Annotated in this window: 105 protein-coding genes, 1 tRNA gene, 1 other RNA gene and 2 riboswitches (1 of these 109 running past the window's edge); of the genes, 19 read left to right on the plus strand and 88 right to left on the minus strand. The window is 35.1% G+C overall.

The genetic code is table 11. The features are described 5' to 3' along the window. Positions 1 to 335 precede the first annotated feature (335 nt). A non-coding RNA gene (gene ssrS, locus AC4CVH_RS05160) (6S RNA) lies at positions 336 to 512 on the plus strand. Positions 513 to 590: 78 nt separating this feature from the next. Here the strand turns inward: ssrS and AC4CVH_RS05165 are convergent. From AC4CVH_RS05165 to polA, 3 genes are read right to left on the minus strand one after another with little or no spacing between them, the layout of a single operon-like run. Then, positions 591 to 1,136, minus strand: a complete 546-nt coding sequence (locus AC4CVH_RS05165; RefSeq protein ID WP_490786681.1) for a lytic transglycosylase domain-containing protein — start codon at positions 1,134 to 1,136, stop codon at positions 591 to 593. 13 nt (positions 1,137 to 1,149) lie between these two features. Beyond that, a complete protein-coding gene (coaE, locus tag AC4CVH_RS05170) occupies positions 1,150 to 1,779 on the minus strand; it encodes a dephospho-CoA kinase (RefSeq protein WP_490786682.1) in 630 nt (209 codons plus the stop codon). 20 nt (positions 1,780 to 1,799) lie between these two features. Further along, positions 1,800 to 4,436 carry a DNA polymerase I gene (gene polA / locus AC4CVH_RS05175; protein ID WP_490786683.1) on the minus strand — a complete coding sequence of 879 codons (2,637 nt, stop codon included), beginning with the start codon at positions 4,434 to 4,436 and terminating at the stop codon, positions 1,800 to 1,802. Positions 4,437 to 4,668: 232 nt separating this feature from the next. Here polA and AC4CVH_RS05180 point away from each other — a divergent pair, with 232 nt between their 5' ends. From AC4CVH_RS05180 to AC4CVH_RS05190, 3 genes are all read left to right on the plus strand, one after another. Continuing rightward, positions 4,669 to 5,301 (plus strand): hypothetical protein, encoded by a 633-nt coding sequence (locus AC4CVH_RS05180; RefSeq protein WP_490786684.1) that lies wholly within the window; start codon positions 4,669 to 4,671, stop codon positions 5,299 to 5,301. Between the two features lie 173 nt (positions 5,302 to 5,474). Continuing rightward, positions 5,475 to 6,167 carry an iron-sulfur cluster assembly scaffold protein gene (locus tag AC4CVH_RS05185; protein WP_490786685.1) on the plus strand — a complete coding sequence of 231 codons (693 nt, stop codon included), beginning with the start codon at positions 5,475 to 5,477 and terminating at the stop codon, positions 6,165 to 6,167. A gap of 23 nt (positions 6,168 to 6,190) precedes the next feature. Next, the gene (locus AC4CVH_RS05190; protein ID WP_490786686.1) at positions 6,191 to 7,192 is read left to right on the plus strand and encodes a GGGtGRT protein; all 1,002 of its coding nucleotides are present in this window, start codon (positions 6,191 to 6,193) and stop codon (positions 7,190 to 7,192) included. Between the two features lie 75 nt (positions 7,193 to 7,267). Here the strand turns inward: AC4CVH_RS05190 and AC4CVH_RS05195 are convergent, their stop codons facing one another. Next, a complete protein-coding gene (locus AC4CVH_RS05195; protein WP_490786687.1) occupies positions 7,268 to 7,816 on the minus strand; it encodes an MEDS domain-containing protein in 549 nt (182 codons plus the stop codon). A 344-nt stretch (positions 7,817 to 8,160) separates the two neighbouring features. Here AC4CVH_RS05195 and AC4CVH_RS05200 point away from each other — a divergent pair. Further along, a tRNA-Leu gene (locus AC4CVH_RS05200) sits at positions 8,161 to 8,245 on the plus strand. Between the two features lie 24 nt (positions 8,246 to 8,269). Here AC4CVH_RS05200 and AC4CVH_RS05205 read toward each other — a convergent pair. Beyond that, complete coding sequence (locus tag AC4CVH_RS05205; RefSeq protein WP_490786688.1) at positions 8,270 to 10,804, minus strand: Ryanodine receptor Ryr; 2,535 nt, start codon at positions 10,802 to 10,804, stop codon at positions 8,270 to 8,272. A 184-nt stretch (positions 10,805 to 10,988) separates the two neighbouring features. Further along, positions 10,989 to 11,092, plus strand: a riboswitch (TPP riboswitch). A gap of 65 nt (positions 11,093 to 11,157) precedes the next feature. Here AC4CVH_RS05205 and thiM point away from each other — a divergent pair. Both thiM and thiE read left to right on the plus strand, forming a co-directional pair. Then, on the plus strand, positions 11,158 to 11,967 hold the full coding sequence (gene thiM, locus AC4CVH_RS05210) for a hydroxyethylthiazole kinase (RefSeq protein ID WP_490786689.1): 810 nt from the start codon (positions 11,158 to 11,160) through the stop codon (positions 11,965 to 11,967). Continuing rightward, positions 11,958 to 12,572 carry a thiamine phosphate synthase gene (thiE, locus tag AC4CVH_RS05215; RefSeq protein WP_490786690.1) on the plus strand — a complete coding sequence of 205 codons (615 nt, stop codon included), beginning with the start codon at positions 11,958 to 11,960 and terminating at the stop codon, positions 12,570 to 12,572. The genes thiM and thiE overlap by 10 nt, the downstream gene beginning before the upstream one ends. Positions 12,573 to 12,600: 28 nt before the next feature. Here the strand turns inward: thiE and pepT are convergent, their stop codons facing one another. The 4 genes from pepT to thrC all read right to left on the minus strand — a co-directional run bounded on the left by pepT (position 12,601) and on the right by thrC (position 20,183). Then, the gene (gene pepT, locus AC4CVH_RS05220; RefSeq protein WP_490786691.1) at positions 12,601 to 13,845 is read right to left on the minus strand and encodes a peptidase T; all 1,245 of its coding nucleotides are present in this window, start codon (positions 13,843 to 13,845) and stop codon (positions 12,601 to 12,603) included. After that, entirely contained in the window at positions 13,829 to 17,515 is a 3,687-nt protein-coding gene (addA, locus tag AC4CVH_RS05225) for a helicase-exonuclease AddAB subunit AddA (protein WP_490786692.1), read from the minus strand. Before addA ends, pepT begins: the two co-directional genes overlap by 17 nt. A gap of 17 nt (positions 17,516 to 17,532) precedes the next feature. After that, on the minus strand, positions 17,533 to 18,603 hold the full coding sequence (locus tag AC4CVH_RS05230) for a sensor domain-containing diguanylate cyclase (RefSeq protein ID WP_490786693.1): 1,071 nt from the start codon (positions 18,601 to 18,603) through the stop codon (positions 17,533 to 17,535). 89 nt (positions 18,604 to 18,692) lie between these two features. Further along, positions 18,693 to 20,183: a threonine synthase gene (gene thrC / locus AC4CVH_RS05235; protein WP_490786694.1), complete on the minus strand. Its 1,491-nt coding sequence runs from the start codon at positions 20,181 to 20,183 to the stop codon at positions 18,693 to 18,695. 272 nt (positions 20,184 to 20,455) lie between these two features. Between thrC and AC4CVH_RS05240 the strand changes: the two genes are divergently transcribed. Beyond that, a complete protein-coding gene (locus AC4CVH_RS05240; RefSeq protein ID WP_490786695.1) occupies positions 20,456 to 21,619 on the plus strand; it encodes an aminotransferase class V-fold PLP-dependent enzyme in 1,164 nt (387 codons plus the stop codon). Between the two features lie 24 nt (positions 21,620 to 21,643). Here AC4CVH_RS05240 and cbiM read toward each other — a convergent pair whose 3' ends face one another. Further along, positions 21,644 to 22,603, minus strand: coding sequence for a cobalt transporter CbiM (cbiM, locus tag AC4CVH_RS05245; RefSeq protein ID WP_490786696.1), 960 nt, complete (start codon positions 22,601 to 22,603; stop codon positions 21,644 to 21,646). Positions 22,604 to 22,793: 190 nt separating this feature from the next. After that, the gene (locus AC4CVH_RS05250) at positions 22,794 to 24,335 is read right to left on the minus strand and encodes an N-acetylmuramoyl-L-alanine amidase (RefSeq protein WP_490786697.1); all 1,542 of its coding nucleotides are present in this window, start codon (positions 24,333 to 24,335) and stop codon (positions 22,794 to 22,796) included. Positions 24,336 to 24,550: 215 nt separating this feature from the next. On the opposite strand from AC4CVH_RS05250, the gene AC4CVH_RS05255 reads away from it, so the two are divergent. Beyond that, positions 24,551 to 25,915 (plus strand): hemolysin family protein, encoded by a 1,365-nt coding sequence (locus AC4CVH_RS05255; protein WP_490786698.1) that lies wholly within the window; start codon positions 24,551 to 24,553, stop codon positions 25,913 to 25,915. A gap of 102 nt (positions 25,916 to 26,017) precedes the next feature. On the opposite strand, the gene AC4CVH_RS05260 is transcribed toward AC4CVH_RS05255, so the two are convergent. The 11 genes from AC4CVH_RS05260 to AC4CVH_RS05310 all read right to left on the minus strand — a co-directional run bounded on the left by AC4CVH_RS05260 (position 26,018) and on the right by AC4CVH_RS05310 (position 35,300). Further along, complete coding sequence (locus AC4CVH_RS05260) at positions 26,018 to 26,551, minus strand: hypothetical protein (protein WP_490786699.1); 534 nt, start codon at positions 26,549 to 26,551, stop codon at positions 26,018 to 26,020. Positions 26,552 to 26,683: 132 nt separating this feature from the next. After that, positions 26,684 to 26,890, minus strand: a complete 207-nt coding sequence (locus AC4CVH_RS05265; RefSeq protein ID WP_209701074.1) for a cold-shock protein — start codon at positions 26,888 to 26,890, stop codon at positions 26,684 to 26,686. 145 nt (positions 26,891 to 27,035) lie between these two features. Further along, the gene (locus AC4CVH_RS05270) at positions 27,036 to 28,112 is read right to left on the minus strand and encodes a sulfate/molybdate ABC transporter ATP-binding protein (protein ID WP_490786700.1); all 1,077 of its coding nucleotides are present in this window, start codon (positions 28,110 to 28,112) and stop codon (positions 27,036 to 27,038) included. Between the two features lie 7 nt (positions 28,113 to 28,119). Further along, entirely contained in the window at positions 28,120 to 28,800 is a 681-nt protein-coding gene (modB, locus tag AC4CVH_RS05275) for a molybdate ABC transporter permease subunit (protein ID WP_490786701.1), read from the minus strand. Positions 28,801 to 28,816: 16 nt separating this feature from the next. Then, positions 28,817 to 29,608, minus strand: a complete 792-nt coding sequence (modA, locus tag AC4CVH_RS05280) for a molybdate ABC transporter substrate-binding protein (RefSeq protein ID WP_490786702.1) — start codon at positions 29,606 to 29,608, stop codon at positions 28,817 to 28,819. Between the two features lie 218 nt (positions 29,609 to 29,826). Then, positions 29,827 to 30,957, minus strand: coding sequence for a DUF1648 domain-containing protein (locus AC4CVH_RS05285; RefSeq protein WP_490786703.1), 1,131 nt, complete (start codon positions 30,955 to 30,957; stop codon positions 29,827 to 29,829). A 13-nt stretch (positions 30,958 to 30,970) separates the two neighbouring features. Beyond that, positions 30,971 to 31,348, minus strand: coding sequence for a GntR family transcriptional regulator (locus AC4CVH_RS05290; RefSeq protein ID WP_490786704.1), 378 nt, complete (start codon positions 31,346 to 31,348; stop codon positions 30,971 to 30,973). A 119-nt stretch (positions 31,349 to 31,467) separates the two neighbouring features. Then, positions 31,468 to 31,899: a hypothetical protein gene (locus tag AC4CVH_RS05295; RefSeq protein WP_490786705.1), complete on the minus strand. Its 432-nt coding sequence runs from the start codon at positions 31,897 to 31,899 to the stop codon at positions 31,468 to 31,470. 21 nt (positions 31,900 to 31,920) lie between these two features. After that, the gene (larAH10, locus tag AC4CVH_RS05300; RefSeq protein ID WP_490786706.1) at positions 31,921 to 33,198 is read right to left on the minus strand and encodes an NPN-dependent 2-hydroxyacid racemase, LarAH10 family; all 1,278 of its coding nucleotides are present in this window, start codon (positions 33,196 to 33,198) and stop codon (positions 31,921 to 31,923) included. A gap of 20 nt (positions 33,199 to 33,218) precedes the next feature. Beyond that, positions 33,219 to 34,391, minus strand: a complete 1,173-nt coding sequence (locus AC4CVH_RS05305; RefSeq protein ID WP_490786707.1) for a pyridoxal phosphate-dependent aminotransferase — start codon at positions 34,389 to 34,391, stop codon at positions 33,219 to 33,221. Positions 34,392 to 34,418: 27 nt separating this feature from the next. Beyond that, the gene (locus AC4CVH_RS05310; RefSeq protein WP_490786708.1) at positions 34,419 to 35,300 is read right to left on the minus strand and encodes a LysR family transcriptional regulator; all 882 of its coding nucleotides are present in this window, start codon (positions 35,298 to 35,300) and stop codon (positions 34,419 to 34,421) included. A 147-nt stretch (positions 35,301 to 35,447) separates the two neighbouring features. On the opposite strand from AC4CVH_RS05310, the gene AC4CVH_RS05315 reads away from it, so the two are divergent. Beyond that, positions 35,448 to 36,272 (plus strand): sulfite exporter TauE/SafE family protein, encoded by an 825-nt coding sequence (locus AC4CVH_RS05315; RefSeq protein WP_490786925.1) that lies wholly within the window; start codon positions 35,448 to 35,450, stop codon positions 36,270 to 36,272. Continuing rightward, positions 36,269 to 36,628 carry a DUF1634 domain-containing protein gene (locus AC4CVH_RS05320; RefSeq protein ID WP_490786709.1) on the plus strand — a complete coding sequence of 120 codons (360 nt, stop codon included), beginning with the start codon at positions 36,269 to 36,271 and terminating at the stop codon, positions 36,626 to 36,628. The genes AC4CVH_RS05315 and AC4CVH_RS05320 overlap by 4 nt, the downstream gene beginning before the upstream one ends. Positions 36,629 to 36,714: 86 nt before the next feature. On the opposite strand, the gene AC4CVH_RS05325 is transcribed toward AC4CVH_RS05320, so the two are convergent. After that, a complete protein-coding gene (locus AC4CVH_RS05325) occupies positions 36,715 to 37,899 on the minus strand; it encodes a YgeY family selenium metabolism-linked hydrolase (RefSeq protein ID WP_490786710.1) in 1,185 nt (394 codons plus the stop codon). 27 nt (positions 37,900 to 37,926) lie between these two features. Next, positions 37,927 to 39,516: an N-acyl-D-amino-acid deacylase family protein gene (locus AC4CVH_RS05330; protein ID WP_490786711.1), complete on the minus strand. Its 1,590-nt coding sequence runs from the start codon at positions 39,514 to 39,516 to the stop codon at positions 37,927 to 37,929. 310 nt (positions 39,517 to 39,826) lie between these two features. Between AC4CVH_RS05330 and AC4CVH_RS05335 the strand changes: the two genes are divergently transcribed. Next, the gene (locus AC4CVH_RS05335; protein ID WP_490786712.1) at positions 39,827 to 40,489 is read left to right on the plus strand and encodes a helix-turn-helix transcriptional regulator; all 663 of its coding nucleotides are present in this window, start codon (positions 39,827 to 39,829) and stop codon (positions 40,487 to 40,489) included. A 42-nt stretch (positions 40,490 to 40,531) separates the two neighbouring features. Here AC4CVH_RS05335 and AC4CVH_RS05340 read toward each other — a convergent pair whose 3' ends face one another. From AC4CVH_RS05340 to AC4CVH_RS05490, 31 genes are all read right to left on the minus strand, one after another. After that, positions 40,532 to 40,897 (minus strand): YopX family protein, encoded by a 366-nt coding sequence (locus AC4CVH_RS05340; RefSeq protein ID WP_490786713.1) that lies wholly within the window; start codon positions 40,895 to 40,897, stop codon positions 40,532 to 40,534. 32 nt (positions 40,898 to 40,929) lie between these two features. Next, positions 40,930 to 41,892, minus strand: a complete 963-nt coding sequence (locus tag AC4CVH_RS05345) for an L-lactate dehydrogenase (RefSeq protein ID WP_490786714.1) — start codon at positions 41,890 to 41,892, stop codon at positions 40,930 to 40,932. Between the two features lie 122 nt (positions 41,893 to 42,014). Further along, on the minus strand, positions 42,015 to 43,400 hold the full coding sequence (locus tag AC4CVH_RS05350) for a hypothetical protein (protein ID WP_490786715.1): 1,386 nt from the start codon (positions 43,398 to 43,400) through the stop codon (positions 42,015 to 42,017). 24 nt (positions 43,401 to 43,424) lie between these two features. Further along, positions 43,425 to 44,720, minus strand: coding sequence for an acetyl-CoA hydrolase/transferase family protein (locus AC4CVH_RS05355; protein ID WP_490786716.1), 1,296 nt, complete (start codon positions 44,718 to 44,720; stop codon positions 43,425 to 43,427). A 7-nt stretch (positions 44,721 to 44,727) separates the two neighbouring features. Then, positions 44,728 to 45,000, minus strand: a complete 273-nt coding sequence (locus AC4CVH_RS05360; protein ID WP_490786717.1) for a hypothetical protein — start codon at positions 44,998 to 45,000, stop codon at positions 44,728 to 44,730. A 13-nt stretch (positions 45,001 to 45,013) separates the two neighbouring features. Next, positions 45,014 to 45,289: a NifU family protein gene (locus tag AC4CVH_RS05365; protein ID WP_490786718.1), complete on the minus strand. Its 276-nt coding sequence runs from the start codon at positions 45,287 to 45,289 to the stop codon at positions 45,014 to 45,016. 46 nt (positions 45,290 to 45,335) lie between these two features. Then, the gene (locus AC4CVH_RS05370) at positions 45,336 to 46,790 is read right to left on the minus strand and encodes a 4-hydroxyphenylacetate 3-hydroxylase family protein (RefSeq protein ID WP_490786719.1); all 1,455 of its coding nucleotides are present in this window, start codon (positions 46,788 to 46,790) and stop codon (positions 45,336 to 45,338) included. A gap of 316 nt (positions 46,791 to 47,106) precedes the next feature. Then, positions 47,107 to 47,934 carry a sugar phosphate isomerase/epimerase family protein gene (locus tag AC4CVH_RS05375; RefSeq protein WP_490786720.1) on the minus strand — a complete coding sequence of 276 codons (828 nt, stop codon included), beginning with the start codon at positions 47,932 to 47,934 and terminating at the stop codon, positions 47,107 to 47,109. A gap of 73 nt (positions 47,935 to 48,007) precedes the next feature. After that, positions 48,008 to 49,021, minus strand: a complete 1,014-nt coding sequence (gene iolG, locus AC4CVH_RS05380; protein ID WP_490786721.1) for an inositol 2-dehydrogenase — start codon at positions 49,019 to 49,021, stop codon at positions 48,008 to 48,010. 15 nt (positions 49,022 to 49,036) lie between these two features. Then, entirely contained in the window at positions 49,037 to 50,152 is a 1,116-nt protein-coding gene (locus AC4CVH_RS05385) for a 4-hydroxybutyrate dehydrogenase (protein WP_490786722.1), read from the minus strand. 15 nt (positions 50,153 to 50,167) lie between these two features. Beyond that, positions 50,168 to 51,172 carry a Gfo/Idh/MocA family oxidoreductase gene (locus AC4CVH_RS05390; RefSeq protein ID WP_490786723.1) on the minus strand — a complete coding sequence of 335 codons (1,005 nt, stop codon included), beginning with the start codon at positions 51,170 to 51,172 and terminating at the stop codon, positions 50,168 to 50,170. A 65-nt stretch (positions 51,173 to 51,237) separates the two neighbouring features. Next, positions 51,238 to 52,257: a Gfo/Idh/MocA family oxidoreductase gene (locus tag AC4CVH_RS05395; protein WP_490786724.1), complete on the minus strand. Its 1,020-nt coding sequence runs from the start codon at positions 52,255 to 52,257 to the stop codon at positions 51,238 to 51,240. Between the two features lie 51 nt (positions 52,258 to 52,308). Beyond that, the gene (gene iolE, locus AC4CVH_RS05400) at positions 52,309 to 53,211 is read right to left on the minus strand and encodes a myo-inosose-2 dehydratase (RefSeq protein WP_490786725.1); all 903 of its coding nucleotides are present in this window, start codon (positions 53,209 to 53,211) and stop codon (positions 52,309 to 52,311) included. 27 nt (positions 53,212 to 53,238) lie between these two features. Next, complete coding sequence (iolD, locus tag AC4CVH_RS05405; RefSeq protein WP_490786726.1) at positions 53,239 to 55,176, minus strand: 3D-(3,5/4)-trihydroxycyclohexane-1,2-dione acylhydrolase (decyclizing); 1,938 nt, start codon at positions 55,174 to 55,176, stop codon at positions 53,239 to 53,241. A 53-nt stretch (positions 55,177 to 55,229) separates the two neighbouring features. Then, positions 55,230 to 56,633: a sugar porter family MFS transporter gene (locus AC4CVH_RS05410; protein ID WP_490786727.1), complete on the minus strand. Its 1,404-nt coding sequence runs from the start codon at positions 56,631 to 56,633 to the stop codon at positions 55,230 to 55,232. Positions 56,634 to 56,694: 61 nt separating this feature from the next. Further along, entirely contained in the window at positions 56,695 to 57,621 is a 927-nt protein-coding gene (locus AC4CVH_RS05415; RefSeq protein ID WP_490786926.1) for a transketolase family protein, read from the minus strand. A 44-nt stretch (positions 57,622 to 57,665) separates the two neighbouring features. Next, the gene (locus AC4CVH_RS05420) at positions 57,666 to 58,508 is read right to left on the minus strand and encodes a transketolase (protein WP_490786728.1); all 843 of its coding nucleotides are present in this window, start codon (positions 58,506 to 58,508) and stop codon (positions 57,666 to 57,668) included. 22 nt (positions 58,509 to 58,530) lie between these two features. After that, positions 58,531 to 59,325 (minus strand): 5-deoxy-glucuronate isomerase, encoded by a 795-nt coding sequence (locus AC4CVH_RS05425; protein WP_490786729.1) that lies wholly within the window; start codon positions 59,323 to 59,325, stop codon positions 58,531 to 58,533. Positions 59,326 to 59,580: 255 nt separating this feature from the next. Next, a complete protein-coding gene (locus AC4CVH_RS05430; protein WP_490786730.1) occupies positions 59,581 to 60,450 on the minus strand; it encodes an AraC family transcriptional regulator in 870 nt (289 codons plus the stop codon). A gap of 26 nt (positions 60,451 to 60,476) precedes the next feature. After that, positions 60,477 to 61,919, minus strand: coding sequence for a sigma-54 interaction domain-containing protein (locus AC4CVH_RS05435; RefSeq protein ID WP_490786731.1), 1,443 nt, complete (start codon positions 61,917 to 61,919; stop codon positions 60,477 to 60,479). A gap of 164 nt (positions 61,920 to 62,083) precedes the next feature. Continuing rightward, positions 62,084 to 62,497 carry a MaoC family dehydratase gene (locus AC4CVH_RS05440; RefSeq protein ID WP_490786732.1) on the minus strand — a complete coding sequence of 138 codons (414 nt, stop codon included), beginning with the start codon at positions 62,495 to 62,497 and terminating at the stop codon, positions 62,084 to 62,086. A 24-nt stretch (positions 62,498 to 62,521) separates the two neighbouring features. After that, the gene (locus AC4CVH_RS05445; protein WP_490786733.1) at positions 62,522 to 63,808 is read right to left on the minus strand and encodes an acyl-CoA reductase; all 1,287 of its coding nucleotides are present in this window, start codon (positions 63,806 to 63,808) and stop codon (positions 62,522 to 62,524) included. Continuing rightward, a complete protein-coding gene (locus tag AC4CVH_RS05450; protein ID WP_490786734.1) occupies positions 63,805 to 64,911 on the minus strand; it encodes a LuxE/PaaK family acyltransferase in 1,107 nt (368 codons plus the stop codon). Before AC4CVH_RS05450 ends, AC4CVH_RS05445 begins: the two co-directional genes overlap by 4 nt. Before the next feature lie 27 nt (positions 64,912 to 64,938). After that, positions 64,939 to 66,411 (minus strand): AMP-binding protein, encoded by a 1,473-nt coding sequence (locus AC4CVH_RS05455; RefSeq protein ID WP_490786735.1) that lies wholly within the window; start codon positions 66,409 to 66,411, stop codon positions 64,939 to 64,941. Then, positions 66,408 to 66,650 (minus strand): acyl carrier protein, encoded by a 243-nt coding sequence (locus AC4CVH_RS05460; protein WP_490786736.1) that lies wholly within the window; start codon positions 66,648 to 66,650, stop codon positions 66,408 to 66,410. The genes AC4CVH_RS05455 and AC4CVH_RS05460 overlap by 4 nt, the downstream gene beginning before the upstream one ends. Before the next feature lie 295 nt (positions 66,651 to 66,945). Further along, a complete protein-coding gene (locus AC4CVH_RS05465) occupies positions 66,946 to 68,205 on the minus strand; it encodes a zinc-binding dehydrogenase (protein ID WP_490786737.1) in 1,260 nt (419 codons plus the stop codon). 31 nt (positions 68,206 to 68,236) lie between these two features. Further along, on the minus strand, positions 68,237 to 68,674 hold the full coding sequence (locus AC4CVH_RS05470; RefSeq protein ID WP_490786738.1) for a PTS mannitol transporter subunit IIA: 438 nt from the start codon (positions 68,672 to 68,674) through the stop codon (positions 68,237 to 68,239). Then, on the minus strand, positions 68,674 to 70,770 hold the full coding sequence (locus AC4CVH_RS05475; RefSeq protein ID WP_490786739.1) for a BglG family transcription antiterminator: 2,097 nt from the start codon (positions 70,768 to 70,770) through the stop codon (positions 68,674 to 68,676). Before AC4CVH_RS05475 ends, AC4CVH_RS05470 begins: the two co-directional genes overlap by 1 nt. 16 nt (positions 70,771 to 70,786) lie before the next feature. Further along, a complete protein-coding gene (locus AC4CVH_RS05480; protein WP_490786740.1) occupies positions 70,787 to 72,226 on the minus strand; it encodes a PTS mannitol transporter subunit IIBC in 1,440 nt (479 codons plus the stop codon). Between the two features lie 172 nt (positions 72,227 to 72,398). Then, positions 72,399 to 73,247 carry a class II fructose-bisphosphate aldolase gene (locus AC4CVH_RS05485; RefSeq protein WP_490786741.1) on the minus strand — a complete coding sequence of 283 codons (849 nt, stop codon included), beginning with the start codon at positions 73,245 to 73,247 and terminating at the stop codon, positions 72,399 to 72,401. A gap of 15 nt (positions 73,248 to 73,262) precedes the next feature. Continuing rightward, the gene (locus AC4CVH_RS05490) at positions 73,263 to 74,381 is read right to left on the minus strand and encodes a zinc-dependent alcohol dehydrogenase (RefSeq protein WP_490786742.1); all 1,119 of its coding nucleotides are present in this window, start codon (positions 74,379 to 74,381) and stop codon (positions 73,263 to 73,265) included. A gap of 206 nt (positions 74,382 to 74,587) precedes the next feature. Here AC4CVH_RS05490 and map point away from each other — a divergent pair, with 206 nt between their 5' ends. Then, complete coding sequence (gene map / locus AC4CVH_RS05495) at positions 74,588 to 75,343, plus strand: type I methionyl aminopeptidase (protein ID WP_490786743.1); 756 nt, start codon at positions 74,588 to 74,590, stop codon at positions 75,341 to 75,343. Between the two features lie 129 nt (positions 75,344 to 75,472). Next, on the plus strand, positions 75,473 to 75,877 hold the full coding sequence (locus AC4CVH_RS05500; RefSeq protein WP_490786744.1) for a hypothetical protein: 405 nt from the start codon (positions 75,473 to 75,475) through the stop codon (positions 75,875 to 75,877). Between the two features lie 40 nt (positions 75,878 to 75,917). Here the strand turns inward: AC4CVH_RS05500 and AC4CVH_RS05505 are convergent, their stop codons facing one another. From AC4CVH_RS05505 to AC4CVH_RS05565, 13 genes are all read right to left on the minus strand, one after another. After that, positions 75,918 to 76,667, minus strand: a complete 750-nt coding sequence (locus tag AC4CVH_RS05505; RefSeq protein WP_490786745.1) for a prepilin peptidase — start codon at positions 76,665 to 76,667, stop codon at positions 75,918 to 75,920. Positions 76,668 to 76,770: 103 nt separating this feature from the next. Then, the gene (gene cobU / locus AC4CVH_RS05510; RefSeq protein ID WP_490786746.1) at positions 76,771 to 77,337 is read right to left on the minus strand and encodes a bifunctional adenosylcobinamide kinase/adenosylcobinamide-phosphate guanylyltransferase; all 567 of its coding nucleotides are present in this window, start codon (positions 77,335 to 77,337) and stop codon (positions 76,771 to 76,773) included. 20 nt (positions 77,338 to 77,357) lie between these two features. Beyond that, a complete protein-coding gene (gene cobJ, locus AC4CVH_RS05515) occupies positions 77,358 to 78,074 on the minus strand; it encodes a precorrin-3B C(17)-methyltransferase (protein ID WP_490786747.1) in 717 nt (238 codons plus the stop codon). Between the two features lie 23 nt (positions 78,075 to 78,097). Then, complete coding sequence (gene cobM / locus AC4CVH_RS05520; RefSeq protein ID WP_490786748.1) at positions 78,098 to 78,847, minus strand: precorrin-4 C(11)-methyltransferase; 750 nt, start codon at positions 78,845 to 78,847, stop codon at positions 78,098 to 78,100. A gap of 15 nt (positions 78,848 to 78,862) precedes the next feature. Beyond that, positions 78,863 to 79,528, minus strand: a complete 666-nt coding sequence (locus AC4CVH_RS05525) for a cobalt-factor II C(20)-methyltransferase (protein ID WP_490786749.1) — start codon at positions 79,526 to 79,528, stop codon at positions 78,863 to 78,865. A 2-nt stretch (positions 79,529 to 79,530) separates the two neighbouring features. Next, positions 79,531 to 80,097, minus strand: a complete 567-nt coding sequence (gene cbiT / locus AC4CVH_RS05530) for a precorrin-6Y C5,15-methyltransferase (decarboxylating) subunit CbiT (protein WP_490786750.1) — start codon at positions 80,095 to 80,097, stop codon at positions 79,531 to 79,533. Then, a complete protein-coding gene (gene cbiE, locus AC4CVH_RS05535; RefSeq protein WP_490786751.1) occupies positions 80,094 to 80,708 on the minus strand; it encodes a precorrin-6y C5,15-methyltransferase (decarboxylating) subunit CbiE in 615 nt (204 codons plus the stop codon). The genes cbiT and cbiE overlap by 4 nt, the downstream gene beginning before the upstream one ends. Beyond that, the gene (gene cbiD / locus AC4CVH_RS05540) at positions 80,708 to 81,805 is read right to left on the minus strand and encodes a cobalt-precorrin-5B (C(1))-methyltransferase CbiD (protein ID WP_490786752.1); all 1,098 of its coding nucleotides are present in this window, start codon (positions 81,803 to 81,805) and stop codon (positions 80,708 to 80,710) included. The genes cbiE and cbiD overlap by 1 nt, the downstream gene beginning before the upstream one ends. A gap of 1 nt (position 81,806) precedes the next feature. Continuing rightward, the gene (locus tag AC4CVH_RS05545; protein ID WP_490786753.1) at positions 81,807 to 82,442 is read right to left on the minus strand and encodes a precorrin-8X methylmutase; all 636 of its coding nucleotides are present in this window, start codon (positions 82,440 to 82,442) and stop codon (positions 81,807 to 81,809) included. Between the two features lie 6 nt (positions 82,443 to 82,448). After that, positions 82,449 to 83,774 (minus strand): cobyrinic acid a,c-diamide synthase CobB, encoded by a 1,326-nt coding sequence (locus AC4CVH_RS05550; protein WP_490786754.1) that lies wholly within the window; start codon positions 83,772 to 83,774, stop codon positions 82,449 to 82,451. 139 nt (positions 83,775 to 83,913) lie between these two features. Continuing rightward, positions 83,914 to 85,287, minus strand: a complete 1,374-nt coding sequence (locus AC4CVH_RS05555) for a sodium:solute symporter family protein (RefSeq protein ID WP_490786755.1) — start codon at positions 85,285 to 85,287, stop codon at positions 83,914 to 83,916. A 203-nt stretch (positions 85,288 to 85,490) separates the two neighbouring features. Then, the gene (locus AC4CVH_RS05560; protein ID WP_490786756.1) at positions 85,491 to 86,768 is read right to left on the minus strand and encodes an FAD-dependent oxidoreductase; all 1,278 of its coding nucleotides are present in this window, start codon (positions 86,766 to 86,768) and stop codon (positions 85,491 to 85,493) included. A 15-nt stretch (positions 86,769 to 86,783) separates the two neighbouring features. Beyond that, positions 86,784 to 87,749 carry a sulfide/dihydroorotate dehydrogenase-like FAD/NAD-binding protein gene (locus AC4CVH_RS05565; RefSeq protein WP_490786757.1) on the minus strand — a complete coding sequence of 322 codons (966 nt, stop codon included), beginning with the start codon at positions 87,747 to 87,749 and terminating at the stop codon, positions 86,784 to 86,786. 205 nt (positions 87,750 to 87,954) lie between these two features. On the opposite strand from AC4CVH_RS05565, the gene dapD reads away from it, so the two are divergent. Further along, positions 87,955 to 88,671 carry a 2,3,4,5-tetrahydropyridine-2,6-dicarboxylate N-acetyltransferase gene (gene dapD / locus AC4CVH_RS05570; protein WP_490786758.1) on the plus strand — a complete coding sequence of 239 codons (717 nt, stop codon included), beginning with the start codon at positions 87,955 to 87,957 and terminating at the stop codon, positions 88,669 to 88,671. 43 nt (positions 88,672 to 88,714) lie between these two features. On the opposite strand, the gene AC4CVH_RS05575 is transcribed toward dapD, so the two are convergent. After that, positions 88,715 to 89,560: a dimethylarginine dimethylaminohydrolase family protein gene (locus tag AC4CVH_RS05575; RefSeq protein WP_490786759.1), complete on the minus strand. Its 846-nt coding sequence runs from the start codon at positions 89,558 to 89,560 to the stop codon at positions 88,715 to 88,717. A 93-nt stretch (positions 89,561 to 89,653) separates the two neighbouring features. Between AC4CVH_RS05575 and budA the strand changes: the two genes are divergently transcribed. From budA to AC4CVH_RS05590, 3 genes are read left to right on the plus strand one after another with little or no spacing between them, the layout of a single operon-like run. Further along, positions 89,654 to 90,370 carry an acetolactate decarboxylase gene (gene budA, locus AC4CVH_RS05580; RefSeq protein ID WP_490786760.1) on the plus strand — a complete coding sequence of 239 codons (717 nt, stop codon included), beginning with the start codon at positions 89,654 to 89,656 and terminating at the stop codon, positions 90,368 to 90,370. 39 nt (positions 90,371 to 90,409) lie between these two features. Next, entirely contained in the window at positions 90,410 to 90,826 is a 417-nt protein-coding gene (locus tag AC4CVH_RS05585; RefSeq protein ID WP_490786761.1) for a DUF1523 family protein, read from the plus strand. Continuing rightward, the gene (locus AC4CVH_RS05590; protein ID WP_490786762.1) at positions 90,804 to 91,793 is read left to right on the plus strand and encodes a TSUP family transporter; all 990 of its coding nucleotides are present in this window, start codon (positions 90,804 to 90,806) and stop codon (positions 91,791 to 91,793) included. Before AC4CVH_RS05585 ends, AC4CVH_RS05590 begins: the two co-directional genes overlap by 23 nt. A gap of 36 nt (positions 91,794 to 91,829) precedes the next feature. Here the strand turns inward: AC4CVH_RS05590 and AC4CVH_RS05595 are convergent, their stop codons facing one another. From AC4CVH_RS05595 to ilvD, 6 genes are all read right to left on the minus strand, one after another. Next, positions 91,830 to 92,558: an amino acid ABC transporter ATP-binding protein gene (locus AC4CVH_RS05595; RefSeq protein WP_490786927.1), complete on the minus strand. Its 729-nt coding sequence runs from the start codon at positions 92,556 to 92,558 to the stop codon at positions 91,830 to 91,832. 60 nt (positions 92,559 to 92,618) lie between these two features. Then, complete coding sequence (gene ehuC, locus AC4CVH_RS05600) at positions 92,619 to 93,269, minus strand: ectoine/hydroxyectoine ABC transporter permease subunit EhuC (RefSeq protein ID WP_490786763.1); 651 nt, start codon at positions 93,267 to 93,269, stop codon at positions 92,619 to 92,621. Between the two features lie 36 nt (positions 93,270 to 93,305). After that, positions 93,306 to 94,142: an amino acid ABC transporter substrate-binding protein gene (locus tag AC4CVH_RS05605; protein ID WP_490786764.1), complete on the minus strand. Its 837-nt coding sequence runs from the start codon at positions 94,140 to 94,142 to the stop codon at positions 93,306 to 93,308. 409 nt (positions 94,143 to 94,551) lie between these two features. Continuing rightward, positions 94,552 to 95,817, minus strand: a complete 1,266-nt coding sequence (locus tag AC4CVH_RS05610; RefSeq protein WP_490786765.1) for an MFS transporter — start codon at positions 95,815 to 95,817, stop codon at positions 94,552 to 94,554. A 62-nt stretch (positions 95,818 to 95,879) separates the two neighbouring features. Beyond that, entirely contained in the window at positions 95,880 to 96,782 is a 903-nt protein-coding gene (locus tag AC4CVH_RS05615; protein WP_490786766.1) for a dihydrodipicolinate synthase family protein, read from the minus strand. A gap of 37 nt (positions 96,783 to 96,819) precedes the next feature. Then, the gene (gene ilvD / locus AC4CVH_RS05620) at positions 96,820 to 98,505 is read right to left on the minus strand and encodes a dihydroxy-acid dehydratase (protein WP_490786767.1); all 1,686 of its coding nucleotides are present in this window, start codon (positions 98,503 to 98,505) and stop codon (positions 96,820 to 96,822) included. Between the two features lie 270 nt (positions 98,506 to 98,775). Between ilvD and AC4CVH_RS05625 the strand changes: the two genes are divergently transcribed. Further along, positions 98,776 to 99,555 carry an IclR family transcriptional regulator gene (locus tag AC4CVH_RS05625; protein ID WP_490786768.1) on the plus strand — a complete coding sequence of 260 codons (780 nt, stop codon included), beginning with the start codon at positions 98,776 to 98,778 and terminating at the stop codon, positions 99,553 to 99,555. A gap of 49 nt (positions 99,556 to 99,604) precedes the next feature. On the opposite strand, the gene AC4CVH_RS05630 is transcribed toward AC4CVH_RS05625, so the two are convergent. The 13 genes from AC4CVH_RS05630 to glf form a co-directional block, all read right to left on the minus strand. After that, entirely contained in the window at positions 99,605 to 100,318 is a 714-nt protein-coding gene (locus AC4CVH_RS05630) for an HIRAN domain-containing protein (RefSeq protein WP_490786769.1), read from the minus strand. A 426-nt stretch (positions 100,319 to 100,744) separates the two neighbouring features. Then, positions 100,745 to 102,487: an ABC transporter ATP-binding protein gene (locus tag AC4CVH_RS05635; protein ID WP_490786770.1), complete on the minus strand. Its 1,743-nt coding sequence runs from the start codon at positions 102,485 to 102,487 to the stop codon at positions 100,745 to 100,747. 77 nt (positions 102,488 to 102,564) lie between these two features. Next, positions 102,565 to 104,775 carry a cellulose biosynthesis cyclic di-GMP-binding regulatory protein BcsB gene (locus AC4CVH_RS05640; protein ID WP_490786771.1) on the minus strand — a complete coding sequence of 737 codons (2,211 nt, stop codon included), beginning with the start codon at positions 104,773 to 104,775 and terminating at the stop codon, positions 102,565 to 102,567. After that, a complete protein-coding gene (locus AC4CVH_RS05645) occupies positions 104,768 to 107,011 on the minus strand; it encodes a cyclic di-GMP-binding domain-containing protein, MshE-related (RefSeq protein ID WP_490786772.1) in 2,244 nt (747 codons plus the stop codon). Before AC4CVH_RS05645 ends, AC4CVH_RS05640 begins: the two co-directional genes overlap by 8 nt. Before the next feature lie 12 nt (positions 107,012 to 107,023). Next, on the minus strand, positions 107,024 to 108,580 hold the full coding sequence (locus AC4CVH_RS05650; RefSeq protein ID WP_490786773.1) for a hypothetical protein: 1,557 nt from the start codon (positions 108,578 to 108,580) through the stop codon (positions 107,024 to 107,026). A gap of 19 nt (positions 108,581 to 108,599) precedes the next feature. Further along, complete coding sequence (locus tag AC4CVH_RS05655; RefSeq protein WP_490786774.1) at positions 108,600 to 109,661, minus strand: glycosyltransferase; 1,062 nt, start codon at positions 109,659 to 109,661, stop codon at positions 108,600 to 108,602. Between the two features lie 67 nt (positions 109,662 to 109,728). Further along, positions 109,729 to 109,810, minus strand: a riboswitch (cyclic di-GMP riboswitch). A gap of 143 nt (positions 109,811 to 109,953) precedes the next feature. Continuing rightward, complete coding sequence (rfbC, locus tag AC4CVH_RS05660) at positions 109,954 to 110,511, minus strand: dTDP-4-dehydrorhamnose 3,5-epimerase (RefSeq protein WP_490786775.1); 558 nt, start codon at positions 110,509 to 110,511, stop codon at positions 109,954 to 109,956. 1 nt (position 110,512) lies between these two features. Continuing rightward, positions 110,513 to 111,391, minus strand: a complete 879-nt coding sequence (gene rfbD, locus AC4CVH_RS05665) for a dTDP-4-dehydrorhamnose reductase (protein WP_490786776.1) — start codon at positions 111,389 to 111,391, stop codon at positions 110,513 to 110,515. Between the two features lie 22 nt (positions 111,392 to 111,413). Continuing rightward, positions 111,414 to 112,286, minus strand: a complete 873-nt coding sequence (rfbA, locus tag AC4CVH_RS05670) for a glucose-1-phosphate thymidylyltransferase RfbA (protein WP_490786777.1) — start codon at positions 112,284 to 112,286, stop codon at positions 111,414 to 111,416. A gap of 20 nt (positions 112,287 to 112,306) precedes the next feature. Beyond that, complete coding sequence (gene rfbB, locus AC4CVH_RS05675) at positions 112,307 to 113,362, minus strand: dTDP-glucose 4,6-dehydratase (RefSeq protein WP_490786778.1); 1,056 nt, start codon at positions 113,360 to 113,362, stop codon at positions 112,307 to 112,309. 42 nt (positions 113,363 to 113,404) lie between these two features. Beyond that, a complete protein-coding gene (locus AC4CVH_RS05680; RefSeq protein ID WP_490786779.1) occupies positions 113,405 to 113,545 on the minus strand; it encodes a hypothetical protein in 141 nt (46 codons plus the stop codon). 29 nt (positions 113,546 to 113,574) lie between these two features. Next, positions 113,575 to 115,011: an oligosaccharide flippase family protein gene (locus AC4CVH_RS05685; RefSeq protein WP_490786780.1), complete on the minus strand. Its 1,437-nt coding sequence runs from the start codon at positions 115,009 to 115,011 to the stop codon at positions 113,575 to 113,577. Between the two features lies 1 nt (position 115,012). After that, on the minus strand, positions 115,013 to 115,343 hold the final stretch of the coding sequence (glf, locus tag AC4CVH_RS05690; RefSeq protein ID WP_490786781.1) for a UDP-galactopyranose mutase. The gene runs 764 nt beyond the window's last position; 331 of the gene's 1,095 nt are visible here — the last part of the coding sequence; its start codon lies off the right edge, out of view — the gene reads right to left on this strand; its stop codon occupies positions 115,013 to 115,015.

A 115,343-nucleotide genomic window follows, 5' to 3' on the forward strand; every position in this document is an offset into this window, starting at 1 on the left:
CCTTTTTCCTTATATCCCTTAATCATTCTGTTTATATGTCTAACAGTGCAGCCTAACTCAATTGCAGCTCTCTGCTTGTTACCATTACTATCTATTAACTTCTTAATAACTTTATATTTTAATTCTTCATTCATTTTTAAATATACCTTTCTAATCATGTCCACCTCATTTCTTTGTCATGAGGTTTATTATATTATAAATTTGCTTTTTGGGACATAATCAACTTTGGTATACTAAGACATTATCATCTTTCGTTCATATTACTTATTGAAAATGTTTGCAAAGTTGTTGACAGGCAAATCAATAAGTCTTATAATAATAATCGTAAACAGTTTAATCTTCTAGGATATTTGTCAGGCTTTAGTTTGAACCTACATTATTTACAAGGGAGTTCAATATTTAGATGTTAATATGTAACCTTTGAGACGTAGGAAATGATAGACGCATCTGTGAGAACACCCACCTATCGAGAGATAGGTGTCAAATAAAGTCAGCGGTATTTTGGATTTAAATCAAAAATAAAGAGAGATGCAGTGTCTCTCTTTTTTTGTATGTATAAATAATCATAGGAATATAAATTGAGACAGAGCTCAATTTATATTCCTATACAGCTTTTTGTATACTTTATAGTTCACATTTACCTTTTTAACATATTTGTCGGTTTCTTTAAATGGTATATAATGCAGATTTTTTCCGTCTGAAGAATGTTCTTTAAGCCACTTTTCTACATTTCCTCTCCCGCCATTGTATGCAGCAAGCACAAGATCCGTATTTCCATCAAACTCATTTTCAAGGTTTCTAATATACCAACAACCCATCTTTATATTGAACTCAGGGTTTTCAAGCATATTCTCATAAAATCCATAAATACCCATTTTATCTGCCGCCCACTCTGCCGTGTCAGGCGTTATCTGCATAAGCCCAACCGCATTTTTATTTGATCTGACATTTTCCTTGAATCCACTTTCTGTTTTAATAATGGCCATAACAAGGTACGGATCCACATCATATTTTTGTGAATATTCCAGTATATACTTTGAATACTTAAGCGGATAAAAATGGTGTACTATATTTTTTACATTTACTATAATAAAAACTATTACAAGGATTGTAATCAATCTTTTGGCAAACTTCAATGTCAAATATGCCCTAAATACTTAATTCAGGACATTTCACCCCCTTGTACTTGACAGATATTTTATTAAATATATCCTTCAAATTTTGTTTTGTTTCATAAATATCCTTTGAATTATCCAATATAAAACTAGCATATTCTCTCTTGCTTTCAAGTTTCATCTGAGAATCAATTCTTTTCATTACCTGATCAATATCGAATTTATCTCTTTCCATAACTCTTTTAACCTGTGTGTCCAAGTCTACCCACACTAAAATAACTTCATCCATAAAATCATTAAATCCATTCTCTATGAGTGTTGGTGCATCAAGTACACACATGAATTCCCCTTTGTCTTGAAATTCTTTCATTATAGACAATATTTCTTCCTTTATGTATGGAATTATAATATCTTCATATTTTTTTCTCAGGTCTTTATTTGAAAATATAAAATTTCCAAATTCCCTTCTCCTGAATTTTCCATTTAAATCAAAAAAACTTTTTCCAAACTGTTTCTTTACCTCTGTCATTATACCTGGATATTTATTTAAAACATTTCTGCTTACAACATCCGCATCTATTATGGAAATATTATTTGCACTCAGTATGGAAGATACAGTGCTTTTCCCACTTCCTATACCTCCTGTAAGACCTATCTTCAACATAGCGCTCTCCCTGAATAACATTATTTTATTTCATACCAGTTTTCTCCCCAATTCATATCAACCTCAAGGGGAACTTTAAGTTTTACACAATTCTCCATCTGAAATTTAAGTATGCTCTTTACTTCTTCCATTTCATCTTCATACACATTAAGAATCAACTCATCGTGTACCTGAAGTATAAGCCTGCTTTTTAATTTTCTATTTTTAAGTTCATTATAAACATCAATCATTGCAATCTTTATTATATCTGCAGCACTGCCCTGTATAGGTGTATTCATGGCAAGTCTTTCCCCAAGAGCCCTCAAAATCTTGTTTCTTGAATGAATCTCTTTTATAAAACGCCTTCTATTCATTATAGTAGTAACATATCCCTGCTTCTCGGCACTTGCAACTATGTCATCCATATACTTCTTTACATTCGGATATCTGTCAAAGTAAGTCTCTATATAGAGCTTAGCTTCGTTTCTGCTTATATTCAGATCCTTTGCAAGACTGAAATCACCTATTCCATAAACTATGCCAAAATTGACTGCCTTTGCACTGCTTCGCTGTTTGCTTGTGACTTCTTCAAAAGGAACATTGAAAACCTCAGATGCAGTCTTTCTATGAATGTCACTATGATTTTTAAAAGCATCTATAAGATTTGTGTCATCTGCAATATGCGCAAGTACTCTGAGCTCTATTTGTGAATAATCTGCAGACAATATTATACACCTTTCATTCTCTGGTACAAACACTTTTCTTATCTCCTTGCCCATCTCATACTTTATAGGTATGTTCTGCAAGTTCGGTTCAGTACTTGAAAGCCTTCCTGTAGCTGTTATAGTTTGATTGAAATTGGAATGTATTTTTCCATCACTGTCCACAACCATGCTCAACCCTTCAACATAAGTGGAATATATTTTCGACAACTGCCTGTAATAAACTATCTTTTCTATTATAGGATGTTTATCCATAAGTTTTTCAAGAACCTTTGAGTTAGTGGAATATCCAGTTTTGGTTTTCTTTATAACTGGAAGATCAAGTTTTTCGAAAAGAATTTTTCCAAGCTGTTTAGGTGAATTTATATTAAATTCCTCCTCGGCAAGCTCATATATTTCCTTCTTTACATTTTCTATTTCCTTTTCAAACCTTACTCCAAGCTCTGATAACATCTTACTGTCTACACAAAATCCCTCACACTCCATAGATGAAAGAACCCGCTCAAGAGGCATTTCAATATCGTACATCAGTTTTTCCATATCTGCTTGTTTTATCTTGTCTTTTATGTTTTCATAGACTGGCTTCATAAATAATGTTGATTTTTCAATCAGCATTTCATCATCAATATTTACATAAGACCCCGAATAAGCATTTATAACATCCGTCATTTCAAATTTATCTGCTGGGTTCAAAAGATATGCCCCTATCTTGATGTCAAATTCCACATTCAATAGACTTATTCCCATTTTATACAGTATATTATAGAGAACTTTAATGTCAAATCCTACCTTGCTTATATTCATATTTGAAAAAATATCTTGAAGATACTCCTTCAAAACCTCCGCATCTTCTTCCATCATCTTTCTTATATGAATTATATATATACGTTCCCCAAAATTTATAAAAATATCTTCTATATAACCCTCTGTATATACATTCTCCTTGGAGGCCTTAAAATTTATATACATCTTTTCATGTTGTGTTTTATTATTTTGGATATATTCTACAAACTTCTTCATTTCAGTTATACTGCCTATATCTTCAATATCAAGTTCAACTTCAGCTGTTCCCTGCCTATTATCTTCAAATCCAGGAATTTTATCAAGAAGTCTCTTAAACTCCAGATTTTCAAACAGCTTTTTTAATTCTATAAAGTCATAGTCTTCACTTGACTTTATAGACTCCATATCTATGTCAATTGGTACATTTGTAACAATTGATGCCAGTTTCTTGCTGAAAATAGCCTGCTGCATGTATTTTTCTAGATTTTCCTTTAACTTTTTCCCCTTGATATTATCTATGTTTTCAAATACATTTTCAATGCTTTTATATTCCTTTATAAGTTTAAAAGCTGTTTTCTCACCTATACCTGGCACTCCCGGTATATTGTCGGACTTATCACCCATAAGTCCTTTTACATCTATAAACTGCAGAGGCGTTATACCATAATCTTCAATCATTCTACTTTTATCATATATCTCTTTTTCTGTTATTCCTTTTTTAGTAATGACTATATGCGTATTATCCGAAGCAAGCTGAAGCATATCCCTGTCTCCTGTTACTATATATACTTCCATTCCTTTTTCTTCGGCAACTTTGGACAATGTACCCATTATATCATCGGCTTCAAAACCATCAACTTCAAATATATTTATAGCCAAGAGGTTCAATACCTTTTTCAAAATTGGAAACTGCTCCGAAAGTTCCTGAGGCATTTTCTTTCTTCCAGCTTTATATTCATCATATTCTTTATGCCTGAAAGTCGGGGCACTCCTGTCAAATGTACAGACTACATAGTCCGGCAATATATCATCCTTCATCTTAAAAAGCATATTTATAAAGCCATAAACTGCATTTGTATGCAAACCTTCTCTGTTGGTAAGTTCCGGCAGTGCATAAAATGCCCTGTTCATCAAACTATGTCCATCCAATATCAACAACTTTTCATTAGCCATTTGATTTCTCCTTTTCTCAATGCTGTAACTATTAATATTCTATCACATTATCTTTCTATTGTAAGACCTTACATTACAGTACAGTCAATTTTTAACCCTCCTGTGTTATATTACTGTATATTTAACTGTATTTGCCCAATCTTTTGGATATAATTCTTGTTTTCACCATAAAATCCTATTTTTAAAAATTATCCAAAAAGACTAAAATTATTATTAGTCAGGGGGGAGTTTTATGATTTTAAGTTACAATTCAAATGCTGGCATTCCACTTTTTAAATGCACCTTGTGTGGAAAATGCTCCGGCAATATTGAATCGATTTCATATACTGATATAAAAAACAGGGGCTGCTGCTGGTATTTCCCTGAATACAGACTTGTGGACATAAAAAATATACTGATGAATGGAAAACTTTGCTTTATAAAATATTTAATTTCACTTCCAAATTCCAAAGTTGGAAAATTTTCTATAAAAGTCTTTGGGAAATTTTTTAAGAAACAGTACACAAGGTTCTTAAACTCAGACTCAAAAAAGTATGATGGATTCAATACTTCATTATTTTTCAAATTGTGTCCGTTTCTCGGCAAAGATGGATGTACCATAGAAACCTTTATGAGACCCCATCCCTGTAATTTGTATCTATGCAGAGAAGTAATAAAATCATGCGGTGATTTGTATGCGAGGTATTCCACAGAACGCAGAGACTACTATGCTTATTGCAATTATGTAGATGAGTGTTTAAAAGAAGACCTGACCAAAAACTGCGCAAATTTCATTGACAGTCCTGAAAAATCCATCGAAATTATAAAAAACTCACGTATACCAAGCTTTTGCTTCAGAAATATAAATACCATACATTTTAATTGAGGAAATCTCACAGTTAAAACTTTTCCTCTGTATCTATTGTGGTATAAGTGTATATTTGGTAAAATTAATTTGTTTGTTGAATATTTATACCCTGTCCGGGATTGTTTTAGTCCCGCTGGGATAATTTCAAAGTTACATATAAATTATTTATAAATAAAGAAGGGAGATAAAATATGATTTATTCAACAGAAGTAGACAGAATGTGTTGTGTAGCCAAGGGTCCCAACCATGGTCCCGCTCCAATTCCAGAGGAGGGAAAATGGGTACAGGCCAAGGAAGTAAAAGATATATCAGGATTAACTCACGGCATAGGTTGGTGTGCCCCTCAGCAAGGTGCCTGTAAACTCACTTTGAACGTTAAGGATGGAATAATACAGGAAGCTCTTGTTGAAACAATAGGCTGCTCTGGAATGACTCACTCAGCTGCAATGGCATCAGAGATACTTCCAGGCAAGACAATACTAGAAGCATTGAACACAGATTTGGTATGTGATGCAATAAATGTTGCCATGAGAGAATTATTTCTACAAATAGTTTATGGAAGATCACAGACTGCATTTTCAGAAGGTGGACTTCCTATTGGTGCCGGACTTGAAGACCTTGGAAAAGGACTTAGAAGCCAAATCGGTACAATGTATGGAACGAAGAAAAAAGGTACAAGATATCTTGAAATGGCAGAAGGTTATATAAACCACATAGCTCTCGACAAAGACAATCAGGTTATAGGATATGAATTCATAAGTCTTGGAAAAATGATGGACTTTATAAAAAGCGGTATCGAACCTGCTGAAGCTGTTAAAAAAGCTACTGGTACTTACGGAAGATACGATGAAGCTGCAAAAATCATAGACCCTAGGCAGGAATAAAAGGATAGGAGGAGAAAAGTATTATGGCATTATTTGAAAGTTATGAAAGAAGAATAGATCAAATCACACCTGTACTTAAAAAATATGGTATGAATTCACTTGAAGAAGCTAAGGCAGTTTGTGATGAAAAGGGCGTAGATGCCTACAACATAGTAAAAGGCGTTCAGCAAATTTGTTTTGAAAATGCCTGTTGGGCTTACACAGTAGGTGCCGCAATAGCAATAAAAAAAGGTTGCAAAAAGGCTGCAGATGCTGCAGAAGCTATAGGTGAAGGCCTTCAATCATTTTGTATTCCAGGATCTGTTGCAGATGACAGAAAAGTTGGTATAGGTCATGGAAATCTTGCTGCAATGTTATTACGTGAAGAAACAAAATGTTTTGCTTTTCTTGCTGGACATGAATCATTTGCTGCTGCAGAAGGTGCAATTGGTCTTGCAAACTCAGCAAACAAAGTAAGGAAACAACCTCTTAGAGTAATATTAAACGGTCTTGGAAAAGATGCTGCTTTTATAATCTCAAGAATAAACGGATTTACTTACGTCCAGACAAAATTTGATTATTACACTGGAAAATTGAATATAGTCAAAGAAACTGCATATTCAGACGGTGAAAGGGCAAAAGTAAAATGTTATGGTGCTGATGATGTAAGAGAAGGTGTTGCAATAATGCATCATGAGGGAGTTGACGTATCAATAACAGGTAATTCAACAAACCCAACAAGATTCCAGCATCCAGTTGCCGGAACTTATAAAAAAGAATGTATAGAACAAGGTAAAAAATATTTTTCAGTTGCATCCGGCGGCGGTACAGGAAGAACTCTTCATCCTGACAACATGGCAGCAGGTCCTGCTTCCTATGGAATGACAGATACAATGGGAAGAATGCACTCAGATGCACAGTTTGCAGGTTCTTCATCAGTACCTGCCCACGTTGAAATGATGGGACTTATAGGCATGGGAAACAATCCTATGGTAGGTGCATCCGTTGCTGTTGCAGTTGCTGTAGAAGAAGCAATGAACAAATAATCAACATTGAATTTGCAGGAAGTTCTGTATTGTTCCATTTCAGAACTTCTTTTTTTATTTGAACGCTACTATTTATCAAACATAGAGAAGTTTTTTTGAACTCACGATTTCTCCTCTGTATAATCTGTAAGGATGAGTTTTATATGATTCCTGAATAATTTCATCGTTGATAATTTTTTTATCTTTTACATAATCCTCAAAATCGTAAAGGCACATTACAGAAGATCTGCTTCCACGTATAATCTCATTTATGTCAGCATCAAATTTCAAAAAATCATCTTTAGAAGTTCGTACTATAAACTGACTTACATCCAATATTATTCTAATTCCTTCGTATCCATTCCTTATAATTTTACCTTCAAAGTGACTCAACTTTTCCTGCATTTCTTTTATTTTTGGAGACTTGCCGACTAAATTTTCGAGTTCTGAAATATTAATACTGTTTTTTTCATTAATATCAATATACTTTCTAATACAATCATATACTCTGCTGCCTGAGAAAATACATATAAATTGATTTTTTCTAATACCCTGATTTACATATTTATGCATATTTATACATAAATGTTCCAATCCAAAATAGTAAAATGAAGAATGAAATCCAAAAATATTTTTATTAATCATAATTTATTTATCCTCACAATTAAATTTATTATTTATATTCTACATAATATTCAAATACTCCTCTTAATATTAATCATTTTTTATTATCTATATCAATTTTTATTATTTCACCACTATTTTAAGACAGTATTTTAAATCCTTTACATATTATAACACATCATATTATTCCATATATTTTTACAAATTTCATTATACATGATTACTTATTTATTATACTACCATATTCCATTAATTTCCATAGTAAAATTCAAAAACTTATTATTTGTTACAATCATAAAATGCAAAATTTCTCTTGACCTGGAATGTCTTATGTGATATTATAATTTATGTTGTTTGTCAAATATGCCGATGTGATGGAATTGGCAGACTTGCTTGACTCAAAATCAAGTGTCTTCGGGCGTGTCGGTTCGAATCCGACCATCGGCACCATGAATCATAAAAAAACCTCATTACTTAAATGAGGTTTTTTTCATTTGTGTTCTGGGATAATCCAAACTTCAATCTTTGTATTTTAAAACCAACCTCAGCAAACATTTCCGGCCAGCATCTGACATAACTTTCTACTTCCCTGGATAACAGCTCAAAAAAAGTGCTTTCATTAATTTCGGCGCTCAAATACTTTTCTTCACATTTCGCCAGCTCTTCAATTTCACTCTGACTAAATTCTGCAATTTCATTTTTCTTTATATCCAACACTGAAATCAATTCATAATGAACCTTATACAACATATCAGGAATACCTTTTATATTCTTTCTAATGCAGTCTTTTTGCTCCTTGTCAAGTCTCCTCCAGCATTCATCCGGTTTAATACCATCAACCTCATGTTTTTCATATATACTCATTAATTTATAATTAAAAACAATACAAAGTTCTTCAATTCTCTCACTAAAAAATTCTTCTTTCATCATATGACGATAAAATTCATCTTCATCAACATGAAGTCTCAACTGGTCTTTTGGCGGAAGGTACGACTGTTCCCACTTTTTGGCTCTCGTAAGCCTGCTCATTTCAAGTATGGCTTCCATTGACCTTGATTCGTGTTTATAATTGCTTATTTTAAGCAGTGCCCTCAGTACACCTCTGTCTATCTGTGCTTCTCCCCTTTCATTTATAAGATGTGGAACCTTCCTCTCAATAAGCGATCTTAAAAGCATGGCCCTTCTTATTATAAACAACTGATCATTTTTATTATCCGTTTGATTAAGTCCCAAAATATTCACATATCCTCTAAGCCTGCTTATAAAATCAGGACCTTTTGCGCTCTGAAACTCTCTGCTAAACTGCCTGTATTCAACTTCATCCGTGATATTTTCTCCACAAAATTTTTCAAACGTACTGCTTGTGCCACCTGCAAATACAAAGATAGCCTTTCCTATAGGATGTATTGAATTGTCCTCTCTGAACACACCATCCTGCATTGGGGCCAAAAAATATTTGAGCCATCCGAGTTTCTTTTCAAATGTTGAATCAAACTCGTCAAAAAATACCAACGGTATCTTTCCACTAAGAGATATGTCTCTTATATTGTGAAAACTTATAGTCAAATCAGACAATGTCTGAAACTGTGATAAATTAAAGTCCAGTTTCTCAATCAAATTAGGTGCAACGCAGGATGCAACTTGAGTTACTCCAAAAGATTTTCCAGACCCCGGTGTTCCAAATACAGCTATACACAAAGGTCTGACTGTACTTTGGGATAAAATATATTCGGACATTAGATTTTTAATGCTTTTATACGCTTCAAACTCATCTCTGTCCACAGTTTTCAATTTTCCAAACTGGGCTATTGGTATATATTTCAGTACGCTTTTTTCACCGTTTCTAACTATGTCACAGGCTATTTCCGTAAGATTTGCAGAAATTTTGTCATTTATAATGTACCATGATGACTGGTATCTTGGATTCTCTACTCCCGGGATTTCAACATCCTGTATATATTTTTTATATATAAAATCATTTTCACCTTCATTAAAAATTGAATTACTTGGAAACTCACTTTCCACAACATCTTTTCCAAAACCATGTCTGAAGTATTTTTGAGTTGCTACGATTCCTTCTCTTATTCCATCATCTATCAAATCATCCATTGACCTGTTGCTGTCTTTTCCTAAAGCAATAGCTTTTGCAAGACCTGCAGCAAAGCATGAAGTAAGTCCATACATTTTGCCTTGACCCTGTTTCAAAAGATCGCCCTCGAATGCATATGTTAAAAAATACAGTTTTGATTTGATCCCTCCTTCATTTCTATAATATATAGCACCTTCAAGACCAAGCGGTACAATCAACCTGCTGCATTTAGATAAAAAATCAAGACTTGGATTGTTTTTTATCTGCCATACAAAATCAAGTGCAGTTCTTTCCCATGAAATATTCTTGCTTATATTAACCTCTTTTGATCTTAAATCATCACCATTTATGACTACTATGGTGTCCTTCATGTAATACTTTTCTATATGTCTCCACAATTTTGTATTATCAGATGGATTATCCATCTTGTATATAATTACGGGATTACTTTCTGTTTCTTGAAGTGCCATCGGCCAGAATTTTTCATCATTGTTAAAGCCATTATTTTCATCGTCAATAATTATCATGTCGGCATTTTTATTATCATCAACAATAGGAAACAACCTTGGATCTCCAAAATATATTTCATTAAAACCAAGAAATGTTTTTACCCTGTATATCTTTTCTCCATCTTTTTGATCTGGTAAAGAGGGGAAAATTTCCAATTGTATGCTGGAACTTAAAATTCCATCAGGCAAATTATTGTTGTCACAATTTATTTCAGGTGAAACAACCTCTGCTCCTGTAGCTAAAGATACAAACTTTGCCAGAAGCAGTGCTTCACCACAGCTAAGCCTGCTACATATATGAGGATGCTGCTGCCAGCTTAAATTGCTTATATAGCTATTGTTGACTTTCCAAAACAGCCTGTTTACACATATATCACCAGATACAACAATACTAAAGTCTTCAATTTTCATAATTCCACTTCCTTTCTTTATACATATGTCCGCTCAAGATATAAATTCTAAAGCATCTTCAATATCTTCTCTGTTATTGAAGGCAAGTCTACTATAATTTTAACTAAATGTCAATAAAGTTATTGGTCTAAAACTAAAGTTGCAAATTCATATATATGTAGTAAAATTAATAGTGAAAAATGAATAAATTTTGTAGGGGTGCTTGTAAAAAAGCTGAGAAGATTTCAAATCTAACCCTTTGAACCTGATCCAGTCAAAACTGGCGTAGGAAACATACTTGTAAAGACTTTAAGGTATGTTGTTTTTAAAAATAACATACCTTTATTTTAATATATAAGAAGGAGTCGAGTAAATTGAAAGATAAAAATATGGAAAAAGTTTCAGACATATTCAATGAAATGCGTAAAAAATCTCCTCTCGTACACTGTATTACAAATTATGTTACAGTAAATGACTGTGCAAATGCACTTCTTTCTTATGGTGCATCACCTGCAATGTGTGATGCCTATGATGAGGCTTTCGATTTCACAGCTTTATCCCAATCCCTCTACATAAATCTAGGAACACTAAACCGTGAACAGGAAACATCAATCATACTGGCATCCGAATCCGCAAGAATACACAATGTACCTGTAATACTTGACCCAGTTGGATGTCCCGCAATTCCAAAAAGGGCAACTGTAATAAACAAATTGTTTGAACTTGGCCGCATAGATGCGATAAAGGGAAATGCAGGTGAAATAAACTTTCTTGCTGGAAAAGCCTCAAATGTAAAAGGTGTTGATTCCGTTGGCGGGCTTGAAAATGCCCTTGAAAGCTGCATTGAAATTTCCAAAAGACACAATTGTATTACAGCTGCAACTGGTAAAGAAGACTTTATAACTGATGGGAAAAATACCGCTATAATAAAAAACAATACTCCCATGCTGACTAAAATAACAGGGGCCGGGTGCATGCTTGGTGCATTGTGTGCAGCTACTTTAGGCTCCTCGGACGATAAATTTCTTGCTGTTGTCTGTGCAGTACTGTCCATGAATATTGCAGGAGAAGAAGCTTTTAAATCTGCAAATTCCCCTGGAAGTTTCAGAGTAAAACTAATAGATTCAATATACAATTTGACAGGAGAAAAAATTAAGGAGATGGCAAAAGTAGAATGGATATAAACTATAAATTATACCTTGTAACAGACAGACGTTTTCTTAAAGACAAGACATTGAAAGATGCTGTGGAGGAGGCTATTCTTGGAGGAGTTACCCTTGTACAGATAAGGGAGAAATATTCTTCTACAAGAGAATTTTTTGAAATTGCAGTGGATGTCAAAAAAGTTACATCATATTATAAGATCCCCCTAATAATAAATGACAGAATTGATATAGCCCAGGCCATAGATGCCGATGGAGTTCATCTCGGTCAAACTGACATGCCTCTTTTAAAAGCAAGAGAAATCCTCGGCAAAAACAAAATAATAGGAATATCTTCAGGCAGCATACAGGAAGCACTTGATGCTGAAAAAGGAGGAGCCGACTATCTTGGCATAGGTACTGTATTCAATACTGGAACAAAAAAAGACACAAAACACCCTCTCGGAATTGAAGGATTGAAAAAAATATATGACAGCATAAGCATACCCGCCGTTGCAATAGGCGGAATAAATCAAAGAAATTTTAATGACATATTGTCCACAGGTGTGGATGGAATATCAGTAGTTTCTGCAATTCTCAATACTTCCGATATAAAAACTGCTGCTGAAAATCTGATTTTGAAATAGCCATGATTCTAAAAAAGGTTCTGCATGTTTATTCCTGCAGAACCTTTTCAATATCCGATGTTAATTTTACTATGTTCACTATTACCCTAGATGCCTTCTCCATTGCAAAAACAGGAATATATTCATACCTTCCATGAAAATTATGACCACCTGTGAATATATTAGGAGTTGGAAGTCCCATAAATGACAGCCTTGCACCATCCGTACCTCCCCTTATAGGAGATATTTTAGGTTTCACACCTGAAATTTCCATAGCCTTTTTTGCTATATCAACCACATATGCTGCCTGTTTTATCTTTTTCTTCATATTCCGGTACTGTTCTCTTATGTCAATTGCTGCAATACTGCTCCCATATGTTTTTTTAAGTTTATTCACACATTCAAGCATAAAATTTTTTCTGTATTCAAATTTTTCTTCACAGAAATCCCTTATTATATAACTGAGATTTGTCTCTTCAATATTTCCATTCATTGAAACAAGATGATAGAACCCTTCGTATCCACTCGTAGCCTCCGGAATCTCATCTTTCGGAAGCATATTCATGAATTCATTTGCAACATTCATTGAATTTATCATTTTTCCCTTCGCATATCCAGGATGAACATTTACTCCAAATATTGTGAGTTTTGCTGCAGCTGCATTGAAATTCTCATACTCAAGTTCTCCTATTTCGCCACCATCTACAGTATATGCAAATTGTGCCCCGAATTTCTCCACATTAAAATTGTCAGCACCTCTTCCTATTTCCTCATCGGGAGTAAAACATATCTTTATATCTCCATGTTCTATCTCATGATGCAGTGAAATATACTCAACTGCATGCACAATTTCCGATATTCCAGCTTTGTCATCAGCTCCAAGCAAAGTATTTCCATCCGTAGTTATAAGTGTTTTTCCAATATAATTTTTTATTTCAGGAAAATCACGTGTTCTAAGTACCGTGCCTTTTAAACTGTCAAGCACGATATCTCCCCCATCATAGTTTTCAATTATTAATGGCTTTACATTTTTCCCTGAGACCTCGGGACTTGTATCCATATGTGCTATGAATCCTACCGTTGGAATTTTTTTACTTGTATTTGAAGGAAGACATCCCATTACATAGCCATTTTTATCAACAGATACCTCTGAAAGTCCAATGTTTTTCAATTCCAAGCACAACTGCTTTGCAAACTCAAGTTGCCTCACAGTACTTGGCGAACTGGATGACTCTTCACTGGACTGCGTATCAAATTTTATATATCTCAAAAACTTATCATAGACTTTTTCCACTTTGCTTCACCTTCCCCATCAAAACAGGTTTACCTATACTGAAAAGATACAGGTACTTTTCCTTGACTATTTTTCCCGTTATGCTTTCAAGCGCTTTTGAATAGTATTTAATCTGTATCTTATATTTATTCTTTATATCATCGATATTTTCTACATAATCAGTTTTATAATCAACCAGCACCAATCCATCTTCCTCTTCAAAGTAACAATCTATTATTCCCTGAAGAAGTACTTTTTCATTCTTTGAAATATAATCCGGAAGATTGTCATATATCTCTCCACTTTCTACTTCCATATAGAAAGGCACCTCCCTGCGTACATTCAAAGATTTTTTAATTCTCATTCCCAGATCAGATTTAAAAAATTGAAATATCTTCGACGGGGAAATGAACTTTATATCCTCTTTTCTCATAAATTCCCTGTTTGCAAGACTTTCTATCTGCAATATTATATTTTCAATTTTCTCCGTATCACTTATATTTATATGCTGCATTACAAGATGCATAAGTGTACCTCTATATGCAGGTGAAATCTCTTTTTTATCGCGCATAAAATCCGGTATTCTGATTTCCAAACCTTTATTTTCATCAAAATTGGCATTATATTCATTAGAGTCGTCAATAAATCTTTTCTTAAGTTCTGATACAGAAAATTTAGCCGGAATAATTGAAGCATCATAATATTTGTATTTCCAATCAAGTCTCCTGTTAATTTCATCAAAGTATGAACTTTTTCCGCATTCAATTTCAAGACTTTTTATTTCATCTACAATATCAGATTTTTTATTTTCCTTTGGAATATCCGCAATTTTATTTTTATTCCAAAGTTTTACATTCCATTTTGAAACACCCTTAACATCATGAAATTTTGTATAACTGCCTGCAGATGCATCTCTTATTACATTTCCATCTTTGTGTCTGACAAGTGCTTCACATATCCAGTCCATATAGTTCCTCGCCTTTAAAAGAGTGTATGAAGGAACTATTTTTTCACCGTTTATGGACTCTTCACACCACTTTTCAACAGACTTTTCAAGGTTAGCCACTGATCCGGTTATAATAAGCTTTTCTTTCGCCCTTGTAAAAGCAACGTATAGTATTCTCATCTCCTCCGACAAGGTTTCATTCTTGAGCTTATTTTTAAATATTTCCTTTACTACAGTTGTATACTTTACTCTTCTTACACAATCAACGTAATCAGATGCTATTCCAAGCTTCTCGTCAAACATAACAGGTTCCTTCATATCCATGGTATTAAAATTTTTGCCTGCACCTGCAAGAATCACTACTGGAAATTCAAGTCCCTTACTTTTATGTATGCTCATTATCCTAACCACATTTTCATTTTCACCAAGTACTTTCGCGCTTCCCATATCGCCACTGCTCATTCTAAGCTTGTTTATGAAGTTTATAAAATTAAACAGTCCCTTGTAACTTGTTTTTTCATACTGCTCCGCTTTTTGAAAAAGCATCCTGAGGTTTGCCTGCCGCTGAATACCTCCCGGCATAGCACCTGCAAATCCATAATACCCGGTATCCATGTAAATGTACCATAAAAACTCATCTATGGACATATACAATACCTTTTTTCTCCAAATATGCAATCTATTCATAAACTTAGTTATTTTACATTTTAATTCGTCACTGGTTTCATCAGACTTAACACACTCGCTCATGGCCTTGTAAAATGGCATATCTTTATTTGAAATTCTTATATCTATAAGTTCTTCTGGAGAAAAATTTTCTATTGGCGAACGCAAAACTGCAATAAGAGGTATATCCTGAATTGGATTATCTATTATACCTAGAACACTCATTATTGTCTTTATCTCAATTGTATCAAAATATCCCGTAGAAACATCTGCAAACACCGGTATACCACAATTATTAAACTGTTCTACAAAAACCGGAGATAAACCCTTTGTAGAACGCATTAGGACAACTATATCACTGTAGGCTATGCCCCTATAACAAGCTTTTGTCTTGTCATATACACAAACGCCCGATTGTACAAGTTCCTCTATTTTTTTTGCAACAAGCCTTGCCTCAGCCTGTACACCGTCAAAATTTTCTTCTCCTTCGCTTTCATTAGACCTGTCTATTATATGAAGTTCCACACTTTCATTCTCAAAAGTACTGAGCTCGGATTCAGGATATTGAGCCATACCCTGAAGTTCTTCTTCTCTGTCATAGTCAAGCTCTCCCACTTCAGTACACATTATCTGGCCAAATATATAATTCACAGCATCTATTATATTAAATCTACTTCTGAAATTTTTAAAAAGCTTTATCCTCCTGTTTATCGAACCTTTTTTTTGAGAATAACTTTTATATTTTTCAAGAAACAATTCCGGCTTTGCCTGTCTGAATCTGTATATACTCTGTTTTACATCCCCTACCATAAATAAATTCGACATATCATCCTTGCGGCATATCATGTTTATTATGACTTCTTGAACTGAATTACTGTCCTGATACTCATCTATCAGTATTTCTTCAAAAAATTTTCTATAATAAAGTGCAGCATTGGAAGGCGTGATTTGACCGTCTTCATATTTGTCAACAAGTATCTTCATACAAAAATGCTCTATATCATTAAAATCAATTATATCTCTTTCTCTTTTCTTGGAAGAATATTTTTCTTCAAACTCAATTGTCATATCTGTCAGACACTTGATTATTGGATGCATGTCTGAAATGCTTTTTCCTATATTTTCTGCAGTTGATATTTTGTCTTTAATACCATCAAGAGACTTTTTTACAGAATTTTTAGCTTTTTTACTGCTCTCTTTTATGAATACATTATAATCTTTTCCTTTTATCGTTGGGAGTTTTTTAAATGTAAATTCATCTATATTCTTTTTTATCTTATTCCACGACGTAAGCTCCATACACTTCTTGAGTTCATCTATATAATAAACAAAAATTTCCAAATATGGCTTCAAGCAGTCATCAGTTCTCAACTTCTCAGCTGAATTCTCAAGTTTCAATATCATTCCGCCTATTTCTTTTTTAATATTCTGAATCAGTATCTCCGCCCAAGGAGAAATAGAAAAATCAAAACCTGAACCTACACAAAAATTCCGCTCGGCATTTTGAAGCCATTCATGGGGCCAAGGTACACTTTGAACAAATTCATAAAGTGCAACAACAATATCCATAGCCCTCGAATCATCTTTATAACCAAAAGAATCCACAAATTTTAAAAAGTTGTGGTCTTCCTCATCATATTTTTCCTCAAATAATTCCGATACAGCCTCCTGTTTCAAAAGTATACATTCATCGCTGTCTGCAACTCTGAAACCAGGATCAAGGTCTATAAGTTGAAAATTCTCCCTTATAACCTTAAGGCAAAAAGAATGCATAGTCATTATATTTGCCTGATTCAAAAGTGCAAGCTGGCGCTGAAGCCTGCTTGATTCAAAGTTTTCCTCCAGATTTCTCTGAATCTTGTCCCCAATTCTTTCTTTCATTTCAGATGCCGCAGCATTTGTATATGTAACTACAAGAAGCCTGTCTATATCAGTACAGGATTTTTCATCCATGATTTTTCTGATTATTCTATTTACAAGCACAGCTGTCTTTCCCGCTCCCGCCCCTGCTGCAACCAAAATATTTCCCGTTTCAGTATATATGGCTTCCTTTTGTTCTTCAGTCCATTTTTCACTCATTTACCTATCACCTTTTCTCAACAGACCACTTTATCTTTTCCTGAATTTTTTGCCTTGTATAAATTAATATCGGCTTTTCTTATAAGCTTCTCCACGTCATCATCATTATTACAACAACCCCTCGAAACACTTATACCTATAGAAACAGTAACATGGGAAGAAATCTTTCTGTATATAACAGGAGTATCTTTTATCTTGTCTTTGATAAAACTCATTCTTTTACATACATCATCCTTTGTTTTTATATCATACATGTAAATTATAATTTCTTCACCACCGTACCTTGCAGCTATGTCATCATTTCTTATATTATCTCTTACTATGGCCCCAACCTGCCTCAAAACTCTGTCACCATACTGATGTCCAAAACTATCATTGCAGAGCTTAAAATCATCTATATCCATCATCACGATTGCAAAACCAAAATTGCACTTCTTTACCTTTTGATATATAATCGAAAAAAAATAGTTTCTGTTAAAAAGTCCCGTCAAAAGATCCCTTTCAGAATTCTGCTTTATCTTGTTGTAAAGCCTATTATTTTCTATACTAACCGCAATTTGATTGCTTATGGTAGTAAGAAGCTTTATATGACTATTTCCCAGATAATTATAAATCTTATGTTCAGCTATGATTGCGCCAAGTAAATCATCTTTCAAATATATCGGAATGAATATCCCAGAATGTATTTCAATATTATCTTTCCCCTTATATATATTTGATTTTGAATTTACAAGCCAAGTCTTCAATTTATTTATTTTTCCTGAATTAAATTCGAATATACTTCTATGATGACTTGTATCACTTAAATTCGATACCTTGAGTTCCAATTTTCTATTTTCAACCAGATACACACTCGAATAAGTAACTCCTAAAATACCTATCATTATGTCATTCACAGTAGATACTATTTCTCCATTTCTCAAATACTTGTTGACATATTGACTTATTTCAACCATAAGCGACATCATATCAAGTTTTTTATCCAGTTCTATAATTTTCATACTTTGATCCTGTATAATTTTTTCAGCCATTTTTTGATAATCTTCATACTCATTTTTCAATTCATTATACTTTTCCAATAATGACATAAACTTCTCTCCCATTAAAACAGTGTTTGGCATTTTGTGAGAACATATAATGAAACTGCTGTAATCAGAATTCAAAAATCACTTTGATTTTATCTTAAAAGGAAGTTTTTAATCTCACATTTCATTTCCTGTGTCTTACATGTGGTATTGTGCAAAACCTCAGCAGTTTTTAATTTCTCTACTGCTTTTGGAACATTAAGTCCAGAAACTTTCCCCATAATATCAACAAGTTCCATATCAGAATAATTTTTATACTTTTCATTAAGAGCCGTCATAACAGATTTTGTAAATTTAAATGGACTTGCAGTTGAAACTATTATGGTCTTTGTATTGTCACCAGTTTGTGATTTGTATTTACGATAAACTGAGTGTGCAACTGCAGTATGCGTATCTATCAGATAATTGTACTTTTCGAAATTCATTCTTATAGAATCAAGGGTCTCATCCTGTGTTGCAAATCCACCATAAAATGTTTCAAGTCTATTCTTCATATCATCGGTTATAGTGTATCTTCCTTCTTTATTCAAGCTTTCCATAAGTTTTTTAACCATACCTGTATCTCTAGAACTTATATGATATATAAGTCTTTCAAGATTACTGGATACAAGTATATCCATAGATGGAGATATAGTCAAAATAAAATCTCGTACCTTATCATATGTACCTGTAGTCAAAAAATCAAATAGAACTTTATTGTCATTTGAAGCACATATAAGCTTTTTAATTGGAAGTCCCATGCCTTTAGCATAATAGGCAGCCAGTATATTTCCAAAATTTCCAGTCGGAACAACAAAATTTATTTCATCCCCAAGTTTTATTTCATCTCTTCTCACAAGTTCAAGATAACCATGAAAATAATATACTATCTGTGGAACAAGTCTTCCAATATTTATGGAATTTGCAGAAGAAAACATATATCCGCTTTTATCAAGCTCATCTTTCAAAGCATCATCGTTAAAAATGGCCTTTACCTGGCTCTGGGCATCATCGAAATTTCCATCTATGCCTATTACCTTGGTATTGCCACCCTTTTGGGTAACCATCTGTCTTTTTTGTATTTCACTAACACCGTTTTTCGGAAAAAAAACCACAATTTTAGTTCCTTCTACATCCGAAAATCCTTCCAGTGCAGCCTTCCCCGTATCACCTGAAGTCGCTGTGAGTATTACTATATCCTTTTTGAGATTCTGTTTCTTTGCAGAAAGTTTCATAAGATGAGGCAGCAGGCAAAGTGCCATGTCTTTAAACGCAAGTGTAGGTCCATGATATAATTCCATAAAGAAAGCTTCTTTTGTGCTTTTTAAAGGAACTATTTCATCACAGTCAAATTTATTGTCGTACGCCATGTCTATACATTGTATTAGTTCTTCTTGATTTATATCAGTAAAAACTTTTCCTATTATAAATGAAGCAAGCTCTTTGTAATTCATATTCTTGCATTTTTCAAGTTCATTTCCCAAATATGGTATATCATTAGGTACAAATAATCCGCCGTCCTTCGATATTCCTTTTAATATTGCAGAAGATGCCGACAAATTTTCCTGTAGTCCCCTGGTGCTGTTATAATAAATTTTATTCAACTATATCACTCCTTAAAGATAGTTACAAAACCTTTAGTATATAATAACATAGGAATATAAAAGTTAAAAATAAAATTTATCTTAGGAAATATATGTAACTGAAATATGACTAAAATATGACTTGTTGATTTTAGTATACTATATAATACTTTATATGTAAAATGATGTAATCATACATTTTAACTTATTTTTTTAATAGTATAAAAACTAAAATAGTAGTAAACTATTCATTGTTACTTAAATCTATAATTTCAAAGAAGGGAGCTAAACACTTGGGCATATATCTTGACAATGCTGCAACTTCCTACCCAAAACCTGATTCTGTAATAGATAAAATGTACGATTTCATGAAAAACACAGGTGCAACGGCCGGAAGAGGTGCCTATAAAAAAGAGATTGAGTCAGACAAGCTTGTATACAACTGTCGAAAAGCACTCTGCAATCTATTCAATTTTGACAATCCATCAAATGTAATATTTACAGCCAACATAACCGAGGCTCTTAACCTTGCCATAAATGGAATCTTAAAAACTGGAGATCATGTTATTACAAGCAGTCTTGAGCACAATTCTGTTACAAGACCGCTTAATATATTAAAGAAATCAAAAAGCATTGATGTATCGGAGGTCCCCTGCAGCAGTTGTGGAATAACACGTGCAAAAGATGTGGAATCACTTATAAAATCCAATACAAAACTTATTATCTTCACAAACGCATCCAATGTAATTGGTACAATTCAGCCTATACGTGAAATAGGAGAAATTGCAAGAAAACATGGAATAACGTTTCTGGTTGACAGTGCTCAGACTGCAGGAGCATACAAAATAGACATAAAAAACGACAATATTGATATTCTCGCCTTCACAGGTCACAAGAGTCTTCTTGGGCCAACAGGAACCGGTGGCCTCCTTATAAATTCAGACATAAAAATAGAACCACTTAAAGCAGGTGGGACAGGTATAGACTCAAAATATCCATATCAGCCTGAAAATACACCAAATAAATTTGAAGCCGGTACTTTAAATGTAGTCGGGATATGCGGACTTCTGGAAGGATTGAACTTTATAAATAAAACAGGTATAGATGTAATAAGACACCATAAAAATGTACTTGTAGACTATTCACTGGATAAACTTTCAAAAGTTCCAAATATAATTATATACGGGCCTAAAGATTCTCAAAAAATAACAGGAGTTATTTCATTCAATATAAATGGCATACCTTGTGATGAAATAGGCTTCGAACTTGATAAGAAATATGACATAATGGTAAGGGTTGGATTTCACTGTGCTCCTTCAGCACATAGAATAATGGGTACTTACAAAAGTGGTGCCGTGAGAATAGGAATAGGATATTTTAATACGACAAAAGATATAGATTCTCTTGTAAAAGCCCTCGTATGCATTCAAAAATCCAAAAACAGACAGGAGATATAACCATCTCCTGCCTGTTTTTAATTGTTATTCCTTTTTGAGCGACGACAATAGCTTGAACAATATAAGTATCACTGCAACTCCGGCAGCTGCCGACACAATATATCCTATAACTTCATTCATTCCTGATACGGAATAGTCCGACGCAACCGCAGAATAATTTATACCATTCTGGAAAGCCCGTGGTATATACCCAATCATATTCTTGATTTCATCACCGCTCCATTCTCCCCATGCACTTCCAGCAGCAAGAAGTCCAATAGGTGAAATGGCTATAAGAACTAAAAGCAGTGCATACATCGGCCTTTTTTTAGACAGTTTGTCATGATAAATAATATCCGGCGACATTTTCTTGACATAGGCAAGTACAGCAGCCGTAACCACACCTTCCAAAATTCCAATCAATAAATGCGGCAAAACCATGGCCGGTATTGACACTTTTAAATCATATGGGCAATAAAGTGCAGCCCCTGATGCATCTTTAAAAAGAAGCGGTTGTATTCCAAATTCTATAGATGCCACAAATGCAGCACTTAAAATTCCTAAATAAGCCCCTATAAAAGCAGCTGTATAATCCGAACTTTTTCCTTTGAATCTGTGTTTTATAAACTTATAAATATTATACCCTACAAAAGGCATCACAAATGCCATGTTAAAACAGTTAGCACCAAAGGCAAGTATTCCTCCATCTCCAAAGAAAAGTGCCTGTATTAAAAGTGCAATAGTTACACTTAGAGTTGCCGCATAAGGTCCCATAAGTATGGCCGCAAGTGTGCCTCCTACTGCATGAGCTGTGGTTCCTCCCGGTATCGGTACGTTAAACATCATAATCAGAAATGAAAATGCAGAACATACGCCGAGCACCGGCAGCTTCTTCTTGCTTATCTCACTCTTAACCTTTTTTGATGCCTTTGCCCACACAGGAACCATAGCTGCAAACATCACAGCACATGTGGACGGACTAAGATAATTATCTGGAATATGCATAAGTAATCTCTCCCAACTAAAACTATTATATATAAATCTATATTTGTTTTTAACAGCAAAATTTATACCATACACAGTTTCGCCTTTTTACAGGCACTGCAAAAAGGCATATTATCAAAATGATAACATGCCTATATCATTTTGATAATATGCTTGATTGTAGTATCATATTAATACTTTTTTAACAAACTCAATTATCCTGATTTATTTTCTCCATTATTCCTTCTGCTATTCCACCTGCAGCTTTATTTTGAAAAGAATCGTCATTTAAAAGTTTTTCCTCCTGAGGATTACTTATAAATCCAACCTCAATCAATACAGCAGGTGCTTTCGTGTATTTTATAACATAATAATTGGCTGTTTTTATTCCACGGTCTGTAAGTCCTATAGACTCAACAAGCGATTTTTGTATATCCTGTGCCAGCTGTTTTCCGTCCGTACTTGAACTATAATAGTAACTTTCAGTACCTCTTGCCTGACTTGCCTCAGCACTGTTCATGTGTACCGAAACAAAATAATCCGAGTTTGCATTATCTGATATGTTGCATCTTGCTTGAAGATCCTGATTTACATCGGAAGGCCATGACACATTGTCATTTGTTCTCGTATACACAACATTTATTCCACTCTGCGAAAGTATCCTGCCTGTTTTGAGAACAATGGCCAATGTTATATTTTTCTCCATTGTACCTGAAGGTCCTACTGCACCCGAATCATATCCTCCGTGACCTGCATCCAATGTAACGGTTATCGTTTTTCCATTTACAAGATTTTTCACAATTGCATTGCTGACTGCACCTATACCTCCTACAACCTTTACGGAAGACACTGAAGAAATATTTGTTTTTATTATACTCTGCTGTACTTTGCTTCCTGCATCTGCAAGAACCACCGGTGAATTGCCCTGTGCCGCCGCTGCAGAAGCTGAAAGTGCATCCGGGAAATCAGCGCCGCTTGCAATATATACTGTGTTCATGCTCATATATCCGTTTGAAATAAATTTATTTATTACGGCCGTATTGGTTTCATACCTGTTTTTTCCCCCAAGTCTTGTATAATTTCCTGTATAACTTGCAGTATAGTTTGATATAACACCTTCTCCACCAATAACATAAAATGTCTTTCCAGCTTTATTTTCATCTATATATTTTTTTACGGAAGAAGTCATTCCATCTTTGGACGTGAGAAGTATAGGAATGCCCTTAGCCGCTGCAACAGGTGCTATTGAAAGAGCATCAGCAAAACTCTCTCCGGATGCAAGTGCAATTTCACTTGAACCTCCCACTTCCTTTGCAATATCAATGCTTGTTTCGTACCTGTCATGTCCACCTATTCTTTTTACAGAAATGCCCATGTTTTGGAGTTGAAGCTTTACAGCATCTGATACCACGCCATCTCCTCCAACTATTACAGCACTCTTCGCACCAAGTCTTTTTATCTCGGAGACAACACTGTCCCTAAGCTTGTCCTTCTCGGTTGTGAGTATAGGTGCCTCATACTTTCCCGCCAGTGAAGATGCGCAAAGAGCATCTGCAAAGTCCTGCCCGGATGCTATTATTACATTGCCTGAACTCGTAAAATTGTTCTTTGAGACTTCAACAGAAGTTTCATACCTATCATGTCCGCCATATCTTGTTATACTGGGATCCGCAGCATATGCTTTAGAATTCAAAATAATTATAGAACATACAGCCAAAAAGATTCCAAGTAAAATGTTGTTTCTATTTTTCATTTCTACCTCCCTTTAAAACAGGTTGTCAAAATTCTAAAATTTTTAGTAATATATAGTATATATGCAGCATATAAATATATCTACACTATAAAAGACGTTCCAAAACCAAATGTTGTTTCAAAAATATTTCAAGTTTATTTATATTAGGAAATTGCATATATGTTATAATGTGTTATAATGTATTAAGTTTTTATTTAACAAGGGGGAATTTTTATATGGACAGTGGTCCGGGTAGCACTTTATTAGATATATTTCTAATAATAATACTCGTAGTACTCAATGCATTTTTTTCAGCAGCGGAAATAGCCATAGTCTCAGCAAATAAATCAAGAATAAAAATAAGTGCGGATAACGGTAATAAAAATGCCCAGTTGCTTTTAAACCTTATGAAGGAACCAAATAAATTTTTAGCAACTATTCAGGATGTAATAACGCTTGCAGGTTTTCTTGCCAGTGCTCTTTCCGCTACATCCCTTTCAAAACCATTAGCTGTACTGCTTGAAAGACTTAACATTCCTTCAAGCAATGAAGTGGCAATATTTCTTGGCACTATAATTTTATCTTATTTCACACTGGTTTTCGGTGAATTGTTTCCTAAAAAAGTTGCTCTTCAAAACTCGGAAAAAGTATCCTTGTTTGTTGTGAAGCCATTAATATGGGTATCAATGATAACTTTTCCTTTTGACAAGATACTGACATGGTCGGTAAATCTTCTTGCAAAAGTAACCAAATTGAAAAATTCCAGCAAGAAAAGCAATATATCTATAGAGGAAATACAGCTCATGATAGATGCCGGTGAAGAAACCGGAATAATAAACGAAACCGAAAAGGAAATGATAAACGGGATATTCAAATTCGATGATACCCTTGCCAAGAATATAATGACACCAAAAGTAAATGTATTTGCTTTAAGTGTGGATACACCAGTTGATCAAATTTTAAGGGAAATTGCAAACGAACAGTATTCAAGAATACCTGTGTATGAAGACGCAATTGACAATATAATAGGTATTTTGTATATGAAAGATCTCTTCATAGAATTTCACAGCGGAACTTTAAATCACAAATCTATAAAAGATTTAATAAGAACTGCTTATTTTGTACCTGAAACTAAAAATATAGATGAATTATTTGAAGAAATGCAAATTACCAATAATCATATGTCTGTTTTAATAGATGAATATGGAGATTTCACCGGAATAGTAACCATAGATGATCTTATAGAAGAGGTTATGGGAAATATTCCTGATGAACATGACAAATATGATGATGACGAAGAACCAATAAAAAAAATAAATTCCAACACTTATACAGTGGATGGACTTGTTCCAATAGATGATGTAAATGACGAACTAGGCATAGATCTTCCCTGTGATATTTTTGACACTATAGGTGGCTTTGTAATAGATTTGCTCGGTCATATTCCTCAAGACAATGAAAATGAAATCTTGAAATATGAAAATATACGTTTCAAAATAAAAAATGTAAAAGAAAAGAGAATAGACAAAGTTGATGTTATAGTGGGAAAAAATAATTCCCCGGAAAAGTCCGGGCAGGATTCAGATATTTCAGAAGAATAACATTGTATAAAGGGACAATATAGTTATAAAAAACTATATCAGCCCTTTATAACTAACTTATATTTAAAAATAAGAATAAATTATATGACTATTATTTTAAGGCTAGTAATTGCTGACATGAAAAGTATTATGTCTTTTAATTTCTGCATGGGAGGTCATTTCATTTACTATATCAAGATATTTTTGTGAAACTTCAGGACATACCTTCAGTATACTGTCAATTATAAAATCTATGTTTTCATCCGTAACCTGCTTTGCTCTCATATCTTGATTTTCATCTGTTACTACTTCGTCACCCTTCATGGAATTATATATATCATCTACTACATCATGTTTCATAAAATCATTTGTATTTTCAAAATCGTTGGAAAAATACAAGCAGTCATTGTACTGTACGAGTCTTCCATAAACATATTCCCTATTCGAAGTTTCAATTCCCGATTGTGACTTGGAGTCATACCTCAAATGCTCAACATGTTTTATATCCACAACATATTTCTTGTCTTTTCTTGTAAGAACACATCTTACATCCACATCCATGAGCCTTTTCTTAACAAGCTCTGAAAAATTCTCGCCAAATTCCGCAATAAACATTTTTACAGAAATGGTCCTTTTCATTCTATAGTTTTTCCTCATTTAAAATTCACTCCTTTAATATTTTTAAAATGATGGGAATAACTTTGAATTGTCCTTTAACAAAAAACCACCTTTAAAAAGGTGGTAAACATTTGATGTTTATATTAATTAACGTTCAATTAGAATCAAAAATTATGAAAGTTTTACAACGTTAGCAGCCTGAAGACCCTTTGGTCCTTCTTCTACATCAAATTGAACTTTTTGTCCTTCTTCAAGATTTTTTCTTGGTTCATCACTTTTTATGGCAGTGAAGTGTACAAAAACATCATTTTCGCCTTCAACTTCAATAAAGCCAAATCCTTTTTCCGAGTTAAACCATTTTACTGTTCCTATTTTCATTATTATCCTCCTAAAGATAAAACACTTATAATTGATATAACACATTTTCGTATATCTGTGTTCATGATTATATTATTATAACACAAAAACATAAAATTAACAAATAACGCTCCGCCTTCCTATGGCATGAGATAGCCTAAAATTATTAAGGTTTGCTGCTGTAAATCAAAATAATCTTTTCCGGAGGTATGCTTATGTTGAGAGCTCTATTGTTATTTTTTATATCTTCCCACATTTCTTTCTGCACGTCCCATTGCACATTCTTTTGAGAATCACAGCCTGAAATTTTCAAATACATTGAAACCATAAAAGGACTTTCAATTACATGATCAATATTCCACTCAAACGTATTATAATTATCTCCTTCACCTACAAGTTGAAGATAATGTGCCCTTATACCAACATGAGAAAGTGACTCTATGTTTTTGATTTTATGTGAAAGTTTGAGTATGCATCCCCATTCAATGGCTTCTACTGTACCCTGATCTATAACTTTTACCCTAGATATGTTTTTGCACCCTGTAAGAACCGCAGAACACAGGGTAGATGGACTTTGAAATATCTTCTTCCTACTGTCGTATGAATCTATACCACCTCTGTCTACCACAGCAATTTCGCTGCATATTCTATATATCTCATCTCTGTTGTGTGATACAAATACCGTAAATCCATTATAATTCTTTAACAGTTTCACAAGCTTTTCTTCCATACTGATTCTAAGATAGCTGTCAAGTGCCGAGAATGGTTCATCCAGAAGCAATATTTCAGGTTTAACTGCAAGTGCCCTTGCAATTGCAGTTCTCTGCTGCTGTCCCCCTGAAAGCTGATCTGGAAACCTATCCTCAAGCCCCTCAAGATTCATAATTTCTATTTTATTTCTTATTATATCTGTTTTCTCAGATTTTTCCATACCGCTCAATGCAAATCCTATGTTCTGTTCCACAGTCATATTTGGAAAGAGTGCATAATCTTGAAATAAAAAACCTACTTTTCTCTTCTGTATTTCAACATTTATCTTTTTTTCAGAATCAAACAATACCCTGCCATTTAAAACTATTCTTCCGCTGTCGGGTGTGACAAGTCCTGCAATACACTTGAGAGTCATACTCTTGCCAGAACCTGAAGCACCAAGAAGTCCAAGTACGCAGCCACCTTCCACATTAAATTTCATATTAATGTTAAATCCTTGAAATTGTTTCTTTATATCAACATAAAGTCCCATTTAATATTCACCTTGATCCATATATGTTTTTATTTACATGTTCATTCCAATAATTCATGCAAAATATAACTATGGTGGAAATTCCAATAATCATGAGAACCCATACTAAAGCCGTACCCATTTCACCATTCTCGGCTGCAAAATAAATTGCCAGAGGTATTGTTTGTGTTTTCCCCGGTATATTCCCTGCAACCATAAGCGTAGCTCCAAATTCTCCAAGCGCTCTTGAAAAACAAAGCACAGCAGCCGCTGCAATTCCCGGACGTGCCATAGGTATTACTATGTGGGTAAATATCCTCCATTCTTTCACACCAAGCGTCCTTGCCGCATTTATTATGTTGCTGTCTATCTGTTCAAAAGCACCCTTTGTAGTTCTATACATGAGTGGAAATGCTACAACTGATGAAGCAATCACAGCAGCCCACCACGAAAATATCAAACTTTTTCCGAACATAGAAAGAAATTTTCCCAGAAGACTGTATCTGCCAAAAGCCACCAGAAGAAAGAATCCAACTACTGTAGGCGGCAAAACAAGTGGAAGAGTAAATACCGTATCAATAATACTCTTGAATTTCCCATTATAATTTCTCATCCAGTAGGCAGCCGCAATACCTGTAAAAAAAGCTATTGTGGTTGATAAAAATACAGTTTTTAATGAAATCATTCCAGGTGAAATATCAAATGCCATACAAACATCCCCTACCCTATCGTCCTACTTTAAATCCATACTTTTCAAATACTTTTTGGGCTTTCTCACCTGATAGATAGTTTAAAAATTTTTTTGCATCCGTTTGATTTTTGCTTGCTCTTACAACTGCTGCAGGATAAACTACTTCTTTATGAGAATTTGAAGGTGCAGTTGATACAATTTTTACCTTTTTTGAAACAAGTGCATCTGTTTTGTAGACTATTCCTGCATCTGCACTTCCCGTTTCAACCCATGAAAGCACTTCTTTTACATCTTTTCCATATACTGCCTTCTGTTGAACCTTGTCCATAATTTTTAAATTATTGAGTATTTCACTGGAATATTGACCTACCGGAACACTTTTAGGCTCACCAAGTGCCAACTTTCCTACACTGCTCCCCGCAAGATCATCAAAAGTATTTACTTTTGTAGAATCCTTTGGAACTATAAGTACTATATCATTTTTAAGTAAATTTTTTATAGTACTATCTACAAGTAAATTTTTATTTTTTAGTTCATTCATCTGTTTCGTTGCAGCCGAAACAAACAAATCAGATGGTGCCCCTTGTTCAATTTGCTTCTGAAGTGTACCTGATGCACCAAAATTATATGTAATTTTCACTTCCGGATTGGATTTTTCATAAAGTTGCTTTATTTCATTCATAGAATCTTTCAAGCTCGCTGCAGCCGATATTGTAAGTGAAACATTTTTCTTGATGCTTGAAGATGAATTAGAATTGCATCCTGTAAAAAAAGCAGAAATTGAAATAAACAGTGTAAATATTATTATTCCTTTTAACTTTTTCATAAATATCCCCCCATATTTTTATAAAACATTATATAACGCATCATAACAATATTAATGTAATTAAGTACTCCACTTTAAATATTGTTATGTAATATATTATAATTTAATTTTAATATTGTGGCAATATTTTTTTGATAAATTATCAATAATATATTTATTTTATTAACATATCGTTAAATAATGTTATATTTTTATAAAGAAATACTACTTATTGTATCTCATTGATATAGTTTTACATAAATGGCTGTTACAATTACTATAATTATAAGCCCGATATAAATTGCCATACCAACAGGACTTCCTGCATTTATAGTCCAACCTATACCAAATCGTTTTTCGATAAAAATTGAGGGATCATCAGGGTTATAGTATATTATATTTCCAAATTTCCAAAAATCATCATCATCTTTTCCGTATCTATAAGTTTCCTCATTTTTTTTCTGCTCTTTTATTTTTAATTTGGAGCCACCTTGACCAACTTTCAGGGATATGATTATTACACTTAAAAATGTAATAACTATAAATAAAATATCCATAAACATAGATATCCTGTAATCTATATTAAAAACTCTTAAAATCTGCATATTTTCCATAGTAAAGAACACATTTATAAAAACACAATATATAACCATATAATATGACCATACTTTTCTAAACACTTTATTCTTTTCAACGGATTCAACTGGATTTTGAGCACTAATCTCCTGTTTTGACCATCCTATGCTTTTGTATACTATAAAAAACACTACAGTTACAATTATTTGGGTTATTGGAATCATCCATATTAGAGACATGGATTTACTTTTATATCCAGTAATATTTCCTGAAAAATCCCAATGTACCGGAACCATATTTGGGAGCAAGTCATATACTTTATATCCTATAACTACATTTAAAAGTATAATACACAAAGGAATAACGAATATCCACATAGAGGCAGATGAAGTATTTTTTAGTTTTGAATATTTTGTATCTATGACAACTATATTTTTACTTTTATCAAACCATTTTTCAGATTTTTTTAATCTTTTGGTTTCTTTATTCGAAAAGAGATATATTAAAAAATCTAAAAATAAAAATCCTAAAACTCCTGTAAAAATTACAATTTGATCTGGAAACTTATATATAATCCATGATATTACAAGCATAGCTGGAATTCCTACAAGCAAACTGTTTCTAGTATAAATCTTTTTAATATTTTTTATCTCATCTATATTTACCTTATCCTGCGGAATTCTTATACCAAATACAATATCTTTTCTTGTAAGATTAGGGGTTATTATACAAATTACTTGTACTACTGCAAATATAAACATCATATAAAGTGCTAAAAAATTTCCTTGATTCATAACTTTAACCTCCCTATAATTTTATATTTTCAAATATTTCTCTGCACATTTTTGAAAATTCTTCGTAGTTAATACCTCCTATAGCAGCCCTGGAAGCACTATAATTTAAATTTTCATAAATTTGTTTTTTTAGATTCTCCCCTGCTTTCGGAAAAGAATCATTTACAACAGTACCACGTCTTCTGTCCATATTTAAATATCCACTGTTTTTAAGATCATTATAAGCCTTGTTTACAGTATGGAGATTTATTCCAATATCCTCCGCCATCTGTCTTACTGAAGGAAGACTCTCGCCCTTCTTTAACTTTCCCTGAGCTATCCCGTTTACAATCTGTCTCTCAATTTGCTCGTATATTGGAATATGGCATTCAAAATCTATTTCAAGTATCACTTTCTCCCCTCCTTCGGTTACATCTGTTATATATAATATATAACAGATATAACTATTATGTCAATAAAATAAAAGCCAAATATCCACAAACTGCGAACATCTGGCTTTTAAGTTGTAAATCAATAGCTTGATAAACCTGCTGATAAAACAAATATAAACATTACCGGAATCAAGTCACACAAAATCCACATTACAATAAGCATTACAAGATTCAACCTTCTGTACTTATAATACAGATAAGCAATAAGATTATATATAAAAAATAAATTTGTAATCATAAAAAATATAAGTACTGGCACTGGATTTGATATTCCATATGCCACCAATATATGTATTATCAAAACAAATACAAGTATTGATGCAAGTGCCGCTGCAATTTTGAGCCCATTTGCTTTTTCAACTCTTACGATTATATTTATGCCGTCATATATACACATGACAATCGGGAAAATTGCAATGTATTGAAATTTATCTATAAAGAAATATGATGCAATTACAAGTGCTGCAAAGCAAAGTATCTTTATACTAAAATTTAAATCTCTGTTTTTCATAATAGCTCTCCTTATATAATATCAAACAGGAAGTGTACTTCCACCATATGGCATAAGGACTATTTCAGGATTACTCCCTACAGTTTTTTTTGCCAGATCCAGCGCATCTTGAAGAGACTTTACAGGTGTAAAGCCAAGATCAAATACTACATCATCATCAAGATTTGAAAACAAAAACACCTTCCTGTTCTTTGCCGCATACCTTGCCTTGTAAGCTACAAATCCCGGCACCGTAAAATTACGTTTCAGTGCCTCTTCAGTTTCTTCAAGTGTCTTATATTTGAACCACTTCATGAACTCTTCCGCACCAATACCTTCCGAACATTCTGCAGCAACTATCAATATACTGTCTTTTTTGCCTGCATATACACTGTTGTCAATAGTCTTTACAGTCTGATACATATTTATGTCTTTCGGATATCCACCTGCAGATGAAATCGTAATATCCGCACGGTTTTCTATTTTTATTCCATACATGTCTCTTGTAGTATCGCAACCCTTAAGCCATGCTTTTTCAAAATCACCGGACACAAACTCAACGAAGTTTCCTTTTTCATCAAGTACGACATTCACAAGAAAATCTGGAGAAACATCCCTGCATATCTCTGTAACATCCTCTCTCATTGGATTCCCTTTTATTACATTTGACCTTGCATTCAAGTTGAGCCCGCCATCTTCTCCACCACTGAATACAAGTTTATGATTTTTCTGTATTGTTTCAAATCCTGCAACTCCGGGAACCATGCTCTTTGCTCCCCCGCCAAATCCTGCAAACACATGGAATGTAACTCCTCCTGTAAGTATAACCCTGTCTGCATCTACAATCATTTTATTTATGTATTCTGGAGTGCCAAAACTAGATGTACCTATAAACTTCAACTGATTCTTGTCCCTGCTGTTATGGTTGTACACTTTTATTCTTCTATAAATTTCTTTTCCTACTATTTGCTCTTTTTCCTCTTCTGATGCAGCTTTGTGAGTTCCAACTGCAACAATAATTGATATATCATCATCTTTTATACCAAGTGAATTTAAATGATTAACAATATGAACTAAAAATTTACTTGTTTTAACCCACAATCTAGTAATGTCAGATACTACAAAAACTATCTTTTCACCAGGCTTTACAATCTTGGATATCGGCTTTGAACCTATTGGATTTTCAATGGAATACTCAACCGCTCTTCTGATATCCGATTCATTTATTGTATTTACTTTCTTTGGAAGAAGACTTTCAACTCTTCCATCCACCTTCAATTCAACATTTTCCTTTCCATACTTGAAACTATACAAACTCACATAAATGCCCCCTTAAATATCTATTCTCTATAAGATTCCACTTTGCCCTTTAATAATTTTAACTTTTCAATTGCCAAAAGCAGTGTTTCATCTTTTTTAGCATAATGAAACCTTATAAAATTATTTACATTTTCTTTGAAAAAGCTTGAACCCGGCACTGCCCCTACTTTAACCTCTTTTGCAAGCCATTCACAGAACTTGAGATCATTTTTTACGCCGAACTCGGATACATCAACCATTACGTAATATGCTCCATCCGGTCTCACGTATTTCAATCCTGCACAGTCAAGTCCTTCAAGAAAAAGATCTCTTTTTTTCATATACATATCCTTAAGCCATACATAATACTCGGATGAAAGCTTCAAACCCGCAACAGCAGCTTCCTGAAGTGGTGCAGCAGCTCCCACCGTAAGAAAATCATGCACTTTTCTCACATTGTCTATTATTCTGCTGTTTCCTATTACATACCCTATTCTCCATCCAGTTATGGAATAGGTCTTTGAGAGTGAACTGCAGCTTAAAGTTCTATCAAACATACCTGGAAGAGATGCAAAATATGTATGCTTGTATGGTGGCATTACAATATGCTCATACACCTCGTCAGTTATTACAAATGCATCGTATTTTTCTGCAAGATTTGCAATATCATTCAATTCATCAACAGTAAAAACTTTTCCTGTTGGATTTGAAGGATTACACAGTATAAGTGCCTTGACTCCTTGTTTGAAGGCATCTTCAAGCTCCTGTCTTTTGAAGGAAAAATCAGGTGGATTCAAAGGTACGTATATAGGTTCAGCCCCACTCAATATTGCATCCGCAGCATAATTCTCATAAAATGGAGAAAATACTATTACCTTATCACCAGGATTGCAAACTGTCATAACAGATGCCATCATTGCTTCAGTACTTCCACAGGTAACAGCAATCTGTGTTTCAGGATCAATATCTATATTCATAAATTTTCTTTGCTTCTCTGCTAAAGCCTCTCTAAAATTTTGAGCACCCCATGTGATCGCATATTGATGAGGTCCTCTTTCTGCAACCTCTTTAAGAGCTTCTCTTATTTCCTTTGGCGGGTCAAAATCCGGGAAACCCTGTGATAAATTTATAGCATCATATTTATTGGATATCCTAGTCATTCTTCTTATAACAGAATCCGTAAAATTAGTCATTTTTCTACTAAGTTCCGGCAATAAAAACACATCCTTTCTATATATTGTCTATGTCAAAGCAGTTTTTCCTGAAAATACATTCAAAAAATTTCTGGCAGCTGCAGATATATACCTGCCTTTTATGCTTATTGCAGCTATCTCGGTTTCAAGGCTTGGTTCTTCAATTACTTTATATACAACATTCGGTGCCTTTACAACATCTATAGCTGTCCTTGGGACCATTGCTATCCCTATACCAGACTCTGCCCATAAAAGTGCCGTTCTAGCATCGTCCGTCCTGCATATTACATCACATTTGATATTGTTTTTGTAAAATATGTCAAGTATTATTTTCTCAAACCTTCTGTAAAGTATAAGTGGTTTTCCTTCAAATTTCCAAATATTCATGGATTTCGTGTCAGAGAAATACTTCAAATCCTCTCTAAAAACTGCTATCATAGGTTCCGTGTGAAGAAAAGCTACATTGAGTCCATCATCATCAAAAGGGGTTCTTACAATACCTACTTCAATAACTCCACTATTTAATATTTCAAGTATTCTGTATGTATTTCCCTCACGCACCTCAAAATCAACATCCGGATATATTCTGTGAAATTGAGTTATTATATCCGGTAAAAGAGTTGCACCTGACGAAGAAACCGTACCGATTGAAAGAGTTCCTCTGGTTCCAGTGTTGAAATCCTTAAGTTCCTTTACTGTGGAATCAACAAGTTTAAGTATTTGCTCTGCCCTATTTTTTAGAATTTCACCTGTATAAGTCAGATGAATCTTCCTGTTACCTCTGTCCATAAGCTTGGTACCAAGTTCATCCTCCAACAATTTAAGATGATAGCTGAGAGGCGGCTGTGCTATATTCAATTTTTTAGCCGCACTTGTTATCTTTCCTTCCTCTGCTATAGCAAGAAAATATCTTAGCTGCTTAATATCCATAAAGATACACCTCTTAAATTCATGATATAATTTTTATATGGCAAAAATACATATTTAATATTTTTAATATAATACTATTCTTGTTATAATAATACTTGAAAAACAAACTTTATTCAATATAGGGGAAGTGATGTATTGTCACTATTAATGTTAAAAATTTTGTTGGTATCCGTTGTCGCAGGATTTGCGGGATCAATCCTTGGTCTTGGCGGAGGAACGGTTGTAACTCCAGCACTCACACTCTTATTTGGAGTGGATATAAAATATGCCATAGGTGCTGGAATAATCTCGGTAATTGCAACTTCAAGCGGTGCGGCAGTTGCCTATGTACGTGACGAAATGACAAACATACGAGCTGCAATGTTTCTTGAAATAGCTACCACTATAGGAGCAATAACCGGGGCATTTCTCGGAGGCATAATAGATACTAAATATCTTTACATAATATTTGGTGTATTTCTACTGTATTCCGCTTTTGCAATGCTAAAAAAAGGCAAAAGCGAACTTCCTGAAAATGTAATAGAGCATCCTCTTGCCAGAAAGCTGAACTTAAACAGCCAATATTACGACGATGCCATAGACCAGATTGTGAATTACAAGGTTGCAAACGTGCCTTCAGGCTTCGGAGTAATGTATGGTGCCGGAATAATGTCCGGGCTCCTTGGTATAGGAAGCGGAAGCTTCAAAGTAATGGCCATGGATCTTTTCATGAAACTTCCAATAAAGGTTTCAAGTGCAACAAGTAATTTCATGATGGGAGTTACCGGTGCTGCAAGTGCAGGTGTTTTCTTTTTAAGAGGCGATATAGATCCTAAAATTGCAGGCCCTGTCGCTCTTGGTGTACTTGCAGGTGCAACCATAGGCGCAAGGGTCATGAAAAGGATGAAGAGCAAAACTATAAGAAAAATATTCATACCTTTTCTTATATATATAGCACTTCAAATGATGTATAAAGGGGTGATTTCCTTATGATAAGCAAAAACAATCATGAAATGGAGAGAATCATAAGCACCTTCCTGCTTACAGGAGTTATTACAAGTTCATGTGTAATCATAGTAGGAATTTTAATGTTTCTTTTTTCTGGTAAAAGTGGCTATCCCGCAAACTTTTATCCCACGCATCCAGGCGAAATCTTACAGGGATGTCTTCTTTTTAAGCCATATGCTATAATCTTGCTCGGACTCATGATTTTAATTGCAATTCCAATACTCAGGGTTGCGATTTCAATACTTGTATTTTTTAAAGAAAAGGATTTTTTATATGTAAGAATAACTACCGCAGTGTTTGTAATACTTATAATAAGCCTTCTTATTGGAAAAGCCGGCTGAAAATGAATATATAAAACTTCAAAAGCTCCAGGGGAAATCAAGTTAGAGACTTCTTCTGGAGTAAAAATTTTGCCTTCTTATCAAGCTTATGAGAGAAACTTCTTTGACAAAGCATAGTATCCTCTAACAGACTTAAGAAGTTGATCTATTTCTACATATTCATTTACAGTATGGGCAAGATTCTCCTTTGAAGGTCCAAATCCTATTGTCTTTATTCCCGCTTCTCCTGCATAATGACTCCCATTCGTGCAAAAAGAATAATGAGTTATTTCCGGACTTATTCCAGACTGTTGAAGCGCAGAATATGCGTCTTTTACAAATTCATCTTCTTTGTCATACAACCACGCTGGGAAAAACCTTTCCCCCTCTATAGTATTTCCAGTGTAGCAAGTTTCTTGTCCTTTTGAAAAACTGACTTTTGCGTTAAAATCCGAATCTTCCTCTTTAATTTTTTCAATAATATCCTGAATTGGCTTTAATACACTTTCCTTGGTCTCACCTACAAGAAGTCTCCTATCAAAAGTCGCCCTGCAGTAATCAGGCACTACAGACGCCCCTGGATAAGGCGATGATTTTATATCTGTGAGTTCAAGTATTCCATCTCCTAAAAACAAATGACTTACAAGTTTAAGTTTCCTTATCTCATCTACAATCCGATTCATTTTATAAACTGCATTTATTCCTTTCTCTGGATTTGCGGAATGAGCAGGTTTTCCAAAAGTTTCAACTATTATTTCGGCTCTTCCTCTCTGTCCTATTTTCAAATTGCAGTTCGAAGCTTCTCCTATTACAACATAATCAGGCTTGACTCTTTTACTTATTTTTCTTGATGCAACACCTTCAAAGCATTCCTCATGCACAACTCCTGCAACATATATATCACCCTTGAATTTTCTTGCCGAATCCTCTGCAAAATATGAAGCCGCACATATCATTGCACACAATGCACCTTTCATATCGGAAGTTCCTCTTCCATACATTTTTCCGTCATGTATTTCTGCTTTAAACGGTGCATATTTCCATTCAGTTTCATCTACCACAGGAACAGTATCCATATGCCCGTCGAAAAGTATGGAATCTCCGTTCTCATGCCCTTTTATATGTCCTATTACATTTCCATAGTCATCTACAAAAACATCGTCGAACCCCAAATTTGAGAAAGCTTCCTTTATGACTTCTACAACTTTGTTCTCTTCTCCCGAATAGCTTCTTGTCTGTATAAACTTTCTACAAAGCTCAACTATCTGTCTTTTTCTTTTTTCCAATAACATTTATAAATCACCTTCACTTAAAATATATTAAAATCTTATTACTTCACCACCAAGTTTTCCTGTAGTCTTGCTCTCATCGACACTCAAGACCCCGTTTACAATTACTGTATCTATTCCCTCTGGAAACTGCTCCGGTTCTATAAATGTGCTTTTGTCAATTACAGTATCCGGATTAAAAACAACCACATCAGCTTTTTTGCCCGGTTGTAAAATTCCACGATTATCTATATTAAATGCTTTTGCTGCTTTATAAGTCATTTTATAAACCGCCTCTTCAAGGGTAAGTACCTTCATTTTCCTTACATATCTTCCAAGAATTCTTGGAAAAGTTCCATATACTCTAGGGTGAGGCTTTCCTCCAAGTAAACCGTCAGTGCAGACATTCTGTTCACTTCTTTTTAAAAATCTTATAACATGCTCTTCTTTGCCATAATAATCATACATTCCGACAGCATTTTCCTCTTCGTAGAGAATATCAAAAACTGCATTGTACGGATCTTTATTTCTCTTTTCTGCTATCTGGACAAGATTTAGTCCTATACAATCCTTGTTCTTATCGGTTTTTACACTTGTAACATATATATTTTCAAGACCTGCAAAATCAATAAAATTATCCCAACCAGGTATTCCATTTTTTATATCATGAATTATTTTTTCCCTGACACTGCTGCTCTCAAGCCTTTTTAACAATTTGTCAGTTCCGCCGTCATGAACCCATCCCGGAAGTATTACACCAAGCATGGTACTGCCTGCATAATATGGATATTGATCGTAAGAAATCTTTATACCTTCTCCCTTAGCCTCATCCAACAGCTTCTCCATAGCATCTAGTTTGTCCCAGTTCTTTTTCCCGCACACCTTGAAGTGTGAAAAATGAATTTTCACTCCGCTTTCACGTCCAACCTTTATTATCTCTTTCATGGAACTTACTATATCATCTGCTTCACTTCTCTGATGCACTACAAATGGTCTGTTGTATTTTGCTGCAACTTTGCATATTTCTATAATTTCATTTATACCACTATAAGCGCAGGGCATATATATAAGCCCTGAAGATACTCCTGCCGCTCCTGCCTCAAGCTCCCTTTCTGTTACATCCTTCATTTTTTGAATATTAGTCTCAGAAATTTTCTTGTTTTCAAGTCCCACAGATTCCATCCTTATGTTTCCATGTGGAACAAGATACACCGTATTGGTTGCTCTTCTTCTTTCTCCAATAAGCTTCAAATATCCTTCAGTATTTCTCCAGTCCCATTTTATTTCACTGCTGTCTCCATCAAGTCCAGCTATATTTTTTCTCCAAGGTTCTATAAATTTTTCAGGTATTGGTGCAGTAGAAATTCCATCCTGCCCAAGTACTTCAGTAGTTATTCCCTGTCTTATTTTAGGCTCTACAAGAGGATTCATAATTATTTCTACATCAGAATGACTGTGGGTATCTATAAATCCTGGACAAACAACCTTTTCATGTGCATCTATTACAATATCAGATTTTTCAGTTGAAATATTTGTTCCTATATAACTTATGACATCACCTTCAATCTTCAGATCCGCCTTGTACCCCTCGGATCCCGAGCCATCTACAATAAATCCGTTTTTTATAATAATTCTGTTCATAATTCTATCAACCTCCTGTCTAAAGATTATATTTTAAAGTTCAAGTCCATCAGTATTCCTGTTTTTTATAATAATATATTATTATTTCAATAATATATTATTATTTATAACATTTATTATAATCATGATTTCTTAACAATGCAATATAAAATATATAAAATAATTAATATTTTTATATATTTTCACGGGTTTAATTAAAGAAATAATATATTTCTCACTAAATGTATTAAAAAATATACTATTTAATGTTATAATATACTATAAGTTCAAGTTATCATTTCAGTATTCCTGTATCTATGAGGTGGAAAATTTGGAAGACAGAGAATTAATCGAAAAGTATATACCTATGGCAAAATTCATCTCGTCAATTCTAGGTGATAATTGTGAAGTTGTAATTCACGATATTACATCTCCAAACAATTCTATTATTTTTATAAAAGATGGGAATTTGACCGGAAGGCGAATAGGTGGGCCATTAACAAATTTGGTTCTCAACATAATTCAAAACAAAAGCTATAAAAAAAGGGATTTTGTTGCAAACTACAAAGCTGAGGGAAATTTTAAGACCTTTAGATCTGCAAGCTATTTTATAAAAAACAAAGATGGAAAAATAATAGGTGTAATATGTGTAAATATAGATATAGAACCCTATAAGGAAGTAAAAAAGCTTATGGACAATTTAAGTTTTATATCAAACAATCCTGCAAATTATGAAGATGATAAAAATGATGATATAAAAACTCAAGAACAGTTTTACGACAATGTGGATGACCTTCTTCATACTATGGTTTGTGATACCATACGTGAAATCAACATATCACCTGACAGAATGTCGGCAGAAGAAAAGTTGCATGTTGTAAAGCAATTATATGACAAAGGTGCTTTTAACCTAAAAGGGGCTGTAGTCGAATTAGCTAAAGCTTTAAAAGTATCGGAGCCAACAATATATAGATATCTTAACAAATTAAAATAAAAAAACTCCTCTGAACTTTAAAGTCAAATTCAGAGGATCTTTTTAATCTTTCAAAAATATATTTCCAAGAACAAATACATTGTTATTCAACATCTGCAAATACAAATATTCATTTTCAACATAGAAACCATACAATTCCGTATTGTCACTCAACTCACCACATTCACCTATAAATTTTTCAAATGAATACTTTCCAAATTTCACAGGCAGTTTTACAGAACTTTTCTCATTGTTTACCCCTACAATGTCTCCTTCAAAAATTTCATTTCCATTCTTGTCTACAAGTCCTGTAAACTCACACGGAATAAATCTCTCATCACAGTCTTCAACATTTTCAAAATATGGATTTTTAGCTATATAAAAACATTTCCGCTCTTTATCCCATATCTTAAATTTAAAAGTTCGCATTTCAATTCTCCTTTAATGAATGAATAAATACCCTACTTTTTCAAATCAACAGAATCTATTGTTTTTCTTATGCTTTCAGCACTCTTTGTAAGTTTTTCAACTTCATCATCTGAAAGAGGTGCTGCAATTCTTTTCTCTACACCATTTTCTGTTATGATACACGGAATACTTAAAGCCACATCCTTAAGTCCATACTCTCCTTCAAGAGTCGTTGAAACAGGAAGCACACTTCTTTCATTTAAAACAACGGCCTTGGCAAGCCTGCATGCAGCCATTGCAATTCCCGAATTTGTCCATCCTTTTAAATTTAAAACATCATATGCGACTTGTACAACCTTCTGCGCAACTTTTTCACGGTCAATTGGCTCCTTGGGATTAAAGTATTTATCGAGTTCATCACTATGTATACCTGCAATATTCAAACGGCTCCATGCTGGGAATGCTGAATTTCCATGTTCTCCTAGCATATATCCCTGGACGCTTTTCGGATCGACATCATAATAATCTGAAATAATTCTTCTAAAACGGGCTGAATCAAGACTCGTACCTGTACCAAATACCTTGTTTTTAGGATAACCAAAGAAATTCTCTGCATAATAAACCATTACATCAAGAGGATTTGTTATTATAATTATTACAGCATCTCTGGTATATTTTGCGATTGAACTCATTACATCCTTCATAACCGGTACGTTTCTCTCTGCAAGTATAAGCCTGTCTGCCTTGTCATCAGGCATTATGCTTGGTCCTGCTGCTATTATTATTACTTTTGCATCACTGCAGTTTTCATATCCTCCTGAATAAATTCTTGTATTTGAATTATACTCAAATGGAGTACTATGCGCTGCATCCAGCGCCTCGCCTTCCGCCTTTTGCCTGTCTTTGTCTATAGTGACTATTTCTGAAAATAAATTAAGTGACACTGCAGTATTAAGTACTGTAGACCCTACATGTCCAGTTCCAACTATAACCAGTTTATTGCTCGCAGATTTCATATTCATACCTCCAAGTATCATAAATTTAAAATTTGATAATAATTATACCATCTAAAATTAAAAATGACAAAGCCCAATATTTAATATCAGGCTTTGTCATTGATTATGATAATTTTTTGGTATCAGACATTTTCTCCCACATTAGAATCCTTTTCTTCCCTTATAAAAATATTTACATCAAGATTCTTTTTATTGCCAAGAAGTATCAAAAGGCTAAGAACTACACCTACTCCAAGTCCCCATGCAGCTCCTCTGGCAACTATCACAGCCGCCATTATTCCGGCAATTCCAAGATCATTTATTGTTTTTGCCTTCAAAACACCTATCCTAACGGAAACATAACCTTGAATCAGCATGGTGAGAGCAAGTGCTATGTTAAGTACCGGTGTAACAAATGTTACTATAGGCAAAAGAAAATATCCTGTAAGAGTACCAAATCTGAAAGACCCTGCACCACCGTTTATTGAATCCATGGCCTTTCTGCCATGTTTGTACCTGTCACATACAACAACCTGCATTGCCGCCCAAAGCGGTCCGCACATTGTTATATCAGGTCCTATAAGTGACATCAGACAATTACGCAGTCCAAATATCAAATGAGATCTGTTCGGATTATACTCTATGAGTTCATCAGGTCTTGATTTTTCAGCATCTTCAATAAGCGCCTGAGCTTGAATCATCTCTCCGAATAGTATTACATAAGCTGAAAATACCATTGGAAGTGCCTGTATAAACATTTTGAATGGTGGAAACCCTATAGACCAAAATGTCCAGTGTGACCACAATTCCCCGAAAGAAGGAGTTGAAAATCCCCATTCTACGCTTGGCCACAATGTTTCTCCAACAACAGGCCCAACAAAAACTGCAATAAATATACACGGTAAAATTCCTAAATTGGAAATAACCTGAAGAACCTTGTTCTTATTCCTCAAACTTTTAAAATGATTTGAAAAGAGAAGATAAAACGCGAGTCCTATACATATTATAATAGACCACGGATATTTTTCAAAATGCCCTCCCTTGCCAAAAACAGTATTCACGGCTGCAAGTCCGGCGCCCATTATTATACCTGCCTGCATACAATTTGGTATTAGAGATATTACCTTTTTCCCAAGTCCTGTTACTCCAAGAAACGCAGCAAATATTCCAAGACTGAGTTCAAAAGCTATAAGTGCCTGAACTCTTTCAGGTCCCATAGGAAACTGACTTACATACAATATAAGGAGAGGTATGGCTGGCGTTACCCAGCCAGGTACAACAGGATCACCGAGAAGTACATGTGTACAATACAATATACCATTAAGTACTACAATTGCAAGAGCAACTTGAAATGGCATTCCAAGATACTGCTGAAGCATTGGAATAGCTCCCAGACAGACAGCGCACATTAGAAGTCCCTGTATATAATCAGCAACCTCAAACCTATAGTGAATTCCAGGAATACGAATTTTAAACGGGCCTGCCGGTATATACGGCTGTTCTTTGCCGTATTCTCTTTTAAGTGCCATAAGAAATTTCCCCCTTTATCAACTTTATTTTTTAAATCTTTTCTCAAATTCAGCTTCAAGTCCATCCCTAAAATCAGGATGTGAAATATTTATAAGTGCTCTCGCCCTCTCTTTCAAAGTTTTCCCCTTAAGACGAGCCGTACCATATTCTGTAACTATATAATCAACTTCATTCCTCGATGTGGTAACTGCCGCTCCAGTATTAAGCAGCGGAACTATCCTTGATGTTTTTCCATGAGAAGCCGTGGAAGGTATGGCTATGATGGCTTTGCCGTCTTTCGCCATGCTGGCCCCCCTTATAAAATCAACTTGTCCTCCAACTCCGCTTATTTGCTTCAACCCCACACTTTCGGAGCATACTTGTCCCATAAGATCCACCTGCACACAGGAGTTTATGGAAATCATTTTGTAATTTTTCATGATTACAAGAGGATTATTTACATAATCTACAGGATAACATTCAACCATTGGATTATTGTCTATAAAATCATAAAGTTTCCTTGTTCCCATCAAGAAAGTTACAACTATTTTGCCGGGATGAAGAGTTTTTCTGCTGTTGTTTATAACTCCCGCCTCCACAAGTTCTACAACACCATCAGATATCATCTCAGAATGAATTCCAAGATCTTTTTTATCTTTAAGGAACATCAAAACTGCATCTGGAATTGCACCTATTCCAAGTTGGAGCGTTGAGCCATCTTCAATCAGTTCTGCACAATTTTTACCTATGGCCTTCTCAACCTCGCCAAGTTTTGCAGGTTTCAATTCTATAAGCGGATGCGAACTTTCAACTATATAATCCATATTTGACACATGTATGAATGAATCTCCAAGTGTCCTAGGCATATTTTCATTGACTTCTGCAATTACAATATCTGCACATTCTGCTGCAGGCTTTGTATAATCGTCCGAAACTCCAAAACTACAATAACCGTGTTCATCAGGTTTACTTACCTGAACAAGTGCAACATCTACATGAAGATATCCTTCTTTAAAAAGCTTTGGAACTTCATAGAAAAAGCAAGGTGTATAATCTCCTCTTCCCGAATATACTGCATCCCTTGTACTTGCCCCTACAAACAGTGAATTGTGCCTGAAGTATTTTTCCATGCCAGGTTTTGCATATTCACCTTTTCCCATGGCAACCATATGAACAATTTCAACGTTTTTATAACTTTCTCTGTTTTCAACGAGAGCATCTATTAAAGTCGAGGGCTCTCCAACAGCATGTGAGACGACAATCCTGCTGTTGGATTTTATCTTTGAAACCGCCTCTCTGGAACTTACAAGTCTGCTTTTATATATATCTTTCCAGTTCATAAAACCACTACCTCCTATCACTATGAACATCAAATACTTCTTTTATTTTCCTAAAATCCGATTCCGAGTCTACAAGTATTTTTTCAAATTTCCACTTTAACCTGCGGCAATCTGCACAACAGCTGCTGCAGCCACAAAGCACTATTATAAAATCATAAAGTTTGCCTTCCCGTGCAGTTTCGAAACTGCATTTGCAGTCCTTCTGAAGTTTATATAAAAATTCTTTCCTGTCATATTTCGGATTACATCCTCCACAATATTTAACCCCTATATTAAACAACTAAATAACCATCCTATACTTTTCCATCAAGTATTTTTTTTGCAAAATTCAATGTGTCCTGATTTAAAGAATCCACAAGCTCCACACTTTTTATTTCAGGTATCTCCCTTACCGCAGATTCAACAATATCATGAAGCGTATACTTTGCAGAAATACAGTTTCCACACTGACCTAAGAATTTCACTCTAAGTACTCCGTCTGAAAATTCTACAATCTCCATATCACCATTGTGCCGCGCAAGATAAGGTCTTATTTTTACATCAAATATCTTTTTAAGTTTCTCATTCATAAAAATCACCTCTTTTTTTGGAAGAGGATAAAAAGCCTCTTCCTTCCTACTCTTCTATTCCGGCAATTTTTTTAGCAAGTTTCTTCTTCAGTCCCAAATTTCCCTGTCTTGATATCATTATTCTCTGAGCCTGAGGTGAACCTGCCCCATGCATTGATTCAGTTCTGTAACCAACAGCCGCAGTTCCAAGACTCAAGTTTTCTATAAGTCTCAGTATTTTCATCCTATTTTCAACAGGAACAGAAGCCGCTCCTACAAGATATTTTTTAACATATTGTCCAACTTCATCACTCTTGTAATCTTTTTCAGACGGCATAGTAACCATAAGTCCGCCGGCTATATCCTCAGCCAATCTTACTATTTCATATGGAAATCTTGTAACATTTTGTTTACACACATTTGCAAGAAGGAGATCTATCTGGTAATTTCCTGCCTTTGTCGGATATCCCTCAGACGAGCAAGCAATTCCACAGGCATACAGTGTTTCGTTCAAGTGCACCATTTCTATAATTTTATCCTTTATATGGGATACCTTTGGGACTCCGTTATATTCTGCAGCAAGAGCAGTTGCTCCAATCAAAACATCTCCAACACCTACTTTGCATCCACCATAACTTTGTCTGTGATATCCTGCAAATCTTTCAACAAGCATGCCTGCGTATTCAGTTTCACCGTTTAAGAATATTCTGTCGTTAGGTACAAACACATCATCAAAAACAGTAAGAGCTTCTACTCCACCAAAATTCTTATTTCCAACATCAATGTCAGCATCTTTCTCAAGCTTTCTCGTATCGCATGACTGTCTTCCAATTATCATTGTTATTCCTTTTGTATCAGTAGGAATTGAGAATGATATTGCATAATCTTTATCTTCAGGTCTCATTGCAATAGTCGGCATTACAAGAACTTCATGAGAGTTGCATATACCTGTTTGATGTGCTTTTGCACCTCTTACTACAACACCATCCGGCCTTCTTTCAACAACCCTTAGATACAAATCCGGATCTACCTGTTTGCTTGGTGAAAGTCCTCTGTCACCTTTAGGGTCTGTCATTGCTCCGTCAACGGTAAGATCATTTTCCTGTACATATTCCAAGAATTTTTTGAAATTATCAAAATAATTTGTATTATACTGTTTATCTATTTCATAAGTGGTACTGTACACAGCGTTAAAAGCATCCATCCCAACACATCTCTGAAAACAAGCTGCAGTTTTTTGCCCACACAATCTCTGCATTTTAACTTTTTTTACAAGGTCATCTGCACTTTGGTGAATATTTGCAAATCTGTTTATCTTTTTACCTGTAATATTTGACTTTGTTGTCATAAGATCTTCATACTCCGCCATTTGAGCTAAATCATAGGTCATCTTTACAGAATTAAGTGATGGTCTAAGTACTGGGTTGTCTACCGGGTTACCTATCTTTTCCCCAAGATAATAAACATTCAATTTCAACTTTCTCAAGCTCTCTACATATTGTTCTCCAGTCATAAGAGACATTATAAATCATTCCTTTCACATAAATATTTTTTACACAGATTTATATAAGCAATTCTAATGCCATATAATTTAAGTCTAAAAAAATACCGCAATCACATAGACGCGGCATTTCTCACAAATTCAAGTTGATGCATAAATGCAATATAAAACGTTTACTTGAACAATTTACGGAAAGATTTATACCAACATAACAGCCAAAACTAAAATGTGCACAAATGCAACAGTTTTTTATTTTTGCAACCTTTTATTAAAGATAGTGAACCATCCTATGATATTGACATACTAAAACTATACCTCTAGTAATTTTTTAAAAATCTTATAAATATTTTCTTGTCTTCTCAGCACCTATGCGTATTGCATCTTCAGGTTCCATTTTCCAGTATTCGGGTCTAAAAAGCTCAAGTGATGCAATCTCACTATATCCTTTCCCCTTGAGTAAAATCGAGATTTCTTCTATAGGTATACATCCTTCACCGGGGAATAACCTGTGACATTGTTCAAGAATTCCAAGAGGAATATCTTCACAGTCATTTATATGAAATATAAAAATCTTGTCTAGCGGAATTTTCCTCAAATATTCTACATCCGCAAATTTGTCATTCATATACACATTCGTGCAGTCAACTACAAGCCCAAGACTTTCTCTATCTACATCACTTACAATTTCATAGGCCTGTCTAAGACTTGTGCAAACCCATCTTCTGCTTCCAATCGGCTCAAAAGCAAGTTTTATCCCATAGTCTTCTGCAATATCACAAAGCTCGTTCAAAACATTTACGGAATCAATAAATACTTCCTGTTCGTTTCTTGATGATATTCTCTTTTCCTCCGTTGGAACCACTACAATATATTGACTCCCTATTTCGGATGCAGCATTGCATCCGAAAGTAAATAATTCAACAAGTTCCTGCCACTCTTCACCTGTTCTGAAATTTATATTTTCAATAGAATTCAATGCAAAAGGCTTTAACTTGATTTTTGCAAAGAGCTTTTTTAAATCGTATAAAGTATTGTTTTTTAAGTATTCTTTTAACATGTCCAATCTCAATTCAATATAATCATATCCATATTTTTCGCACAATCTTATATCTTTAATTACATTTGATTTTTTCATACATGTTGCTTCATTAAATCCAAGTTTCATTTTAACCCTCCCCAAACAAAATGACCTTTATTTTTTTCAATAAAGGTCATTTATCTATACAAAGCCACATTTTTTAGGAAATTTCATTTATTTTTACAGGTCTATTTTCATCTAGTGATTTTTTTGCAGCAAGTCCCATTACAACTGCTTTTAATCCATCATATGCATTTACAGGGGTTCTTGTATCATTTGCAATTGAATCAACAAATTCACTTATTTCCTGTGCGTATGCCTGCATATATCTTTCAAGGAAGAAAAACATCGGCTTTTCTCCCGTAACACCATCTTTTGTATATATTACAGCAGAAGATTCAGCATCATTTGATATAGCAACCTGACCTTTTGAACCAAAGGCTTCGGCTCTCTGATCATAACCGTAAACCGACTTTCTCGAATTATCTATAACAGCAAGTGCACCATTTTGAAGTTTTATTGTTACAATCGCAGTGTCCACATCTCCTGCTTCGCCTATTGCATTATCTACAAGCACATTTCCAGACGCATAAATCTCAACAGCCTCACTGTCTGTTATATATCTTACCATGTCAAAATCATGTATTGTCATATCAAGGAATATTCCTCCAGACACCTTGACATAATCAATTGATGGAGGTTCAGGATCTCTGGATGTTATCTTAAGTACATGTACCTGTCCTATTTTTCCATTTGCCACTGCATCTTTCAATGCCTTGAAATTGTGATCATATCTTCTATTAAAACCTACCTGGTATTTTACTTCCGGGTTTTTTTCAAGTTCAGAAATAACCTCTTTTATTTTTGAAATACTATGATCTATAGGCTTCTCACAGAAAACATGCTTATGTGCCCTTATTGCATCTATGGATATTTTTGCATGAGTATCAGTCGATGAACATATAAGTACTGCATCTATATCAGGATCTTGAAGTATTTTATTGTAATCCTTATATACCTTCTTTATTCCCTTACTTTTAGCCCATTTTTTCTGCTCGTCATTCAGAAAAATATCAGATACAGCCTTTATATCGGCATTTTTCACATATTTCGATATACTTTCCCCATGAACTCTTCCTATTCTACCAATACCTATAATACCTATATTTAACATTTAAACATCACTCCTCTAATATAACTTTCTATAAATATTAATTATATCTTCTGTTGAAAAAGGCACATAATTATTTGCGAGTAATCTCTGCTGTCCTTTTATAACATCCCCTGCAAACCCTTCTATTTCCTCCTGTTTCATTCCATACTCCTGAAGAGGTTTTCTTTCCATTACATCGTCAAGAACCCTTTCAAGTTCATCATAGACATCCTTTTCACTGCAACTTAGTATTTCTGCAACAATGCCGTTAAATTCTCTTATTTTTCCTGCAGGCATTCTTCTATCATAGGTCTTCAAAACTTCTGTAAAAAATAGATAATTCGCTTCCCCATGTGGAACATGGTAATTTCCACCTATTGGATATGATAATGCGTGAACTGCGCCACATCCTGCATTTCCAAAAGCTATACCGGCATAATTGCTGCCAAGCACAAAGTCTTCTATTATGTCTTTCCTGTAATCTTTGCCTTTTTTCAGCATCTGAATGTATCCCTTTAATATGAGATTAATTGCCTTTACACTGAATATCTCAGTATATTGTGAGGCTTTTGGAGACAGATATGATTCAGATGCATGTATAAGAGCATCAATAGAACTTGTTGCAAAAAACTTATATGGAAGTTCCCGTACAATCTCTGGTATGAGAACAGCATAGTCTGCATAAAGCTCATCACCTGCAATACCTTTCTTAATATGTTCAGACTTCAGTTCCGCAACAGATACATTTGTAACTTCAGAGCCTGTACCGCAGGTTGTTGGAATTATTACAAGTTTCTTCTCTTTTACAAGCGGAACTGTGCCTTGAAACAAATCAATGGATTTTCTTGGGCGCTTTAATCTCAAAAGTTTGGCTATATCTATAACCGTACCTCCTCCAACAGCAACTACCCTATCATACTTGCTACAACCTAAATCCTTCATTATATTGTCTATCATTTCATCCGACGGTTCGCCAAGGCCATATTCCTCCTGAAAAACAGCCTGTATAGTATTTTTATAATCTTTCAAAAATCTATCATATAAAAATCTATTAGTTATTACCAAATCCCCTTTTCCAAGCTTGAAAATTTCCGCAAATTCTTTTACTGTGTCAAACTTATATATTTGAGGAACAACTTGTAGAAGCTTCATAAAACTTTCACCTCACTACTTGTAAAATTCAGGCTGCTCATCAAAATTCACATGCTGAGCTTCCAGTGTATTTCTTGACTTTATAAGTGCATCGGCAGTTACACAAGCGATATATCCGTCCCATGAACTAGGTCCTTCAATCCTGCCCCTTTTCACTGAATTGACCCATTCCTGAAATTCTATATCATACGCTTCTATAAAGCGCTGTGACCAATCCTCATATATTTTATAAGATCTCTGACATTCATACCTCAAAATTACCGCATTCGGATCAGGTAAGCGAACTGTACCTTTTTCTCCTACAACCTCGCACTGAATATCATAACCGTAACCTGAAGACATGTTCACTTCAACATCTATCATGACACCACTTTTTGTCCTGAGCACCATAATTTGAGGATCTTTAAGTCCATCCTTTGAGTTTTTATTCTGCTTCGGTAGAATTATCTTTACACTTTCATAATCTTCTCCCAATAACCATCTTGATATATCTATTTCATGGATGCCAGAATTTGTAACCGTCATATCCGTATTATGACTTGGAATATGTGTAAGATTTCTATGACACGCATGTATCATAAGAGGTGCTCCAATTTTTCCACTCTCTATAGTTTTTTTAATATCCCTATATCCTCTGTCAAAACGTCTCATAAATCCAACTTGGACAAGACGCTTCCCATAATCCATTTCGGCTTTTACAATATCACTACACTCTTTAGCTGTAACTGCAAGAGGTTTTTCACAAAATACATATTTACCGCTTTTTATACACTCAAGCACATACACAGAATGTGTAGGGTCCCAGGATGTTACCAAAACTGCATCAACATCTCCGCTGTGTATTACATCTTCACCTGTTCTGTAAAATTTTGCACCATATTCTTTTGCAACTTTTTTTCCTGTATTCTCATTTATATCGGAAACTGCAGAAACCCTGGCACCTGTAATTACTTCTGTAAGACGTTTTATGTGGTCTCTCCCAATTCCACCTGTACCTATAACTCCAATTTTCAAGTCCATGATAAACCTCCTAACCAAATATCTGTATTTTATGAATTGCAGCTTTAAAGCTGCAATTCATTACATTATTTCTCATATGAAAGCATGGCACCTTTTTCAAAAGACTCTTTGCATCTGTTTGCAATTTTGGATACTGCAGTTCCGTCATACACAGTCACATCAGGTCTGCGATTTTCCTGAATACAACTTATAAACTCAGACATTTCCGCCATATAAGCCTCATGCCATCTTGCAAGAAAATCAGGATAGCACTCACGGCATACTCCATGTTCGCTTAGAACTTCAAGAAGACTGTCAGTACCAACTGAACCTATTCTAAGCGTCCCACGTGTTCCTATAATTTCGGTTTCAACATTACATCCATGGGCTGCAGCTCTTCCTGCAAACAAAAATGCCATTGTTTCATCTTCAAACTGTATAAGGCAGCTTACATTGTCACCATCATTCCAGTCACGATACTGTTTGAATTCAAAGCAACCTCCAATCCCCCACATATTCTTCGGCTCACTTCCTGTAAACCATCGGCACAAATCTATATCATGAACACACATATCAAGGAACTGACCTCCGCTGTGAGGTGCAAATTTCAAAGTGCCTTCTATTGTAGTTATAGGATCCTGAGTATACGAACGTACAAGCACAACCCTTCCTATATCTCCATTTTCTATCTTTTCTTTAGCCTTTCTATAAGACTTGTCATATCTTCGCATAAACCCAAGCATAAATATTTTATCATCATGTGCCTCAACTACTTTTTCAATTTTTTTGCAATGCTCTATATTTGTATCAAGAGGTTTTTCACAAAATACATGCTTTCCGGCATCAAGTGCAATGGCTATTTGATCAGTATGAAGAGCGGAAGGAGTTACTATTGCGACAGCATCAAGGTCAGGGTTCTTACACATCTCTTCAAAATCAACATACGTATCTTCTACACCCAGCTCAATGCCAACCTCTCTAACTCTTTTTTCATCTACATCACAAATTGCTTTAAGTTCGGCTCCAGGTATACGGCTGGCAAGATTACAAGCATGCTCATAACCCAATCTTCCAAGTCCTGCAGAACCAATTTTAATTTTCTTCATTTAACATACCCCCAAACTATTTTATTTTAATATTTAAAATATTCAATTTGTCTAAATTCCAGTTTGCTCCTTTATATATTTTCTTGCCATTTTGGCATAATCAAGTGGATTGTAAATATACGGGTTTTGCTCCGCTTCTACTACAAGCCAGCCTTTATAGTCCCTATCCTCGAGTATTTTAAAAATTGAAGGATAATCTATACACCCTTCCTGATCCCCAGGCACTGTAAAAATACCCTCAAGAACAGAACGCAGAAAACTGAGTTTCTTTTCCCTGCACCTTTTCATAATGTCAGGGCGTACATTTTTCAAATGAATATGCTTTATTCTGTGAAAATGTTTTTTCAATATTTCCACTGGATCTTCTCCTGAAAAATAAAGATGCCCGGTATCATACAACAAACTTACATACTTTGGATCTGTAAGTTCCATAAGTTTGTCTATCTCAGAAGTAGTTTGAACAACTGTTGTCATATGATGATGATATATAAGAGTCATACCACTTTCATATGCTATTTTCCCAAGTCTATTGAGCCCTTCCGCAAGTTTGTTCCATTCACTTTCTGACGTAATAACATATTTGTTACAAACAGGTATATTGCTGCAATGCTGAATACTATGACTCTGGTCTGAAACTACAACATGCTTTGCTCCAATGGCCTTAAGAAAATTCATATGATCTATAAAGCCCTTTTCACTCTCTTCGTAAGGTTTTTCAATAAGATAAGAACTATACCATGCAGTTATTCCTGAAATACCTCTTCTTTTAAATTCCCTGCTAAGTATATCCGGATCTCTTGGAAACTGACATCCTATTTCAGTTCCTTCATACCCGCTAAGTGCTATTTCGCTTATTGTCTGCAGGAAAGTATTTTCAGATCCCAACTTAGGCATATCATCTTCTGTCCACGCTATAGGTGCAATTCCAAGTTTAATATTTTCCCTTTTCAACATAATGCAGTCCTCCTATATAATTAGTTATCAATACATTCTTGCATTTCTCAGCTTCTCACACATTTCACTGTAAGATTCCCGTGTCTTTTTTGACCCCCCTACAGCCGCAATTCCAATATGCCACCATGACTTATAACCTTCCGCCATTGTCTTTGGGAGTACTTTTGCATCGATAATACAGGATTTTGTCTGTTTTTTTGCATCCTGAAGAGCACTTACAAGTTGTTCCGGCGTCTTTGCTACATAACTCTTCATTCCATAACCTTCTCCTATTTTAGCGAAATCTGTATACACATATTTTCCATCTGTCTTTCCAGTTTCTTTACTGCGGTATCGGAATTCAGTACACAGGCTGTCTATGCCATTCCCCATCTGAAGGTTGTTTATACACCCAAATGCTGCATTGTCAAATACTATAACAGTAATTTTGGCATTTTCCTGAATTGACGTTGAGATTTCAGAATTAAGCATCATAAACGATCCATCACCTAAAAGTGCATATACTTCTCTGGAAGGTTCCGCAAGTTTTGACCCAAGTGCTCCGGCGATTTCATATCCCATACATGATGCGCCATACTCCATATTGTAACTATCTTTAACTTCAGTTACCCACAATCGTTCCATATCTGCAGGAAGTGATCCTGCAGCCGCAACCACAATGGCATCATCGTCTATAACATTACGTACAATGCTTACACCATTTGATTCGGTTATAGTACCTCCTATGTCCCTCATGTAGTCATTTATAATTTGAGGTGTCCAGCTTGGGACACATGGTACAAACTTTTCTCCCGTATACGCTGCACTGTAAACCAGCTCTCTCTCACTTTCCCATTCCTCTTTCACCATGGATATTTCATCCTTGCCGTAAGATGTTTTATAACCTATTTTATCAAGTTCTCTTTCTATGACTTCAAAATTTGCTTTGGCATCTCCTACGACTCTCTCTGCATCCATTTTTGATGCATCAAATTCAGATGTATTTACAGTTATAAATTTTACATCAGGATTTCTGAATATCTCTTTGGAACAAGTTACAAAATCATTGAACCTTGTCCCCACCCCTACAACAAGATCAGCTTGTTCAGCTATCGTATTTGCCGCAAGTGTTCCACTTATTCCAACACCTCCAAGATTCATTGGATCTGAAGATGGAGTTGCACTTTTTCCCGCCTGCGTTTCTGTATAAGGTATTTTAAATTTAGTGCATATACTTTCCAACATCTTTCCTGCCTCTGAATACCTTACACCGCCACCGCCTATAAACAATGGACGTTTACTATTTGAAATAAGCCCGACTGCTTTTTTTATCTCAGTTGCATCTGCAATTCTTCTTGGAATATGATGAATTCTTTTTTTAAAAAAATATTCAGGGAATTCAAAGCTTTCACCCTGTACGTCCTGTGGAAGTGCTATACACACTGCCCCTGTATTTGCAGGATCTGTAAGCACTCTCATTGCATTTACAAGTGCAGTCATAAGCTGCTCAGGTCTTGAAATTCTATCCCAGTATCGAACTACAGGCTTGTAGCAGTCATTTGTGGTAATATTCAAATTGTATGGTTGTTCTATCTGTTGAAGCACAGGATCTGGCTGCCTTGTAGCAAACGAATCTGAAGGAAATAAAAGAAGCGGTATATTGTTTATGGATGCTGTAAGTGCTGCTGTAATCATATTTGCAGCTCCAGGTCCTATTGATGATGTGCATGCAATTATGCGGCGCCTGTTGTTTTGCTTTGCATAACTTGTAGCTGCATGTGCCATCCCCTGTTCATTACGTCCCTGGTAAACCTTAAGGTGTCCTGGATTTTCTGCAAGTGCCTGACCAAGTCCAACTACCATTCCATGACCGAATATAGTGAAAATTCCATCTACAAATTGATTTGTATCACCATCAAATTCTACATATTGATTATTTAAAAACTTAACTATTGCCTGACCTACCGTCATTTTTATTCTACTCAAAATAATACCTCCCTTTTTTCGTTATTCAAATCTCAAGCAAACTTAAAAATTTGCTAATCAACAGATACTTTATCCTTCTTGTAGTTTCTAAACGTTTCCTCAAGCTGTTCAAGTGATTTTCCAAAAGTCTCTGGTACAAATGCTGTAGAGCATACTATGCATATGATTCCAAGGCCAACAAAAACAAAGAATGTATTTGAAAGTCCAATTGACGCAATTGCAATAGGGAATCCAAGTCCAACTGCAAAGTCGGATATCCAGTTGAAAAATGTTGCAACTCCATAACCCATTCCTCTTACTCTCAGTGGGAATATTTCAGACAAAAGAAGCCATGTAAGAGGACCAAGAGTTGACTGGAATATTGCAAGGTAAATTATTGTAAGCACAACAACTACATACGGAAGCGCTGCCGTCCCTGCAAGAGTTCTTGACACTATTCCCATTACAAAAAGAGTTATAGTACTTCCTACATATCCTCCAATAAGAAGCGGTCTCCTTCTGCACCTGTTTGCAAGATAGTGCATATAAAACCAAGAAGCGATAACCGACATACAACCATTTGCCACATTTGCAATCAGCGCTGTCCTTACATTGAACCCGGAATGTTCAAGTACCGTCGTTCCATAGTACATTATTACATTTATTCCTGCAATTTGCTGTATAAATGATAGTATGACTCCAATAAATACAAGATGCCTTATCCACGGAATTCCAAGATCTTTAAAGGTTGCTTTTTCAAGATGTTTTTCAGATTCAATATTTTTCTGTATCTCACGAAGATCTGCCTCAGCCTCTTCCTCATCACGTGTCTGTCTCAAAATTTCAAGTGCCTGCCCAACTTTTCCATTTGCAGCAAGCCATCTCGGCGTTTCAGGAACTATAAACATTCCAATCCAAAGCACAACTGCAGGTATGCTTGCAAGAGTTATCATATAGCGCCATATGCCAGGATTGTTAGAAATATTTCCAAGAATACTGTTGAAAACATAGGCAAGAAGCTGCCCTGTAACAATCATAAGCTGATCCTGGCATACAACACTTCCCCTTATTTTTGTTGGTGCCATTTCAGCAAGAAGTGTTGGTACTACAACTGATACTCCTCCAACTCCAAGTCCTACTATAAATCTGCATACAATTATTATCTGAGCATTAGGTGACACTGCACATCCTATTGTTGAAAAAAAGAATATAACAGCAAGTATTCTAAGTATTTTTTTCCTTCCATATTTATCTGCAAATCTTCCCCATAATATTGCACCGACAGCTGCTCCAAGAAGCAATGAGCTTGTAACAAGTCCCTCAGTCAAAGGTGTCAGGTTAAGCTGATCCGGTCTGCTCATAAAACTAAGCGAACCATTAATTACCCCGCTGTCATATCCAAACAGAAGTGAACCAAAAGTAGCTAGAATAGATATTTTTTTCAAAAATTTCCTCTTCGTATTAACATCTTGATCCATTTAATTAATTCCCCCAATATTAATAACTAAGAATCAACTTGTGGAATTTTAATCTGGAAAATTACTGTGCCTTTCTTTTTATTGCATTTTTACAGCTTTCTACTATATCTCCAGCAGTAAGATTATATTCTTTTTTGAGATACTCTACTGAACCAACTTGCCCAAACCTGTCTTTTATTCCCACTCTCTCAAGCGGCACCGGGATATTTTCTGAAAGCACCTCTGAAACAGCACTTCCAAGTCCATTTATGATGTTGTGGTTCTCTGCCGTAACTATTGCCCCTGTTTTTTTTGCACATTTTATTATAAGTTCCCTGTCAATAGGTTTTAGTGTGAATATGTTTACAACCTCTGCGCTTATATCCATACTTTTTAAAATGTCAAAAGCATTCAATGCTTCATTTACCATTATTCCACTGGAAATTATGGTAACATCAGTACCGCTTCTCAACTCAACACCTCTGCCTATATCAAAACTAGAGCCTTTCTCATATATCTTTACTGGATTTTTTCTAAGAAGTCTTATATAGAAAAAGCCTTCAAGCTTTTCAGTCTGTCTTATAATATTTTCAAGCATAACTCCATCTACAGGCTCGACAATGGTCGCATTCGGTATTGTTCTGACTATTCCCATATCTTCAAAAGGCATGTGGGTTCCTCCATTGTAAGCCGCTGTTATTCCCGGGTCGCTTCCTACAACCCGTACATTGCTGCCTGAATATCCTATGGACAAAAACAACTGGTCAAAGCATCTTCTTGTGGCAAAAGGTCCGAAGCTGTGGGCAAAAGGTATTTTCCCCGTAGCCGAAAGCCCTGCCGCGACACCAATCATATTGGCTTCCTGAATTCCAACATCAAATGTTCTCTCAGGGAATTTTTCCAAGAACCTCCTCATTCCCATAGATGACATGAGATCTCCATCAAGTACAACAATATCCCTGTTCTTTTCTGCAAGGTCAAGAAGTGTGTTACAGTATACATTCCTCATTTCTTCGTCTTTTGCCCTTTTTTCTACAAGAGATATATTCACAATTACACCACCTTTTCAAGTTCATGTTTCAAATATTCCAGAGTTTCACAAAGCTGTTTCTTGTTCACCTTTATGTGGTGATTCAATTTGATTTTTTCAGCAAAAGGAACACCTTTTGCTTTTATAGTATCAAGCACTATTACAGAAGGTTTTTCTTTAATTTTTTTTGCCTTCTGTATGGCATAATACACCTTTTCAACATCATTTCCATCAACTTCTTCTGCCCCCCATCCAAAATCCCTGAACTTTTGGACAACATCTCCTACATCATTTATATCTTTCACATATCCATCAAGCTGCTTTTTGTTGTAATCCACAAATGCTACAAGATTATCAAGTTTCTTCTGTGCAGCATACATTGCTGCCTCCCATACTTGTCCTTCCTGTATCTCTCCATCTCCCAGCATCAGATATGTGTAATTGTCTCTTCCATCAATTTTGTTCCCAAGTGCCACCCCTACTGCAAGTGATGCACCCTGTCCAAGTGAACCGGTAGACATGTCAATTCCCCTTGTAAGATCCTTGTTGCAGTGGCTTGGAAGCCTTGTCCCTCCCTGATTCAATGTCATAAGTTCTTCTTCAGGGAAAAAACCCTTTATTGCAAGAGCAGAATACAGTGAAGGTCCGGAATGTCCCTTCGAACATATAAACCAATCCCTATCTTCCCATCCAGGATTTTTAGAATCATATTTCATTACCTTGCCGTAAAGCACTGCAATAGTATCCGCCATTGACATTGACCCACCAAGATGTCCTGCACCAAAGTTTGCAATTGCCTTTATAGTATCAATTCTTATTTCTATGGCAAATCTTTTAAGTTCCCTGACTTCACTCTCACTTAACATTTTAAGCCTCCCTTATTAAAATCTATATTCTAGGAAAATACTTTGCATCTTTCGCTGTCGTCCACTGATGTTCAGGTTCAACTGTAGTAATTATGTCTTTGTCATCCCTGAGCCTTATAATCCATATATAATATTCTGCATATCCAGGTGCAGTAGCCTGGGAATGAGTTTTTTCGCATGGCATCCCTGTAAGATCATTGGTTTTAACTTTGTAAACATCATCACCTATCTCTGCAAATCCATATCCATTCTCCGGCAAAAACTTGTAAAAATATATTTCAGGTTCCACATGGGTGTGCGGTGGAAAAGAAGACCATTTGCCTGGGTAACTTACAACTTCCCCCACAAAAAAATTTGTTTCCGGACAGCTTGACCTATCAAAAAACGTCCTTACAAGACGGGATGAGCAGTCATTTAATGTTCCCTTTCCCCTCTCTTCATTTGCACAAATACAATCATTACCCTTCATAAGTGATGCATCGAAATTTTTCGAATTATCAGTCGATGCAATGGAAATTTCAGCTTTATCTGAAATACATTCAATAATAACCTTAGTATTTTGTGGAACATGTAGCAGAACAGGTTCCTCATGAAAACAACTTTTGCGTTGAACAGTACTTTTTATACCATTCCATGAAAACGTAACTTCTCCGCTGGTAATTACATATATGGTCTCTTTCTTATAATTGAAAGAAAGCCTATCTCCAGAATTCATAAGAAGCACTCCAAACTCCATTCCCATCATTTCAGGATGATCTTCTTTCGTAACAATCTTATTGTATCCTTTTGAAAACGGATGCTTTTGAGAAATTTTCATACGACATACACCTCTTTCACTTACTTCATAATTATGTTTATCACCTTATGTAAACATTATAGATTTCCCATTCATAAAATTCTATAGATTTCTTGCTTTCATATTTTTCCATACTAAAGCCTTTATCAACACCTTTGAAATATTTTTTGTGATAACGTTTCCTCGGAAATATCAAATTCTTGCCATAACAATAAAATATCACATTAAAAAATGAAAGTATGGTTTCAAAATTTATAAACTATACTTTCATTTGAATCAACTATTTTTCAATATATATTTTTTTCTGTAATTCCCGGGTGACATTCCTACATGTTTTGTAAACATAATATTAAAATTGCTTGGATTATCATAACCAACCATTGAAGCTATTCTCGTAACCGAATAGTCTGTTGTAATAAGAAGTGTCTGTGCCTCTCCTATACGCCTTCTAAGCAAATACTGTATGGGAGAGTACCCAATCATATTTTTGAAAACATGTGACATGTAATACTGACTTACATTTAAATCATCAGCTATTTTCTGCAAATTTATATCATCTGCATAGTGCTTGTCTATATATCTTTGGATACGTTTTCCCAGAACATTGGGTTTTTCAGACTGTACATCACAAAACCCCCGTCTTTTATCTACAAGATGCATAACTTGAATTAAAAGTGACAGTGTCAAATAGTGGCAGCTTTCTTCGGCACCCGAATACCCTTTTGATAGAGTTGAAAATATTAAATCAAAAATATTATAAATTGTAGAAAATCTCTCCCCACTTTCAAGAATGGGATTTTCCTCGTCTTTTATAAGTGCATTTTTTCTGAGACCTCTTATTTTTATTCCCGATACTGCACAACAGTAACTCCCTATTTTTGTGTTTGGTCCTGAAATTTCATCGTGAAGTACACCGCTATTATATATTAGAACATCGCCTTTTTTAATATTGTACATTTTTCCATTTATGCAGTATCCGCCCCTGCCCTTTGAAATAAAAATAATTTCTACAAAACTTTCATGAGAATGCATAACTCTTGGATATACACTGTTGTCTTCCTCTACTTTGCTGACATACAAAAGCCTTGGAAGGCAATTATCATCAAAGCTAGATTTAAAAGCTTTTTTTACAAAGCACTGCATCATAACAATTCCCCCAATTTTCGAAAAAATTATTTTTCCAGCATTGCTCTGTTTTTATATCGTTTCCTCTTTCTCACAAGAGTAGAAGCATCTATCCCCAATTCCCGGGCTGCATCTCTCACATTTCCATATCTCTCGAAAGCATTTTCTATGAGCGATTTTTCCAGATCACAGACCGCTTCTCTAAGTGTTATGTGCTTTTTAGCAATTCCAGAATCATACTTTTTATTATCCCATATCTCTTTTATAGGAATGTCACTTCTCAGTATTTTGTCACCTGTACTCATAATCATAACCCTCTCTATTATATTTTTGAGTTCCCTCACATTTCCAGGCCATGCGTAATTTCTAAGAGATTCAACCGCCGCTCTAGTAATTACTTTCCTAAAATTGTATTTCTTATTGAATATTGACATAAAATGGCCTATAAGTGGTTCTATATCGCCTCGCCTCTCTCTCAGAGGAATAATTTTGATTGGAACCACGTTGAGCCTATAGTAAAGGTCTTCACGGAACATATTTTTTCTCACCATTTCTTCAAGATTCCTATTTGTTGCTGCAATCACTCTTACATCTATTTTTATAGTGTTTGTTCCGCCGACTTTTTTTATCTCACCTTCCTGCAGGACCCTGAGAAGCTTTACCTGCATATCAAGTGGAAGTTCACCCACCTCATCCAAAAAAATAGTTCCTCCATCTGCAAGTTCGAAAAGTCCTATCTTTCCATCCTTGCTTGCACCTGTAAAAGCCCCCTTCTCATATCCAAAAAGTTCCGACTCTATAAGATTACAGGGAACACATCCACAGTCTATCTTTATAAAACTCTTGCTGCATCTGCTGCTGTTTTTATGTATATATTTTGCTACCTTTTCTTTTCCAACGCCAGTTTCACCCAAAAGAAGCACAGTTGTATCCACCTTTGCAACTTTCTTTGCCATATCGAGTATATTAAGCATCTTTTCATCCTTTGCTATAATATCTGAAAACTTGAGAAGTTGTTTTCTAATTGCTTCAAGTTCATAATGATATTTTTCAGTAAGTTTTCTGTTTTTGTTGAGTTGCTCCTTGAGCTCATAGAGTTCAGTTATATTTCTGACATTTGTAACAACCATGGTTATTATTCCATCCTTGTTAAAAATAGGGCTGCTGGAAACAAGAACAGTTTTACCCGTTTTGAACTTTTGTTCAATCGTAACGTTTTCACCACTTTTAAGAACCATAAGTGTACCTGAGCGCGAGATATAATTGTTATCTTCAAGATACCTCATATTCTTCCCGAGCATTTCCTTTTTCTTCATTCCTGTAATCTTTTCATAGGAACTGTTTAAGAGTATTGTATTGGCATCTCCATCTGTTATATATATCCCGTCATAGGAACTTTCAATAATTTCATACAACTGTTTTATCCTCCACTGCAATGTTTGGACATCACCTTTAAGCAGAGCATCAAGGCCAAATTCATGATTCATCATAATACAAATCCCCTCCTAGGATTACATAATATAGAAAATCTATGCCATTTAAATTATAACACATATACCTTGATCATATGTGTTACAAAATTTTGCAATAAAATAAAAATCCACTAGTAAAACTAGTGGCAGAATACAGACAACTATTGCTATATACTTAATACTCACTTTACAGGCGGCATGACACAGGCTTCTCCTGTAAGAACCCTGTGCCCTTTTTCATTGGTACACAAAGTCCTGAGTCTAACTATATTTTCCTTTGTATTTATTTCAGTTACCGACACCTCAACTTTCACAATATCCCCAAAATACACCGGCGAATCAAACCTTGAATTCTGACTTAAATAAACAGTCCCCTGGCCTGGAAGATACATACCTATGCATGCCGATATAAAACCTGAAAGAAGTGCACCATGCGCAATCCTTTTTTTAAATACTTGCTTGCATGCATATTTGTCTACATGAATCGGGTTAAAATCTCCCGTAACTTGAGAAAACATATAAACATCTTCCTCACAGACAGCTCTTTCAAAAAAAGCTTTATCTCCAACCTTTAATTCGTCTATACTAAAAGCCATGAAAACAAACCCTCCAATCATTGATCAAAAATTCAAACTACACCATCTTACAAGCTGCCCTATCAAAAAATATCCATCCCAAGGAGAATCATAGATATTCATTGAACCTACATCCACAATCCTGTCAACTCCACGTGAAGTAACCCTCTCTGCAAACTCAAACAGCTTTTTCCTGTCACGAACAGCACAACCTATAGTCTGTATCCTTGGTGTAATCAACCGGTCAAGTTCAAGTATACTTTCAATTTCTTTCAAGAAAATGCATCTTCCAGGCATCGGCTCCTCAAGTCTCTCAACTTTATCCATCAAAATAGTATATTCAAGTCCTCTGCTTGAACATATACACTTTTTCTCATCAAGCAAATAGAGTCCTCGCATGTTTATCACCTGGGCACATTCAGCTTCACTTATAAAATCCATTGGCCTCTTTGACTTCTCAAATGCAGCTTTCAGCATTGCCCCAATATGTTTAAAAGATATGCTGCTTTTTTCAACAAAAATCACCTGGGGCGAAGAACATGCCTTCTTGTTGAAAAGTGATATGTCGAGTGCCAGTTTTTCAAAATACACATTTGCATGTCTGCTTTCAACTGCCATACTGTCAAATACTGCAAATGAATATTTGGGTCCGAACACAATATCATGGCAGGTTGTTTTCTTTTCAAGCACGCCTATACTGTCCACAGCCTTTTCTCCCCCCCATATTACCCTTGCATCTGCCAAACGCGACATCGACTCACTCAAAATCCTGTCACTGCTTTTAAAATACACAAGTACTATGTTTTCGAGAAGAATCCTTGAAGAATACGATCTACCTTCAAATGACACCTCTATATCTTCAAGTAGTGTGAGAAACTTTATGACAACCGGCATAATACTTTCAGGAATTCTTGCTATATTTGAATTTTTTGCTACAAGCGACTGAAAAATAGAATAAAATGCAAGAGTCACTACATTCCCAGCTATAAAGTGGCAGCACACGCCCCTGTTTCTTGCTCTTTTGAACTTCCCAGCACCACATTCAACAAAGCCGTCCATATATCTCTTGTCTCCTACACTCATCTCAACAAGCTTTTCCATATTCGACTTTCTAAAATAAAATGAAAGATATGCTGCACCTTCAATGGCAAGCAGCTTTCTATTTTTGGAAAGTCTTCTACTGTATTCGTCCAACATGTCAAGTATTACATTCTCAGGCATTGACTCAAGAGATCTGCGCGATTTTTCAACCGATTTGTATATTTCATCGAAATTGTCAAATACAACGGGAGTATCGTAAATATTTCCCTTTATGGAATAGCAATTTATCACACACCATCATCCCTTTCCGCAAAAGTATCACCGCATCCCCGCACTTCGGCCTTTTCAACTCGTGATTTGAACTTGAAATACTTTCCAAGTCTCCCGCATTTACATGTATCTATACCTGACAATTCACCCACATCTTCTGTAAGTATAGCTTCTGACGGATAACTGGAACCGAGTACGCTCATTACCTCTATCATTCCCTTTTTTCCTGGCCCAACTTCCTCAAGAGTGTTGAAATCTCTTATTATTACCTCCGCAAAATCAGGAACATGCTTAAAGCCATATTCACAATCAACAAATACAACTCCAAGTTGTTCAACCATACCGTAAAAATCTTTAATATTTTCGTCTCGTGTGCCAAATACAGAAGCTGTCCTTCTATTAAATTCATCCTTTTTCACACTTTTGGATACAAGTTTTTTCCACCCGCCACTGTGCAAAAGCTTCATTTGCGGAAAATTCATATGAAGCCCTATCTTTTCCGCCTGTCTTACAAACCTGCTCCATATTATATAGGTAAAACCATAAACAAGTATTTCCCTGTTTTCATTTTCCCTTTGAAACCTCTCAAGTTCCGGAATATTCAATACAAGCTCTCCATTTTTACTGCACAATGCATAAGTCACAGTTTTGGCAAAACTGCTTATTCCTCTTATAGCAGCACCCCTTGCTGTAAGTTTATCCGTATGTGAATTAGAAGATTCAGCGTCAATTACAAGAAGTGGTCTCCTGCTCTTTCCAAGAAAATCTCTCAAAGTAGACAAAAGTGCCTGTGACTGCCTTCTTTGAGTTGTTCTATCGAGATAAACTCTACTTGGAACAGCTGAAGTTGTAGCACTGGAATTAAGTATACGCACAACATCCTCCCTGCTGCATGTAAGAAGATCAAATTTTTTAAACATCTTTACAGGAATAAACGGAACCTTATCCAAAGATGAAATGTCTTCCATCTGAACTCCCAGCTTTTCGTACATACTTTTGATATTTGGATTCTGAATACTTTCTGCAATTCTCCCTTTGATTATATCAAGCATAAAAACATTTTTTTGCATCTGAGGAATTTTAAACTGATCTTGAAGAATAATCCTGTCTATCAATCTATCCATAAACCTATCACCTGCCTCACATTATTTTTACATATGCCTCAACTCCTTGAAAAGTACCTTTCCGGAAGAATTTTTAGGAAGTGCCTGCAATATTTTTATAAATTTAGGAACTTTATAACCAGGAAGTCTTTCCATGCAGTATTTTTTTATATAATTTCCATCAATCATACAACTGCCCGGCTTTAATACCACAAATGCTTTTACTGCTTCGCCAAGTATATCATCTTCAACTCCCACTACAGCACATTCAACAATTTGAGATATTGTACATATCACATTTTCTATCTCCTTCGGGCTTATTCTGTTTCCTGCACATTTTATTATGTTTTTCTCCCTGGACACTATAAATATATATCCTTCCTCATCCATAAATCCGATGTCGCCTGTATAGAGAATTCCACTCCTGAGTACTTTTCTTGTCTCTTCTGTATCATTGAAATATCCCTTCATTATATTCCCGCCCCTTGCAACTATTTCACCAACTTCAAAAGGGCTTAACCGATTTCCTTCTTTATCTGCAACGAAAAGCTCCGTTCCAGGAATTCCCTTTCCTACAGAACCCATCTTTTCTTTGAGTTTTTCAGGTGGAAGATACGAAAGCCTTGCAGTCGCTTCTGTCTGACCATACATTACATATATAAGAATTCCGCGAAGTGAGGATAACATTTCCTCTATAAATACCTCTGGAAGTCTTCCTCCCGCCTGAGTTACATATCTAAGAGACGGCATCTTCGTTTCTTTGAAACTACTCATTCTAAGAAGTATCTGATAAGTACTCGGCACACCTGAAAACCCAGTACATTTATATTTGTTTATACAATCTATAACAGTCTCTGGAAACATAAAATTATTGTTTAAAACAACACTTCCACCGCATCTAAAATGAGTATTCAAAAGAGAGGTCCCATAACAATAGTAAAACGGAAGAACTACTTCAATCCTATCCTTTTCCGTGAGTTCAAGATACCTTATTATAGAAGACGTATTATGCATTAAGTTATAATGTGTAAGCATAACCCCTTTTGGCCTTGATGTTGAACCTGAAGTAAACATTATAAGTGCCGTAGCTTCTTTTTCATCTATAAGTTCTCCTGCTCCCACATCTTCTTTTGATCTTGAAATGTCACTTTCATCATATATCTTCGTACATTCAGGAAGTATGCGGACTACACTGTTTTTGTACTTGCTGCTGCAAAACACCCTCCTTATATCCAATATATCAACTATATATCGGATATCGTTTTCATTTGTGGAAGGATTTACTGGAACGCATATACCTCCCATCTTTATAATTCCAAAATATGCTTCTATAAAAAAGCTGGAGTTGTCGGAAATCAAAAGTACACTTTCGCCTGTTTGGAAACTTCCTTCTTTTAAAAGCTGTGCTATAAAATTTATTGACTCGTAAATTTCAGAATAACTTATTTCAGTATCTTCACATATCAGAGCTGTTGTTGTGAGGTTTTTTGACTTTTCAAATACATAGTCCGTGAACGTCATAGCTCTATCTCATATTTTCCAAGTATTTTTTTTATATCACCAATTGTATACATCCTCGATATATCAATTACGTCAAAATTCACCTCAAAATTTTCCTCCAGTGAAGATACAAGTTCTACATGTGCCAGGGAATCCCATTTTTTTATTTGATCAGGCCCCATTTCATCAGTGATTTTGTCAATATCCTTTATATCAAAAGTATCGCAAATTATTTTATTTAACTTATTAAGATTGCTCATAAAAATACCCCCAAACATATATTTAAAATCACAATATAACAACAGCAATTATCATACCACCTGCATATATCTTCTATCAAAAGCATTTTACGATGTCAAAAATGCATTAATGCAACAAGATGCAGAACAAAGCACACGAAACTCCTTGTTGCATTAATGCACTTTGTTTCTTTTATGCATATGCAATTTTACGGAAGGTGACTTAAATTATAAAAAATTACACTGTATCTAAAAATCCCTTACATAACTGAAAAACAGGCAAAACTTTTTAAAGTTTTTGCCCGCTTATTTGAATTTATTTCATTGTATCAAGAAGGTATTTTTCAGCTTCGGAACTCCAGAGTCCTCGGTGCCTTTTAGTTATTTCAGCAAGCTCTGCAAACAGTGGATTTGTCTTTCCTTTTTCCTCAAAATCTTCTATTGCAGTAAGATCCATATCTATATTTGTATATATAAGTTTCTTGCCGCCAGGAATCTTTGGAAGATTCAATGTTGTTTCAGGTACACAATTCAATCCGCCTATGTGTGTAACCATAACTGCTGGGTCCATCAAGCCGCTCTCTGTCATTTCAAGGCATTCTTTCAGGTCATCGGTATTTCCTCCAGTTGTGCCTATTACATGAGTCGAAGCATAATGTACATTGTAGTAGTTAAGTTCTCCAGAAAACTTTTTATCTGTAGGCCCTGCAAAGAAATTCAGGCATCCATCCCTTCCAAGTATTTGATCTGCCTGTTCAACTACCTGTTTTACAGGTGCATATGCATATACATCGTCAAATCCTGTTCCATCTGTGAGATTCATCAAATATTCAGTCGGGTTCTCTATCTTTGCCGTATTTGCAAATATTACTTTTACTCCTTTTTCTTTCTCTATTTTTTCAGTGTTATATATTTGTTTTGCTCTTTTTATTCTGCTCTCGTCTATGTCTGTCACAACGAGCAATGATGGCTTTCTGTCACAATTTATTATATATTCTATGGCTCCAAGTCCCATAGGCCCTGCCGCAGCAACCAGTGCAAGCTTTCCACCTTTTTTTATTCCCATGTCATGAACATATGATCCCATTTTAGTATGGAAACAAGCATGATAACCACCTATTATGCAGGACATTGGCTCTGCAAGTGATGCTTCATAATATGACTCACCATTGTAATTTAACAGGCAACCAAGCTCCATTACTTCATGAGGTATTATCATATAAGTTGCATCCCCGCCGAAATATTTATATGAATATCCTGGTGATGCCATGCTTCCTTTATAATTCAAGGCAGGCTGCTGTGCAAACTTGCTTCCTTCTTTAAACTGTCCCTTCCATTTCTTGCCGACCTTTATTATATTTCCTGCAAATTCATGTCCAACTATTACAGGGTTTTTATCTACATCTTTTGGAACTCTTTTGTGACTGGCTCCCTGTATAGCTGCCTTGTAGGTTGACATGCATATGCTGTCCGATACAACCTGGACAAGTATCTCATCATCTTTTATTTCAGGAAGTTCAAATTCTTCCAGTCTCAAATCATTTTTGCCATAAAGCCTTACTGCTTTTGTTTTCATAAAATATTACTCCTTTCAACTATTTGTTTTATTAATTTTCTTCCATGATTAAATTTATTATCTCTTCTTTGTCGTTTGTTTGAACTAATTTTTTTACGTTTTCCTCATATTGGCATGTCAATGCTATATTGGACAGTATGGTCATATGATCATCGTTTTTACCTGCAATTCCTATTACGAGATATGCTGTATTTCCATCATCAAAATCTACTCCGTGAGGATATTGTGCAATTACAATTCCAGAATGCTTTATGCATTTTACATATTCATTCATCCCATGCGGAATTGCAACTCCATTTCCTATATATGTGCTTACATCTTCATTTCTTTTTATCATTCCCTCAATGTATTTTTCATCTACATACCCATTTTTCACAAGCAATTGTCCAACTCTTTTAATTGCCTGATCTTTAGTTTCACTTTCAAGATTCAATATTATATTATTTTCGCAAAGAATTTCTGGTTTCATTAAATATCCTCCCTATAAAGTATTTTTCTCATTTCATTACAGATATTCTCAATTTTTTTATTTCTTAAAATCACAGGTAATTTTTTATTTTCTATTAAATTTATACTTAGTTTGCCCATTTGCTCCAGTACATAGGAATTTTCTTTTCTTTTAGCCAGAAGTACCATAAAGGTATCCACGTTTTCATAATCAAATCCAAGACTTCTGAGCTTCATACTCTGCTGCAGTCTGTATACTCCGATAAACGGCTTTGTAACACAATTTGATCTGGTATGCAAAAGTGCTATATGTGAATTAGGTACAACCACATTTCCAAGTTTCTCTCGTGCAATTATAAGCTTTTCTATTTCTTCTCTGTCACTTACAGCACAATTATCATAGGCATTTTGGGCAATTATATTTATCAATTGTTCAAATGAATCCGCATCTACATTTTCCAAACGTATACTGTCTATTAAGTCATCTATGATGTCACACTTCTCACTGTGTAAATCCGGATCTCCAGATGAATTCTTTTTATCATTGTTTTCCGGTTTATTCATTGGACATATCGGTGTCTTGTTAAATTCGCTCTTGTCTTTGATTAATTTGGAAATATAATTATTTATATTGTCAATGTCACTTTTTTTTAGAAAAGGTGATACCATTATCACATTCTCCTGATTTCTTTTTCCTTTAAGATCAATATTTGTAGTTGAAAACACTATATCGTATTTTTTATCTTCCTTTGACCAGTCCTTGAATGATTCTATCTTTATATTGTCTATATTGTGTATCACCGATTTAATTTTGCTAGATAATATTTTTGCAGTTCCAAGTCCGTTAGGGCATATTACAAGTGCCGAAAACTTATTGTTTGAATTGTTTGTCCTCTCTATTGAAGCCCCAACATGCATGGTTATGAAACCAATTTCATCAAGTGGCATATTTATATTATACTTCGAAAACACCAGCTTGCACGCATAACTTACAATTTCAAAAAGTTTTTTGTAATATTCTCTGATCTCATTTAAAATTGTATTTTTCACAGGCATATCCATGTTAACTCTATAAAGTGCAGAATTTATATGTTGGGACAATCCTGCAATAAGTTGCTTGTCACAGTTTATTTTTATACCAAGTCTCTTTTCTACCTCATACAAAAGCTCTCTTGATATATCTTCAAATGAAACTCCAAATTCTTCAAACTTTCTGTTCTTGTTATAGATATATTTATATCCAAAAAGATGTATGACCACATAAGTAAGTTCGCTGTCTGTGAGCATTATGCCTTCAGACTCCAAATATTCTTTTATATTTGATGCAAAATCAAATCTTTTTGATGATATTACATCTTCAATCAAGTAAGATGGAAACTCAATGGAAGATCCGAGTTCTGTTTTTTTCAATGATACAAGCAAGTGAATAAGTGAACTTAAATACGTTGTATCATCCATCTTGAATACGTTTTTTTCAAACATACTCATGATTTTTTTGGATATTGAAACAAATCTATGACCAAACAACAACTTGAAAAATGCATCCGTAACTGTATCATTATTATTTCCATAAACATATGAACACAATTCATCTATAGGTTTCAGTCTGTAAATTAACTCTACAATTGAGTTTCGCTTTATCCATTCCGAACCGTTGATTTTCATACCATGTCCTCTTTTTCTATCAAGAGTCAGATATCTAACCCTGAGCCATGACTCAATTTTATCCATATACAGACTTATAGTTCCTTCCGAAACATTCAATTGATAACTAAAAAATGCAAGTTTATATGATTCATCTGCTAAAAGAAGCTGTGAAGTAATTAAAATCAACCTTTGTTCCTGATTCAATAGCCACTGTGGAGGTATGCCATCTAATGATTTTCTTAAATAATCTATATCCTTTTTCTTTGCCATTATGCTGAGATTTAAATTATTTTCGTATATCTTTATACCTTTAGGTTTAAGTATTTTGTTGATAAAATTTATCTCTCTTGTTATAGTACGACTGCTCACATCGAATTGCTTTGATATTTGGCTGATGTTTAAAGAATTCTTTTCCAATATTACGTTTAAAATAAACTTCTGTCTGGAACTAAGTTGATCAAGATTCTGCATGGCACCACCCACCTAATTATTTTTTTATGGATTTTATATAATCATCATAAACCTTGTTATCAAGGAAATTCTTTACTCTTACAATTTTGGCATTTGGTACTATCATAAGTGCTCTCTTTTCTAAGCTTTCCTGTGTAAATACAATTTCTGCATCCGTAGGTATTTCGTTTACAGCAGCATGCTTAACTTCTATTTTAAGTCCTGCATCTTTCAGTTTTTTCTTTAATATTGACTCTCCCATAGCGGATGACCCCATTCCAGCATCGCAGGCAAATACAATAAGCTTTGGGACTTCATTAACTTCAGAATTATCTTGTGGACCTTCACTAATCTTATTATTCTCACTTTTCTGTCCTTTACTCTCAGCTTTCATTGCTCCCACAACGTTTTTAGCACTGTCAAAAGAATCATCATCTTCTGTATTACTCGCTTTTATTATTGGAGATCCTATCAAGAAAGATACAACAGTACCAACCAATATTCCAAGCAATACAGGAATAAGACCACCTTTAGGGCTCATCGCGATTTCTGCAAATATACTTCCCGGTGAAGCTGATGCAACAAGTCCTGCTCCTGTTATTACAAATACAAAATCGGCAGCCATTCCTCCACCTATTACAGCTAATATTAGCAATGGGTTCATCAATACAAATGGGAAATATATTTCGTGAATTCCTCCCAAGAAATGAATTATTATAGCACCTGGTGCTGATTGTTTAGCACTTCCTTTACCGAATACACAATATGCAAGTAAAATTCCAAGACCAGGACCAGGGTTTGTTACAAGTAAGAAAAATATTGATTTTCCAGCTTCTTTTACCTGTGCTATACCTATTGGGTCAAACACTCCATGATCTATTGCATTATTGAGGAACAATATTTTTCCAGGCTCTACCAGTATAGATATAAGCGGAAGAAGCTTGGCTTCAGTTATCCATTTAGCTCCTTCTCCAAGTGCAATTGAAAACCCTCCTACTACAGGTCCTATTACAGAAAATGAAATTAGCGATAGAATTCCTCCAATAATTCCTGCTGAAAAGTTATCTACAAGCATTTCAAATCCAGTTGGTACTTTCTCTTTTATAACACTGTCAAACTTTTTTATCAAGTAGCCTCCAACAGGCCCCATTATCATGGCTCCCATGAACTGAGTAACAGATGAACCTACAATAACTCCCATAGTAGCTATAGAACCAACTACGCCACCTCTTGTTCCATATACTATTTTACCTCCTGTATAACCTATAAGTATCGGAAGAAGATAAGTAATCATAGGTGATACAAGTTTGTTAAATGTTGCATTAGGCACCCATCCTGTAGGAATAAAAAGTGCAGTTATAAGACCCCATGCTATAAATGCTCCTATATTCGGCATTACCATACCTGCAAGAAAACCACCAAACTTTTGAACCTTAGCTTTTCCATTTCCACTTTTTTTCTTTTTAGAAATTTCCATATAAAATACCTCCTTACTTTTTATTAATTACAATATATAATGAAGTAAACGTTTTTTTAGATAATAATAATCAATTATATGGTATAAAAATAATGGGTATAAATTTAATACCATCATAAACCTATATCCTATACCCATTATTATATAATACCAATACCAATAAAATTTAGAATTACAATACCCCTTTATTAGATGAACCAAATAAATCCATATAGTGTGTCAGACAATTTTCTATAGACTCTTGTTCGATAAGAGATATATCTCCATAAACTTTATTGGATATTTCCTTCTTTACACCTTCTGATGCAGCATTCATTAAATCTGTACAAATGTTTACTTTTGATATTCCAAGTTCAATGCATTTAGCAAGAGAGGCATCTCCTGTACCGGATCCACCATGCAGTACCAAAGGTACATCAATAATATCTTTAATCTCGCTTATTCTATCAAAATCAAGTCTAGGTGTTCCTTTATACTCTCCATGAGCAGTACCAACTGCAATAGCCAAACTATCTACTCCTGTAAGCTCTACAAATTTTTTGGCTTCTTCAGGAACAGTAAAAAGTGCTGATAACTCAGTATCAATTTTCTCATAATCTTCTCCCATACCAACATGTCCAAGTTCAGCTTCCACTGAAACATTGCACGCATGAGCTATCTTTACCACTTCCTGTGTCCTTTTTACGTTCTCTTCAAATGAAAGGCTTGAACAGTCCATCATAACAGATGTAAATCCTGATCTAATTGCTCTTATAATAGCCTCATATGATTCACCATGATCCAAATGAAGTGCAAAGTCTGTTTGAATCTTATCTTTATAAAAGTTTATCAGAGCGCAAGCCTCTTCAGGCGTTATATACTTAAAGTGAACTTCTGCAACACCTATTATTGCAGGAGACTTTGTCTTGTTGCAAGCATTTATAATTCCTCTCAAGCTGTTTAAATCCCAAATATTCGGTTGAGCTACGCCATAATGATTTTTTCTTGCATCTAAAAGCATTTGTTTAGTATTAGTTAACATTTAATCTACCTCCATTTACATATTTTTATTTTGATATACTATTTTACATCCCTTCATGCTGATATTCATCTTCATTGCGTCATTCATCTCATCAATACCGTAACGGTGAGTTATCAATTTTTCTACAGGGAGACCTCGAAGCTGAGCCTCTTTCAAAAATTCACATGCCTGCAGCCAATCACCTGCTTTATATGTCCATGATCCAGTAACTTTAATTTCTTTTTGACAAATATCGAGATGCGGATTATATGTACTGTCACCATTATTTACAAAGAAACCTAACTCACACATGGAACCACCGCGCCTTACATACTTCCAAATTGTAGAAGCTGCTTTGCAGGAACCTGTACACTGGAATGCCATTTCAGCACCAAGTCCGCCCGTAAGTTCCATTACATCTTTAATAGCATCGTCGGTTTTCATGATATTTATAGTTTTAAAAGCACCGAGTTCTTTTGCAAAATCAAGTCTCTGCTGGTCTCCATCTACAGCAATTATATTTCTTACACCCATAGTGCGTACAACTGTGAGCAATAATAATCCTATAGGTCCGCAACCCTGTATCAAAACATAAGAATCGTGTTTAAAATCAAAAATTTCTTTTGCTTTTTCCACTGCATGTACAACGACAGCCGAAGGCTCGATTAGAAATCGGAGATCCAAATCCATATCACTTACCTTAAATACAACTCCACCGGCATTTACTTTCATATATTCTCCAAGCCATCCATTAAAATAGCTTTCTTCTCCTGGCATTAATCCAAAAATTTCTCCATTATCACATAAGTTAATTTTTTCTGGATATTTGGTGCAAACTTCGCATTCTCCACATGGCCTGAGACCTGTTACAATTCTATCTCCAACTGCCAGTGGTTTTCCCGAATAATCTTTAGTTACATTTTTTCCTATCTTTGTAATAATACCAGTTCCCTCATGTCCAAGCTGAACAGGAATATATCCAAAAGGATCTCCTTTAAATTCATGAACGTCAGTACCGCAAATTCCGCATCCTTCTACATGAACAAGAATTTCATCATCATTAATCTGTGGAATTGGCAGTTCTTTCACTTCCATATTTTGAATTCCCGTTAATACTGAAATTTTAGCCGTTTCCGGAATTTTATAATCACTCATGCTAAAATACCTCCTTATCTTTGTTACTTATAATATATAATCAGGTAAACGTTTATACAAGCATTACTACTTGAATTTTGGCATCCATTTTTCGTGACAAATTTAAAATTAACTGTAAATTCTAATCTAAGACTCATTTAATTCAAACTAAATTAATGTTAAAATATAATGTATTATAAAATAAATTCAAGATAGAGGCGAGTAATTTGATAGATATAAAAACAAAAAAAGAAATAGGCTATATGTCGGCAGCAGGTAAAATACTTGCATCCTGTCACAAAGAAATAAGTAAACTGATAAAACCTGGAATAACTACTATGGAGATAAATGAATTCGTCGAAGAATATCTGAAAAAAAACAATGCCACACCTGAACAAAAAGGCTATATGGGCTTTCCATATGCAATATGCGCCTCTGTAAATGATGAGATATGCCACGGTTTCCCAAATAAAAAGCCATTGAAGGAAGGCGATATAGTAACCATAGACATGGTTGTAAACCTGAACGGATGGCTGGCAGATTCAGCATGGTCCTATGCAGTAGGTAAAATATCAAAAGAAGCCGAAGATCTCATGAGAGTTACAAAAGAATGCCTGTATAAAGGTATTGAAAAAGCTGTCATTGGAAATCATATAGGCGACATAGGACATGAAATACAAACTTATGCCGAATCACTTGGATATTCCGTTGTAAGAGATTATACAGGACATGGAATAGGCAAACTTATGCATGATGACATATCCGTACCCCATTACGGAAAACCAGGAAGAGGACTTAAGCTTAGAAATGGTATGGTAATAACAATAGAGCCAATGATAGATATCGGCACATACAAAACTGTTACGGACAAAAACGGCTGGACCGCCCGCACAGTCGACGGAAGCTTATCCGCTCAATATGAGCATACCCTTGCAATAACAGAGGATGGCCCTATAATAATCACAGACCAGGACAAAATATGATTTTAAAGTTTTATTAAAAACCATCTTACCTTATGCCATAAAATTGATTTTTAAGGAATTTTTAAGAAAAATTTGGTAGACTTCAATGTTATAGACATATTATTTATAAATTAGAAAGGTGGATTTTTAATGAATACAATATCGAGCACAGAAAGTAGCCTTGAATGGTATCAAAAAATTCAAGACCTGCAAAAACAGATAAAAGAAGAAAAAGAAAAGCAGGAACAGCAACTTGATACTTCATCTTCACTCAATGAAACGAATTCACAATCAAACTCAAATTTCAGTTTCAGCACCAGTTCAAGCACTACTACAGCAAACCCATTGGATACTCTCTCATCCGAGGGCATTATGACAGAAATCCAGGAAACTGCTGTACAAAATGCCTTCAAAGCAGCTTTTCAAGCAAACAAGACAAATGCAGGAACATACAATAAAATTACAAACCCGCTTGACACACTCGTATCCGATGGAACTATAACAGAAGACCAAAAAACTGCAATACAAAATCTATTTCAGTCAAATAATCAATAAAAAAAAGAGCCCACAGGGTTCTTTTTTATCTATATAAAAATTATAAACAAAGCCTCAAAATATTATATCCGAAAAGAGATGTGAAAATTGCCGCCCCTGAAATAAACGGTCCAAAAGGCATATAATCCCTGGCTGATTTTTTCTTCAATAAAATAAGCAGAATTCCAGTTGCAGCACCTGAGATAAAAGACAAAACCAACATTACAAAAGTAAGCTTGAGTCCAAGAAAAAGTCCCGCTACAAAACACATTTCCATATCACCCCAACCCATTTTTCCGCCTGTCAAAAGTATTATAAATGCAATAATTCCACCTCCCAAAAGTCCTCCAGATAAAAATGTTATAAAAGGAACACCCATGTATATGTACAATCCCAGAAATATCAATGAAAAAACAGTACCTGCCAAAATAGTATTAAAATACACACTTCCTGTATCAAAATCTATCATTCCAAGAACAATCATTATTGACACGAACACTGCATGTTTAAAAAACACAATGCCAAACCCGAACTCAATATATAAAAATACGTACAAGAGTCCTACTGCAGCTTCTACCAGCGGATACCTTGCAGATATTTCATCATGGCAGTTTCTGCATCTTCCTCCAAGAAACACATAACTTACAAGTGGAACAAGGTCATTCCATCTCACAACTGCACCACATGTAGTACAATGTGACGGCGGATACACAACAGATTCACCTTTCGGTATTCTATAAATACACACATTTAAAAAACTACCTGTAAGAATTCCAAATATAAAAGCAGCAATTCCAAAATAAATATTCATATCTCTTCTCCATGTTTAAAATATAATTGCACAATTAGTTCTGTCACATCTAATTATTACCATACAAGCTGCAAATAATCATTCAAACATGTTAATTTACATTTTATTTTATCTTCACTTCTATACCGGAAACACAGAGATAAACTTCATCGGCCTTCTTTGCAATTATTTGATTAACAATACCTGCTATATCCCTAAACAATCTTCCAAGAGGATATTCCGGGACAAGTGACATTCCAACTTCATTTGTTACCATGACAAAAGGAATACTGACTTTTTCTACAACTTTCATAAGTTTTTCAATCTCTTCTTTTACATATTCAAGAATACTTAGAAACTCAAATTCTTTTATTTCCTTCTCTCCCGTATACTTTTCAAGTATGAGATTAGATACCATGTTGGTTATACAATCGAGAAGCACGCCGGACCTGTCCCCAAGAAGTTCAGGCAATTTCACATCAAAGTTTTTATACGCCTCGAGAGTTTTCCAGCTCCCCGGTCTTCTCTCCCTATGATTTCTTACTCTGGCTTTCATTTCCTCATCAAATGGAACTGCAGTTGCTATGTATAAAATATCCCCTGTTCCTCCATCAATTTCATTTATGAGGCTTTCCGCATAAGAACTTTTTCCGCTTCTTGCTCCTCCTGTTACAAAAACTAATTTTCCCACCTTCACTGCCTCCACACAAATTATAAAGTATATCCTCTCGGAGTTATAATAATATCTCCTCTTAAGAAAGTATTGCTGTTTCCCACAATTACCATGCACAGCATATCGACTTTGCCCTCGTCAAATGTACCCAGAGTGCACAAAAACTTTTCCTGACCTTCTCTAAGTGCATTTTTAACTATTCCCACAGGCGTAGAATCATCTCTGTATTCTCTTATTATATCGATACATTCCCTTAAATAATCCGGCCTTCCCTTGCTCCTTGGATTGTACAATGATATTACAAAATCACCCTCTGCTGCAAGTCTGATTCGTTTCTTGATTAAATTGTAGGGTGTCATGAGATCACTCAAGCTTATGCAGCAACTGTCATGCATTATTGGAGCTCCAAGCACTGAAGCTGCTGCCGTAGATGAAGTTACTCCCGGAACTATTTCAACATTTTCATCACTTTTCATCTCCATAACAAGTCCCGCCATACCATAAATTCCAGCATCTCCTGTGCTTACTATGGAAACAATTCTATCATGTGACAATTCCAGAGCCTTTTTGCATCTCTCCCTTTCACCTTTCATTCCTGTAGAAAATACTTCCTTGTCCCCTACAATACTCTCAAGCAATTTTATATATCTTGTATATCCGACTATGACTTCACTTTCCAAAACAGCATTTCTTGCCCTTAAGGTCATATGCTCGATTCCACCTGGACCAATTCCTATAACATATAATTTTCCCAATTCTTTTCACCCTCCAATACATTTTAATTTTTCTTTCTAAACATATGTGTAAAATTTTTATCGTAAAGCCTGCTTTTCGAATATTTACAATCTATAAAATCTCCAACCAATATTTGAGCACACTTTGTTATATTTGCATCTTTTACCTTGCTGCATATATCATCAAGGGTTCCTGTTATGATTTTCTCATCTTTCCAGGAGGCTCTTTCAACTACTGCAATCGGTACATTTCTGCCATATCCTTTTTTAAGCTTTAAAACCACTTTTTCTATCATATTTACGGACAAAAATATAGCCATTGAAGCGCCTATTGATGCCAGTTTTTGTATATCTTCTTTTTCAGGTACGGAAGTTCTGCCTTCAATTCTCGTCAAAATCACAGTCTGACTCACTCCAGGAAGTGTAAACTCTTTCTTTATAGAAGCTGCCGCCGCAGTAAAAGAACTTACTCCTGGAACTACTTCATACTTTATATTTCTCTTGTCCATTTCATCCATCTGTTCTTTAATTGCACCGTAGATGGACGGGTCACCTGTATGAAGTCTGACTACAAGTTTATTTTCACTCTCTGCTCGTTGAATTTTATCCATTACCTCATCCAGTGTCATTGAAGCTGAATTATATATTTTAGCAGTATCTTTGCAAAAACTCATATGTTCTTTACTTACAAGTGATCCTGCATATATTACAACATCCGCCTTTTCTATGATTTTCCTTCCCTTTACCGTAATCAAATCCACATCTCCCGGGCCTGCCCCGATAAAATAGACCATTTGAAATTCTCCTCTCTATTTTCTGTGTGCAATTATAACAGACATATATTCTTTATCTTTAATTATTTCATCTCTGTCACGTGTAATCTTCTGACCTTCTCTTCCTGCCCTTTTTATGCATATATATTCAAAGTTTTTTGCTTCAAGGCAATCCAATATTTTTTCTTCTTTTTTATACACCTTCATTATTACCACGTTTTTTTCATCCTTTATTGAATCCAACCTGTCCCCCGGAATTATTAAAAGTGCTTCATCACCTATGACAAGCGGCTCTTTTGCAATGCTTGCACATGCACAAAATGACGTTATACCCGGAATAGTTTCGGTTTCATATCCCATTTTTTCAATATGTTCCAGCAAATATATATACGTGCTATATATGAGCGGATCACCTATAGTAAGAAAAGCAACATTTTTTCCTTCTTTAATTTTTTGTTCAATAATTTTGAAAGATTCATATATCCTTTCGTCCTGCTCCATCCCACCCATGGGAAAATGCCTTACTATTATCTCCGATTTGTCGCTTATAAAGTCCCTTGCTACATTCAAAGCTATACTTTTTCCATCTTTCATGGAGCTTGGCGCAACAACAACTTCACATCTCTGTATCGTCTTTACCGCCTTCAGCGTCATGAGTTCGCTGTCTCCCGGACCCACACCTATTCCATATACCTTGGCCATACTTAAAACCTCCTGTGTTTTTTTCCACTTAATATAAAAATAGGATTATTTGAAATCAACATACAGCTGCTGCCTCTCATCCTGCTTATCCCAACCTGAATACATTCCGTTTCCATATCAAAAGACTTCAGCATATTCATTGCCCTGTACAAATTATCTATAGTTATAAAATTCAATACCATTTTACCACCCTGTTTTAACATTTGATAATATTTCTCAATTATTTTGTCTATGTTTCCCCTGCTTCCTCCTATGAAAATGCCGTCAAACATTCCGTCAAGCTTCACTTGAGCTGCATCTCCTTTAACAATTGAAAGATTATCTGCCTCAAATTTTTGTTTGTTTTCTTCAAGCACCCGGAGGGCTTCTTCGTCTTTTTCAACAGCCACTACATCTCCAAAAGGACTGCATCTGCTCATTTGTATGCTTATAGATCCCGTACCGGCCCCTACATCAAGGAGATTATGGTCTTTTTCGATTTCAAGCTTTGCTATACTGAGTATCCTCACTTCTTCCTTGGTCATGGGACAATCTCCCCTTACAAATTCCTCGTCTTTTATATATTTCATTTCACATCACTTCCATTTTCAATAATAACCACACACAAATCTGCATAACTTCTCCTGCTCATTTCCTCAACTGTACCACTTGAAATTTTTTCATTTGGATAAGATAAATTTTCTCCTACATAAACTTTCGCCCTGATATTTTCCTTTAAAAGTTTTTTAGAAATAAAATCAGGTGAGTTTCTTCTATCCGTAAGCCATATGGATACCTTGTTCTCCCTCACTTTTTCAATTAATTGTTCCTCTCTTCCGTGAATACTGTATAATCCAGCATTCTGCCATGACTTTCCAAGCTTTGAGACCATATACTGAAATGAGCTTATTCCTGGAATTACTCGAATATCCCCGGTAAAATTTCTATTTATATAATCTGTTATTCCATAAAAGCATGGATCTCCGGAAGCCACTACGCATATATTTTTATCTTTATGCATATTTATAAATTCTATGATCTCAAAGAGAGACTTGACTTTTGTTTTCCTGTTTTTTATATAATCAAGACTTCTCAAAGCCCTGTCAAATCCAATGACACAATTGACACTCTCAATAACTTTTTCAGCCTCTGGCAATATGTAATTTCTAGCACCCGGACCTATTCCAACAATATAAACCACTACGCATCACCTCTTCCATGCTTTCTTCCATCATACAAGATTCCCTTTGACATACAATACATTACAACTTCAACTTCAATATCTCCATAGGTAAACTGCTCTATCCTGTTCACTATTTTTCTGCATACTCTCTCATACACACCACAAAATTCATCCTTTATAAGTTCCACTGCACCTTCTGTTGTCTTCTGCTCATAAACCAACTGGACAAATTCTCTGTCAGCTCCCATAAGTGCAAGCTCAAGTGCCAAAATCTCAAGTCTCACCCCGCATACCCGGCTGTGTGTATTAAAACAACCTGCAGAAACTTTGCACAATTTTCCAATATGCCCTATAACGAGAAGCTTTTTTATATTGTTTTCCATACATGACTCAAGGGCAGTCCCAACATAGTTTGACATTACAACAAATTTTTCCTCATCCAGTCCCATCTGCCTTGCCCTGTCCTCGCCCATGTTTCCAAACAAAAGTATCAGATCCCGACTTCCATTTGCCGCCTTTTGTTTTATTTCAAGACTTATTGATTCTTTCAAAGCATCCTCAGACATTGGTACAACTATTCCCGTAGTCCCTAAAATTGATATTCCTCCAACTACATTTAGTCTTGGATTGAACGTCTTCTTTGCAATTTTCTCTCCCTCCGGCACAAAAATTGTGACAATCACCCCGCATCCTTCAGGCAGAACCTTTCTTACTTCTTCTTCAATCATTGCTCTCGGAACAGGGTTTATTGCAAAATCGCCTTTTTTTACATACAGGCCCTCCCCTTTAACTATCCCTATTCCTATTCCCGCCTTAAGCTCATACCCTTCACTGCTTTTTTCAGCCTTCGCCCATATTTCAATACCATCCGTTATATCAGGATCATCCCCGCCGTCCTTAACTATACAGCATTCAACGCAGTTCAAACCAAGCTTTACTTTTTCCACCTTTAAATCAAGTTCAATATCCTTTGGTGTATTTATCTTTATCTCTTTTATTACTTTTCCAAAATAGAGCATTTTAACTGCAGCCTTGGCAGCCCCTGCGGCACAGGAACCTGTTGTATATCCGCATCTTAATTTCTTTCCATGGGAGTTTACATACATATCAAACATATTACATACCGCTTTTCCTTTCCACAAGCATATATAAAAGTGCATTTACAATGGAAACTGCAACGGTACTTCCACCTTTTCTGCCCCGCACCGTTATCATAGGAACAGGAACCTTCTCAAAATCCTCCTTGGATTTGGCTGCTCCAACAAACCCAACAGGAGCCGCTATCACAAAACCCGGACTGCATCCTTTCTCATAAATAAGCTCCTTCAACCTATAGAGAGCCGTAGGCGCATTGCCGAATACAAAAAATTTTATTCCGTCACAAACCGCTTTTTCAATTCCTGCCATTGAGCGTGTGATTCCCCTGCTCCTAGCCTCTTTTATCACATTTTCATCACGAACATAACATACCACCCTGCAGTTAAGTTTTTTAAGAGCATTTTTATTTATTCCGGCAAGTATCATGTTTGTATCGGTAAAAATCGTAATACCTCCCTTCAAAAGCTTAAGAGCCTCATCTATAGCCCCTTTTCTAATGTAAAGTATATCCTTGTATTCAAAATCTGCAGTGGTATGTATAACCCTTTTGACTATATTTAATTCTTTTTCGGAGAAATTATTGGGACCCATTTCTTTTCCTATAATTTCAAAGCTTTTTTGTTCTATAAGCGCGGGCTTTTTTATATAATCCATAAAATTTCACTTCCTCTTATTAATTTCAGTCAAATATTTTAAAAAATTCATATTTCCAAAAAAGTGTACATGAGGGTATGCAGCAAGCGTATTATTTTTTACATACCCGCATCTCCATTTTTTATATTCCGACAAATATGTCTTTTTAACAACTTTATATATTTTTTTCTCATCCGTATCTATATACGACTTATGAAACTCATGACAATTTATCTTGATTCCCCTTGGGAATATCAAATTTTTCTCTTCAACTTCAATTTGTGCATATCCAAAATTTTGCAGTTTACTGCTCATATGGGCATTTCCTCTAAAAAAACCAACCATGTTTTCACCCTCCATAGTATCCATGAGATACATAAAGCCTCCACATTCCGCATAACAATTAATTCCGCTGTTTAAAGCATCTTTTATGCTTGAAAGCATACTTTCATTAGAACTCAATTCGTTCTTGAATACCTCTGGATAACCTCCTCCGATATATATAAAATCGAGATTTTCAGGCAATTCTCTGTCATTTAAAGGACTGAAATAAACTATATCACCCATCTCTTGCATAAGCTCCAGATTTTCTTTGTAGTAAAAACTAAACGCCTTGTCTTTCGCCACGCCGATTTTCAAGTTCTTGTTTTCAACATGATAAAAATCATTGAATTTGACCGTCTCGGAAAATGAATTCAAAACAGCATCAACATCAATATATTTTTCAATCAATCCACTGCACCTTTCAATCTTTTTATCAAGATTTTCCACTTCACTGCTCTGAACAAGCCCTAAATGACGGCTTTTTAATCTCAAATTTTCATCCTGCGGCAAATACCCAAATACCTTTATTCTTCCAGCAAAGTTTTTTTCTAAAGCGGTTTTTAAAAGCCTATAGTACCCTTCTTTTATATTATTCAAAATTACCCCGGTAATATTTACATCTTCAAAATCCATAAGTCCCTTTATCTCAGCACAAAGAGTCAGGCTCTGGGCTTTTGGCGTAATCACCATAATAACCGGAAGGTTTAAAATTTTGCTCACATGTGCTGTAGAACCCTCGGAGGTTACTCCCTTTCCATCGTACAATCCCATTACCCCTTCGATTATTCCGTAATCTCCGCTTCCTCTCGAATATGACGCCTTTACCCCATCTTCACCCATTAAAAACACATCCAGGTTTCTGGAAGCCTTACCTGTAATATGTTCATGAAATGCAGTATCTATATAATCCGGTCCAACCTTGTATCCCTGTACATCAAATCCTCTGTTTTTAAGAGCTTTCATCAACCCTAAAGCTACTGTTGTCTTTCCACCACCACTGCTGCTCGATGATACAATTATACTTTTCACAGCTCCACACTCCCCTGCACTGTATTTTATCTTCATGTTTTTTCTTTTATTTTATCTAAAACCCGCTCATTGTGCAATTTTAATGCAATATAAAAAACTGTCATGCTAAAAATCCACATGACAGTTTAATCTATATTTATTATGCAATTTGTGAAGTCTTGCCTGAAGCAGCATTTATTATTAAAAATACTACTACACTTGCACATGAACCTACAATAATAGCCATAATTCCAAATGGCTCACCTATGTACTGCCAGTAAAATCCGACTACACTTCCAAGAAGTATTGACCAAAACCCTGCTGCTTTTGAAAGCTTTTTGGATGTAAGTCCAAAAATAAATGCGGCAAATGGCCCTGCAGACCTCATGGTAAATGCAAACATCAACATAGGTATGATCTGTTTGCTGAAAAGTGATATTAAAATAGCAACAATTCCAAATATTAAAACAATACTTTTGCTGCATTTAACAAGTTTGTCATCACTAACTTCAGGATTAATATAATGCTGGTATATGTCCTTTACAAATACTGTAGAAGCTCCAAGCAAATCTCCTGAACCTGAAGACAATGTAGCAGATATAACCGCTGCCATTACAAGTCCTGCAATCACTCGCGGTATAAGATTCGTAGCAACAACTGCAACGGCATCATTTGCATCTATATGCGGAAATACAGCGAGTGCTACAAGTCCCAATATTGCAGGTACAAATGAATATAATGTCATTAGAATACCGCACAGCACCGAACCTTTTACTGCAGTTTTTTCATCTTTTGCAGAAAAAAGACGCTGGACACACTCCTGACCTGTAGAAAATGTCATAAAATACATGATTACAAGTCCTATTATTGTTTTCCATCCCACTTTCGTAAAACCAAGTTGTCCAGGTGGAAGAGAACTAACAACATGGCTCCATCCACCTGCACTGTGAATTGCAAATGGAACTGCAACAGTAAATCCTACAAGAAGAACTATGGCATGTACTATGTCTGTAATTGTTACACTCCACATTCCACCTATCATAGTATAAAAGACCAAGACTATTCCCGATAAAAGTATGGATATGTTTGAAGATAATCCAGTAAGTACACTTATTATAGCTGCTGAGGCAGTTATCTGAACACCTGCCAAGGCTACATTTGCACTTAATGAAAGTATAATTGTAATAATATGACTTTTATTTCCAAATTTCTTTTGGATTATTTCCGGCATGGTAGTTGCCATTGACTTTCTCAAAAAAGGAGCAATAAATGCTACAAGAATAACTCCTATTCCTGCAGAAGTAACATACCAGCCTGCAGATAACCCCCAGCTTCCATATGCCTTTGCTGCAACACCTACTGTACTTCCACCTCCAACTTCAGTTGCAGCCAGAGTTCCTGCAGTCATAAGAACTCCTATATTACGTCCTGCAAGCAGATAATCTGAAGTACTCTTGATTTTCTTTCCGCTATATACTCCTATGGCCAAGTTAATAATCATATATATAATCAAAATTGCCCAGATAATTACCATTTGTAAATCCTCCCATCAATTACATTATTAAGTTTTCAGGTTAAAACAGGGGCCCCATAATTACTAAAGCTTCAATAATAAAAAAGCGTTATAATAATTATTTATTATTATAACGCTTTTTTCAAAAAAATCAATATAAATTTTAAAATTTGTTAAAAATCATCCTTGTATTTCAAACATAATGTTAATATCGCGCCTTAAATTTATGAAATTCTTTTATCGAACAAATCAATAAGCCCAAGTTTTTTTACTCTACCTCTTATATCTTTTCTATCAATAGAATAAAGTCCTCTATCTTTCATCCTGTTAAAATATTCCGCTCCGGCAAAAGTATATCTATTTTTCCTTCCTTCCTCAGTAAGTATTTTGATATTTGCATAATTTATAATATCCCCTATTACAGTTTCAGTAGGAAGTATGACAGTTGGTTTTTTTAAAGCATATTTTGCAGCATTGTGACCTGCAAGGGAACCTGTACATATGGCCTCAGTATGTCCAACAAACAATCCACTCTTCTCACCCCCACAAAAAAGGTTTTGCAGTCCTTTCACCCTAAGATCATTATAGACTGGAGCTACAGACAGGTATCTTATGGAATTCCCCTTGCCTCCAGAATACGGATCTATAAACTTTACACTTTCAAGTCCATGTATCTTCCTCAATTTTTCAAGAGGATAGTATGATGTCATCAGCTTGATGTGCCCAGTATCAAGAAGAACTACATTTTTAGCAAATTCTTTAAGTGCATACTGCTGACACACTTTCGCCTTCAATTTGTCCATATTTATATCTTCTTCTGGAACCTTAAGAACCACAACGCCTTTTTGTTCAATCTCATCCACAAGCTTCTTGTCAACAGTTTCCTTTGCAAGTTTACATGACCCACTGAATGCACCATAATTTCCATCTGCTCTTTCTCCATGAAGATCCTCTATTCCAGCACACCTGCTTATACTTATTCTTGGGCCGAAAGACGGACACCTAAGCACGCACATTGAACATCCATTTCCGTATTTTATGCAATTTCCCATAGGTCCTGTAGATCCTGTAGCTTCGACGAAAGCATCGGCCTCATCATATTCTCCGTCTTGAGTATATATTCCCTTTATCCTGTTTTTGTCCATTTTTACATCCACTATCCTGGACATGAAATTTATTTTTATTCCCATGCTCTTAAGGTATTTTCTTACTACAGGCTCTATCTTATTCACATCATAAAGCCAGGCATGTTTATGTCCGGGGAAATCAATATTTTTATGTCTTGAAAGGCTGTCTGTAATTTTTATCAAATCTCCCGCTCCAAGTGCGCTTATTTCTTCGGCAGCAGTATATCTTCCATTATTTCTCATTATACCCCCTACATTTCCGAGTCCCAGAACCATATCTGTCTTCTCGTAAATTACAACATCCGCACCGGCCTTTTTTGCAGTAAGTGCTGCTGCACATCCTGACCATCCTGATCCTATAACTATTATTTTCATGACATAAAATCCTCCTTAAAATAATCTTCTATCTTTAAACAAGTCCCTCGGATCTATCTGCACCTTGCACAATCTCTTTACAACATTATTTTCATAGTGCTTTGTACAGCTTGCACATATACCTTCTCCACAATTCATCTTTGCATTGTTGCAGCAGGAGATCCTTATTGATTCATCAACAACTTCCATAACCCTATAAGTCAGTATGTCCGGCCCGCCACAGTGAACAAGATTTATTTCATTGTCTGCCATAATACCTGCCAGACATGATTTGAACTCTTCTGTTAGTTTTCCATTTTCAAGCATGTTGCAGCTTATAGTATTGAAACCATACTGGTTGAAATACTTTTCTGCAAAATTGTTTTTAAATTGAACATCCACAATGGATATTATCCTGTTTTTATTTTCATACAACTTTTTAAGAACCTGAACAGAAGGGGCCGCCCCTATTCCCCTTGATATCACAATAGACGTACCATTTTTTGCACCATATACATTTTTAAGCCCCATTATACCGTTTGAAAAAGGACCACGGACAAGAATTTCACTGCCTTTTTCAACTTTCATGAGGCTTTTTGTCTTTATGCCTACAGCTTTTATCACAATCTTCAAAGTATTATTATTCCTGTCCGTCTCCATAACTGATAAAGGAGTATCATAATATTCCGGATCTCCAACATTTCTCAAAAAAACAAAACTTCCAGGATATACAAGCTCCCTTGCAATGGATTCCGGAACTTCAACTACAAGACTATACAAATCATCACAGAGAATATTTTTTTCAACTACACGTGAATTATAAGTCTCCCGCAGCTTCTCGGCTTTCTCCCCGTTGGATCTGTATTTTTCATATATACACACCCCACACCAATTCTGACACTGACAAAACTCTTCACCCGAAAGCTGCGAACACAATATACAGTCGGATGTTTCGGCAAGATGGCACGGGCAATACATACTTCCAGCATCAATACAATACATGTAAATAACCTCCGTCTATTCCTATATGGATATTTTTATGACTATACATTATCAGAATATTTTTAAAGGGAGGTTTTTGTTACTTTAAAACAGATATCCACACATTGAATAGAGCCGAAATAAATGGATTTTAAATGTCTTATATGTTATAATTTGTGTCAAACAGACAACTAAATTAATCGGTTTTAAAGGAAGGATGTTTTATATGGAAGAAAATTATGACTTAACAAACCCGTATGAGATAGCAAGATACATAAAAGAAGCCAAAAAAGCAACTCCTGTCAAAGTATATATAAAAGGTGAATTGTCCGGCTGCCAATTCGGAAATATAGAAGACTATGGCTCATCCGACTTTCATGTAATTTTTGGAGAAAGCAATGAAATAGCCGATTTTCTTGAAGAAAACAAAGACAGGATAAAACATTTCAAAATGGAATATGACAGGAGAAATTCTGCCATTCCTCTTGTAGACGTTCGGAACATAAATGCAAGAATAGAACCAGGGGCCATAATAAGAGACAAGGTAAAGATAGACAAAGGTGCGGTAATTATGATGGGTGCAGTAATAAACATAGGTGCTGAAATAGGCGAAGGAACCATGGTGGACATGAATGCCGTAGTTGGAGCCAGAGGAAAACTCGGCAAAAACGTTCATCTTGGTGCAGGAGCAGTTGTTGCAGGTGTTCTTGAACCACCAAGCAAATCGCCGTGCATAATAGGCGACGACGTTCTTGTAGGTGCAAATTCGGTAATACTTGAAGGTGTTAAAATAGGAAAAGGTTCTGTAATAGCTGCAGGTTCCGTAGTGGTGAAAGACATTCCTGAAAATGTAGTTGCAGCAGGATCTCCTGCAAAAGTAATAAAAGTCGTAGATACAAAAACGAAGGATAAAACCAAACTCGTTGCAGACCTGAGAGATTAAATGCATGAAAATTGTTCCCGAAGTTCAAACTTCAGGAACAATTTTATTTTTTTCTTCTGATTGGAAAAGTCATGCAGTGTACTCCACCTTCGTGCTTGAAGGTTTCACATATATCAAGCTCTATGACTTCAAGTCCTTCTGATTTCATTTTTTTGTTTACTTCTCTATTTTCAATAAAAGATATTACCCTTCCGCCTCCTATTGACTGAAGGTTGCAGAAACATTTCATTATATCTTTTTTGTCCACATCAATGATTTTAAAATTCATGGATTTTAAAAGCTCCAGAAATTTCTCAGGCAGTACCTCCCTTGATGCAACTGCAATTCCCTCTGCAACAATATTGAAGCACATGTCAAGATGTATGCACTTTTCACTTGAAGGAACTCCGATTACATGATATCCGTATTTCTCAAGGCCGCGACTTATCTCAAGGACTCCAACCTCATCACTTCTCTCAAGAATTCCAATCGCAATGGTTCTATCATCAAGCATCCAGAAATCCCCACCTTCAAAAAATCCCCGACAACACTCTGCAATACATGGAACTTGAAGTTCTTTCATCTTTTTTGAATATGCCTCTCTCTCACCTTTTCTGCTGGCATTTTTAAAGTTTCCAAGAATATATCCTTCCCTTACACACGCACCAAAATCTCTTGAAAAAACCTGATCACAAAGCCCCTTATCCGGAGAAAGCAATTCAACTTCAATTCCATTTGACCTGTAAGCATGCACAAGATCATCATGTTCTCTCAGACATTTGTCCCGATCCACATTAATATTTTTCCCATTTTTACTCTTTGTCAGCTTTGCATAAGTCGGAGGACACATAAGCACCTTTTCAAGAATACCCGAAGAACTCTCAACAAAATATTTACTAATTTTTCTCATCTCCTTCACAAATATTTTTACCGTACTATAACTAAAATATTCCCGGTATTTCGAGTTGGAACCTATGATATAATTATTTTGAGGTGAAAGTAAATGGATAAAGCAAAAATCCCGAATCATATATATCAAATGTCTACAATAAGTGCTCTTGTTTCCGGTCTGTATGATGGATGTGTTTCCCTTGAAAAACTTCTTCAAAAAGGCAGCTTTGGAATAGGCACTTTCAAAGGTCTGGATGGAGAACTGACACTTTTAAACGGAACTTTTTACAGAACAAAACCTGACGGCAGCATTTACATATGCTCAAAAAATGTATCTGTTCCTTTTGCCGTTGTAACTGAGTTTGAAAACTACAGTATACACAAAATCAAAAATTGTTCCTCCTACACAGAAGTTCAGGAAAAGCTCGACAGCTATATAAAAAGCAAAAACATATTTTATGCCTTTTACATAACAGGAAACTTCAGTTACGTAAAAACAAGAACTGTCGTAAAGCAGGAATTACCATACAGGGCAATGGCAGATACAGTAAAGGACCAGCCTACTTTTGAATATAAAAATGTTGAAGGATATATAATAGGTTTCAGATGTCCTTCCTACGTTGACGGACTCAATGTTCCAGGATATCATTTTCACTTTGTAAGCAAAGACAAAACGTTTGGAGGGCACATAAGCCAGCTTTCAATAAAAAATGCAGATGTAACAGTACAAAGCTGCTCTTGTTTCAGGATGGAACTTCCCGAAAATGAAGAATTCTACAAATTGGACGTAAAAGACATGTCAGATGACATAAAAAGAGTTGAAAAATAGTAATTATAATTATAGCATTTTATAAATACAGGAGATCATATGAAATATGGTTCTTTTCACAAAGTCCATAAAAAATCCAAATCAAAAATACGTCTGACAATCCTCCTGATTGTCCTTTTGTGCGGCATGATTGCCTTTTTTCCTCATTTTTTCAGGAATACCTATGTAGCAACCATATCAAACAAATATATAAAGCAGGATGGAGATAAAAAATCATACGTTGTTTACGCCCAGCTTGATGATGGAAGTGTACGAACATTTAAAGATGTAAACAGTGCAGTTGAATTCAAATTCAATTCAGATGAAATATACGGCGGACTTCAGGTTTACAGAAAATACAATATAAAAACCTATGGTTTTAGAATACCCATATTTTCCGTCTATGAAAACATATTAAAAGTTGAAAAACTCAAAGACAATTTCACATACCCGAATGATTATCCAAAGTCGAATTAACTTAAAAAGAAACAGGATTTTAATTCTGTTTCTTTTTAAAATATGCTTGTTTACTGAGCTTCTTTTTAATGCTATAATCTTAGAAGTATTGAAAGGATGTATACAAATGATAAAAATATTACTAATATTCCTTATTATATTCGCAGTATATTTTCTATTTGTATTTTTTAGACATTATATAGCATATAATAAAGATATTTCAAAAAACAACACAGTAAAAGATTTTGTAGTTTTCGGATTTTCAGGCTTTATTGCAAATTTTTTTGATACTCTCGGCATAGGAAGCTTTGCAATTTTAACTACGATCCTTAAGAACTTCAAACTTGTAAAAGACAAGTTAATACCAGGAACATTAAATGTATCCTGTGCCATACCGGTAATGCTTGAAGCCGTTATATTTACCAATATAGTCAAGGTAGGAGAATTAACTCTTATATCAATGATAATCTCCGCTACACTCGGGGCAGTAATAGGCGCTTCATACGTGTCAAAATTAAGCGAAAGAAAAATACAGATCGGAATGGGCCTTGCACTTATAGCTGTCGCCTTTGTGATGCTGGCAGGACAATTCCACCTGATGCCCTCAGGTGGAAATGCAATTTCACTTTCAGGAATAAAACTTGCAATTGGTATTGTCGGCAATTTTATATTTGGAGCGCTTATGACACTTGGAATAGGCATTTTTGCACCATGCATGGCACTTGTATACACTCTTGGAATGAATCCTCGTTCCGCCTTCCCCATAATGATGTGTTCATGTGCTTTTCTCGAGCTGGCAGCTTCCCTTAAATTTGTAAAAGAAAAATCTTTCGAGACAAAAGCATGTATACCAATTATGGTGTTTGGCTCCATTGGAGTTTTTGTTGCCGCATACATAGTAAAACAGCTTCCTCTTTCCATTCTTAAATGGCTTCTCATAATCGTAATGGTATATACTTCCATTATTATGATAAAAAAGAATAAATAAAAAAAGCCACCTTTTATAAAAAGGTGGCTCTGTTTTTTATTTAAACACTTTGTTTAAAAAGCTTTTTGTCCTGTCCTGCTTTGGATTGTCAAAGACATCCTTCGGACTTCCTTCTTCAACTATCTTTCCGTCATCCATAAATATTACCCTGTCTGCAACTTCCTTTGCAAAGCCCATCTCATGTGTCACAACAACCATTGTCATTCCATCCTCGGCAAGCTTCTTCATTACATTTAAAACTTCTCCTACAAGTTCCGGATCAAGCGCTGACGTAGGTTCATCAAACAACATTATATCAGGATTCATTGCAAGCGCTCTTGCAATTGCAACTCTTTGTTTCTGTCCGCCTGACAGTTTCGAAGGATAATAATCCATCTTGTCTGAAAGTCCAACTTTCTCAAGAAGTACTTCGGCTCTTTTTCGCACTTCGGCTTTATTTTCTTTCTTGACTACTACAGGTGCCTCCATTACATTCTGTATTGCAGTCATATGCGGAAAAAGATTAAAGTTTTGAAATACCATACCGGTTTTTTCTGCTATCTTTCTAATTGATTTTTTATTTTTGGGATTTAATTTTTCTCCTTCTATGACAACCTGACCGCCGTTTATGTCTTCAAGATGATTAAGACATCTCAAAAATGTACTTTTTCCTGAACCCGACGGGCCTATAACAACAAGAACTTCTCCTTTTTTTACTCTAATATTCAAATTCTCAAATACTGTCAAATCATTAAATTTTTTTGTAATATTCAAAGCTTCTATCATATATTCATTCATATACTCGTTTTTTTCTGAAACTGTATTCTCCACAAACATTCACCTCTATTAATTATAAACCGATAATCTTTTCTCTATTATACCAAATGCAGTAGTAAAAACAGTTGTCATTATAAGATAAAGTATGGCAGCCGTCAAGAATACAGATATAGGATCAAAACTTGTCGCATATATCTGCTGGGCGGATCTCATAAGCTCAACCATTGCTATAGTTGAAACAAGCGACGTATCCTTTAATATAGATATAAACTCATTTCCAACAGGAGGTATTATAACTTTGAAAGTCTGCGGAAGCACTATCTTACCCATAGTTTGGATATAATTAAATCCAAGTGCCTTTGCGGCTTCAAACTGTCCCTTGTCTATGGATTGTATCCCACCTCTTATTATCTCAGCCATATATGCACCACAGTTTAACGCGAGTCCTATTACAGCTGCTGTAAAAGGCGTAAGCTCCAATCCTACAAAAGGCAACCCATAGTAGAAAAAGAAAAGTTGAAGCAAAAGAGGAGTTCCCCTAAATATCCATGTATAGAAATTTGAAAGATTTTTCAAAACCAAATTATGTGACAATCTTAAAAGTGCCAGAAATATTCCAAGAATACTTCCTAAAATTATTGTTATAACCGTAAGTTCTATTGTCATTACGCTTCCCTTTAAAAGGACCGGAAGTATACTCTTGATAAAGTCTATATTCATTGCTCCGTTTCCACTCTTTCCTTAATTTTATAATAACTATTTTTTATACTCATCAGTTCCAAACCATTTTATAGAAAGCTTTGACATAGTGCCATCCTTTTTCATGTCGTTAAGTGCTTTCTGAACCGATTCTTCAAGTTCCTTGTTACCTTTTTTGAAACCTATTCCCATTGGTTCACTTGTAAGTTTTTCAGAAAGTACTGCATATTTTCCCTTTTTCTCCGGAGAAGATATATAATATCTTCCTACAGGTTCATCAATTATTACAGCATCGCTTCTTCCAGTCTGCAAATCCTGAAGTGCATCAGTTGCCTTGTCATATTTTTTTATTTCTTTCATTCCCTTTGATGTTTTGCTTTTGAGTTTTTTGTCAAGGGTTTGAGCCGATTTGTCTCCAGTAGTTCCAAGTTCCACTCCAACAGTTTTGCCAGACAAATCATCTGATTTTTTTACAGCTGTATTTCCATTTTTAACAATTATAATCTGTCCAGACATAAAATATGGTTCTGAAAAATCTATTTGCTTCTTTCTTTCATCTGTTATACTCATGCCTGATACTATTGCATCAAACTTTCCAGACTTGAGTGCAAGTATTATTCCATTAAAATCAGTAGCTACAAACTCAGTTTTTACTCCAAGTCTCTTTCCTATTTCAGTGGCCATATCTATGTCAAAACCTTTAAGTTTGTTATTTCCGTCTCTGTATTCCATAGGAGGAAATGAATCTTCAAGCCCTATTTTCAAAACTCCCGCTTTCTTTACACTTTCAAGTGTATTCGCATCACTGCTGCTTGTCTTACCACATCCTGCAAATACAGAAATAGAAACAGCAAGCACCATAACCATAGTTAACAATTTTCCTGTCTTTTTCATAATTACCATAACCCCTTTATTTTTATATGTATATATATGCATTATATTATAAATTATTGCTAAGGAACAAATCACATATTAATAATGATAGCATACGAAATCACATTTTACAATAATAATTATTCAACTAGTTTCATTTATATTTATGCTATTTTATTTATATTTATGCTATTTTGTATATAATAACCCATTAATATTGACAATTACTATATTGTAACTGTTTATAAATATACTACTTTTAATTTATAAATCTGTATAAATATAAATTTTACATAGACCTCCAAAACAAATTATCCGGGCTTTTCAGACCCGGATTGACTTTATATTTTTTATGATATATTATTTTTATGGTATAAATTATATTTTCAAAGGAAACTTTGCATTATTATAACACAAAGTTTCCTTTGAATTATGCTCCTTTATTAAACTTTATGGATGAATTAATCAGGCATCCTATTATTATAGTAACTGCTAAAAAATATATACTTACATTTGAATTTACAGCAACTGTCAACCATCCTACAAAGTATGGTCCTATAAATCCACCCAGATTACCCAAAGCATTTATAAAACCTCGTGCACTTCCAGCTTCACTGGATTTAAAAATAAGCGGCGGCATTGACCAAAAACTACTATTGTATCCTTGAAGAAAAAATCCACACAATATCAAAAATCCATACGAAACCCATATACTGTTTTTAAACTGAACGGACATTACCAGCGATATAGCCAGTCCAACCATAGGGAGTGCTGTAAACATTTTACGATTCATGGTCTTGTCAGACAATACCGAGAATATCCATATTCCAATCAAAGTACCTATATAAGGGAATACAGACAACATTCCTATTATTCCTATACCTGAATTCGTCAATTGCTTTATCAAAGTCGGAAGCCATAGAAAAAATCCATAAATTCCAACCTGATAACAAAAATAACTGGTAGTAAGTTTCCATAATTCTGAATTTTTATATACACTTTTTTCTGAACTTGAATCTTCAAAATTGCTCTCTATTTCCATCTGTTCACTTTTCAGTTTATCTGTAATCCAGTTCTTTTCACCTTCTGATATCCACTTTGCATTTTCCGGTCTGTCACTTATTAGAGGATACCATATTAATATAAGTAATATTGCAAGACATCCTTCAATTATAAATACCCATCGCCAACTTGAAAATGATATTATCCATCCGGATACAGGCCCCGTTATGATTGAAGCTATAGCAAAGTTCATTATAAATAATCCATTTGCCCTGCCTCTTTCTTCATTTGGAAACCAATGCGAAATGATAACAAGTACTGCCGGCCATACTCCACCTTCTCCAACTCCAAGCAGGAATCTCAATACTAAAAGCTGCCAGATTGAAGTTACAAATCCACTTGCCACCGAAAGTATCGCCCATGCAATCAGAGAAATACTGATAAATTTTTTGGCACTTTTCTTTTCGGCATAATTTCCACCTGGAATTTGGAGTATCATATATCCTACAAAAAATATGCCTGATACCAGTCCTGCAATAGTTGATGTCATTCCCAGCGCCTGATCCATTCCACCTGCTATTGCAAAACTTATATTCGTACGATCCATAAATGCAACTATATGTACAAGAATACATGGTGGAATAATATGCTTCCATCTATCGTTCGAAATATTTTCTTTACCAACATAATTCATAATTTTTTATATCCTCTCTATATAATATAATTGTCAAGGAAAACCTTTTTATAGATTTCCCTTCAAATCTTATAATTTTGATATTCTTTAATTACATTGTCTAAAAGTTTCTCGGCTTGCTCATATACTGAATTTTTCATTTGGTTAAAAGGGAAAATTGCCCTTGTTGAAATTTCTATCCCGCGATGAAGCATCAATCTTTTAAATAAAAGCGAAAAATTTGAATCCATATCATAGAGCGGCATCAATTTATGAATTAGATACGACATACTCAATGCCCTGTCAAAATCCTTATTATTGGCGGCCTTCACCAGGTCACTCCATATTTCAGGAACAATATTGGAAAGTCCTCCTATACAGCCTCTTCCTTTTGATGAAATATTATATAGAAATTGATCATCAAACCCGGAATAGACACTAAATTCAAAATCAATCGTTTTCAAGGAGATTAGATTAGTATGGTTCGGTTCTGAAACAGAGTCTTTAAGTCCTTTAATATTACTGTTTTTTTCCACAAGCCTTCTCACAGTTTCCGGCATAATGGAATGCCCTGTTCTTGCCGGGAAATTGTATATATACAAATCACCTTTTAGAGCTTTTGCAAGAGTATCATAAAAAATAAAAATCTTTTCCTGGTCCAAACCGTAATAATAAGGTGCAATTACTATAGGTGCAACATATCCCATGGAATATATTGAATTGGATAGCTCAATCGTATCCTCAAAGTTCATACAGCCTGTACCTGCATATAACTCAACACGGTTATCTGTATATTCCGAATAGAACTTAAAAAAATCCATTTTTTCCTCTTTGGTAAGACCTGTAAACTCCCCGGTTGATCCCAATACAAGAATTCCATCCACACCTCCTTCTACAAGAAAGTCAATAACTTTTTTGTTTGCTTCATAATCAGGTTTTTCATTTTCATCAAAGACTGTCACAACAGGAGTAATTATCTTATACATTTTCAAGCGCCCTTTCTCAGTTTTTTTAAATTGAATTTTACAAATTATCGTATTTCATTATTGCACCTTCAGAACCGGAGGATGCGATTTTACAATACAGTCCAAGGTACCCCTTCTTAAACTTTGGTTCCGGTCGTTTCCACTCACTTAAACGCTCCGAAATTTCTTCTTTATCAATCAATAAATTCAAGCTTCGTTTCTCTACATCTATTTCAACTTTATCTCCATTTTTTATAATTGCAATTGGTCCTCCCTCTGCTGCCTCCGGAGATATATGTCCAACAAAACATCCATTGTTCGTTCCACTAAAACGTCCATCGGTTATCAGTGCGGTTGACTTGGATAATCCACGCCCATACAAATATTTCATTGCTTTATACATTTCACGCATTCCAGGTCCGCCCTTTGGTCCCTCATAACGTATTACAACTACATGTCCTTCGTGCACCTTTCCTGATAAAATGGCTTCTTCCGCTGCTTCTTCCGAATCAAAGCATATAGCTTCCCCAACAAAATGATGCAAGCTGGCATCAAATGCTCCAGGTTTGGTAATTCCAGTGTCAGGTGCTATATTTCCACGAATTACGGCAACGCCTCCCTGATATCCAAAAGGTTCTTTCATATTTCTTATCACATTCGTATTTTCAGGATACTGATATACATGATTTGTTATGTTTTCCTTGACTTTATGACAGGTAACAGTCATCTGGTCGGTATCAATTATTTCCTGTATTTCTTGAATTAATCGCATAACACCGCCTGCTTCATAAAAATCAATCATATTGTACTTTGATGCAGGATTAATCTTTGCGATTTGCGGTGTTGTCTCTGACAATCTGTCAAACTCGTTTAGTACATCAATACTTAGCTCTGCTTCATGGGCCAGGGCGGTAAGATGCATTACAGCATTGGTACTTCCACTCATCGCAAGACATACCTTAATCGCATTTTTTACACTCTCATTTGTGATGATTTTACGTGCTGTAACATTTTTTTGTACCATTTCAACTATTTTAATTCCAGTTTTCTCCGCAATAGAAAGACGCCTTGCCGATGCAGCCGGTATAATTCCCCCATCCGGTAATGTCATACCAAGTGCTTCCGACAGTGAACACATTGTGTTTGCAGTTCCAAGATATGAGCACGAACCACAGGTAGGACAGGAAAGATTCTCCAAAGACCTATATTGCTTTTCAGAAATTTTATTGGCAGTCAACATTCCATAGGCCTCTGTACTTGAGGTTTGATCAGATTTTCTCCCATCAAAAACAATTCCGCCATCCATAGGCCCTCCAGGGAGCAATATGCAAGGTATATCAAGTCGCGCAGCAGCCATCAACATTCCCGGTACAATCTTGTCGCAAGAGCCAAGTAAAACGATTCCATCGAATAAATTTATCTGAGCCATGGACTCAATAGAATTTGCTATCAATTCTCTGGAGGGAAGAATATAATGCATCCCATCATGGCCTTGTCCCATACCATCACAAGCACCTATTACACCAAATTCAACAGGGGTTGCACCTGCACGATATATTCCGTCTTTGACTCTCTGAGCTACCTGTCTTAAATTGAAATGCCCCGGAACACACTCACTCCATGCATTCGCAATTCCTATCATCGGTCTTTTCAAATCATCTGTAGAAAATCCCATTGATTTTAATGTAGCTCTGTAATATTGATTTTGTATTCCACTGAGAATTTTTTTACTTCTTTCCGCCATAATATTTCTCCTTTATATTTTATATAATACGTTTTCATCTAATATATATATAATGACTCCTATGCTTCCTCCCCTCTGTTATCTAATTTCAGTACGTATTTACGTACTTAGTATATAAATACGTACTACATTATTAAAATTATCACTTTTTTAAATCCATGTCAATATATTTTTTCATATAAAGTTAAACTATTTAATCAAAGTAGAAATATGATTTTCACTTTGCTATAATAATAGTAAAATATATAAAGAATAACCAGGTGAATAATTATGGCATCTAATGAACACAGACCTACAGAACGTGTGCTAGATATACTCGAACTCCTCTCAAACAATAATGAAGGCATGACACTTACAGAATTGTCAAAAGCTCTCGGCGCACCTAAAAGCAGCATAATGCCGCTAGTACATACCATGGCATCAAGAAAATTTATTTACATGCAAAAAGAAACTTCAAAATACTTTATTGGGATTGCGGCCTTCTCAGTTGGCTCATCCTACAGCAATCATATGGATGCTCTCAAACTGATAAAAAGCGAAATGAAGTATATAGTCTCTGCAAGCAACGAAACCTGTCAGCTTGGCATTCAAAATCGCGGAAACTTGATGTATGTCGCCAAAGAAGACTCTGCAGAGCCAATTCGCCTTGTGTCTTACGTAGGCAAACAGCTTCCCCTGTATTGTACGGCTATAGGCAGGGTCATACTTGCAGAAAAGTCTAAAGAAGAAATATATAGTTTGTATCCAAATGGCCTAACCGCTTTTACTCCCCATACTATTACCGATTGGGATAAATTATTTGAAGAGCTGGAGAAGACCAAAATTCGTGGATATGCCATCGAACATGAAGAATCAACACCTCTCGTTAACTGCGTAGGTATATCATTGCGAAATAAAGACAAGATAATTGCCGCCTTGAGCGTATGCATTCCAACTTTCCGTTTTTCAGACAAGAAACTTGAAAATGTAATCAAGCTTTTAAAATCTTCCAAGGAAAAATTAGAGGTTTATTTTGGGAAGTGCAATATCGACCTTGAAAATTTACTCTAAAAAGAGATGCCCATCTGAAGGCATCTCTTTTATTTTGGTTATCAAAAGTTTATGCATAGAGTTTCTTTCTTTGAATGCTTAAAGAAACCTGTATGCACTCATCGCATTCATTATTTTTTTTAACTTTATTAATTAAACATTTATAGTTAAAACCACTATTAATCAAATTACTTAATTGCTTACTATAATATCTTGGTATATAACCCACTAGTACCCCATTATCTATTACTTTTATAGCATATTCATCATATTTATTAGATGGTTCCAATTCAAAACTCAAATTGTCACTTTCATGTATGTTATTAAATTTAATACATTCTTTACCATTACAAGGAACATAATGTCTCACTCCAGCTATATAAAACTTCTTTTCAAGACCATACTCCGGAATTTCAAGAATTGGTTCAATAAATTTTATAGTATCTATTGGTAATATTCCTTCACTCTTTTTTAGAAGCGTATATTCATCATATTCTGTCATATTGTATTTTCTTAAAATTTTTCCGATATCTTTTCTTTTTTTATCCGGCAACCTACTTGCAAAGGGAGTAAATAACTTATCACTAGTATATCTGTTGTCAATATCATCAAAAGATATCAATGCTTGAAAACCATTATTAATAGCTTCATGAATTTCATGACAGTAGCAAAAATCATATTTGCCATCATCACTTTTACCTAGTTCTCCAATAATATATTGTCTTCTACTTTTAGGGTTTTTCCAAATCACATATAAATAGTCTCTTTTATTTTTTGTTGTCATCGTTTCTCCTCCCTTCACAAATTGTATACTTGGGCTAATTTTTTAAATTTGTATTTTAAAAACTTTTTTATAAGTATTACTCTATTACTGCTCATATATTCATTATATTTACTCATTAAATTATCTATTCTATCATATGTAACTAGTTTATTTATGTTTACTACAAAATCAATAGTATCCCTATAATGATACTTTCGTATATATTGTAACACTTGTAAGTGAGTTGGCTTTTTCTTAGAATACTTATCTATTCTTATCATAGATTTTGACTTAGTATTCACTATCGAATTAAATTTTAATGTATCTTCAATGCAAACTTGTAAATTTTCTTCGTTTTGATAACAACAAAGAGAAGATCCGTTATCATATAAATGAATGAGCATTTCACACTGAAAGCATTTTCGACAAGTCATCACAATCTATATCCTATTCATCAAGCCCCTCAAACTGCATATTGTAATAGAAAGAATATAGTCCTCCTTTTTCAAGAAGATCTTTGTGGCTTCCTCTTTCTTTTATACTGCCGTCTTCTATTACAATTATTTCGTCTGCATTCCTTATTGTACTGAGCCTGTGTGCTATTACTATTGTTGTTCTTTCTTTTGCAAGTTTCTCAAGTGACTGCTGTATGAACCTTTCACTCTCATTGTCAAGGGCTGAAGTTGCCTCGTCAAGTATGAGAATAGGAGGATTCCTCAAAAATACTCTTGCAATTGAAATTCTCTGTTTCTGACCCCCTGAAAGTTTTACTCCGCGCTCTCCAACATAAGTATCATAACCACTTTCAAGAGACATTATATAATCATGGATATTGGCCTCTTTTGCAGCCTCTACTATTTCTTCAAAAGTTGCATCCGGTTTTCCATATCTTATATTGTCACCCAATGTTCCCGAGAAGAGATAAACATCCTGCTGGACTATTCCTATAGAGCCTCTAAGCGACTCCAATGTAACATCGCGTACATCCCTTCCATCTATAGTTACCGCTCCAGAGGATACATCATAAAATCTCGGCAGAAGTGAACAGAGGGTAGTTTTTCCCCCACCTGATGGTCCTACAAAAGCAACCTTGGTTCCCGCCTTTATTTTTATGCTTAAGTTATCTAATATCTGCTTCTTTTCATTATAGCTGAAGGAAACGTTCCTGTATTCCAGGTCACCTTTTACATTGTCAAGCTCTTTTGCATCCTTCTTGTCCACTACATCCGGATTTGAATCAACAATGTTCAAAAACCTCTTGAACCCTGCAAAACCCTTTTGAAACTGCTCTGCGAAGTTTATAAGTATATCTATCGGATTTATAAATATGTTTATATACAAAGCATAAACTGCAAGGTCCGATATTTTAAGTGAACCCTTGGCTATAAAATACGCTCCGGTTACAAGTATGACAACATACAAAAGTCCCTCAAAGAAAGCATTGCCCGCAATAAATTTTCCCATTGCCCTGTAGCTCTTCTCTCTTGAAAGCCTGTAGGCATTATTGTTCCTGTCAAACTTTTTCTGCTCAAGGTCTTCATTTGCAAAGGACTTTACAACCCTAACTCCAAGAAGACTGTCCTGAACAGATGAATTTATGTTTCCCATTTTTTTTCTATTGTCTAGAAATATCTTCTGCATCCTGTCATTTTGATAAATTGAAAATACCACCATTACAGCTGTAACTGCAAGGAGAATAATCGTCATCTGCACATTTATCATCATAAGTATTACAAAAGATCCAAGTATCTTTATAGCCGATATAAATACATTTTCCGGGCCATGATGTGCAAGTTCCGATATATCAAACAAATCGGACACCATGATAGACATCATCTGTCCTGTATTGTTCTCATCATAATATGAAAATGACATTTTCTGAAGATGATGGAAAAGGTCACGTCTCATGTTGTTCTCCATTCGTGCACCCATAATGTGCCCCCAGGAAGCAATAAAATATTGGCAGAAATACTTTACAATATATATTGCAATCATAAATATCCCGATATACAGCATGGAGTGAATTATAACCTGACTGTCCCTTACAAATATATTCTTTGAAAGATAGCTGAGTATAAGTGGAAAAGACAGGTCTACCAGTGAAACTACAAGCGCACACAGCATGTCTGCGTAAAAAAGAAACCTATAAGGCCTGTAATAATATAAAAATCTTTTAAATATTCTTGTCAAATTCAATGACTTCCTTTCTTGTATCTAAAAATAATTATCATTATACATTGACTTTGAGGCCTTGTAAAGCTTGATTTTTACTTGTCTTCGTCTTCCTCATGCCTTTCTTTTGAAATTTCTTTTTCCTTGAACCCCTGGGATTCCTTCATTATCCTGCCCGCTTCTTCAAACTGACTGCTCTTTTTTCTGATTCTCATAATAGTTACTATACACATTCCAATTAGAAAAGCCGCTATCAAAAGTACCCACCATGGAAATCCTGTCTTACCCTCAACGGACTGTACTACTGAAAGAAAAGTAACAGGAAGCTCGTCATCTTGTTTGTCGGTAAATGATATATTCGTAATTCCAAGCTTATTGTCTACAATTGATATCTGATTTTTCATGCCATTAAGATTATCCTTGTCCGACAGAAGTCTGTTGAAAGTTTTTAAATTAGCTTCATTTTCATACATAACAACATAAACTTTCTTATAAAAATTCCATGGAGACCTTATAGTTTCAATTACCGTCTTGTCCTTCAAAGTCTCCGGGACTTCCTGAATTCCAGACTCAATCTTGAATTTTCCATTTCCGCTTGGGACTATCGGCAAAAGCTTCTTAACTTTGTCAGGCAGATTTATATCATCAAAAGTTCCTATAAAAATCATGTCTCTGTCTTTATACTTTTTTGATATCGCTTCCTTCCCTTCCACAACATCAAAATCCAACACTTTTCCTGAACTCTGTCCAAGACGTCCTGCCATAAGCACTGCGGAATCAAGCTGATCTACATTTATATTTCCCGGGAATGACACAAGCATACTGTTTCTTTCCTCATCCGTATATTTATCTATATATGGAAAATTATCAAGTGACGGTTGAATGCCAACTTTTCCAGGTATAAGACGGATCTCGGAATTCGAATATATATATGTCCATGCACTGTCGTAATAATCCTTGGAACAATCTATTTTTCCTATATAATTGTATACCTGAACGCTTACATCTATAATCGGAGATTTCAAGGCACTTTTTGGAATCTTCACCTTAAGAGTACCATCATCTGCATTTGAGTTTGAAAGCTTTGTACTTCCTGCAAGTCTTCCATCTATATAAACTGAAAGAGTCGATCTCTCAGGTACAAGTATTTTTGAATGTCTGAACTTGAGATCTATATATGAACCTTCTGCAGACTCCAAACCCCTGGGCTGAACGAAGGAAAAACTTGTTGTCCTGTGAAAAGCACCCTGAAGATTGACATCTGAATATCCCCAGTCGGAGAACACATAATCTCCTCTCTCATTTGTGGCAAATTTCTTGTTCTTCTTGTCGACACTTGAATTTACAGAAAGAGTATTTTGGTTTATCTGTTTCAAATACTTACTCTGGGATATAAAGTTTACAGCCTTTTTAAGTCCAGTCCCGCCGTTTCCTCCTATTATGGTTTTATAATATGGATTTCCTGCCGAATTGCCTGAAATCGACAGATAACCCTGATCCTTGTCAAGCTTTGCAGACTGTACTTCTTTCTTCAAATCATCATAAGGCAGAATTACAACTGAATCTGCCCCCGATTTTGTTTTAGAGTTTCCCTGCACAACCTTGTAATCCATTAAATTCCTGTCAGGATACAAACTTCCTATAGAAGAGCTGAGTTTCAATATTCCAGATACAAGCCCTGTATTTTTTATGTCCGGAAGTATAAACTCGGACTTCAAAAGCTTGTTCTTGCCAAATTCATCAAAATATGATGAATAGAAGTTTGCAAGCTTCAGAGAATAAACACTTTTATCCGAAAAATGAACCTTTGAATCGCCATATATTGTAACCCAGTTGGAAGGATTGTCTATATCTGCACAATCACCAAGTATTGAACGGTGATCACTTTCAATTTTTATTTCATTTAACTTTCCTGTTCTGAGTTTGTTTAAAGGTATGTTTACCTTCCAGTAACCTTTCGACTTCGCATATATTTTGTATATCCATTCAGTAGCAACAGGTGTGCCGTTTATACTAAGAGACATACTTGAATGGTCATCTATAAGAGTGCCTGAAACTGAATAATGTATATTTACATAGCAATTATTGTCAAGCACAGCTCCATCAGGTATATAAAAATAATAGGAGGCATTATTTCTCGGCATATTGAAATTCTGGCTGTTGTCAAAAAGCTTCACATCATAATTATGCAGGGTTGTACTTTCTGAAGCGGACTTTGCACTTACGCCGGCAGACATAAAATATATAATTGTTACAAATAAAAACATTAAAAAATACTTTCTTCTTGCTTTAATCCTCTTAAACATGTGCTTCCTCCTTCAAATTGCTCTTGTCTCCAGATTCAGATGCAAGTCCATGATCCGTTTTCTCCCAGTAAAAAGGGTTCTTTATAAGCTGAAACAATGCCTTGTATGCAGCAACACTCATAAGCATCCAGTATACTGGAGTTAAAATTGCATACTTTATAAGCCCGTAGGAAAAAGGCTGCTTTTTTTTCAGTGCACAATCTCTTGTAACCCAGTACATGCCAACTGTATTTGTATAGGTAAACATAAAATTTCCAAAGAAAAGCTGAATAGCTGCAATATAGTAAAATGCCCCCGGGAACATCGACTTTATCCACAATGCCTTGGTCATATACCACCATACAAGCATAAGCCAGAAAAAAGGATTTATAATTGGAAGGAGCGGCGTTCCAAGAACCATAGCCTGATATCCTATAAATCCCTGCAGTCCAAGAGATCTGTACAATTCAATCGGATGCCTCATATGAACAAGCCATGTCTGCATATATCCCTTTATCCACCTGGATCTCTGTCTTATCCAGTTTCCAAGACGGGAGTTTGCTTCCTCCCAGGTACGAGAATCCACAACCGCTGTCTTGTACCCCTTCTTAAAAAGTCTTACGCCAAGGTCCGCATCCTCCGTTACATTAAAAGGATCCCAGGCACCAACTTCCCTCAAGAAATCCACCTTGAAGTGATTTGACGTTCCACCAAGAGGTATAGGCGTCTTAATTTGCATTATCCCTACAAGAAGAAGTTCAAACCACATGCTGTACTCTTGTGTAAACCATTTTGTAAGTATATTCTGGCTGCTGTTGAAATAATTCAGCTTTGCCTGAATGCACACAAATTCATCGGGAAGTTTCTTGTAGGAAAGATACACTTTCTTAAGCTGATCCATCTCAGGCCTGTCTTCTGCATCGTATATGACAACATACTCTCCTTTTGCCCTTATAAGGCCGTAATTGCACGCCTTTGGTTTTGTTTTAGGCTTGCAGTCCGGTACAATCATAATCCTGTAGTTTTCAGGAAGCTTCATGTTATTTAAAACCTCGAGGGTTTCAGTATCATCCTTTTCGAGGAGTATACACACATCCAGCTTGTACTGTGGATAATCAAAGTTTTGTATATTGCCAATCAAACTCTTTATCACCTCTTTTTCTTTATACACCGGAACAAGTATTGTATATACAGGAAGCTCCTTCTCGTCAATCGAATCCATTTCCTCCCTGGTAAATCTAAGCTGTGCGTCCCTGTTGGAGCCTTTAAGGACAATTACAAGTTTGAGTACGGTCATAATAGCATATATAATCTGAAAAAACAGGTTTATTGAAAAAAAGGCAATTTTATAATTCAATATTATCAAGATCACAAGCAGTATAAGCACAATTAAAACTACAATCTGCTGATTTTGTGAAAATGTTACGATAGCAGAGTTTTCAGGTTCATTTTCATAAAGCTCAAACACACTTTTTTCCGTTTGCGTATAACCATATACCTGTTCCCAGAAGTTATCTATCTCAACCATGGTAGCAAGTACCTGCTCCACAGGCTTGTCAAGGTATGATTCAATTTCAGACACCGAACTTGCCGGCAGTATCTCCCTTACAGCAAGAAGGTATATATCATCTCTTTCATTTATTATTATCGCATTGTGTTTAAGTGCAATGTCATAGGGAAGCTTCCATGAATTCCTGAGATTTGTCCTTTTGCCAACTCTTCCGATGCTGCCCTGTATTGCAAGATCATTATACAAGTCTTTCGGAGTTATATATTTTAGAAACAGAAGTACTTCTCCAAGCCTTCCCCCGCTTTTTTTCTGAAGCTCAACTGCTCTTTGAAGCTGCTCATTTGTTATTTTTCCTTTTTTAACCAGCATCTCCCCTATAGGTAGCCTGTCCTTGTTTCTATTTTTCAAAAAACCTTCAAGTTCATCCTTTTTAATATAATCCCGATAAACAAGAATATCACCTATACGTCCACCATTCTCTCTTTGATATTCCATGGCAGAGTTTAATTGTTCCCTGTCTATAAGTTTCTCCTGAAGAAGCTTTTCTCCAAGTCTCGAAAACTTGTCTGTATTTATAAACCTATCAAGTTCGTTTCTTGAGATAAAGTTATTCTCTACAAGCACCTCTCCCATGAGCCCCCCGTGCTCTTTCTGATAATCCAGTGCAAGTTTTAATTGATCCACAGTTATATAGCCCATATTAAGAAGTCTGTTTCCAATTTTGTCAGTATTTTTTTCTTCTAACACCTGCAGCACCCCCTAATCTATAACCTTGAATATCTTGTATCCATCAAATTCTTTGTACAAAGTGCACCATTCTGCACCATTTTTATACAAATCCGGATACCTTACATTGAATGCGTCAAGAGACCCCACACCCGAATTTGGATCAGGCACGATTATATATTGTATATTGTACTTTGCCGGGTCCTTAATATATGTATTAAAATATAAACTGTTGCTTATTATAAGGTTATCCGTATTTTTCACGTTTAAAATAATTGAAGACGTAACAAAAGAATCCATCATTACTCTATTATCGGAAAGTTCATCATTTATAGTTTTGGAAATGTCCAAATACCTGCTGCTCACTACAGCAGTCTGTTCTTCCACTGCAAGAACAGGATCTGAAAGAGCCTTTGCTGTAAATATACCGGATACAAGAAGTGCCACAACCAAAATCAATGATACATCACGTCTAAACACCTCTTTTGCATCGGAAATCTCATATGGAATCCATGCTGCAGTTATTGGAAGCACATATGAAAAAAACCTGAGCCATCCATAAGAACTTCCTTTAACAAGCATCAAAAAATGAAAAGATATAAGTGATGCAGCAATTGCACACAACATAAAAAAATCACTTTTTAAAAGCCTTCTTGTAGCAAATCTTTCAACTACAACACCAAAGAAAAGCGGCAGGAAAGGAAGAGACCTTACAAATACATACTTCAATATTGCAAAAAGCGAACCAACTGGCCTTGTAAGCTGACTTTGGGCTTCATTGGAATAGCTGGAATTCAAAAAATAGAGCGGATTTCCAGTTATTGTCCAGTTCAAAAACACCCATATGAGTATGCCGTATATCAAAGGAGCATACAGTACTATTGCAGTCCCTTCCGCATAATAATATCTTTCATGTTTTATGTTTTCCGGCACAAACTTCTTTTCGTTTTTATTCAAAAATATATTCACAAGTACCGCAAGTCCTATCCCTGCTGCAAATGGTATTGCCTCATACCTGCAAAAGAAGGCAAGAGTAAGTGAAAAGGCTATCTTTACAATGTATTCGGGCTTCCCCTCCTTCATCCAGAAGGTAAGGTTCGTCACAGCATATATCACAAATATAAAGAATACCTCTTCGCTCATGCCATTCATTCCATAAAAAAATATAAACGGATTTGCAGCATACAAAACTGTCAAAGGAATATAATATTTTCTTTCAACACCCAAATGTACAAATGCCTTTAAAAGTATGACAGCGCCAAAAGCCGCAGAAACTGCCGTTACAAAAGAACTTGAAATGCCTGAAGACACAATTGGCCTCCAAAGTTTGGACATTTCAACAAGCGGGAGCTGCATTATGCTCGGAAGAGGATTCCATACAAATCCAACAGATGCAAGCCTCAAGGGTTTCACATACAGCACATAGAAAGCATTGGCCGTCCTGCTGAATGCATCATTTAAAAGTATGCCCTTAAAATATCCAAGATAAATTCCTCCTGCAAATTCAAGTACAAATACTATTAAAAATACATAAATCGAATTCTTAAGTGGTAATTTTGAGAATTCAGGCTTGTTATAACTCTTTGCCATAGCTTAAAATCTCCTTGAATTATTTTTTCCACGTCCATAGTCTGTTAAGGTTGTAATTCCAGAACACCGCACCAAAAATGCCCGTCAAATTTGCAATATTATAATTAATTCCGAGTCTGTAGTGTAAACAACTCAATATAACTATGTTTATAATTATTCCGCAAAGTGAAACAACAATAAATTTAAAGGCCTCGGAAAACAATCTTACCGTCTTTTTATCTTTCCATGTAATATTTCTGTTCAAAATAAAATTTCCAATCATGGCAATAAAAGCTGAAACCGTACCTGAAATTTCTACAGATACACCATGAAATACAAAAATATTGTAAAATATCATGTTGACAAATACTCCTGCAATACCTACCATGGCAAAAATGAATATCCTTCTGTCTTCGGGACTATACCTTACCAAGTTAAAAATATGTTTCAAATAATTGATCTGTTCGGCAAAGGACATCTTTGATTTTCCATACTGCCTTTTTTCAAATTTATAAGGTATTTCCAAAACACTTTCATATCTGCCGCGGACAAGAATTTCCATAAGTATCTTCCATCCGACAGGCTTCAATTCCACATTATTCACTATCTTTTTTCTAAAGGCGAAAAATCCCCCTGTAGGATCACTTATGCCTCTGAGTTCTTTCAAAAACAATTTTCCTATAAGAGCCGCCGTATGCGAAACAATCTTCCTAAAAATGCCAAGACCGTATTCATCGCCACCTAAAAGATGCCTGCTTGGAATTACAATATCGCAGCCTTCTTCTACACATCTTACCATATCAGGCAAAAGTTCCGGTGGATGCTGAAGATCCGAGTCCATAACTGCAATGATCTCACCACTGCTCATGTCTATACCCGACACAACTGCTGAGGCAAGTCCATTTTTATCTTGTCTATGAAGATATTTTACATTATGATTCGTCTTTTTTAAAGTATCAAGATATTCCACCGTGTTGTCCGTACTGTCATCTACAAATATAACTTCATAGTCTTCAGTGTCTTTAAATGCTTTCTTTATTCTATTTGTAATCTTTATGACATTTATTTGTTCATTGAATGTTGGTATTACTATACTTACCACGAGAAATCACTTCCTCAAAATTATATAGACAAGTAAATAAACTGCAAAAAATAAACCGACCTAACTTTTAAAAGTTGGTCGGTTGCACTACTAGCTCACTATATATAAAGTGCCCAAATAACTATATAGTTCCTCGCTTCCACAAATATATTATGATTATATCACAGTTTGAGTGCTTATAAAATCCCGAATATTCGAATTCTGAAAATTTAATCACAATTTATTTTGGCTTAATATATAATATTTTCTACTATTGTCGCAGCTTCACTTTTGGTGAAATGATTGCAAAAATTCATATATTCAACTTATTCAATCCTGGCCACAATTTATCCTTCTTCGAGAATATAATATTCTCCATGCCTATATTCTCCAGCGGCCATTTTATGGCAATATCGGGATCATTCCAGATAAGTCCGCCTTCATCCTCAGGATGATAAAAATCAGTACATTTATAACAAAACTCTGCCTCTTCCGAAAGTACAAGAAAGCCATGGGCAAAACCTTTCGGTATATAAAACTGTTTTTTATTTTCTTCTGAAAGCGTAACCCCTACCCACTTTCCATAGGTCTTTGAATTTACTCTAAGATCTACCGCCACATCAAAAACTTCTCCTTTTACTACACGGACAAGTTTCCCCTGAGAATGTTTTTTCTGAAAATGAAGCCCTCTTAGGACTCCTTTTGAAGACTTCGACTGGTTATCCTGAACAAATTTCATATCAAGTCCAGCTTCTTTAAAATCATTGTAATTGTATGTTTCCATAAAATAACCTCGATTGTCTCCAAAAACACCTATTTCTATTATATATACACCTTCAATATCCGTACCTTGAAATTTAAATTTTCCCATATCAATTCATCCCCTCTATAAATGATTTAAGAGCATCCTCCCAGTTTCTCATTTCATCTCCCACAGTACACCTAAGCATCATGTTGTCAAGGGATGAATATTCAGGCCGTTTTGCCTTTCTTTCAAGCTTGTTCGAGGTCATTGGAGACACACTGCAGTTTATTTTTGCATACTCCACAATCTTCGACGCAAAATCATACCAGCTGCACTCGCCTTTTCCAGTACAGTGATATACTCCATATTCATCCGTAAGCAGCATTTTAAGAATATGATGTCCAAGATCATTTGCATTTGTTGGATTTCCCCTCTGGTCATTTACTACATCAAGATGTCCTCGCTCCTTTGCGGCTTTAAGAATCGTATACACAAAATTCTTTCCGTATTTTCCGTAAAGCCAGGATGTTCTTACTATAAAATATCTTTCTGTGTTTTCACGTATATAACTTTCGCCAAGAAGTTTTGTTTTTCCGTAAACACTTGATGGACTCGGGATATCATATTCCCTAAACGGAACACTTCCTTTTCCACTGAACACATAGTCTGTGGATATGTGCATAAGTTTTGCACCCGTTTTTTTTGCCGCCAGTGCAAGATTTCTAGGCCCAACAGAATTTACAGAAAACGCCTTATCTTGATTCTCCTCACAGCCATCTACATTTGTATAGGCTGCACAATTTATTATTACATCCGGTTTTAATCCGACAATGTAATTCATAACATCATTATACCTGGATATATCAAGTTCATCTCTTGAAAAAAATTCTATACTTGAGTTGGAATAAATCCCGTCTATTTTCCCAATTTCAGATTTTCCATCCTTCAAAATGGAAGAAATCTCGGATGCCAGCTGTCCCCCTGCACCTGTAACAATTATTCTCATTTTAAATCATCTCCGTAAAAAGTTATTTTAACTTCAAAAGACCTAAAAGATATTTTCCATAATCAACTTTCTTAAGTGGTTCTGCAAGCTTTAAAAGCTGTTTCTCATCTATATACCCTTTTCTGTATGCAATTTCCTCTATACACGAAACATAAAGTCCCTGTCTTGTCTGTACCGCCTCAACAAAATTTGCCGCACTTAAAAGTCCCGAAGGCGTACCGGTATCAAGCCATGCCATGCCCCTTCCAAAAAGTTCAACCTTCAGCCTTTCCTGTTTTAAATATTCATTGTTTATGTCTGTGATCTCAATTTCTCCCCTTTTTGAAGGTTTTATTGATTTTGCAATTTCAACGACATCATTGTCGTAAAAATAAAGTCCGGGAACGGCATAATCAGACTTTGGAACAGCGGGTTTTTCTTGGATTGAAATTACATTAAAATCCGCATCAAATTCTACAACCCCAAAGTCTTTTGGATTGCTTACATGATATCCGAAAATAGTCGATATCCCATTTCTCTTTGACGCTGTCTCAAGCCTTTCAGAAAATCCATAACCATAAAACACATTATCTCCAAGAACGAGAGAAACATCGTCATTTCCAATGAATTTCTCTCCAACTATAAAAGCATCTGCAAGTCCTCTCGGCTCCTCCTGAACTTCATAGCTGAACCTAAGTCCCAGCTGACTGCCGTCTCTGAAGAGTTCTCTGAAAGAGTCCAAATCGCGCGGTGTTGATATTATAAGTATATCCCTTATTCCTGCAAGCATCAAAACAGAAAGAGGATAATACACCATAGGCTTGTCATATACCGGAAGTATCTGCTTGGACACAGACTTTGTCATAGGATAAAGCCTTGTTCCAGAACCACCTGCAAGTATAATTCCTTTACGCATATAAAAATTCCTCCTCTCTGCTATCTTTTGTCATACATGTTTTTATAATAATTTTTGTACTGGCCTGAAGTAACACTGTCCATCCATTTTTTGTTATCAAGATACCACTTTATAGTTTTTACTATGCCTACTTCAAATTTTGTTTCCGGATACCATCCAAGATCACACCTTATCTTTTCAGGATCTATTCCATATCTCCTGTCATGTCCCTTTCTGTCTTCCACATGTTTTATGAGAGTCTCCGAAACACTTGAGTCAACATTTTCCTGTATATACGAAATTATAGTTTTTAGAATATGAAGGTTAGTTCTCTCGTTATGTCCGCCTATATTGTACACTTCTCCAGCTTTTCCACGTTCAAGTACCATGTCTATCGCCTTGCAGTGATCCTCAACATAAAGCCAGTCTCTTATGTTCATTCCATCACCGTAAAGAGGTATATCCCTCTTCTCCATGCAGTTATTTATAACAAGCGGAATTAATTTTTCAGGGAATTGACAAGGTCCATAATTGTTTGAACACCTTGTGATGTTTATCGGCATTTTGTAGGTATCGTGATATGCCTTTACCATAAGATCTGCAGATGCCTTGCTGGATGAGTAAGGACTGTGGGAATCAAGAGGTGTTTTTTCCGTAAAGTATCCCTCTTTTCCAAGAGAGCCATAAACTTCGTCTGTTGAAACTTGAAGGTACTTTTTGCCAGGTTTAAAACTATCACCCTGCTGCCAAAAATGCTTCGCAGTATCAAGAAGTGACACTGTTCCAAGTACATTGGTCTGTACAAATATTTCGGGATTTTTTATGCTCCTGTCCACATGAGATTCTGCTGCAAAGTTTACAACATAATCTATGTCATATTCTTCAAATATAGAAAATAGCTTGGCCTTATCGCATATGTCACCCTGAACAAATATGTAATTTGAATTACCCGATATGTCTGAAAGATTTTCAAGATTACCAGCATAGGTAAGCTTGTCATAGTTTATTATTTTTATGTCACTATACTTATTAAGCATGTAATGGATGAGGTTTGAGCCTATGAAACCCGCACCTCCCGTAACTAAGTATGTTTTCATTTGTATTCAACTCCTTTCAACCAATAATATAATTTATTTTAATTATCTAAGATTTTTGTAGTCCTCATATCTCCTACACAATCTCAAACAACTTCTCACAGTTGAATCAGACAAATCACTCTCTTCTAAATATTTCCATACATACACCTCACCTTTCGTATAATCTATTCCCCTTGAATTCATTACTATTCCCCCTTATAATAAAATTGCTGTTACTTAACAAGCTTAACTTTTTTCAGTACAATATCAATAATCTTTCTATTCATACTAGATTTAAATAGCAAAAGCATAATTATATAAGTTAACCCACCTAAAAGGATCTGAATCATTGTAGTTCTAAAAGCAACGCCAATGGTATTGCCTATAAATTTCACTTCACCAAACATAATAATACCTGCGACCAAATATTTCCATGTATCTGTAAACATCTCTTTAAATTGAATATCTTTTCTTATCATATAAAATTGTACTGCTGTAACAGAAAACTCTGCAACTACCGTGGCTATTGCAGTTCCAAGTGATTGAAAATATCTTATCAAAATTATATTAAATATTAAATTAACCACTGCACCTGTAGTCACAGATATTGTAAACTGCTTTATCTTTCCAACCGGCATCATATACTGAACTCCCAAAACATTGCTCCATGCAATAAATACTATTATAGGACTTATAACACAAATCAAAGTCCCTGTTTTGCTAAATCCATTTCCAAAAAACCAAGGTGTAAATTGAGTTGCAATACCGGCTAGTCCAAACATCATAGGTATTGATAAATATGAAGCAAAATCAAAGGACTTGAACAAGTATTCTTTAACTTTTTTCATATCTCCTTTTGCGAATGTATTAGCAACTCTTGGAAGCATTACAACTCCCATTGCAGTAACTACTGCAAGTGTCATTTTTGTTATTTTATCTGACATATCAAAATATCCAACTTCATTTGTGTTTGAAATATATCCAAGCATAGTTTTATTCAACACCAAATAAATCTGAGTTGCAATCTGAGGAATAAACAAATTAATAGATGGCACTAAGTGTCTCTTTACATCAAAAAAATTTATTTTAACTCTAATTACAACTTTAGGAACATAGAACCACAATGTAAGCTGTCCAAATAATTCTGAACATCCAAGAATAAGAACATATTTCCACAAATCTGAACGAGTCTTTACGAATAAGAAAATAAACGCTACACTTACAATTTTAACTATAAGGTTTCTAGTAACAGTTTTTTGAAAATCCTCCAATCCCATAAAAAGCCATGAAATATCTACTGCTGCAGATATTATAAATACAGATTGAAATATAAATATTGTCTTATATTGACTGTTAGTAACTTTTATAAATATTACAAATACCAAGTAAGAAATTAAAACGGTAATTATTTTTAGTAAAAATATACCAAAGAATGTTTTACTCAATTTTACTTTATTGTCTCTAACATATGCAATTGATCTATTTCCATAAAGAGATATTCCTATTGTTCCAAATAAAATAAAATATTGAATAATAGAGTTGGTATACGCATTTATACCAACTCCACCGCTACCAAGCACTCTTGATATATAAGGTACTGTTATTAAAGGTACTATTAATATTACAACTTGATATATTACATTATAGATATAATTCTTTGCTATACTCATATCAATTTCCTTTTATTCTATGTTTAAATGAATCCAGTGCCTTTTTTACTACAGCATCTATGTTATAATATTTATATTCTGCTAATCTTCCCAAAAATACAACATTATGAAGTTTATCACATTCAAGCTTATATTTATTGTACTGTTCAGCGCATTCATCAGTCGGTATCGGATAATATGGTTCTCCATCCCATGTAGGATATTCCCTCATTATAGTTGTTTTACTACTTTTTTGATTAGTCAGTTTCTTGAACTCTGTTATTCTAGTAAAGTCGTAATCATTAGGATAATTAACTACTGGCGCTCTCTGATAAGAATCGCAATCCAATGTT

This window comes from Clostridium pabulibutyricum, from assembly GCF_058242705.1.

What these genes read in the sequence shown, in the direction of transcription:
- AC4CVH_RS05685 (WP_490786780.1), bottom strand. Translation starts at nt 115,011, where the DNA reads ATGAGTATAGCAAAGAATTATATCTATAATGTAATATATCAAGTTGTA.
- AC4CVH_RS05605 (WP_490786764.1), bottom strand. Translation starts at nt 94,142, where the DNA reads ATGAAAAAGACAGGAAAATTGTTAACTATGGTTATGGTGCTTGCTGTT.
- AC4CVH_RS05190 (WP_490786686.1), top strand. Translation starts at nt 6,191, where the DNA reads ATGGCATTATTTGAAAGTTATGAAAGAAGAATAGATCAAATCACACCT.
- AC4CVH_RS05455 (WP_490786735.1), bottom strand. Translation starts at nt 66,411, where the DNA reads ATGACGTTCACGGACTATGTATTTGAAAAGTCAAAAAACCTCACAACA.
- AC4CVH_RS05680 (WP_490786779.1), bottom strand. Translation starts at nt 113,545, where the DNA reads ATGAATTCAAGGGGAATAGATTATACGAAAGGTGAGGTGTATGTATGG.
- AC4CVH_RS05365 (WP_490786718.1), bottom strand. Translation starts at nt 45,289, where the DNA reads ATGAATGAGAAACTTAAAAAGATATTTGATGTAAAAATAAGACCTTAT.
- AC4CVH_RS05560 (WP_490786756.1), bottom strand. Translation starts at nt 86,768, where the DNA reads ATGAAAATAATAGTTATAGGATCAGGATGGTCAGGATGTGCAGCAGCA.
- AC4CVH_RS05425 (WP_490786729.1), bottom strand. Translation starts at nt 59,325, where the DNA reads ATGAAAATTTCTCAAAAGCATCCGTTTTCAAAAGGATACAATAAGATT.
- AC4CVH_RS05180 (WP_490786684.1), top strand. Translation starts at nt 4,669, where the DNA reads ATGATTTTAAGTTACAATTCAAATGCTGGCATTCCACTTTTTAAATGC.
- AC4CVH_RS05430 (WP_490786730.1), bottom strand. Translation starts at nt 60,450, where the DNA reads ATGATGCAGTGCTTTGTAAAAAAAGCTTTTAAATCTAGCTTTGATGAT.
- AC4CVH_RS05420 (WP_490786728.1), bottom strand. Translation starts at nt 58,508, where the DNA reads ATGTTAAGTGAGAGTGAAGTCAGGGAACTTAAAAGATTTGCCATAGAA.
- AC4CVH_RS05265 (WP_209701074.1), bottom strand. Translation starts at nt 26,890, where the DNA reads ATGAAAATAGGAACAGTAAAATGGTTTAACTCGGAAAAAGGATTTGGC.
- AC4CVH_RS05565 (WP_490786757.1), bottom strand. Translation starts at nt 87,749, where the DNA reads ATGTATTGTATTGATGCTGGAAGTATGTATTGCCCGTGCCATCTTGCC.
- thiE (WP_490786690.1), top strand. Translation starts at nt 11,958, where the DNA reads ATGGATATAAACTATAAATTATACCTTGTAACAGACAGACGTTTTCTT.
- AC4CVH_RS05490 (WP_490786742.1), bottom strand. Translation starts at nt 74,381, where the DNA reads ATGAGTGATTATAAAATTCCGGAAACGGCTAAAATTTCAGTATTAACG.
- AC4CVH_RS05545 (WP_490786753.1), bottom strand. Translation starts at nt 82,442, where the DNA reads ATGGATTATATAAAAAAGCCCGCGCTTATAGAACAAAAAAGCTTTGAA.
- AC4CVH_RS05395 (WP_490786724.1), bottom strand. Translation starts at nt 52,257, where the DNA reads ATGAAGAAAATTAAAATTGGTTCTGCAGGACTTGGAAGATTGGGTTAT.
- AC4CVH_RS05575 (WP_490786759.1), bottom strand. Translation starts at nt 89,560, where the DNA reads ATGAGAAAAATTAGTAAATATTTTGTTGAGAGTTCTTCGGGTATTCTT.
- AC4CVH_RS05285 (WP_490786703.1), bottom strand. Translation starts at nt 30,957, where the DNA reads ATGAATCAAGGAAATTTTTTAGCACTTTATATGATGTTTATATTTGCA.
- ehuC (WP_490786763.1), bottom strand. Translation starts at nt 93,269, where the DNA reads ATGAATATAGACTTTATCAAGAGTATACTTCCGGTCCTTTTAAAGGGA.
- iolG (WP_490786721.1), bottom strand. Translation starts at nt 49,021, where the DNA reads ATGTTAAATATAGGTATTATAGGTATTGGTAGAATAGGAAGAGTTCAT.
- AC4CVH_RS05470 (WP_490786738.1), bottom strand. Translation starts at nt 68,674, where the DNA reads ATGAAACCAGAAATTCTTTGCGAAAATAATATAATATTGAATCTTGAA.
- AC4CVH_RS05350 (WP_490786715.1), bottom strand. Translation starts at nt 43,400, where the DNA reads ATGGCACTTAAAAGAGAATACGGCAAAGAACAGCCGTATATACCGGCA.
- AC4CVH_RS05315 (WP_490786925.1), top strand. Translation starts at nt 35,448, where the DNA reads ATGTTAAAAATTTTGTTGGTATCCGTTGTCGCAGGATTTGCGGGATCA.
- ilvD (WP_490786767.1), bottom strand. Translation starts at nt 98,505, where the DNA reads ATGGCGGAAAGAAGTAAAAAAATTCTCAGTGGAATACAAAATCAATAT.
- AC4CVH_RS05375 (WP_490786720.1), bottom strand. Translation starts at nt 47,934, where the DNA reads ATGAAACTTGGATTTAATGAAGCAACATGTATGAAAAAATCAAATGTA.
- AC4CVH_RS05355 (WP_490786716.1), bottom strand. Translation starts at nt 44,720, where the DNA reads ATGAACTGGAAAGATATATATAAAAGCAGACTTGTAAGTTCCAGAGAG.
- AC4CVH_RS05615 (WP_490786766.1), bottom strand. Translation starts at nt 96,782, where the DNA reads ATGTATAAGATAATTACTCCTGTTGTGACAGTCTTTGATGAAAATGAA.
- AC4CVH_RS05630 (WP_490786769.1), bottom strand. Translation starts at nt 100,318, where the DNA reads ATGACAACAAAAAATAAAAGAGACTATTTATATGTGATTTGGAAAAAC.
- AC4CVH_RS05250 (WP_490786697.1), bottom strand. Translation starts at nt 24,335, where the DNA reads ATGAAAAATAGAAACAACATTTTACTTGGAATCTTTTTGGCTGTATGT.
- modB (WP_490786701.1), bottom strand. Translation starts at nt 28,800, where the DNA reads ATGGCATTTGATATTTCACCTGGAATGATTTCATTAAAAACTGTATTT.
- AC4CVH_RS05480 (WP_490786740.1), bottom strand. Translation starts at nt 72,226, where the DNA reads ATGGAAATTTCTAAAAAGAAAAAAAGTGGAAATGGAAAAGCTAAGGTT.
- rfbD (WP_490786776.1), bottom strand. Translation starts at nt 111,391, where the DNA reads ATGAGAATAATTGTTACAGGTGCAGGGGGACAGCTGGCATCCGAGATT.
- iolE (WP_490786725.1), bottom strand. Translation starts at nt 53,211, where the DNA reads ATGTTGAAAAGGGAAAATATTAAACTTGGAATTGCACCTATAGCGTGG.
- AC4CVH_RS05310 (WP_490786708.1), bottom strand. Translation starts at nt 35,300, where the DNA reads ATGGATATTAAGCAGCTAAGATATTTTCTTGCTATAGCAGAGGAAGGA.
- AC4CVH_RS05385 (WP_490786722.1), bottom strand. Translation starts at nt 50,152, where the DNA reads ATGAAGCTTCTACAAGTTGTTCCTCAAATATATAAGTTTGACACAGTA.
- AC4CVH_RS05340 (WP_490786713.1), bottom strand. Translation starts at nt 40,897, where the DNA reads ATGCGAACTTTTAAATTTAAGATATGGGATAAAGAGCGGAAATGTTTT.
- AC4CVH_RS05295 (WP_490786705.1), bottom strand. Translation starts at nt 31,899, where the DNA reads ATGAAAAACAGAGATTTAAATTTTAGTATAAAGATACTTTGCTTTGCA.
- AC4CVH_RS05330 (WP_490786711.1), bottom strand. Translation starts at nt 39,516, where the DNA reads ATGAACAGAATTATTATAAAAAACGGATTTATTGTAGATGGCTCGGGA.
- AC4CVH_RS05195 (WP_490786687.1), bottom strand. Translation starts at nt 7,816, where the DNA reads ATGATTAATAAAAATATTTTTGGATTTCATTCTTCATTTTACTATTTT.
- AC4CVH_RS05230 (WP_490786693.1), bottom strand. Translation starts at nt 18,603, where the DNA reads ATGTCATTATTGGAAAAGTATAATGAATTGAAAAATGAGTATGAAGAT.
- AC4CVH_RS05505 (WP_490786745.1), bottom strand. Translation starts at nt 76,667, where the DNA reads ATGAATATTTATTTTGGAATTGCTGCTTTTATATTTGGAATTCTTACA.
- cbiT (WP_490786750.1), bottom strand. Translation starts at nt 80,097, where the DNA reads ATGAAATATATAAAAGACGAGGAATTTGTAAGGGGAGATTGTCCCATG.
- AC4CVH_RS05465 (WP_490786737.1), bottom strand. Translation starts at nt 68,205, where the DNA reads ATGAAAACAAAAGCAGTAAGGCTTTATGGCAAAAATGATTTGAGACTG.
- rfbB (WP_490786778.1), bottom strand. Translation starts at nt 113,362, where the DNA reads ATGAAAACATACTTAGTTACGGGAGGTGCGGGTTTCATAGGCTCAAAC.
- AC4CVH_RS05390 (WP_490786723.1), bottom strand. Translation starts at nt 51,172, where the DNA reads ATGGACTTGAAAATTGGAGTTATAGGTACAGGTGGAATTGGGAGAGAC.
- AC4CVH_RS05500 (WP_490786744.1), top strand. Translation starts at nt 75,473, where the DNA reads ATGAATACAATATCGAGCACAGAAAGTAGCCTTGAATGGTATCAAAAA.
- AC4CVH_RS05590 (WP_490786762.1), top strand. Translation starts at nt 90,804, where the DNA reads ATGATTATCCAAAGTCGAATTAACTTAAAAAGAAACAGGATTTTAATT.
- AC4CVH_RS05320 (WP_490786709.1), top strand. Translation starts at nt 36,269, where the DNA reads ATGATAAGCAAAAACAATCATGAAATGGAGAGAATCATAAGCACCTTC.
- AC4CVH_RS05650 (WP_490786773.1), bottom strand. Translation starts at nt 108,580, where the DNA reads ATGGCAAAGAGTTATAACAAGCCTGAATTCTCAAAATTACCACTTAAG.
- budA (WP_490786760.1), top strand. Translation starts at nt 89,654, where the DNA reads ATGGATAAAGCAAAAATCCCGAATCATATATATCAAATGTCTACAATA.
- polA (WP_490786683.1), bottom strand. Translation starts at nt 4,436, where the DNA reads ATGGCTAATGAAAAGTTGTTGATATTGGATGGACATAGTTTGATGAAC.
- coaE (WP_490786682.1), bottom strand. Translation starts at nt 1,779, where the DNA reads ATGTTGAAGATAGGTCTTACAGGAGGTATAGGAAGTGGGAAAAGCACT.
- AC4CVH_RS05260 (WP_490786699.1), bottom strand. Translation starts at nt 26,551, where the DNA reads ATGAGGAAAAACTATAGAATGAAAAGGACCATTTCTGTAAAAATGTTT.
- AC4CVH_RS05370 (WP_490786719.1), bottom strand. Translation starts at nt 46,790, where the DNA reads ATGTCTCTTATGACTGGAGAACAATATGTAGAGAGCTTGAGAAAGTTG.
- AC4CVH_RS05610 (WP_490786765.1), bottom strand. Translation starts at nt 95,817, where the DNA reads ATGAATTATGTTGGTAAAGAAAATATTTCGAACGATAGATGGAAGCAT.
- AC4CVH_RS05585 (WP_490786761.1), top strand. Translation starts at nt 90,410, where the DNA reads ATGAAATATGGTTCTTTTCACAAAGTCCATAAAAAATCCAAATCAAAA.
- AC4CVH_RS05270 (WP_490786700.1), bottom strand. Translation starts at nt 28,112, where the DNA reads ATGGGACTTTATGTTGATATAAAGAAACAATTTCAAGGATTTAACATT.
- AC4CVH_RS05435 (WP_490786731.1), bottom strand. Translation starts at nt 61,919, where the DNA reads ATGATGAATCATGAATTTGGCCTTGATGCTCTGCTTAAAGGTGATGTC.
- cbiM (WP_490786696.1), bottom strand. Translation starts at nt 22,603, where the DNA reads ATGCATATTCCAGATAATTATCTTAGTCCGTCCACATGTGCTGTGATG.
- AC4CVH_RS05255 (WP_490786698.1), top strand. Translation starts at nt 24,551, where the DNA reads ATGGACAGTGGTCCGGGTAGCACTTTATTAGATATATTTCTAATAATA.
- AC4CVH_RS05450 (WP_490786734.1), bottom strand. Translation starts at nt 64,911, where the DNA reads ATGGATAGATTGATAGACAGGATTATTCTTCAAGATCAGTTTAAAATT.
- AC4CVH_RS05440 (WP_490786732.1), bottom strand. Translation starts at nt 62,497, where the DNA reads ATGGCTTTTAGTATAGACGAATTAAAGGTTGGAGATAAAGCTTTTTTT.
- cobM (WP_490786748.1), bottom strand. Translation starts at nt 78,847, where the DNA reads ATGGTCTATTTTATCGGGGCAGGCCCGGGAGATGTGGATTTGATTACG.
- AC4CVH_RS05410 (WP_490786727.1), bottom strand. Translation starts at nt 56,633, where the DNA reads ATGGATCAAGATGTTAATACGAAGAGGAAATTTTTGAAAAAAATATCT.
- AC4CVH_RS05640 (WP_490786771.1), bottom strand. Translation starts at nt 104,775, where the DNA reads ATGTTTAAGAGGATTAAAGCAAGAAGAAAGTATTTTTTAATGTTTTTA.
- rfbA (WP_490786777.1), bottom strand. Translation starts at nt 112,286, where the DNA reads ATGCGTAAAGGAATTATACTTGCAGGTGGTTCTGGAACAAGGCTTTAT.
- addA (WP_490786692.1), bottom strand. Translation starts at nt 17,515, where the DNA reads ATGAGTGAAAAATGGACTGAAGAACAAAAGGAAGCCATATATACTGAA.
- AC4CVH_RS05475 (WP_490786739.1), bottom strand. Translation starts at nt 70,770, where the DNA reads ATGCAGAATCTTGATCAACTTAGTTCCAGACAGAAGTTTATTTTAAAC.
- rfbC (WP_490786775.1), bottom strand. Translation starts at nt 110,511, where the DNA reads ATGGGAAAATTTAAATTTCAAGGTACGGATATTGAAGGTGTATATATA.
- AC4CVH_RS05485 (WP_490786741.1), bottom strand. Translation starts at nt 73,247, where the DNA reads ATGTTAACTAATACTAAACAAATGCTTTTAGATGCAAGAAAAAATCAT.
- AC4CVH_RS05625 (WP_490786768.1), top strand. Translation starts at nt 98,776, where the DNA reads ATGGCATCTAATGAACACAGACCTACAGAACGTGTGCTAGATATACTC.
- AC4CVH_RS05525 (WP_490786749.1), bottom strand. Translation starts at nt 79,528, where the DNA reads ATGGCCAAGGTATATGGAATAGGTGTGGGTCCGGGAGACAGCGAACTC.
- AC4CVH_RS05325 (WP_490786710.1), bottom strand. Translation starts at nt 37,899, where the DNA reads ATGTTATTGGAAAAAAGAAAAAGACAGATAGTTGAGCTTTGTAGAAAG.
- AC4CVH_RS05185 (WP_490786685.1), top strand. Translation starts at nt 5,475, where the DNA reads ATGATTTATTCAACAGAAGTAGACAGAATGTGTTGTGTAGCCAAGGGT.
- AC4CVH_RS05205 (WP_490786688.1), bottom strand. Translation starts at nt 10,804, where the DNA reads ATGAAAATTGAAGACTTTAGTATTGTTGTATCTGGTGATATATGTGTA.
- AC4CVH_RS05345 (WP_490786714.1), bottom strand. Translation starts at nt 41,892, where the DNA reads ATGAAATCTGCGAGCAATAAACTGGTTATAGTTGGAACTGGACATGTA.
- modA (WP_490786702.1), bottom strand. Translation starts at nt 29,608, where the DNA reads ATGAAAAAGTTAAAAGGAATAATAATATTTACACTGTTTATTTCAATT.
- AC4CVH_RS05460 (WP_490786736.1), bottom strand. Translation starts at nt 66,650, where the DNA reads ATGAGCAATCTTAATAAGTTAAATAAAATAATTTGCGATACTTTTGAT.
- cbiD (WP_490786752.1), bottom strand. Translation starts at nt 81,805, where the DNA reads ATGTTTGATATGTATGTAAACTCCCATGGAAAGAAATTAAGATGCGGA.
- AC4CVH_RS05415 (WP_490786926.1), bottom strand. Translation starts at nt 57,621, where the DNA reads ATGAGGAATGTATACTGTAACACACTTCTTGACCTTGCAGAAAAGAAC.
- AC4CVH_RS05555 (WP_490786755.1), bottom strand. Translation starts at nt 85,287, where the DNA reads ATGGTAATTATCTGGGCAATTTTGATTATATATATGATTATTAACTTG.
- AC4CVH_RS05595 (WP_490786927.1), bottom strand. Translation starts at nt 92,558, where the DNA reads ATGATAGAAGCTTTGAATATTACAAAAAAATTTAATGATTTGACAGTA.
- dapD (WP_490786758.1), top strand. Translation starts at nt 87,955, where the DNA reads ATGGAAGAAAATTATGACTTAACAAACCCGTATGAGATAGCAAGATAC.